Annotated in this window: 104 protein-coding genes and 2 tRNA genes (2 of these 106 running past the window's edge); 46 read left to right on the top strand and 60 right to left on the bottom strand. The window is 38.6% G+C overall.

What is annotated here, in order from left to right; genetic code table 11:
- The 7 genes from EHQ47_RS02950 to EHQ47_RS02915 form a co-directional block, all read right to left on the bottom strand.
- Positions 1 to 1169, bottom strand: partial view of an ankyrin repeat domain-containing protein gene (locus tag EHQ47_RS02950; RefSeq protein WP_135747657.1) — the 5' portion only. 769 nt of this gene lie to the left of the window's left edge; only the first 1169 of its 1938 coding nucleotides appear in the window; its start codon is at positions 1167 to 1169; its stop codon lies beyond the left edge, outside the window.
- Positions 1166 to 2728: a peptidoglycan DD-metalloendopeptidase family protein gene (locus EHQ47_RS02945; protein WP_135776521.1), complete on the bottom strand. Its 1563-nt coding sequence runs from the start codon at positions 2726 to 2728 to the stop codon at positions 1166 to 1168. Before EHQ47_RS02945 ends, EHQ47_RS02950 begins: the two co-directional genes overlap by 4 nt.
- A 51-nt stretch (positions 2729 to 2779) precedes the next feature.
- Positions 2780 to 3298: a helix-turn-helix transcriptional regulator gene (locus tag EHQ47_RS02940; protein WP_135747659.1), complete on the bottom strand. Its 519-nt coding sequence runs from the start codon at positions 3296 to 3298 to the stop codon at positions 2780 to 2782.
- Between the two features lie 487 nt (positions 3299 to 3785).
- Positions 3786 to 5873 (bottom strand): adenylate/guanylate cyclase domain-containing protein, encoded by a 2088-nt coding sequence (locus EHQ47_RS02930; protein ID WP_135747660.1) that lies wholly within the window; start codon positions 5871 to 5873, stop codon positions 3786 to 3788.
- Complete coding sequence (locus tag EHQ47_RS02925; protein ID WP_135776520.1) at positions 5870 to 9607, bottom strand: adenylate/guanylate cyclase domain-containing protein; 3738 nt, start codon at positions 9605 to 9607, stop codon at positions 5870 to 5872. Before EHQ47_RS02925 ends, EHQ47_RS02930 begins: the two co-directional genes overlap by 4 nt.
- 49 nt (positions 9608 to 9656) lie before the next feature.
- A complete protein-coding gene (locus EHQ47_RS02920; RefSeq protein ID WP_135776519.1) occupies positions 9657 to 10655 on the bottom strand; it encodes an SPL family radical SAM protein in 999 nt (332 codons plus the stop codon).
- The gene (locus tag EHQ47_RS02915) at positions 10648 to 11514 is read right to left on the bottom strand and encodes a nucleoside phosphorylase-I family protein (protein ID WP_135776518.1); all 867 of its coding nucleotides are present in this window, start codon (positions 11512 to 11514) and stop codon (positions 10648 to 10650) included. Before EHQ47_RS02915 ends, EHQ47_RS02920 begins: the two co-directional genes overlap by 8 nt.
- A 9-nt stretch (positions 11515 to 11523) precedes the next feature.
- On the opposite strand from EHQ47_RS02915, the gene EHQ47_RS02910 reads away from it, so the two are divergent.
- The 5 genes from EHQ47_RS02910 to EHQ47_RS02890 are packed head-to-tail and all read left to right on the top strand — an operon-like array spanning position 11524 to position 16974.
- The gene (locus tag EHQ47_RS02910) at positions 11524 to 12084 is read left to right on the top strand and encodes a glutathione peroxidase (protein WP_135776517.1); all 561 of its coding nucleotides are present in this window, start codon (positions 11524 to 11526) and stop codon (positions 12082 to 12084) included.
- Entirely contained in the window at positions 12068 to 12940 is an 873-nt protein-coding gene (locus EHQ47_RS02905) for a ChaN family lipoprotein (RefSeq protein ID WP_135776516.1), read from the top strand. Before EHQ47_RS02910 ends, EHQ47_RS02905 begins: the two co-directional genes overlap by 17 nt.
- A gap of 15 nt (positions 12941 to 12955) precedes the next feature.
- Positions 12956 to 15544, top strand: coding sequence for a transglycosylase domain-containing protein (locus tag EHQ47_RS02900; protein ID WP_135776515.1), 2589 nt, complete (start codon positions 12956 to 12958; stop codon positions 15542 to 15544).
- The gene (locus tag EHQ47_RS02895; RefSeq protein WP_135776514.1) at positions 15545 to 16516 is read left to right on the top strand and encodes a hypothetical protein; all 972 of its coding nucleotides are present in this window, start codon (positions 15545 to 15547) and stop codon (positions 16514 to 16516) included.
- Positions 16513 to 16974 carry a hypothetical protein gene (locus tag EHQ47_RS02890; protein WP_135776513.1) on the top strand — a complete coding sequence of 154 codons (462 nt, stop codon included), beginning with the start codon at positions 16513 to 16515 and terminating at the stop codon, positions 16972 to 16974. Before EHQ47_RS02895 ends, EHQ47_RS02890 begins: the two co-directional genes overlap by 4 nt.
- Positions 16975 to 17219: 245 nt before the next feature.
- Here EHQ47_RS02890 and EHQ47_RS02885 read toward each other — a convergent pair.
- Positions 17220 to 17301 (bottom strand) — tRNA-Tyr (locus tag EHQ47_RS02885).
- 12 nt (positions 17302 to 17313) lie between these two features.
- A tRNA-Thr gene (locus EHQ47_RS02880) sits at positions 17314 to 17388 on the bottom strand.
- 84 nt (positions 17389 to 17472) lie between these two features.
- Here EHQ47_RS02880 and EHQ47_RS02875 point away from each other — a divergent pair.
- Genes EHQ47_RS02875 through EHQ47_RS02860 form a run of 4 tightly spaced genes read left to right on the top strand, consistent with a single transcriptional unit; the run spans position 17473 to position 20583 of the window.
- Complete coding sequence (locus EHQ47_RS02875) at positions 17473 to 17862, top strand: hypothetical protein (protein ID WP_135747669.1); 390 nt, start codon at positions 17473 to 17475, stop codon at positions 17860 to 17862.
- Between the two features lie 9 nt (positions 17863 to 17871).
- Positions 17872 to 18684, top strand: a complete 813-nt coding sequence (locus EHQ47_RS02870) for a transketolase (protein ID WP_100741966.1) — start codon at positions 17872 to 17874, stop codon at positions 18682 to 18684.
- A 48-nt stretch (positions 18685 to 18732) separates the two neighbouring features.
- A complete protein-coding gene (locus tag EHQ47_RS02865) occupies positions 18733 to 19626 on the top strand; it encodes a transglutaminase-like domain-containing protein (protein ID WP_135776512.1) in 894 nt (297 codons plus the stop codon).
- Positions 19627 to 19629: 3 nt separating this feature from the next.
- Positions 19630 to 20583, top strand: coding sequence for a polyprenyl synthetase family protein (locus tag EHQ47_RS02860; RefSeq protein WP_135776511.1), 954 nt, complete (start codon positions 19630 to 19632; stop codon positions 20581 to 20583).
- Here the strand turns inward: EHQ47_RS02860 and EHQ47_RS02855 are convergent.
- Entirely contained in the window at positions 20580 to 22784 is a 2205-nt protein-coding gene (locus EHQ47_RS02855) for an ATP-binding protein (protein ID WP_135776510.1), read from the bottom strand. The two genes, EHQ47_RS02860 and EHQ47_RS02855, sit on opposite strands and share 4 nt — an antisense overlap.
- A gap of 25 nt (positions 22785 to 22809) precedes the next feature.
- Positions 22810 to 23514 (bottom strand): LIC10920 family plasminogen-binding lipoprotein, encoded by a 705-nt coding sequence (locus tag EHQ47_RS02850; protein ID WP_135747673.1) that lies wholly within the window; start codon positions 23512 to 23514, stop codon positions 22810 to 22812.
- A 115-nt stretch (positions 23515 to 23629) separates the two neighbouring features.
- Between EHQ47_RS02850 and EHQ47_RS02845 the strand changes: the two genes are divergently transcribed.
- Genes EHQ47_RS02845 through EHQ47_RS02830 form a run of 4 tightly spaced genes read left to right on the top strand, consistent with a single transcriptional unit; the run spans position 23630 to position 28533 of the window.
- A complete protein-coding gene (locus EHQ47_RS02845) occupies positions 23630 to 25411 on the top strand; it encodes a chloride channel protein (RefSeq protein WP_208727380.1) in 1782 nt (593 codons plus the stop codon).
- A complete protein-coding gene (locus EHQ47_RS02840; RefSeq protein WP_135747674.1) occupies positions 25408 to 25998 on the top strand; it encodes an ATP-dependent zinc protease family protein in 591 nt (196 codons plus the stop codon). Before EHQ47_RS02845 ends, EHQ47_RS02840 begins: the two co-directional genes overlap by 4 nt.
- A 1-nt stretch (position 25999) precedes the next feature.
- Positions 26000 to 27586: a 7TM domain-containing protein gene (locus EHQ47_RS02835; protein WP_135747675.1), complete on the top strand. Its 1587-nt coding sequence runs from the start codon at positions 26000 to 26002 to the stop codon at positions 27584 to 27586.
- Complete coding sequence (locus EHQ47_RS02830) at positions 27583 to 28533, top strand: alpha-L-glutamate ligase-like protein (protein WP_135747676.1); 951 nt, start codon at positions 27583 to 27585, stop codon at positions 28531 to 28533. The genes EHQ47_RS02835 and EHQ47_RS02830 overlap by 4 nt, the downstream gene beginning before the upstream one ends.
- A gap of 15 nt (positions 28534 to 28548) precedes the next feature.
- On the opposite strand, the gene EHQ47_RS02825 is transcribed toward EHQ47_RS02830, so the two are convergent.
- Positions 28549 to 29061: a DUF6580 family putative transport protein gene (locus EHQ47_RS02825; RefSeq protein WP_135747677.1), complete on the bottom strand. Its 513-nt coding sequence runs from the start codon at positions 29059 to 29061 to the stop codon at positions 28549 to 28551.
- Positions 29062 to 29144: 83 nt separating this feature from the next.
- Between EHQ47_RS02825 and mazG the strand changes: the two genes are divergently transcribed.
- The gene (gene mazG / locus EHQ47_RS02820) at positions 29145 to 30008 is read left to right on the top strand and encodes a nucleoside triphosphate pyrophosphohydrolase (protein ID WP_135747678.1); all 864 of its coding nucleotides are present in this window, start codon (positions 29145 to 29147) and stop codon (positions 30006 to 30008) included.
- 54 nt (positions 30009 to 30062) lie between these two features.
- Positions 30063 to 30452 carry an LIC_13241 domain-containing protein gene (locus EHQ47_RS02815; RefSeq protein ID WP_135747679.1) on the top strand — a complete coding sequence of 130 codons (390 nt, stop codon included), beginning with the start codon at positions 30063 to 30065 and terminating at the stop codon, positions 30450 to 30452.
- Positions 30453 to 30521: 69 nt separating this feature from the next.
- Here the strand turns inward: EHQ47_RS02815 and lpxD are convergent, their stop codons facing one another.
- The 4 genes from lpxD to EHQ47_RS02795 form a co-directional block, all read right to left on the bottom strand.
- A complete protein-coding gene (gene lpxD, locus EHQ47_RS02810; RefSeq protein WP_135776509.1) occupies positions 30522 to 31580 on the bottom strand; it encodes a UDP-3-O-(3-hydroxymyristoyl)glucosamine N-acyltransferase in 1059 nt (352 codons plus the stop codon).
- Between the two features lie 91 nt (positions 31581 to 31671).
- The gene (locus tag EHQ47_RS02805) at positions 31672 to 32106 is read right to left on the bottom strand and encodes a DoxX family protein (RefSeq protein ID WP_135696897.1); all 435 of its coding nucleotides are present in this window, start codon (positions 32104 to 32106) and stop codon (positions 31672 to 31674) included.
- 79 nt (positions 32107 to 32185) lie between these two features.
- The gene (locus tag EHQ47_RS02800) at positions 32186 to 32827 is read right to left on the bottom strand and encodes a RibD family protein (RefSeq protein ID WP_135747681.1); all 642 of its coding nucleotides are present in this window, start codon (positions 32825 to 32827) and stop codon (positions 32186 to 32188) included.
- Positions 32824 to 33021 carry a (2Fe-2S)-binding protein gene (locus EHQ47_RS02795; RefSeq protein ID WP_265370187.1) on the bottom strand — a complete coding sequence of 66 codons (198 nt, stop codon included), beginning with the start codon at positions 33019 to 33021 and terminating at the stop codon, positions 32824 to 32826. Before EHQ47_RS02795 ends, EHQ47_RS02800 begins: the two co-directional genes overlap by 4 nt.
- A gap of 108 nt (positions 33022 to 33129) precedes the next feature.
- Between EHQ47_RS02795 and EHQ47_RS02790 the strand changes: the two genes are divergently transcribed.
- Together EHQ47_RS02790 and EHQ47_RS02785 are read left to right on the top strand one after the other, a co-directional pair.
- Positions 33130 to 34485 (top strand): MFS transporter, encoded by a 1356-nt coding sequence (locus EHQ47_RS02790; RefSeq protein ID WP_167483252.1) that lies wholly within the window; start codon positions 33130 to 33132, stop codon positions 34483 to 34485.
- A complete protein-coding gene (locus tag EHQ47_RS02785) occupies positions 34482 to 34709 on the top strand; it encodes a hypothetical protein (RefSeq protein WP_002971906.1) in 228 nt (75 codons plus the stop codon). Before EHQ47_RS02790 ends, EHQ47_RS02785 begins: the two co-directional genes overlap by 4 nt.
- A 26-nt stretch (positions 34710 to 34735) precedes the next feature.
- Here EHQ47_RS02785 and EHQ47_RS02780 read toward each other — a convergent pair whose 3' ends face one another.
- The 4 genes from EHQ47_RS02780 to EHQ47_RS02765 all read right to left on the bottom strand — a co-directional run bounded on the left by EHQ47_RS02780 (position 34736) and on the right by EHQ47_RS02765 (position 39151).
- On the bottom strand, positions 34736 to 35545 hold the full coding sequence (locus tag EHQ47_RS02780; protein WP_135747683.1) for an LIC13212 family protein: 810 nt from the start codon (positions 35543 to 35545) through the stop codon (positions 34736 to 34738).
- Positions 35546 to 35614: 69 nt separating this feature from the next.
- On the bottom strand, positions 35615 to 36661 hold the full coding sequence (locus EHQ47_RS02775; RefSeq protein WP_135776508.1) for an alpha/beta hydrolase: 1047 nt from the start codon (positions 36659 to 36661) through the stop codon (positions 35615 to 35617).
- On the bottom strand, positions 36661 to 38166 hold the full coding sequence (locus EHQ47_RS02770; RefSeq protein ID WP_135747685.1) for a DUF2779 domain-containing protein: 1506 nt from the start codon (positions 38164 to 38166) through the stop codon (positions 36661 to 36663). Before EHQ47_RS02770 ends, EHQ47_RS02775 begins: the two co-directional genes overlap by 1 nt.
- Complete coding sequence (locus tag EHQ47_RS02765) at positions 38159 to 39151, bottom strand: helix-turn-helix transcriptional regulator (protein WP_135747686.1); 993 nt, start codon at positions 39149 to 39151, stop codon at positions 38159 to 38161. The genes EHQ47_RS02770 and EHQ47_RS02765 overlap by 8 nt, the downstream gene beginning before the upstream one ends.
- Before the next feature lie 63 nt (positions 39152 to 39214).
- Here EHQ47_RS02765 and EHQ47_RS02760 point away from each other — a divergent pair, with 63 nt between their 5' ends.
- Entirely contained in the window at positions 39215 to 39979 is a 765-nt protein-coding gene (locus tag EHQ47_RS02760; protein ID WP_135747687.1) for an LIC13411 family adhesin, read from the top strand.
- 2 nt (positions 39980 to 39981) lie between these two features.
- Here the strand turns inward: EHQ47_RS02760 and EHQ47_RS02755 are convergent, their stop codons facing one another.
- From EHQ47_RS02755 to EHQ47_RS02730, 6 genes are all read right to left on the bottom strand, one after another.
- Positions 39982 to 40344, bottom strand: a complete 363-nt coding sequence (locus EHQ47_RS02755) for an LIC13410 family lipoprotein (protein WP_135696914.1) — start codon at positions 40342 to 40344, stop codon at positions 39982 to 39984.
- Between the two features lie 34 nt (positions 40345 to 40378).
- Positions 40379 to 41632, bottom strand: coding sequence for an MFS transporter (locus tag EHQ47_RS02750; protein ID WP_135776507.1), 1254 nt, complete (start codon positions 41630 to 41632; stop codon positions 40379 to 40381).
- 3 nt (positions 41633 to 41635) lie between these two features.
- Positions 41636 to 42316, bottom strand: coding sequence for a biliverdin-producing heme oxygenase (locus EHQ47_RS02745; protein ID WP_135696918.1), 681 nt, complete (start codon positions 42314 to 42316; stop codon positions 41636 to 41638).
- A 79-nt stretch (positions 42317 to 42395) separates the two neighbouring features.
- On the bottom strand, positions 42396 to 43526 hold the full coding sequence (locus EHQ47_RS02740) for a hypothetical protein (protein WP_135747689.1): 1131 nt from the start codon (positions 43524 to 43526) through the stop codon (positions 42396 to 42398).
- Positions 43523 to 44299: a GNAT family N-acetyltransferase gene (locus tag EHQ47_RS02735; RefSeq protein ID WP_135747690.1), complete on the bottom strand. Its 777-nt coding sequence runs from the start codon at positions 44297 to 44299 to the stop codon at positions 43523 to 43525. Before EHQ47_RS02735 ends, EHQ47_RS02740 begins: the two co-directional genes overlap by 4 nt.
- A gap of 113 nt (positions 44300 to 44412) precedes the next feature.
- A complete protein-coding gene (locus EHQ47_RS02730; RefSeq protein WP_135747691.1) occupies positions 44413 to 45612 on the bottom strand; it encodes an acyltransferase family protein in 1200 nt (399 codons plus the stop codon).
- Positions 45613 to 45740: 128 nt separating this feature from the next.
- Here EHQ47_RS02730 and EHQ47_RS02725 point away from each other — a divergent pair, with 128 nt between their 5' ends.
- On the top strand, positions 45741 to 47375 hold the full coding sequence (locus tag EHQ47_RS02725) for a hypothetical protein (RefSeq protein WP_135749904.1): 1635 nt from the start codon (positions 45741 to 45743) through the stop codon (positions 47373 to 47375).
- A gap of 21 nt (positions 47376 to 47396) precedes the next feature.
- Here EHQ47_RS02725 and EHQ47_RS02720 read toward each other — a convergent pair whose 3' ends face one another.
- From EHQ47_RS02720 to EHQ47_RS02695, 6 genes are all read right to left on the bottom strand, one after another.
- Positions 47397 to 49103, bottom strand: coding sequence for a hypothetical protein (locus EHQ47_RS02720; protein WP_135776506.1), 1707 nt, complete (start codon positions 49101 to 49103; stop codon positions 47397 to 47399).
- Complete coding sequence (polA, locus tag EHQ47_RS02715) at positions 49090 to 51909, bottom strand: DNA polymerase I (protein ID WP_135776505.1); 2820 nt, start codon at positions 51907 to 51909, stop codon at positions 49090 to 49092. Before polA ends, EHQ47_RS02720 begins: the two co-directional genes overlap by 14 nt.
- A complete protein-coding gene (locus EHQ47_RS02710) occupies positions 51906 to 53012 on the bottom strand; it encodes a glycosyltransferase (protein WP_135776504.1) in 1107 nt (368 codons plus the stop codon). Before EHQ47_RS02710 ends, polA begins: the two co-directional genes overlap by 4 nt.
- A 1-nt stretch (position 53013) precedes the next feature.
- A complete protein-coding gene (locus EHQ47_RS02705) occupies positions 53014 to 53556 on the bottom strand; it encodes an ATP-binding protein (RefSeq protein WP_135748394.1) in 543 nt (180 codons plus the stop codon).
- A 158-nt stretch (positions 53557 to 53714) separates the two neighbouring features.
- A complete protein-coding gene (gltX, locus tag EHQ47_RS02700) occupies positions 53715 to 55265 on the bottom strand; it encodes a glutamate--tRNA ligase (protein WP_135748329.1) in 1551 nt (516 codons plus the stop codon).
- A complete protein-coding gene (locus EHQ47_RS02695; protein ID WP_135748330.1) occupies positions 55262 to 55975 on the bottom strand; it encodes a hypothetical protein in 714 nt (237 codons plus the stop codon). Before EHQ47_RS02695 ends, gltX begins: the two co-directional genes overlap by 4 nt.
- A 239-nt stretch (positions 55976 to 56214) precedes the next feature.
- Here EHQ47_RS02695 and EHQ47_RS02690 point away from each other — a divergent pair, with 239 nt between their 5' ends.
- From EHQ47_RS02690 to EHQ47_RS02680, 3 genes are all read left to right on the top strand, one after another.
- Positions 56215 to 57585: a DNA gyrase subunit A gene (locus EHQ47_RS02690; protein WP_135748331.1), complete on the top strand. Its 1371-nt coding sequence runs from the start codon at positions 56215 to 56217 to the stop codon at positions 57583 to 57585.
- A 6-nt stretch (positions 57586 to 57591) separates the two neighbouring features.
- Complete coding sequence (locus EHQ47_RS02685) at positions 57592 to 59718, top strand: toprim domain-containing protein (RefSeq protein ID WP_135776503.1); 2127 nt, start codon at positions 57592 to 57594, stop codon at positions 59716 to 59718.
- A gap of 169 nt (positions 59719 to 59887) precedes the next feature.
- A complete protein-coding gene (locus tag EHQ47_RS02680; protein WP_135748333.1) occupies positions 59888 to 61789 on the top strand; it encodes a serine hydrolase domain-containing protein in 1902 nt (633 codons plus the stop codon).
- Between the two features lie 59 nt (positions 61790 to 61848).
- Here EHQ47_RS02680 and EHQ47_RS02675 read toward each other — a convergent pair whose 3' ends face one another.
- The 3 genes from EHQ47_RS02675 to EHQ47_RS02665 are packed head-to-tail and all read right to left on the bottom strand — an operon-like array spanning position 61849 to position 62817.
- Positions 61849 to 62175 (bottom strand): TRL domain-containing protein, encoded by a 327-nt coding sequence (locus EHQ47_RS02675; RefSeq protein WP_135748334.1) that lies wholly within the window; start codon positions 62173 to 62175, stop codon positions 61849 to 61851.
- A 1-nt stretch (position 62176) separates the two neighbouring features.
- Positions 62177 to 62500: a TRL domain-containing protein gene (locus EHQ47_RS02670; protein ID WP_135748335.1), complete on the bottom strand. Its 324-nt coding sequence runs from the start codon at positions 62498 to 62500 to the stop codon at positions 62177 to 62179.
- Entirely contained in the window at positions 62500 to 62817 is a 318-nt protein-coding gene (locus EHQ47_RS02665; protein WP_135748336.1) for a TRL domain-containing protein, read from the bottom strand. Before EHQ47_RS02665 ends, EHQ47_RS02670 begins: the two co-directional genes overlap by 1 nt.
- A 591-nt stretch (positions 62818 to 63408) precedes the next feature.
- Here EHQ47_RS02665 and EHQ47_RS02660 point away from each other — a divergent pair.
- From EHQ47_RS02660 to EHQ47_RS02645, 4 genes are read left to right on the top strand one after another with little or no spacing between them, the layout of a single operon-like run.
- Entirely contained in the window at positions 63409 to 63915 is a 507-nt protein-coding gene (locus EHQ47_RS02660) for a DUF3015 domain-containing protein (RefSeq protein ID WP_135748337.1), read from the top strand.
- A 16-nt stretch (positions 63916 to 63931) separates the two neighbouring features.
- Positions 63932 to 64417 carry a DUF3015 family protein gene (locus EHQ47_RS02655; protein WP_100742006.1) on the top strand — a complete coding sequence of 162 codons (486 nt, stop codon included), beginning with the start codon at positions 63932 to 63934 and terminating at the stop codon, positions 64415 to 64417.
- 42 nt (positions 64418 to 64459) lie between these two features.
- On the top strand, positions 64460 to 66445 hold the full coding sequence (locus EHQ47_RS02650) for an Lnb N-terminal periplasmic domain-containing protein (protein ID WP_135776502.1): 1986 nt from the start codon (positions 64460 to 64462) through the stop codon (positions 66443 to 66445).
- Positions 66408 to 67250: an alpha/beta hydrolase gene (locus tag EHQ47_RS02645; RefSeq protein ID WP_244290189.1), complete on the top strand. Its 843-nt coding sequence runs from the start codon at positions 66408 to 66410 to the stop codon at positions 67248 to 67250. Before EHQ47_RS02650 ends, EHQ47_RS02645 begins: the two co-directional genes overlap by 38 nt.
- On the opposite strand, the gene EHQ47_RS02640 is transcribed toward EHQ47_RS02645, so the two are convergent.
- Genes EHQ47_RS02640 through EHQ47_RS02625 form a run of 4 tightly spaced genes read right to left on the bottom strand, consistent with a single transcriptional unit; the run spans position 67227 to position 70291 of the window.
- A complete protein-coding gene (locus tag EHQ47_RS02640) occupies positions 67227 to 67751 on the bottom strand; it encodes a hypothetical protein (protein WP_135776501.1) in 525 nt (174 codons plus the stop codon). The two genes, EHQ47_RS02645 and EHQ47_RS02640, sit on opposite strands and share 24 nt — an antisense overlap.
- Entirely contained in the window at positions 67748 to 69091 is a 1344-nt protein-coding gene (locus EHQ47_RS02635; RefSeq protein WP_135776500.1) for a DUF445 family protein, read from the bottom strand. Before EHQ47_RS02635 ends, EHQ47_RS02640 begins: the two co-directional genes overlap by 4 nt.
- 1 nt (position 69092) lies before the next feature.
- Positions 69093 to 69866: an SDR family NAD(P)-dependent oxidoreductase gene (locus tag EHQ47_RS02630; RefSeq protein ID WP_135776499.1), complete on the bottom strand. Its 774-nt coding sequence runs from the start codon at positions 69864 to 69866 to the stop codon at positions 69093 to 69095.
- Positions 69863 to 70291, bottom strand: a complete 429-nt coding sequence (locus EHQ47_RS02625; protein WP_135776498.1) for a GNAT family N-acetyltransferase — start codon at positions 70289 to 70291, stop codon at positions 69863 to 69865. The genes EHQ47_RS02630 and EHQ47_RS02625 overlap by 4 nt, the downstream gene beginning before the upstream one ends.
- 50 nt (positions 70292 to 70341) lie before the next feature.
- Between EHQ47_RS02625 and EHQ47_RS02620 the strand changes: the two genes are divergently transcribed.
- Both EHQ47_RS02620 and EHQ47_RS02615 read left to right on the top strand, forming a co-directional pair.
- The gene (locus tag EHQ47_RS02620) at positions 70342 to 71259 is read left to right on the top strand and encodes a tetratricopeptide repeat protein (RefSeq protein WP_135696953.1); all 918 of its coding nucleotides are present in this window, start codon (positions 70342 to 70344) and stop codon (positions 71257 to 71259) included.
- A gap of 11 nt (positions 71260 to 71270) precedes the next feature.
- Positions 71271 to 72197, top strand: coding sequence for a DNA-processing protein DprA (locus EHQ47_RS02615; protein WP_135776497.1), 927 nt, complete (start codon positions 71271 to 71273; stop codon positions 72195 to 72197).
- Here EHQ47_RS02615 and EHQ47_RS02610 read toward each other — a convergent pair.
- A complete protein-coding gene (locus EHQ47_RS02610; protein WP_135748345.1) occupies positions 72187 to 73221 on the bottom strand; it encodes a calcium/sodium antiporter in 1035 nt (344 codons plus the stop codon). The two genes, EHQ47_RS02615 and EHQ47_RS02610, sit on opposite strands and share 11 nt — an antisense overlap.
- Here EHQ47_RS02610 and EHQ47_RS02605 point away from each other — a divergent pair.
- Positions 73220 to 73861: a hypothetical protein gene (locus EHQ47_RS02605; protein ID WP_135748346.1), complete on the top strand. Its 642-nt coding sequence runs from the start codon at positions 73220 to 73222 to the stop codon at positions 73859 to 73861. The two genes, EHQ47_RS02610 and EHQ47_RS02605, sit on opposite strands and share 2 nt — an antisense overlap.
- 133 nt (positions 73862 to 73994) lie before the next feature.
- On the opposite strand, the gene EHQ47_RS02600 is transcribed toward EHQ47_RS02605, so the two are convergent.
- From EHQ47_RS02600 to EHQ47_RS02590, 3 genes are read right to left on the bottom strand one after another with little or no spacing between them, the layout of a single operon-like run.
- Positions 73995 to 76259, bottom strand: a complete 2265-nt coding sequence (locus EHQ47_RS02600; protein WP_135776496.1) for an arginine/lysine/ornithine decarboxylase — start codon at positions 76257 to 76259, stop codon at positions 73995 to 73997.
- 48 nt (positions 76260 to 76307) lie between these two features.
- Positions 76308 to 78626 carry a hypothetical protein gene (locus tag EHQ47_RS02595; protein ID WP_135748348.1) on the bottom strand — a complete coding sequence of 773 codons (2319 nt, stop codon included), beginning with the start codon at positions 78624 to 78626 and terminating at the stop codon, positions 76308 to 76310.
- A complete protein-coding gene (locus EHQ47_RS02590; RefSeq protein WP_135776672.1) occupies positions 78623 to 79897 on the bottom strand; it encodes a valine--pyruvate transaminase in 1275 nt (424 codons plus the stop codon). Before EHQ47_RS02590 ends, EHQ47_RS02595 begins: the two co-directional genes overlap by 4 nt.
- A gap of 133 nt (positions 79898 to 80030) precedes the next feature.
- Here EHQ47_RS02590 and EHQ47_RS02585 point away from each other — a divergent pair, with 133 nt between their 5' ends.
- Together EHQ47_RS02585 and EHQ47_RS02580 are read left to right on the top strand one after the other, a co-directional pair.
- On the top strand, positions 80031 to 81125 hold the full coding sequence (locus EHQ47_RS02585; RefSeq protein ID WP_135748349.1) for a DegT/DnrJ/EryC1/StrS family aminotransferase: 1095 nt from the start codon (positions 80031 to 80033) through the stop codon (positions 81123 to 81125).
- A 108-nt stretch (positions 81126 to 81233) separates the two neighbouring features.
- Positions 81234 to 82277 carry a hypothetical protein gene (locus EHQ47_RS02580; RefSeq protein WP_135748350.1) on the top strand — a complete coding sequence of 348 codons (1044 nt, stop codon included), beginning with the start codon at positions 81234 to 81236 and terminating at the stop codon, positions 82275 to 82277.
- 21 nt (positions 82278 to 82298) lie between these two features.
- On the opposite strand, the gene EHQ47_RS02575 is transcribed toward EHQ47_RS02580, so the two are convergent.
- The gene (locus EHQ47_RS02575) at positions 82299 to 83087 is read right to left on the bottom strand and encodes an NADase-type glycan-binding domain-containing protein (protein WP_135748351.1); all 789 of its coding nucleotides are present in this window, start codon (positions 83085 to 83087) and stop codon (positions 82299 to 82301) included.
- Positions 83088 to 83137: 50 nt separating this feature from the next.
- Between EHQ47_RS02575 and cutA the strand changes: the two genes are divergently transcribed.
- The gene (cutA, locus tag EHQ47_RS02570; protein WP_135748352.1) at positions 83138 to 83461 is read left to right on the top strand and encodes a divalent-cation tolerance protein CutA; all 324 of its coding nucleotides are present in this window, start codon (positions 83138 to 83140) and stop codon (positions 83459 to 83461) included.
- Here the strand turns inward: cutA and EHQ47_RS02565 are convergent.
- The gene (locus tag EHQ47_RS02565) at positions 83431 to 84168 is read right to left on the bottom strand and encodes a glutathione S-transferase N-terminal domain-containing protein (protein ID WP_135748353.1); all 738 of its coding nucleotides are present in this window, start codon (positions 84166 to 84168) and stop codon (positions 83431 to 83433) included. The genes cutA and EHQ47_RS02565 overlap by 31 nt on opposite strands.
- A 101-nt stretch (positions 84169 to 84269) precedes the next feature.
- Between EHQ47_RS02565 and EHQ47_RS02560 the strand changes: the two genes are divergently transcribed.
- The 3 genes from EHQ47_RS02560 to EHQ47_RS02550 all read left to right on the top strand — a co-directional run bounded on the left by EHQ47_RS02560 (position 84270) and on the right by EHQ47_RS02550 (position 87215).
- On the top strand, positions 84270 to 85475 hold the full coding sequence (locus EHQ47_RS02560) for a M23 family metallopeptidase (protein ID WP_135748354.1): 1206 nt from the start codon (positions 84270 to 84272) through the stop codon (positions 85473 to 85475).
- Between the two features lie 107 nt (positions 85476 to 85582).
- The gene (locus tag EHQ47_RS02555) at positions 85583 to 86680 is read left to right on the top strand and encodes a M23 family metallopeptidase (RefSeq protein ID WP_244290188.1); all 1098 of its coding nucleotides are present in this window, start codon (positions 85583 to 85585) and stop codon (positions 86678 to 86680) included.
- A gap of 154 nt (positions 86681 to 86834) precedes the next feature.
- Positions 86835 to 87215, top strand: a complete 381-nt coding sequence (locus tag EHQ47_RS02550; protein WP_135748356.1) for a DUF2237 family protein — start codon at positions 86835 to 86837, stop codon at positions 87213 to 87215.
- Here EHQ47_RS02550 and EHQ47_RS02545 read toward each other — a convergent pair.
- Both EHQ47_RS02545 and EHQ47_RS02540 read right to left on the bottom strand, forming a co-directional pair.
- Complete coding sequence (locus tag EHQ47_RS02545; RefSeq protein WP_135748357.1) at positions 87212 to 88465, bottom strand: phospholipase C/P1 nuclease family protein; 1254 nt, start codon at positions 88463 to 88465, stop codon at positions 87212 to 87214. The genes EHQ47_RS02550 and EHQ47_RS02545 overlap by 4 nt on opposite strands.
- 7 nt (positions 88466 to 88472) lie before the next feature.
- Positions 88473 to 89312 (bottom strand): SH3 domain-containing protein, encoded by an 840-nt coding sequence (locus EHQ47_RS02540; RefSeq protein WP_135748358.1) that lies wholly within the window; start codon positions 89310 to 89312, stop codon positions 88473 to 88475.
- Positions 89313 to 89433: 121 nt separating this feature from the next.
- Here EHQ47_RS02540 and EHQ47_RS02535 point away from each other — a divergent pair, with 121 nt between their 5' ends.
- Positions 89434 to 90327 (top strand): hypothetical protein, encoded by an 894-nt coding sequence (locus tag EHQ47_RS02535; protein WP_135748359.1) that lies wholly within the window; start codon positions 89434 to 89436, stop codon positions 90325 to 90327.
- Between the two features lie 104 nt (positions 90328 to 90431).
- Here the strand turns inward: EHQ47_RS02535 and EHQ47_RS02530 are convergent, their stop codons facing one another.
- The 5 genes from EHQ47_RS02530 to ilvC form a co-directional block, all read right to left on the bottom strand.
- The gene (locus tag EHQ47_RS02530) at positions 90432 to 91079 is read right to left on the bottom strand and encodes an HD domain-containing protein (protein WP_135776495.1); all 648 of its coding nucleotides are present in this window, start codon (positions 91077 to 91079) and stop codon (positions 90432 to 90434) included.
- Positions 91080 to 91121: 42 nt separating this feature from the next.
- Positions 91122 to 91316, bottom strand: a complete 195-nt coding sequence (locus EHQ47_RS02525) for a DUF2283 domain-containing protein (RefSeq protein WP_135748361.1) — start codon at positions 91314 to 91316, stop codon at positions 91122 to 91124.
- Entirely contained in the window at positions 91313 to 91543 is a 231-nt protein-coding gene (locus tag EHQ47_RS02520; protein ID WP_135748362.1) for a hypothetical protein, read from the bottom strand. The genes EHQ47_RS02525 and EHQ47_RS02520 overlap by 4 nt, the downstream gene beginning before the upstream one ends.
- 122 nt (positions 91544 to 91665) lie before the next feature.
- Positions 91666 to 92985 (bottom strand): thiolase family protein, encoded by a 1320-nt coding sequence (locus tag EHQ47_RS02515; protein WP_135748363.1) that lies wholly within the window; start codon positions 92983 to 92985, stop codon positions 91666 to 91668.
- A 51-nt stretch (positions 92986 to 93036) separates the two neighbouring features.
- Positions 93037 to 94038 carry a ketol-acid reductoisomerase gene (gene ilvC, locus EHQ47_RS02510; protein ID WP_135748364.1) on the bottom strand — a complete coding sequence of 334 codons (1002 nt, stop codon included), beginning with the start codon at positions 94036 to 94038 and terminating at the stop codon, positions 93037 to 93039.
- Between the two features lie 240 nt (positions 94039 to 94278).
- On the opposite strand from ilvC, the gene EHQ47_RS02505 reads away from it, so the two are divergent.
- The 4 genes from EHQ47_RS02505 to EHQ47_RS02490 all read left to right on the top strand — a co-directional run bounded on the left by EHQ47_RS02505 (position 94279) and on the right by EHQ47_RS02490 (position 96494).
- The gene (locus tag EHQ47_RS02505) at positions 94279 to 94686 is read left to right on the top strand and encodes a hypothetical protein (RefSeq protein WP_135748365.1); all 408 of its coding nucleotides are present in this window, start codon (positions 94279 to 94281) and stop codon (positions 94684 to 94686) included.
- A gap of 174 nt (positions 94687 to 94860) precedes the next feature.
- A complete protein-coding gene (locus EHQ47_RS02500; RefSeq protein WP_244290186.1) occupies positions 94861 to 95229 on the top strand; it encodes a hypothetical protein in 369 nt (122 codons plus the stop codon).
- A 7-nt stretch (positions 95230 to 95236) separates the two neighbouring features.
- Positions 95237 to 95926, top strand: coding sequence for a hypothetical protein (locus EHQ47_RS02495; protein WP_244290185.1), 690 nt, complete (start codon positions 95237 to 95239; stop codon positions 95924 to 95926).
- A 91-nt stretch (positions 95927 to 96017) separates the two neighbouring features.
- Positions 96018 to 96494 (top strand): hypothetical protein, encoded by a 477-nt coding sequence (locus EHQ47_RS02490; RefSeq protein ID WP_244290184.1) that lies wholly within the window; start codon positions 96018 to 96020, stop codon positions 96492 to 96494.
- Positions 96495 to 96507: 13 nt separating this feature from the next.
- On the opposite strand, the gene EHQ47_RS02485 is transcribed toward EHQ47_RS02490, so the two are convergent.
- Together EHQ47_RS02485 and EHQ47_RS02480 are read right to left on the bottom strand one after the other, a co-directional pair.
- Positions 96508 to 98262, bottom strand: a complete 1755-nt coding sequence (locus tag EHQ47_RS02485; RefSeq protein ID WP_135748367.1) for a PP2C family protein-serine/threonine phosphatase — start codon at positions 98260 to 98262, stop codon at positions 96508 to 96510.
- On the bottom strand, positions 98259 to 100136 hold the full coding sequence (locus EHQ47_RS02480) for an ABC-F family ATP-binding cassette domain-containing protein (protein WP_135748368.1): 1878 nt from the start codon (positions 100134 to 100136) through the stop codon (positions 98259 to 98261). Before EHQ47_RS02480 ends, EHQ47_RS02485 begins: the two co-directional genes overlap by 4 nt.
- Before the next feature lie 143 nt (positions 100137 to 100279).
- Here EHQ47_RS02480 and epsC point away from each other — a divergent pair, with 143 nt between their 5' ends.
- A complete protein-coding gene (gene epsC / locus EHQ47_RS02475; protein WP_135748369.1) occupies positions 100280 to 101146 on the top strand; it encodes a serine O-acetyltransferase EpsC in 867 nt (288 codons plus the stop codon).
- Positions 101147 to 101161: 15 nt separating this feature from the next.
- On the opposite strand, the gene EHQ47_RS02470 is transcribed toward epsC, so the two are convergent.
- The 3 genes from EHQ47_RS02470 to EHQ47_RS02460 form a co-directional block, all read right to left on the bottom strand.
- A complete protein-coding gene (locus EHQ47_RS02470; RefSeq protein ID WP_135776493.1) occupies positions 101162 to 102685 on the bottom strand; it encodes a family 2A encapsulin nanocompartment cargo protein cysteine desulfurase in 1524 nt (507 codons plus the stop codon).
- Positions 102672 to 103607 (bottom strand): family 2A encapsulin nanocompartment shell protein, encoded by a 936-nt coding sequence (locus EHQ47_RS02465; protein ID WP_135776492.1) that lies wholly within the window; start codon positions 103605 to 103607, stop codon positions 102672 to 102674. Before EHQ47_RS02465 ends, EHQ47_RS02470 begins: the two co-directional genes overlap by 14 nt.
- 138 nt (positions 103608 to 103745) lie before the next feature.
- Positions 103746 to 107240, bottom strand: a complete 3495-nt coding sequence (locus EHQ47_RS02460) for a PAS domain-containing protein (RefSeq protein ID WP_135776491.1) — start codon at positions 107238 to 107240, stop codon at positions 103746 to 103748.
- Positions 107241 to 107296: 56 nt separating this feature from the next.
- Here EHQ47_RS02460 and EHQ47_RS02455 point away from each other — a divergent pair, with 56 nt between their 5' ends.
- From EHQ47_RS02455 to EHQ47_RS02440, 4 genes are all read left to right on the top strand, one after another.
- Complete coding sequence (locus EHQ47_RS02455; RefSeq protein ID WP_135776490.1) at positions 107297 to 109906, top strand: hypothetical protein; 2610 nt, start codon at positions 107297 to 107299, stop codon at positions 109904 to 109906.
- A gap of 171 nt (positions 109907 to 110077) precedes the next feature.
- Complete coding sequence (locus EHQ47_RS02450) at positions 110078 to 111448, top strand: hemolysin family protein (RefSeq protein ID WP_135748374.1); 1371 nt, start codon at positions 110078 to 110080, stop codon at positions 111446 to 111448.
- Complete coding sequence (locus tag EHQ47_RS02445) at positions 111449 to 111979, top strand: phosphopantothenoylcysteine decarboxylase (RefSeq protein ID WP_135697012.1); 531 nt, start codon at positions 111449 to 111451, stop codon at positions 111977 to 111979. It abuts the gene before it with no gap.
- Positions 111976 to 112653 carry a phosphopantothenoylcysteine decarboxylase domain-containing protein gene (locus EHQ47_RS02440; protein ID WP_135748375.1) on the top strand — a complete coding sequence of 226 codons (678 nt, stop codon included), beginning with the start codon at positions 111976 to 111978 and terminating at the stop codon, positions 112651 to 112653. Before EHQ47_RS02445 ends, EHQ47_RS02440 begins: the two co-directional genes overlap by 4 nt.
- On the opposite strand, the gene EHQ47_RS02435 is transcribed toward EHQ47_RS02440, so the two are convergent.
- Positions 112639 to 112995, bottom strand: coding sequence for a DMT family protein (locus tag EHQ47_RS02435; protein WP_135697016.1), 357 nt, complete (start codon positions 112993 to 112995; stop codon positions 112639 to 112641). The two genes, EHQ47_RS02440 and EHQ47_RS02435, sit on opposite strands and share 15 nt — an antisense overlap.
- 98 nt (positions 112996 to 113093) lie before the next feature.
- The gene (locus EHQ47_RS02430) at positions 113094 to 113840 is read right to left on the bottom strand and encodes an SIR2 family NAD-dependent protein deacylase (protein ID WP_135748376.1); all 747 of its coding nucleotides are present in this window, start codon (positions 113838 to 113840) and stop codon (positions 113094 to 113096) included.
- Between the two features lie 74 nt (positions 113841 to 113914).
- Between EHQ47_RS02430 and EHQ47_RS02425 the strand changes: the two genes are divergently transcribed.
- The gene (locus tag EHQ47_RS02425; RefSeq protein WP_135776489.1) at positions 113915 to 115072 is read left to right on the top strand and encodes an aminotransferase class I/II-fold pyridoxal phosphate-dependent enzyme; all 1158 of its coding nucleotides are present in this window, start codon (positions 113915 to 113917) and stop codon (positions 115070 to 115072) included.
- 34 nt (positions 115073 to 115106) lie between these two features.
- Here the strand turns inward: EHQ47_RS02425 and EHQ47_RS02420 are convergent, their stop codons facing one another.
- A protein-coding gene (locus tag EHQ47_RS02420; protein WP_135748378.1) for a cytochrome c-type biogenesis protein CcmH crosses the window boundary here: on the bottom strand, positions 115107 to 115343 show its 3' portion. Its footprint extends 450 nt past the window's final position; only the last 237 of its 687 coding nucleotides appear in the window; its start codon lies beyond the right edge, outside the window; it ends in the stop codon at positions 115107 to 115109.

The raw sequence follows: 115343 nt of genomic DNA, 5'->3' as shown, positions 1-115343 counted from the left end.
GGAACATTTTTTTTAAGTAATTCTTCTACAATTTTTAATCCTGACTTTCTAGAGGCTAAATGAATAGGCAAATAACCAGATGAATTTGGTGTTAAAACATCGGCATTTTTTTGGATTAATATTTCTGCAATCACCCACTTGGAAGTTTCAATCGATTCTTCGAGTGGAATTTTGTTAGAAGAGAGGGTTTGATTTGGATTCGCACCTGCATCTAAAACAAGTTTCAAAAGATTGGTGTCATTTTTCTGTAAGGCGATTTCAAATAAAGTTTTTCCAGTTAAGTTTTTGGAATCAACATTCAAACCTTTTTTTAAAAGTAAGTTAGCGACTGCTAGATTTTTCTTTTCTACAGAATAAAAAAGCAGAGATTCTCCTTCAGGTGTTTTTGCATTGACATTTGCACCTCGATTCAAAAGAACTTCCACACCTTGTGTGAATCCTTTTTCAATCGCAAAAACAATGGGACTGATGGACTTTGTGTCTTCCGTGTTAGGATTCCCATTGGAGTCCAAACTTAGATTTAATAATTTTATATTCCTTTGGTCAATGGCAACAAATACGGGAGTTCTTCCGGTTAAGTCAGGAAGATTGATATCGGCCCCATTTTGAAGAAGGTAAGTAATAGAATCTAGTTTTGATTTTTCGAAAGCTAAGTAAAGAGGGGACTTTCTTGGATTGTTTCTTAAATTTACATCAGCCTTACTTTCTACTAGTAACTTTTGTACTGCGAGATTTGATTTAAGTATCGCCACATGTAGGGCAGTGTTCCCATCTGCATCATAAGCATTTAGATCGGCACCTTTTTCTACAATGGTTTTGATTTGGTTTGTGAAACGAGAGGTGACAACGTAGTGTAATAATGTTTTGCCGGACAAATCTCTTCTGTTTAAATCGGCTCCTTGATTCAGTAGGATTTCAAATTGTTTTGGTTTATTTTTTTCAACAGCTAGGACAAGAAGTGTTTTTCCAGATTCGTCACTGGCATTGATGTCACCACCGTTTGTGATGGCAGTTTCAAAATCTTTTGGATTTCCCTTTAGTAGAATCTGCACCATGTCAGGTGCCGCTGGAGTGATTGTGGTTGTTTCAGGTGGATTGTTTTGTGCAAAACTAGATCCGAAAGAAACGAATAGAAGGGCTAAGCTGAGAGTAAAAAATTTATGTTTCATTTGGGTAAATAGGCATCTGGATCCAAAGCTTGTTGGTCAGGTCCTTTCCTAACTTCAAAATGTAAATGTGGGCCGGTTGATTTGCCTGTGTTTCCTACCTGACCAATGATATCGCCTGATCGGACACTGTCACCTTCTTTTACTTGGCGTTCATTTTGGTGGGCATAATAGGTGAATATATTGTTTTTATGGCTAAGGATAGTCAACATCCCATAACCACCGCTAGTTGTAATGGTTCTCCAAACTTTTCCATCGCTAACTGCTTTTATCGGTGTACCAATAGATGCAGGTAAATCAATCCCTGAATGGAAAGCACCAACCTTTCCAGTGACTGGATCGACTCTGGTACCAAAATTAGAAGATACATAACGATCATTGTCCACAGGGATTTGAAAGTATTTGGATATATCATCGCTATCGACAAGAGGTCCACGATCTTTGGAAACAAACCCTCCAAAAACCCATCCTTCCCATTCATCATTCCAAGATATATAGATCCATCTGGATCTAACTCCACCAATGGTTTCTATTTCTTTTTTGGTATCGATGATTTTGATTTTTTCATCCCCAGGAATTGATGTGACTACGGAACCATAATCGTTTGGTTCATCTCTCATCCTTAGACTTGTGGATCGAACATATCGTTTTTCTCCACTTTTTAATTCATCTGGATTTTCTTGTGGGTAAGAGATCTCACCCGGTTGGACATCGTAAGAAACAACTTCTGATGTACTCAAATATCCACCAAACACCCAACCGGTGCCATAAGCGGATGAGACTTGGTGCCATTGCGAAGTGATACCATCGATGGTATCTTCGGAACTACTGGAAGTTTCAATTTTAACTTTTTGACCTTTGGGTAGTCTTGCCACAACGTAAGCATTGACATCTGGTTCTCCCCTCATGTTAAGAGAACTTGCTTCCACCCACATATCTTTTCCCTGTTTTGAATTGGAATAATTTGTGTTAGGTGTTTCTGTGACTCTTCCCGAAAGAGAAGATAAATCTAAAGACAATCCATCTGTATTTCTTGATTTAACTGCTGGTTTGGTTGGAGAAAGTAGGTCTTGAGTAATATATCCTTCTTGTTTTGATTTTGTTCTTACAAGAACCCAGTGTGGTTTTTCGCTTTTAGCAGTTACATCTTGTTTTAAGACCATCACCACTTCTACAGATTCTCCTTTTTTCACCTTGGTGGTTGATCGAGTGGATGGTTGGTTGGAGGGTTCTAGTTGTAAAAAAAAGCTGTCTCCTGCTATGGCTGAAAGTGACTTTGATTTTTTTTCTCTGGCACCCGGTGCTGCATTGTGATCGGAAATCCCTTCTGCTTGTTTTAAGTCGATGGGAGAGTTTACGATTTTGAGTCCGGGATATTTGTTCTGAACACGACTGACGAAGTCATTGTATTTTTGTAAAATCTCCTCTTGTTTCTTTTGGTTGGCAGAAACAAGACCTGATTGCCTTTGTTTGTCCCTTTCCTCAAGTGAGGTTTGAGACAAAACAGGTAAGGAACAAAATAATAGAAAAATAGAGGTAAAAAGGATTTTCTGATTTTTCATAAAACAAACTATAAAAAACCAAAGAAAAGGGGAACGGTCAAGGTTTTTTGTTTATTCTTCCTCAGGCAACAGGGGAGTCAGAAAATAAGAAATAAATTCCAATTTACCCCGCATCGATGATTTTTCATAGATAGATGCCGTTTGGTTTTCGATGGTGCGAAGGCTTTTTTTTCGAACAGCAGCAATTTGTTTTTGAGAAAATCCACGAAGCAGAAGGATTGCGATTTCGGTTTCAGCATCTGACAATTTCCATTCTTCCATCTGGGTCTTGGCTTCTGCCCAAAAACCCATCTCTGGATTTTTTAAAATGCGATTGGTACGCTTTAGGTCATGGATTTGAGACTTGGCGTGTATATTTTCAACCGCTTCTGCTTTTAACTCTTTGTAAAGAATAAAGACTACGAGAAAGGATGAAATTGCGATAAAGGATTCCACTGTCGCAATGACGATCCGAAAACGATCAAAGTATTCTGGCGGGTTTGTTAAGGTGAAAATTTCTTCAGCAATCCAGACGATTAACGATAGAACATAAAATGCTAAAAAAAGAATTCTTACCTTACGAGTGTCCATATTTCTATTTTAACTTTGTAACTAGTCCCTGGATGCGCAAGCGAGTTTCTTAGGTAGTATCCACATTTGCGGACATCCTCCATTGGAGAACAACGGATGTGATGCGATCCTATAAGTATGAACCGTTGTATGTTAAAAGTTTGGTTTCTTTGTTTCGGATTTGTATTGGGATTTTACGGATGTTCTAATTCAAAAAATTTTGAGACAAGATCTGAGTGCCTAGATCGATGTGTTCGCGAACAATATGTCTGTGCCTTGGCTGTTGCACCACAGCTGGACAATGCGACTGCGACAACAATTGCTTGTGTAGCCATGTATAAAATGTGTTACGACAAATGTCCTGTCCCTTCCACTAGCAGCTCTTCTACGAGAAGATACAGTAGTTCTTCTGGTAGCGGTTCCGGAAACAAGGGTGGGGGGAACTCCAGTTCCGGGTCTGGTTCCGGAAGTGGTAGTGGTTCCGGTTCTTCGGGAGGAGGTAGTTAAATTAGGAGCCAGTTTGTCTGTAGATGATTTTGGCACCGATTTGCAAATTTTTATATAAATCCAAAAAGATTTGGTTTGGGACCATTCCTTCCAGATCTCTTGAAAATTCTGGACGAAGCCTTTTTAAAAAATACATTCCAAGTTCACCTTTGTTTTTGGCTTTTACTTTCCCTCTATATTCACATTCAAAGAAACGTTTCACTTTATCATATGTGGTTTCCGAAAGATTGATTTCTCCTGCATCACCAGAACTTTCCATACGACTTGCAATGTTCACAGTGTCCCCCCAAACATCATAAGCAAATTTAGTTTTTCCAACTACACCGGCTACAACAGGACCAGTATGGATTCCAATTCTAATTTCCCAAAAATCTTGACCTAACATCTGTTTGAATGACTTGATTTGTGTCATAAAGGATTTGATTTCCATCGCGAAAAGGCAAGCATCTACAGGATGTGTAAAATTACCTTGTGGGATTCCACCGGCAGCCATATAAGAGTCGCCAATGGTTTTTAGTTTTTCAAAATTATGACGGACTGCAATATCATCAAACTGAGAAAAACAACCATCCAATTGTTCAATCAGATCTTCTGGAGAAAGTGATTCTGCTGCTAGGGTAAAATTTTTAAAATCCGTAAATAGAATACTTACAGATTCATATTCCATTGGAACCACTTCGCCCCGTTCAATCAGTTCATCCGCTAAATCTCCCGGTAAAATATTTCGAATGAAATGAAGAGTTTTTTCTCGTTCTTTTTCTAGATCCCGCCTAAGATTTGCATTGTGGATGGCACCTGCAACTTGTTCACAGAAAGAAATAATTTCTCCAAATTCATCTTTGGTCCAGTCTTGTTCTCTTGTGAGGCGAGTGACACAAATAATCCCAATGGTTTGTCCTTGGACTACGAGTGGGATCTGTCCAAACAGTTCCAATTTAAAACTATCCACGATAGATGTATCAATGTTTGTAAGTTGTTTCCACTTTAACGATTTTTTTAAGTAAACTGGCTTTTGTTTTTCAAATGTTCGGTAAAGCGAACCTATGTTTGGTGAAAGTGTAGTTCGAAATGTTCTAAGAAAATTGGTAACAAGGAGACCTTTGTTAAAAACTTCTGCCCCTTCCATAAGAGGGACAAGTGAATTTGTTTTTGGGTCAACGAGTAAAATAAAACCTAACTCTACTCTATGGTTAATTTTGAGATAGGAAAATACTTCTCTCGCTATGTCTTCGATTTGTGAATATGAGTTGATCCTTCGGTTGAATCGGTGTAAGTTTTCTAATTTTAGTCGATTGGACTCAATGTTTTCTTTTTCTCTTTGAATGGTGATGTTCCCTTCCTTGAGTTCATTGAGTAGATAACCAGTTTCAATTGTACCTGCAATATAATCCGCAATGATTTTGATTTGGTTCAGTTGTTGTTCTGTTAGTCCAAAATTTCCTGAATAATCTAATAAATCGAGTGTTCCAATGAATTTATTTCGTAAGTATAGTGGCACAATGAGAAGGGATTTTAGATTTGCTGACTGTTTATTCGCAAGTTCAACTCCTTCCGTTTTATATGATTCGAAATCTTGAATATAAAAACTTCGTTTGCGTTTTCGAACATAAGCATGTGCATACATAGTAACGTATGAATCGGAAACTGGAATTTTCCTTTCCATAATTTCTTCTTTTACTTTGTCCGTGAGTTCTTCTGGAAAATTGCTGTGAAAAAATTCGAGTGCTTCTAATTCTTCTTTGTAAACATATAATAAATAGTGTGGGACTTTGAATTTTTCCCGAATGTAGCGACCTAAAATTTTGAGAATATCTTTTAAGTCTGACGCAGAATTGATTTCTCTTAGGAGTCCATCTAAGTCGGATAACTGAGCGTACGAGTCAACAAGTTTATCTGAGAATTCTTCTGAGATGGATTTTGTGCTGATGAGTTCTTTTTCTTTTTTTTCTAAATCTTCTTTTAATAATTTAACTTCAGCTTGGTAAACGATGATCGTATTTTCTTTGTCTTCTTTTTGTTTGTACAATAAAAACATTCCGTACAGAATGCTTACAAAGAGAATGGCGATGGCGACAAGGGCATAGATCATTTGATTAGAATTTTTGCTCCCCGTTTTTGTTGTGTATACAATCTCCCAAATTTTTCATTTGGTGTTGATCCTGTATCATCAGATAAGTCAGGTTTTAAAGATAACAATTCATAAATGGGAACTTGGTCTCCTTCGTATGTATTGATTTGTCTTTGGTTTCCAATATGGAAGAGTCTTTTTACTTTTTCCATAGTTTCTTGAGAGATATTGATTGGAACCCCAACTCCTCCTCTTCGAATTGCCTGGGTTTGTGTTACCGTTTTTCCCCAAACATCATAATTGAACTTTGATTTTCCGATGACTCCCGCAACTACGGGACCTGAATGGATTGCAATGGTAATTCCATTCGGACGAAAAGGTATGTCCTTAAAATCCTCGATCATTCGCATTACTTCGTCTTTGATTTGTAAGGCGGCAAGACAAGCATCAACAGCATGTGTAAAGTTTCCAACAGGAAGTCCTCCTGCTGCCAAATACATATCACCTGTCATCCGAAGTTTTTCCATCCCTTGTGCTTTGATGATTTCATCGAAACGTGAAAAATATAAATCCAATCCTTCGATGAGTTCTTCCGGAGTGAGTTGTCCTGTGATTTGGGAGAATCCGGGAAAACTAGTCAAAAGTAAGGTTACATTTTCAAATTCAACAGGATTGACTCTGCCTTTTTTTTGTAACTCTTCTGCTACGTTTTTAGGAAGGATGTTTAATAAAAGGGAATCGGATCTTTGTTTTTCTTCTTCAATTTTTTTAAGTAAAAAGTGATTGTTGATGGCACTAGCAATGTGTTCAGAAACACCTACAATGGAATTTACTTCATCTTTATTCAACTGAATGTTTTCATCGCCAATTCCATAAACAGCCATCGCTACCACTTCGTCATTGTTCACAAGAGGAGAGATTAAAAACCCATTCATTCCCGATCTTTCTGTAATTTGTTTGTCAATGGCAAACGGGAGTGATTTGGGAATATGTTTCATATAAAAATGGCGTTTGCGTTTGTAACATTTGTACACGAACCCACTTTCTTCTCGGAGTGGAAACCGAAGAGATTTAAAGTAGTTTATATTTTCATCCACTAATAGATCAAACCCCGAGTGATTTAGATAACGGAATTCGTTGTATTCTTTATCTAAGAAATAGAGGACGCAGTGTTCGATTTTATAGTTTTTTCGAATGAATCCAAAAATTTCAGCGAGGATGTTTTCTAAATTGTTTTGTGAGTTTACATTTTTTGCAAACTCATTCATTTTTTGAATTTCTGCTTTTGCCTGTTCTGATTTTTTTCGTTCTTCTTCTGTGATTTGTAACAATAAAGAGTTTTGGATCGCCCCCGCAATTTGATCACAAAATCCTGAAATGCGGCGAAGGACTTCTCTTGTGACTTCTAATGGTTTTTGGAAAGAGGTGAAATATGCCATACCGATCACTTCGTTTTGAACCACAAGTGGAACTGCCACGAAGGAAGTGAGACTTAGTTGTGAAAAAATCTGTTCATCTAATTCGGATTCGTATCGTTTCGGAGGTTTGGGAACAAACAAAGCTTTTTTTCTAAGAAAAGTTTTATAAATGATCCCTCCTTTTTCATTAAGAGGGACTCTGATTGATTTTGCAAATAACAACTGTTCCTCTGTCGCATAAGTAGGAATGGTTGTGTTATAGGTATAAAGTTCGTTTTTTTTAGGATCAATGAGTTGGAGGAGTGTTGCTTCAATTTCAAATGTTTTTAGGATGTAGTTAAACATCTCTTCTATGATTTGTGAGAGACTTGATTCAGAGTTTATTTTTTTTGCGAATTCGTTTAACTTAACAACCTCATTTTTAGCATTTTCCATTTGCATTCTTGAGTTTTCTGCAATGAATTTTTCTCGGTTCATTTCTTCCACAAGAATGGAGTTGGTAACAGCAGTCGCAATATTCTCTGCAGTGTTTTCAACTAACTGGAGTTGGGATCTAGAAAAACTTCTACCTTTTTGTTCACTAAAGAGGGCCAACATGGCGATTACCTTGCCTTGAGAACTGAGAGGAATGATCATCCCAGGGTGTTTTCCCACCATTTGAAGAAATTGTTGGTTGGATTCAGTAAGACGTGATTCCCAGATTTTTGCAAATCGGAATGGGCGATTTCTTTTGTAAACGTGATAAAAAATTCCAGCACTTGAGTCTAAAGCAAAACTCATACTGTTTAACTTTGATTCAGGTAACAATCTTGAGTTGGAGGAAAAAACAGATTTATGATAAGTGAGTTTTGAATTTTCTGCATCCACAAGAAGTAAAATCATGGAATCACAAAATACTTCTTCATTTAAGTAATCGAAGGCTTTTGTGAGAATACTATCTAGTTCAAGAGAAGTGTTTAATGTTTTTGCAAATTCATTTAGCCTTTCTATATTCGCTTTTGAATTTTCTAATTCATGTGTTCTTTCTACAACAATGTCTTCCAGTCCTTCTTTTAGGATATTGAGTTCTTTGTTGGATACTTCTAATTTTTCTTTAAGTTTTTCAATAGAAAGGTAAGCCCTCGTAAATCCATACGAAAGAATATAACCTTGGAATAAAATAAATCCTAAAAACCCAAAGGGAGTTATATTCATTGTATTGATGACATTGTTTTGATAAAGAATGTCATGGACCACAGTGCCAAATACAAAACTAAAACCGATCAGAGAAAGGCCCGCACCCACTGTGTCTGATCGGTAGGCCATGATGATGGCAATCGTGATTCGAACGCAGACTAAAATCAAAAAAATTTGGAAAAAATGAATTTGGGCACTGAAGGTAGCCACTGGCAAAAATAAGGAAACAAGAAAGGGAGTGATCAGAACATTCAAAACCCACATCGTTTTTTTTCCCACAGTATTGGGAAATACCAAACGGTAAAAATAGGCAAAAACAATGGTGGCAATGTATATGGTTGCAAATTCCAATCGGATGAGAAAATCCATTGGCATGTCAGGAAAGATGTTTAAGATATTTCTTTCGCCTATTGTTAGAAGTCGCATAACGATGAGTAAACTAAACAAAGATATAAAAAGACTTGCTTTGTCTTGCCTGCGCATAACAAAAAGTCCCAAGTGGTACAAAGCCCATAAAAAAATACTACCAGCAAGAAAAGAAGTAATTTGGTAACTGCGATTGACTTTGTCATATAACATCCGTCTTTCGCCGATTTCCATACTTTCCCAAAATCCACCCTTGGAATAATGGAAATTGGAAATTTCATACACGATTTCCGTTTCACCTGACAGGGGTTCTAAATCCAAAAGAACCGATTTATAGGATGGTTCAAAGTAATTGGGATTGATTCCAAAACTTCCTTGTTCCACCACCAGTTTGCCGTTAATGTACAATCGATAAGCAGAGGAGAGATCTAAGTTGTGAAAGGCTAGGGTGGGTGTGTTTTTTGGAAAAAGGACTTTTAACCTATATGTCGCATAACCAAAACCTCCGAGAGTTTCACCAAACCAATCCACACCTTTCCAATTAGATGGTACTGTTTGGTAGATGTACTTAGGTTCCCTTCCCAATTCAGTGTCAATTTGAATGCCTTTGTTCGTTTGTTTCCAATAAAATTCCCATTCTCCGTCAAGAGTGATGTTTCCATCTTTCGAAAAGTCCCATGAGGACAAATCCACCTTTCCTTCCTTTGCGATTGGTTTGTTGCGATTGACTTCCGAACAGGCGGAGAATCCAAAGAACATACAAAACAGGAATATTAAAATGAATCTTTTCTTCATAGGTAGGCACTAAGGTTAAGAACTAGTGACAGAAAAGAAAAGGAAAAATTCAGGTATAACTTACTTTTATTTCTGAAGGAGAAACGTATTGGCGAAGTGTCGATGACATAAGTTCTAAAATTTCTTCCGTTTCTGAATTTGAATAGGAAACAATTTTATCTTTTTTTTCAAAAGCATGAAATAAAATGGAAGAGTCCTTTCTTACATCCATCATTCGCTTTAAAAAATCAATATTCATTCTAAATCCACCAATACTGATGTCAACCAGGCCATCTATTTTTAGTTCTTTCCCTAATGTATCAGCTAACGATTGGTAATGGGTTTTCCAATTCGGAACTCTTAAGATTGGATCAATACAAATTCGGACCTTCCAACCGTCTTGGATTGCTTGGTTGATAACCTTGATCCTTGCATGAAGTGGTGGAGTTCCATGTTCTATGGTTTCAATGATGGCTTGTGGGCTGATGGTCCAAGCCAAAATCACATTCGGATTGGGTGAGAATTGAGCAATTTGACTGTAGTTAGTCGACTTTGTGCGAATTTCTAAACTTAATCTTGGTTCGGTTGCGGCAAATTCTAACCAGGCTTTGGTTGCAGGAAAAAATGACTCCAAAGCCAAAAGATCGGTATCGTACGACAAAGCCAAATACAGAGATTGGTTTTTTTCTATAAATTCTTTTGTGGCATCAAAAAAATCTTCCCAATTGACAAATAACACGAGATTGGCGGAAGGAAACATTCCTTGTAGGTAACAATATTCACAGTCATAAATACAATTGAGAGCGATTGTATTATAATAAAAATGTGGATGAGAGAAGTTAGGAGAAAAATCACTTCCTGGATACAGAAAATGTTCTTTTTTTTCTGCTAAAATTAACTTAGGTGTTTCTTTTTGGACCCGAAAGTTTTGGGAATTTCGATTAAAACTATCTTTGTAATGTCTGATGGGAATGGGGATGGCATTGGGAAAACGTTTTAATATCTCTTTGGTCCTCCAATGATCTCGAATCCCATCTTCAATATAAATATGAGAGAATGACTTAAACATGTAGAGACTCTCTCCACTGTTCAAAGAATTCTTTGAGATCAGATTTGGATTTTAAATGGATTTTAAGAGATTCCTCTGGAAAAGGAAGACTTGTGTTTGGATTCCGTAATCGGAAAAACCGAATTGATTTTTTTAAATCATGTTTCATTGTTTCCGTTAGGCGAAGGTTTTGAATGAATGATTCCACCAATGGCCAATCGAAAGTTTCAATCGAATCAATTCCTGTCCAAGGGAGGGGGGAAGTCCATTCATCGAATAGTCCTTCCATCTTTTCTGCCATCATGGATTCTACAGTTTCGGCCTTACAAAAGGTTCCTTCCAGATGATCTGAAACTAATTTTCCAAGAGAAATATTTTCTAATGGAAAGTATAAAGAGGCAGCTTCAAAAAAACCGGACCCTTCCATATCAATCAATTGGATTCCTTTTAACTCCTCTTGGGAGAGAAATAAAAATCGATCGGAATCTTCATTTTTGGTAATGGGTCTGTCAAATGTGGTTAAGGTTGTTTCTTTTGTGAATTTTGATTTTTCAATTCGATCTGGATAAAAATCTCTTTTTGTTCCTGCATCAGTGATTTTATGAATCCATAAAAAATCACCTAACGAGAGTTCGTTACTGTTTGAACCTGCAATTCCTAAATTCCAAATTTTCATTTGGTTTCGATCTGGTTTCGAGAGAATATGGGCAAATTCGGAGACAGCCAATGCCGCAGAAAGTTTGCCTGTTCCAGAAATAATGATATAATGATTTTCTTTTTGGAAAATTCGAAATTTCCCCAAATGGGAAATGGGTTTCGCTTGTAGTTTTGTGATCCAAGGTTTGGCCTCAGAAAGAACAGCGAAAAACAATGCAGACATAGTCTAAACATGAAACAGGGGGGTTCCATGCAAAGAAAAGTTTTGTTTGCCATTTTTCTCTTAATCGGTTTTCATATCTATGCTGGAGGAAAAAAGATGTCATTCCACGATTTCAAATCTGTATCCATCCAAGGAAAGGACGTTTCCCTTTCTGAATATAAAGGACATCCCGTCCTGGTTGTCAATGTTGCGTCTAAATGTGGTTATACGCCACAATATGAAGGCCTTGAAAAAATTCACCAGTCTTACAAAGACAAAGGATTAAAAGTCATTGGCTTTCCTTCTAATGATTTTGGTGGCCAAGAACCAGGAACCGAATCTCAAATTGCCGAGTTTTGCAAACTAAACTTTGGGGTTAGTTTTGATCTGATGAAAAAAACAAAAGTTTTGGGAAATGATAAAGATCCAATTTACCAATTTTTAACAGAGAATGCAAAAGAAAAAGGGGATGTGAAGTGGAACTTCGAAAAATTCCTCATCGATAAAAATGGAAATGTTGTGGGGAGATTTCCTTCGGGAACCAAACCGGAATCTACGGAGTTAAAACAAGCCATTGAAAACCTTCTGTAATCGATTTCTTTTTTCGTTTTGGTGTGTTTTTTTTGGATTTGGAATTTCTGCTGAGGAAGTAAATTCAACCGTACAAATTGTTCGGACATCCACGGCAGAAACCGTATCCATTTCCGATATTCTAAAAGAATCATCAAAATACAATGTCATTGTTTTGGGTGAAGAACATGATAACCAAGATCTCCATCGTTTTTATGAATCTTTGTTTAAAGAAATCTCTGATTTAGAGCCAACTTCCCTTTCTTTGGAAATGTTAGAACAGGACGGACAAAATATTGTAAACGAGTTTCTAAAAGGAACCATTACCGAGTCACATTTTTTATCTTCTACTTCTCATTGGAAATCGTTTAAAACCGACTACTTGCCGTTAGTTTTGATAGCAAAAGAAAAAAAATGCAATGTGATTGCAGCAAATCCTCCTCGTCGTTATGTAAATCTAATTTCACGAAAAGGTTTGGCCGCTTACCGCGAGTTTTCTGATTCGGCTATTGCCTATTTACCTCCGGCTTATAGTTTAGAAAAATATCTAACGGAAGATTACAAACAACGGTTAACTGCTTTGTTTGCCAGTGGACACGGAGTGAGTCACGGACTTACAAACCAATACTTGGTTCTCGGCCAAGCAACTTGGGACCAAGGTATGGCCGAATCGATTTCCAGGGAATTCTATAAATCGGGAAAAAAGGTGGTTCATTTGAATGGTCGATTTCATTCCGATCGCAAGGGTGGTGTCGTCCACAGACTACGAGAAATGGGAGTTTCGGTTCTTGTGATCTCCGGGTTTGCCAAAGATCGAGAAGAAAGCCAGGATTTTGTGAAAATCGCTGATTTTGTAATTTTAACAAACGTCCGATAAGAATAGGGAGAACCTATGTCGGCACCTTCTCCCAAATACCTTTGTCCACATTGCCAAAAGGCATCTCGATTGCCAGAACCAATCCCAAAAGAAGGTAAGTTTCAGCTAACATGCGCTCATTGTAGCGAAAAAGTAATTCTCAGTTTTACGGATTATCGTTTCGAAATTTTGCAAGTGGTTTCGAAGGAACCTTCGGTTTCTAATGCGGCTCAATCCTACCAACCATTCAAAATTCCAACTCCATCCATTTCCAAATCAAATTCTTTAAAAGAAAAATTAGAACCAAAATCAAAACCTTTTTGGGAACGAAAAGTGGTTTTTGAAAGAGAACCGGAAGAACGTAAGTTCAAACCAAAACCATTGAAACAAAGGATCGCCTCGGGAAAAGCGAAACAATCGACTCCTTCTTTTTGGAAAATCACTTTTGTCTTCACCTCAATTTGTCTTTTTTTAATGATCCTTGGTTTTTCTTACTTTGTTGCGGGAGTTCTTTCCACTAAAAAGGAAGTTCCTTTGTATTTGGAATCATTATCCAAAAACATTCCTACAAAAATTTTAGATCGTAATGGGCAGATGGTGAGTGAAATTTTCCAAAAAAGAACTTCCACCTTACGTTTGCAAGACTATCCAGAGGATATGATTTCCATACTTTTGAATATTGAAGATCAAAAGTTTTTCTTTCATGGTGGGATTGATTATTCGGCAATTCTTAGAGCATTTTTTAAAAACATAGTCAATTTAAGTTACAAACAAGGTGCCTCCACCATCACACAACAGTTAGCAAGAATTATCCTTGATGATCGTCGTAAAAGTTTGAATCGAAAGTGGCGAGAAGCCCAACTTGCTTTTGCTTTAGAGTCAGTGTTAACGAAAGAACAAATTTTAGAAATGTATATGAACCATGTTTATTTAGGTCATGGTGCCTTTGGATTTGGTGAGGGAATTAAATTCTATTTTCAAAAAAATCCAATGGAGTTGAGCAAGGAAGAAATGGTGTTACTCGCATCACTTCCTTCCGCACCTAACAAATACTCTCCATTAAAAAATCCAGAAGATTCATACACTCGTGTTCGTGCTATTTTACAGATGTTTCGCAATCGAGGCATTTATCCTAATTTAGATCGTGAAAAGTTCGTTAGTTTTTATCATAATCTTTCCACTCGTTCTCCGAATGAAACAGTTTTTGGTTCGAGACAAGACATTGCTCCTTATGTGACTGAACATGTGCGTGGAATTCTTTCTTCTTTAGAAGGGGATAAGAATATTTATGAAAGTGGTGGGTATACGGTAGAAACAACTTTGGACCGAGGGGCGCAAGAACTCATTGGTCCAATCGTTCGTGAATATTTGAGTCGGAATCGGAAGTCTGGAAAAATCCAAAAAAAACGAGTTCGAGTAAAGCCGGAATCACCTTTAGATTTAGCATTTCGCCAGAAGATGGAAGAAGTATCTATTTTAAACGAACTAGTATGGAACACAGATAGTTTGGAATCTGAAAAAGATACCAGTGCCGTCCAGGCTGCAATTGTTGGAATACAACCAAATACAGGTCAGGTGCTATTTTTGCATGGTGGTGAAGAGTTTAATTCACAAAACCAATTCAATCGTGCCACCCAAATGCGGAGACAAACCGGTAGTTCCATCAAAGCAGTGTTATATGCTTCTGCGATTGATGCTGGTGTGATCCAATCTGGTACAAGAATTTTGGATGCTCCTTTGTATTATCGTGGCGGTGGTGGAAAGGAATGGGCTCCTGAAAATTTAGGAGGAAGTTTTGATGGGGAGATTTCTCTTCGCACAGCACTTGTAAAATCGAAAAACACCGCAGCCGTCCAAGTCGCAGAACGATTGGGTACTGCCGGCATTGAACGTTATTTTACAAAATACTTTTTTCCAAATGATGCAGAAAAGAAAAATCGATACAGAGGGGATTTGTCTTTGGCTTTGGGAACATTGGAGATTTCTCCTTTGGAGATGGCATCCGCCTTTACAGGTTTTGTCAACCAAGGCACAGTCAAACGTCCTTATCTCATCCAAAGGATTAAAAATGCAAAAGGTGTGGTTCTGTATGAAGTGGGTGGAACTGATGAGTTTAAATTAAAACTCCCACCAGAGCGCCAAGTGATTCGTCCTGACACAGCAGAAGTAATGGTATCTTTATTACGTGATAGTGGTCGAGCTAGTGGAGTCAGAAACGGTGGTTATGCGGGAGATTTAATCGGTAAAACGGGAACTACAAATGATTACAAAGATGCTTGGTTTGTGGGAGCAAGGCCTGATTTAGCTTTGGCCGTTTGGGTTGGTTATGACAATCCAAAATTTGGAATGGGTCCGAGTGGACTTGGTGGAGCAGTGGCCGCTCCCCTTTGGGGAGAAATTGTTTCTTCTATTGATAAAAAAAATATAATTCCTAAAATCCAATTCAGCCAACCAGTTTATGCAAAACCATATAAGATCTGTTCGTTGACAGGAAAACAAGCAGGTGCCAATTGTCCAGTGGCAAATGAGTTGTATCTTTCTGATTATCCCCCTGAGGGAATTTGTACAGAAGACCATAAAGCAACACATTCAGAAAACAAAGATTTGATGAAAGGGTTGTATTAGATGAAAAAGATTCAGATTAGATTGATTCGTTTCGTTTTGTTTATTTCTTTACTTGGATTTTCTTCATCAATATTTGCAGATTCTTATTATGAATCAGGGTATGAGATGGAACAATTGAATACTCTATTTGCCATTCCTTTGTATGAAAAAGCATTAACAGAAAAACCATCTGGAAAATTACAAAAGGCAGTGGTATCCAGACTTTTCTTTTTGTATAAAAAACATGGAAAGTTACTGGATGCATTGTTTTTAGGAAGTAAATTTCCTTCACTCATTCCTTCGAAAGAAAGAGGTTGGATTTGGACTCATTTGGCAGAAATTTACAAACCGATCGGAGTTGCCGAACTATCAGCAACCTACGTACACGCGGCCAAAGCCTCTGCGGATAAATTTACGGAATTATCAGAACACCTAAAACTTGCCAACTCACAAAAGTTATATGAATTTGCTTCCATTATTCTTTTGAAACGCAAACAATACAAAGTGATTTTATCGATTTATGCAGAAAACCAGGCAATGGCAAAAACTCCATTGTTTATTGGGATTTCTGAATTTAAAATTGGAGCCGATTCCGGTAAGGAATTTTTGAAAACCATTTTGGGTGAATCTGAATCAGAAAGATCTGACCAAGAAAAATCGGACGTTTTGTATTTGATGGGAGTGTACTACCGCCAAACAACAGAATACGATTTGTCCGCAAGATACTTTCGGATGAGTGGAAGTTTTGGATCCAAACCAAGAGCGGATTTAGAAACCACAAAATCCCTTGTTTTAAAAGGAAATGCAAAAGAGATGTGTTCGACATTTAAATTTTCACCGTCCTCCACAGATGAAATCGAAACTCTTTTGCATTTTTATTGTTCTCCCAATCCAAACAATTCTTGGAAACCTTATGAACCAAGCATTCGCATCTTAGCCGAAAGAGAAGGGAATGAATTTTTAACATTACTCTTCCCGGGGACAAACCAATGAAAAAAAAATCTCATTCAATGGGCTTTGTTTTCGGTTTTGTTTTTTTCTTAGCCTCTTCTCTATTCGCTAATTTTTTAGTCACACCAGAACAAACGTTACGATTGGAACTTGTCGGATCATCACGAGACCAAATTCGATTTTGCAAACAAAAACCTTTGTTAGTGTTCGGTCGAAATCCGATATCTTCTTCCATGACTTGCCAATTTTTACCAGAAGCAGAAGTGGGTTTGGATCAATTCTTTACCGAAGAGTCCGCAGAAACTGAGGAAACACAATGGGCTTTTTATGATGGATCTGGCAAACAATTGTTTCCGACTGTCTCTTGGGAAGGGCAAGAACCTATGAATTTCATTTCAGTTGTGCGATCGAAACGCGGACAATTTGGAATACAGTTGCAAAGAAAAAAAGATGGGGCCTATTTTTTCTATAGAACCAAGATATTGAACTGGGTGATTTAGTTGCTGATTTGTTTGTGGTGATAGAGACTTCTTAGTTTGGGCAGGGAACGGACAAGTATGGAAGCGTCCTGATTCGCCCACCCTTCGCTCCGCCATCCTGGCGCTACGCTCGCTCGGGCCCGTCACCACTCGCTTTTCCGCATCGTGCGGAAACTGCTCCTATTGTCGCAGTCGCTCGGGTTCTATTCGAATCCTTCGATTTGTTGTTAGTTGGGGATTTTATTTGTGGTAATAGAAGACTTGATTGGGCAGGGAAGGATTCGAACCTTCGAAGGTAAAACCAGCAGATTTACAGTCTGCCCTCGTTGGCCACTTGAGTACCTACCCGAAGAAGTTGCATGGAGCCGCCTGAGGGATTTGAACCTCCGACCGGCTGTTTACAAAACAGCTGCTCTACCACTGAGCTAAGGCGGCATGCATATCCAATTTTTGGGAAAAGCTGTTAAGGTCAAATAAAAATTCTTTGAGTGGAGATGGTTTCTTTCAGAATGACAAGAGATGGCACTATTTTGGGTCAATTCTCTGATGACGATCTCCCTAATTGGATTTTATTCAGGGTATTTTTTTCGAAAGAGAGACCAAAAACTCCATAGGTTCTTCAATTCGCTTGGGATTTTGGCAAATCTCACCGCTGCTGTTTATCTCTTAAGCATGAAATATTTGTTAGGTGGCGTAACTTTACACCAAATTTATCCAACAACACCGGAAACCATCATCCATATTCACAGGTTTTTTGCAGCCATTGCCCTTGTTCTAATGTTGTGTATGGGATATTTGGGGTGGAAAAGAAAACGTAACTTACACGTAAAATTGCATTACATCTTTTTGCCATTGTACACGATTGTTTATATCTCCGGTCTGTTTTTATTTCAATCAAAACCGCTTTAAGGAATGTTCATGGAAAAAATTGAAGTCGCTAAGAAATTTGCAAAAGATATCCGAATCCAAGTCATCAAAATGGTTACGGCTGCCAACTCTGGTCACCCAGGTGGTCCCCTTGGTCTTGCTGATATCTATGCTGCACTTTATACTTCCATTTTAAATCATGATCCCAAAAATCCTGAATGGCCAGAAAGAGATCGCCTCATTCTTTCTAACGGCCACGTTTGTGCCGTACGTTATGCATCTATGGGACTTTCTGGATATTTCCCTGTAGAGGATCTGTTGACATTTCGTAATATCAATTCTTATCTCCAAGGACACCCTTCCACTCGTTATATGAAGGGAATCGAGTCTAGTTCTGGTTCTCTTGGACAAGGTTTGTCTGTATCAGTGGGACTTGCTCTCGGTGCAAAACTAAAAAAAGAGACATATAAAATTTATACGTGCATCTCTGATGGTGAATGCGGTGAAGGTATGACTTGGGAAGCAGCTCAATCGGCTGTTCACTTCAAAACTGACAACCTCATTGCTTTTATGGATCGTAATTACATCCAAATTGATGGTAATACAGAAGAAGTAATGAAGTTAGAACCATTAGATAAAAAGTTTGAGATGTTCGGTTGGAATGTAATCAATGCAGACGGACATAATATGGAAGAAATCTTTGCTGCATTTGCAAAAGCAAAACAACATACAGGTGGACCAACTCTCATTGTCTTTAGAACTATTTTAGGAAAAGGTGTTTCTTATATGGAAAACAATCCTAAATGGCATGGAACTCCTCCGAACAAAGAACAAGAAGCGCAAGCACTCGCAGAATTAGTATAATCTTTTAGATTCGATTGACATTTCTGTTTTTATATAGATAGTTTTTCTATGGGACAAACTTCTTTTCCTGATTTTTATCCAGACGATATCACTCGTTTATTATATGATTGGGAAATTGCTCCTCCTGAAAAAAAACGTTTTTTATTAAAACTCATCGCATCTCGTGTCCCATGGCAGATTCAAGTAGAGTCTGCTTTAGAAGAAGTAAAAGATCCTTACCTTCGAGTACAAGCCCGTAGTTTAAAAGCTGAAATTACTCGTCACAGACTTCGTCATTCCTTCTTCAAACTCACGTTACGTGGGAATACAAATCATTATAAAGATTTAGAAGAGATGTGTGTACAACTTTCTAGTATAGGTTTTCCTGACCAAAACTATGCAGAGATCAAACACGAATTAGATCGGATTGCCCTTCGAGTTTCTGAGTTGTATGATGATCATTCTGGATATTTGACAGATGAATTAAAAGTCCAAATCCTTTGCCAAGTTTTATTCCAAGAAGAAGGATTTGTTGGGAATATTCAAAATTACAATGATCCCGGAAATTCTTACCTTTACCAAGTGATCAAAAGTAGGTTGGGGATTCCAATTTCTCTTTCCGTTGTGTATTTGTTAGTTGGCCAAAGATTGGGACTTCCTCTTTATGGAACCAATTTACCACTTCATTTCCTTTTGCAATATGAATCGGACGGGTATTTTACGTATATCGATCCATTTCATGGTGGTGTTTTATTAGATAAATTCACATGTGAAAAGTTTTTAGAGGCAAATGGATATTCCAATTCGCCTAAGTATTTCACAAAAGCATCCACACTTTCCATGATCAAACGTATGTGCAGAAATTTAATCCATATCTATCGGGACAACCAAACCAAAGAAATGGAAAATATTATTAAAGATCATTTGCAGATTTTAGAAAGTCGATCCACTCATGTGGAATAATGAATGAAATCAAATCTTCGTATCCAATCCATATTAGCTAAGTTTGATAAAAATTTAGATGGAATCATTAAAGAAGACATTCCCGTTCTCAAAAAAATTAAAAAACATGTCATCACTTCTGGTGGAAAACGAATCCGTCCATTCTCGCATTATCTTTTTTGCCAATTTCTAAATGTAAAAGATACAAGTTGGCTTGATGTAGGAAGTGTCGCTGAACTCATCCATGCCGCAAGTTTACTTCATGATGATGTAGTGGACAATGCCCCTATTCGCCGAGGCAAACCGACGATTGGGACTTTGTTTGGAAATAAAACAGCCATTCTTGCCGGTGACTATCTGTTAGCTTGTGGAATCAGTCGACTCAATACCCTTGGCAATCCAGAACTTATGGAAATTTTTTCCCAAGTGTTAAAGGATCTTTCTGTGAGCGAACTTTTGCAAATGGAATGGGAAAAAAATCCTAAAATTTCCTTAAAAGTTTATGATTCTATTATTTATGGAAAAACAGCTTCTCTTTTCGGTGTTTGTACAGAGTCGGCAGCCATCCTTGCCGGTAAGTCAAAAAAAGAAAGGGCAGTTATCCGTGATTTCGGTGTTAGGTTGGGAAAACTTTTCCAAAAGAAAGATGATTGTTTGGATTATTTTACGGATTCAAGTGCTAGTGGTAAGGAATTTTTAAAAGATTTTAAAAATGGACTCTATACATATCCGGTTCTTGTTCTGAGAGAAAGTTTGAGTCTTTTAGAAAAAAGAAAATTGGAATCTGTGTTCAAAAAAGAAGAAAGAACTACGGCCGATGGAGCCTACATTCTTGGTCTTATGGAATCAAAAAAGATTTCTGAAAAACTTCAGAAAGAGTTGGGCGCAGAAAAAAATTACCTACTTGGTTTTTTAAATCAATTTCCTACGAGCGCTGAACGTCAGTTATTTGTAGAACAATTAGAGCGACTTACTTAGGTTTCTTCCACAAAAGGTTCGTTGGGATCAATGAATTCAATGACCGGCAATAAAACAGAAAAACAAGTTCTCCCCGGTTCAGATTCTATATAAATATTCCCTTTATGTTTTTCAACGATTGACTTTGTAATTCCAAGCCCCATCCCCGTTCCTTCTCCATGGTTCTTGGTGGTAAAAAATGGATCAAAAATTTTGTTCTGAATCTCTAATGGAATCCCTGGACCATTGTCAATTACCTTTACTTCCACTCTGTTTCCCTTTTGTTCAGTAGTGATCATTAGGTTTCCTTTCTGATCCATAGCTTCTAACCCATTTAGGATTAAGTTGGTCCATACACGAATTAAATCTTCTGGCCAACCAAGAATGGTCGCATCCGTTATGAAAGTTTTTTTTAGAGAAACCTTCCCACGCATTCTGTATTGATAAATTGTAATGACTGTCTCTATATTATCTAATAAGGTAAAGATCCTTCTTTCTTCGACCTTTGTGACTCGAGAAAAGTTTTTGAGAGCTAAAATGATTTTGGAAGATCGATCAACGGCAATCTGGATGATTGATAAATGAAGTTTGAAATTTTTTTCTTCTAAAAGAAGGTTTGAGAGTTTTTCTTCTCCCGATTTTAATAAGGTTATTTCTTCATCGTATAACTTTGTAATTCCTACATCTAAAAATCTTTCTAAAATGGAATCCTCAAATTCTAACCCATTGTCTTTGAATGTTTGTTTTAGGTTTGCTTTTTTGTCTTTTCTCTCTGTATAACTTGCAACAAGTCCAAAATCAGATTGGAAACTTAACAATTGTTTCATTGTTTTTATTTCTTGCGGTGTGAGTGAAGAATAGATATTTTCTTTTGAGCCTAAATTTTTAATTTCGTTGTTTTTGGATTCTATCAAAGTTTCAATGGATGCTTTGATGGCACTTAAAGGGTTGTTGATTTCATGGGCAACGCCTGCGACAAGTTTCCCCAATTCAGACATTTTTTCTGAAAAGACAAGTTTACTTTCGGTATGGCTGATTTGCAGTAAAGCCTTCTCTAGTTCTTCTTTTTGTTTTTGAATTTCTTTGGTACGTTCCCATACGATTGATTCTAGTTCCGCGTTTTCTTTGGTTACGGTTTCTTCTTTTTTGATGCGAGTTTGAATTTGGAACTTTGAAATGGCAATGGTAAAGATCGTCATTTGAAGTGCTGCTCCAATTTCATTGGCAGAACTTAGGAAGGGATAAGAGGGAAGAAAACCAAAATTTGTAAAAATAAGGAGGCTTGTGCTTAATTGTCTAACAAAAAATGCGTAGAACAATACATTTGCATTCTCTTTCTTTTTGATTAAACTATAGATCGCATAACCGAAAGTTAGTGATGTTAACATCAAGCTATTTGAATAGATAAATCGAAAATAATATTGTAAGTCTATAAAAACAATCAATATGGATGCCAACATAAAGATAGCATAGGATACTAAATATTTATCTGCATTTGGATATTTTTCTTTCGTTTGTAAAAATTCTCTTAAAAAGATGACGAGTCCAAATGGAGTAAGTGAAATGAGGCCTGGTATGTAACGATAAAACCATTCATAGTTGCTGGCACCATATTCGTATAAAAGTCCAGATCTTAATGTATTGGTAAAAAGGATAGAAAGAGTCGCAAACGTAAGTAATAAATATACTTTTTCTCTTAATAACACAAACTGTGTCGCAGACAAAAGACAAACTAAAATACAAAGTCCTAAATGAAAACCCTGCCATAAAGATATGGATTTAGTATATTGTAACAAGTTAGAATCACTTCGGATTCGAAAATTGATTCGATGTGGATCGTCTGAATGGACTCGGAATAGATAAGTTCCCTTTTCCTTTGCGGGTAAAACAAATCCGCCAGTAAACAAAACATCAGGATTTTTTTTTCGTAGTAATCCTGTTTGTAATTCTGAAACCAATCGATCATTTTGGAAGAACCATACATCCAGTTCCGAGATCATTCCATTTTCAAAATGAAAATACTGTGATGCATTTTCCTCAATTTGGATTTGGTAGTAGTGGTCTTCTTTGGTAAAACCGAAATAAAAATGATGGTGGTAATCTTTGGGAGAAAGTTCCGATTGTTTTGTTTGTGGATTGGTTCCTAAATGCCAGAGTCCCGGATTCCCTTCCGCCGAAAGCGTGAGAGGAAGGAAACATAGGCAAACAAGAAATCGATACAATCGTTAAGGTCTGTTGGTTCTTAACTTATTGCGGAACAATATTTGGTGCATTACACTTGATGGTTCCGCGAATGATTACAGACTTTGAATCTGTGCTTGTGTTTTGCACTAAACAAGTTTTGTTATCAGAAGTAAAACATTGTGTTGTGGATGTTCCTGAAGTACAATTTACACTATCCAAAGTATTACAAGAGAGCAGGACATTTGTAGTTGTAGCAGTGGTACTATAAGTTCCATTGAGTGTGAGTTCTAAGTTAAAGAAAGAAATCTGTTGGGCACTTTGTAAAGCAGTGTCAATATTGATCCCTTGGTTGAACCATTCCACTGTCCCCTGTGTTCCTTGGACCGTTTTTCCAAATGCACCGCCTGCAAGAACAAAACCTTGTTGTGGATCGATCTTTCCTTGGATCTGTGTGCTATCATAAGTAAAACGTAAGTTAAGTGTTTCTTTTGTTTTGAAAATCAACTGAGAAATTACCGTAAAGCGGGTGTTATTTGTGGTTGAAGTAGACCCAGTGGTTCCTGTTGTCGTTCCGGTTCCTGTCGTTGTGGTGGTTGCCGGAGTGGCTTGACCACAACTAGTGGTGATATCGCTATCCACTTCCCCTAAAAAGTAGAGGCCGGGTTCTCCGTCGGCGAGCATAGACAATTCCGCTTTGTTTTCGTTTTTAAGACCACAAGCCGCAAAAACGGAGGAAAGAACCAAAAGGATAACAGTCGATCGAAACATACCATCCAATCGTCACAGGAATTCATTCCCTGGTCAAGAGGATTCAGAATTTCCTTGGGAAATTTAGGCGAATTTGCAATCTTGCCCTATGGGGTCAAATTTTGGTCTAAAGGGCGTGTTTTCTATCCAGGGACCGAGATCGATTTATGTCTATTCGCTTCTCATCGGACTCCTCTCAGGTTTTGGTGCCTATGGATTCAACTGGGCCTTAACTTGGACGGAATCGTTTACCTTTGGAAGTTTGATGGGTTATGATCCAGGGATCCCGGCGGGTGATTTGCATTTCCATTCCATCGGTGACGTGGGTCCTCTCTCTCCTCTTTGGGTTGTTTTTTTACCTGCCATCGGTGGTCTTCTTGTTGGGATCATCACAAGTTTTTTTTGTTCCGAAGCCCAAGGTGGAGGGACTGATTCTCTCATTTATGCATTTCATTTTAACGAAGGAAAAATCCAAACCAAGGTTCCATTTTATAAAGCAATTGCCACCATACTCACGTTAGGTTCCGGTGGGTCTGGAGGAAAGGAAGGACCAACAGCACAAATTGGTGCCGGGTTTGGTTCTAGTTTGGCTGGGTTTTTAGGTGCCGGAGCCAGAGCCCGAAGGACTTTGATGTTAGCAGGTACGGCGGGAGGACTTGGAGCCATTTTTCGTGCACCACTTGGTGGAGCGATCACTGCCGTAGAAATGGTTTACCAAGAAGATATCGAAAGTGATTCTCTTGTTCCTTGTATTTTATCATCTGTTACAGCCTATTTGACATATACAAGCATCGCAGGGAGTGGTTCTATATTTTCTGTACAAGAGTATAGTCTTAACGATTACAGGCACATTCCTTTATATATTTTACTTGGGCTTCTTTGTTATGTGGTTGGATATTTTTTTGTAAAAGTATACCATTTTGTGCAGGATATTTTTTCGAAACTTCCTTTACCCAATTTTTTGAAACCAGCGTTTGGTGGTCTGATTGTAGGTTGTATTGCTTTATTGTTTCCTGAAGTTTTGGGTTCTGGATTTGGACTCATCCAAAGAATGATCAATGGAGAAGTGTTAGAGTCGACAAGTTTTGCTTTTTCTGGTCCTTTTTTCCTTTTGGCCGTTGCTTTATTTAAAGTTTTTTCTACATCACTAACTGTTGGTTCTGGAAGTTCAGGCGGGTTACTTGGTCCTTCTTTTGCCATCGGAGGTATGTTAGGTGCCTTTGTTGGTTCGATGGCTCAAGTTGTATTTCCAGAATTAGGTATTGTTATTTTTCCTTTTCTTTTGGTGGGGATGGGATCTTTTTTTGCCGGAGTGGCAAGAGCTCCCATTGCTGGAATGGTTATGGTTTGTGATATGATCGGAAGTTATGAACTCCTACCGCCACTGATGATTGTATCTGTTGTTGCTGTCGTTTTGTCTCATAAATTTTCTATTTATAGAAACCAAATCAAAAATAGATTTTTGTCTCCTTCGCACCATTGGGATATGAATCAGGACATTATGGATCGGATTCGTATCACGGATCATTTTTCTGAATTTAGAAAGTATGCAATTGTTTCAGAACATCTTTCTTTGACTGAATTACAATCCAATGCACCGGGTATCCAAGCGAGTGATTTCATTCTGATTGGGGCCGGAGAAGAATACAAAGGGATTGTCTCCCTTCGAAAAAATAGAATCCTTCCAGAATTTGAAGCGGATTTAAAAAACTTGATTACTTGCGGAGAAATTGTACAAGATGTTCCTTCTGTTTGCACGAAAGACACTTTAGGAAAAGCGTTACGCATTCTTTTAGAATATGATGTCGACAAACTTGCAATTGTTGAAGATGGTAAATGTTTGGGTTATTTGCGTTATATTGATTTATTCAATGCATACCAAAATGAAGTGAAAAATAAGCAGCGTAAGTCAGTATGAGTTTTTCCAGTCATTTTATGAAATTTCAATTCAGATTCATTGATTCCAATCATTCTCGTTTTTTATTTATTTTTTTACTTGGGTCAATGTCGCTTTTTCTCAATTGTTTTGGATCCAAACAAATCATTGAGAAAAAACCAGATTCACATATCAAACCCATTGTCATTCCACCTCAATATTTAAAACCCATCATTGGTCGAGTGGAATGGGTTGAATTTCCCAATTGGAAACTTAAACTTCGGGCAAGAATCGATACAGGTGCTAAATCCTGTTCCATCCATGCAGTCAATATTGAAAGACTCACGGAAAATGGGGAAGAATTTGTTGTTTTTGAAACCTTTGTGGATGAAAAACCAGTTAAGTTAAAAAGTCGATTTGTAAAAGAAGCAAAGGTTTCTAGTACTTCTGGAGTTTCTGAAAAACGAATTATGATTCGTGAGGTGATGAAGATGGGTAAAATCAAAGAAGAAGTCATCATCAATTTGAATGATCGAACGAATTTGAATTATCCCATTCTCATTGGTCGAAATTATCTAATGGGTAAGTTTTTAGTGGATGTATCTTTGTCGCACGCATTAGGGGATTAGTTTGGATCGCAAAACTTTAATTACAGTATCGATACTGATCATTTTACCCATTGTATCGATTCTATATAAACTAAAGGTTGCTGATCTTTCACTTTTACCAATGGAAGTTGATGATACTGTCAACTTACAAGTAGTGATCCTTCCAAAAGAAAATGTTGCCGTTTCGGAAGTGAACTTTCCAGTCCCAAAACAATTCATTCAATCTAAAGTTTTAAAATCCAATATGAAGATAGAGGATTTAGATTTTAGGATGCAAAAAAGACAGTATGGCCATTTGGGAATTTGGGAAGGAGAAGATTGGAATTCTCCAATTGGTTATTATGCAAAAATAAAAATTTTACCTTATACACATTCTCATCCAGAACCTGAAATTCCTCAAACAACGGGAAAACAAAGTGCAAAGGAACCATATTATCTTTCTCTTAAGAATTTTTCTCCAGAAGAAATTCAGTTAGCAAAAAAACTCTTTGAACAGATTCATCCTTACGACAAAGACAATGTGGCAGCAGCCAAACAAATTTTTTATTTTATTTCAGAAGAAGTTTTGAATACAACCAAAGAAATTTCCCTTTCTGATACAATTCGTTTGCACAATGGAAGTGCTTATACACAGGCGATTCTTTTTTCCCTACTTTGTAGGATACGGGGAATCCAAGCCAGGACAGTGGCTGGTTTTGATTTGTCCAAACAGAATACAAAAGATAACAAAACAAAACTTAGTTTTTGGAACGAAATTAGAATTCATGGTAAGTGGTATTTTGTATCCACTTACAAAAATATTTTTGCCAGTGCTGTCAACGGGTATCTGCCACTTTGGAAATCCGTCGAAGAGAGAAGATCTCTTGGGGAAGAACCAGCTACCTTCCGTTATACGACGTATATTACAAAATCAAATGTAAATCGCTATAATTTTAAAGAGTATAGTGACGAAATAGCTACGAGTAATCGTTTTTTGCGTTATTATTCTTTGTATAGTTTGCCAACACCGCTACAGAACTTATTCCGGTTGGTGATTTTGATTCCCATTGGTGCCTTGGTTTTATCGGTGGCTAGGAATATGATTGGAATTCCTACTTTCGGAATTTTTACACCGATCTTACTTGCGATGTTTTTTTATGAAACAAATCTCCTCTTTGGGATTTGTTTTTTCCTTTTGATCATTGGACTTGGGTTTTTTGAAAGGTATGCTTTGGACAAATACTATCTACTGGCTGTTCCAAGACTTTCGATCCTACTCACAATCACCGTCATTACCCTAATTTTATTTTCCGTTTTAAATGAAGAAATTTCTATTTTTAATCAAATGAGTGTCACTTTGTTCCCAATTGTCATTACTACGATTTTTGTAGAACGATTTTCGATTATGATCATTGAGGAAGGAGTTTTACATACTTTTGTGACACTTGCGGGAACATTACTCATTGCTCTCATTAGTTATATGATTTTCTTTTTTGGTTCTTTACAAATTCTCTTTTTTACTCATCCCGAATTGTTGTTCATTGTCATCGCCATTCAAATTCTTCTTGGTCAATACAAAGGGTATCGAGTTTCAGAACTTTTTCGATTTAAGGAAATATTTAAATCATGATCTCTCTTTTCAAGAAGTTTGAAGAAGAGGGAATCCTTGGAATCAACCGTAGGATTGGGGAATACATTTTGCCTTACAATCCAAGAGAATATTACCCCTTAGTGGATGATAAATGGAAAACCGCGGAACTTGCTAGGCAGTTTCATGTTCCTATGCCTCACCATTACGGAGTAGTGGATGCTTTTGGTGGAATCCGAGGCACTCGGGAACTCATCCAAAAAAGGCCTGGATTTGTTGTCAAACCAGCTAACGGTGGTATGGGGAACGGAATCCTTGTGATTACTGGTGAATCGGAAACCCCTAGTGGTTCTATTCTTTATCAGAAAGTAGATGGAAAAAATATCTCTGAAAAAGAACTTCACCACCATATCTCTGGGATTTTATCAGGACTGTATTCTTTGGATGGAAACTCGGATTCTTGTGTATTACAAGAGAGGTTGGAATGCCATTCTTTCTTTCGTGAGATTTCCTTTCGTGGAATTCCAGACATTCGTGTGATTGTATTTTTAGGATATCCTGTGATGGCTATGTTACGTTTACCTACAAAAGAATCGGGAGGAAGAGCCAATCTCCACCAAGGCGCTCTCGGTGTGGGTGTAGACTTATCTACGGGAACTCTCACACATTCGGTTTGTAATGATAAAATCATTCATCTACATCCTGACACAAAACAAACATTAAGTGGAAGAGTGATCCCTCATTGGGAAACTATTTTAGAAATGGCCTCTCGTTGTTACGATATGTCCGGTCTCGGATATTTGGGTGTAGACATTGTGCTCGATGAAACTAGGGGACCACTTCTTTTGGAAATGAATGCAAGGCCAGGGCTTGGAATTCAGATTGCGAACCGGATGGGACTAAGAGATCGTTTGCAGATAGTGGAGAGGATCAAAAATTCGGCGGATGGCCCAAAGACCCGAGTCCACCGAATGTTACAAGAATTGTAAAAGGAAAATTTGTTTTTATGCGTTTTGTTTTGCCGTAACAAATACAGTGCGATTGAGGAAAGCCATCGATCCAAAAAGGATTCCGGAATATACTAAATCACCGGCAATTGAGTTTTGGAAAAAAGGAATGGCGAGTGTAAAACAAGTCGCAAGTCCAGAAGCATCTAGAGTATACATACCGCTTGTGGCCCAAACTGCTAGGTTCGTCAGAATAAAGAAAACAACCGATCCAACCACTGTGAATCCAAGGGATTTTATAAGGGAAGTTCCAATTTGTTTTCCAAAAAGAACTGCAAGGATCATAAATCCGTAAACCACAGGCATTAGGTCATGAAACCCGATGAAATAATCGGAAACGAACATCGCTAAGATAGGAACAAAAAGAGCAAGTCGTCTGTCTGTCAAATAAGCACCCGAAAACAAAGAAACGGCCAAAATGGGCGTAAAATTCGGTGGGTGAGGTAGGATACGGCTGATGACAGTAGCGATCACCATAAGGATGGCAACGGAGACACGAGATTGGAACATAGGGATAGACTCGTAAAGGGGGGGGGCTTTCGCAAGATAAAATTTCCGTTTGCTTCCCGCAAGGTTCGGGAAAAATACAATCAGTGAACCCTCCTAATTTTGATTCACCCTTGGAAAACCTACTCGCTCTGACGGCAGATTTACGCAGTCCCGAAGGTTGTCCTTGGGACAAAGAGCAGACCCATCTTTCCGTCATTCCCCATTTACTGGAAGAAACTTACGAAGTCGTTGATACGATTGAAAGAGGAGACGACAACCACCTAAAAGAAGAATTGGGTGATTTACTTTTTCAAATTACCTTTCATAGCCAATTGGCCAAGGAAAGAGGAGCCTTCGAGTTCCAAGACGTGGCCAATGATGTATTTCAAAAATTAGTGTTTCGCCATCCCCATGTTTATGGAAACAAAGAAGGAATCAATTCTGGGGAACAGGTGCTGACTCAGTGGGATCAGTTAAAACAAAAAGAAAAAGAATCGAAAGGAAAAGCTGATCCCGACAAAAGCATTCTTGCCGGAATTCCCAAAGCACTACCTGCCATCCAACGTTCTGAAAAAATCCAAAGTAAGGTCACGAAACATGGATTTGATTGGCCTACTGTTTCTGGAGTGTTTGAAAAGTTCCAAGAAGAAATAGGAGAATTAGATACCGAACTAAAATCCAAAGGATCTTTAAGTGCGAAAAAAATACCTTATGACGAGCGCATCGAAGATGAGTTAGGTGATCTTTTCTTTTTACTCGTCAATTTATCTCGTAAACTGTCCATTGATCCTGAAACCTGTCTTCGCCGTGCCAATGAAAAATTTGAAACTCGTTTTCGTATGGTTGAGGGTTTCGTAGAAGAAATTGGGAAAACTTTAAAAGATCATTCCCTGGTAGAACTAGACCAGTTTTGGGACAAAGCAAAGTTGCAGTTAAAAGAAGAGGCAACAAAAAAAGAATTCAAATGATGGTTGTTTGGCGAGTTTTTTTCGGACCAAAATTAAAAACGGTGTTATCAAACTATGAATGCCATTGAACTCAATGATTTGCCTTATTTAAGAGAAGAATCCCTCCGCGTTTTTCGTTGGTTGTTGGCAAAATATCCAAATATAGAAAGTCCGGCACCTCAAACCCAAGAACCTATCGAATTTCCCATTCGTTGGAAGACAGAACAGATGGGACAGGTCTTTGAATGGGTAATTTCAGACATGGGCTCCGTAACATTAAGGTTAGGTGGTTTGGAAGGGAATCGAAGGAATCCTGCACCTATCTTTTATTTGAGTTTGCGAAAAGGGGAGGAAGGGAAGTTACAATGGACAGATCCAGAAGGAAATCCGATTCCTTTCCCAGATCCATCCATTCTTGTGGAGATCCAAAACCGAATACAATTGTATATTGATTCGGTTTCCTAAATATAAGAAAAAAAATCGGAAAGATTGATGAAAGTATGTTTTGCAACAATCTTTCCTTACGGAATTTGATTAAGATTCCTTAGTTTCAATCCCTACTTTTTTTTCAATGTTTTCAATACGTTTCAACCATTTGTTAAGGTTCACAATGTTTTTGATATTCACACGATACTTTTGAAATTCAGGGAAGGTAAGGCCCAAGTCCCAACCCACATATACATCTTTTGTTTTTGGGGATGTGCGAAGACTTGATCCACCAGCAATGATGGTTCCATCAACAAGTGTTAAATGGTCGCTAATGGCACAAGCCCCACCGATGATCACGTGGTTTCCAAGTGTCACACTGCCTGCAAGACCGGACTGGCCCGCAATGATCACATGATCTCCCACCTTGCAGTTATGAGCAATGTGAACCATATTATCAAATTTACATCCACTGCCGATGGTTGTATCTGTCAGAGCTCCACGATCGATGGTGCAGTTACTTCCTACTTCCACATCGTCACCAATCACAACACGACCCACTTGTGGGATTTTGTTATGTTTGCCATCAGCAAAAACAAATCCAAAACCATCGCCACCAAAACTGGAATTTCCAAATACGATGAATCGTTTTCCGATGATGGTATCATCAAAGAATACGCAGTTTTTTCCTATTCTTGCACCATCACCAATATGGACATTGTCTCCAATTTTGACTCCATCTTCAATGATACAGTCATTGCCAATGATAGAGTTTTTTCCGATGGTTACAAAATGTCCGATATCGGTATTGGATCCGATTTTTGCAGTAGGATCGATGGCAACTTGTGCACTATGTTTTCCTGACGGTTGTTTTTCAGGAAAGAAGTGACGGATTATTTTTGCAGTTGCGAGTTCCACTTTGGGAACTATGACCAAAGCTTTGTCAGGAAGGGAATCAATAATATCAGAAGATACAATGAGTACGGGAGCTTTGCAAGTTTTGGCATCATTGACAAATGTTTTGGAAGCTACAAAAGAAATATCGTTTGTAGTGGCTAATGAAAGAGATTTGAGTCCTGTAAAAGAAAGAGAAAGAATACTTTCTGTATTTTGAAACTTTGCTTCTGGAAGTAATGACTGGAGAGCAGATAGAGTGAGTTGGTTCATCTCCGATTCCTTATCGTTGGTTTAAGACAAGGAATCAGAGAGGTCAAAGTTTGGCTAACACTATTAGATAGTCTTAGTCACGATTTTTCTATTATCCTTCGATTTTATGAGCGATGATATCATCCAATGAAAACGAACCAGCACCTTTAATGATCAGAGGGATTGCCAAACCAAAAGTTAAAAGTTGGTATTCGTATCCACCTTTATCAGCAAAGAATCCGTTTGGTAAATGTACAAGCACTGCGGCTACAAGCATAGTAGCGAAAATTCCAAAAGCTGCTACTCTTGTGAAAAGTCCTACGATAAGACCAATGGCACCAAAAAATTCAGCGACAATGGCAAGAAGAGCAAAGAAATACGGAATGCCCAATGTTCCAGTAAAGAAACCCATTGTTCCTTCGAATCCGTATCCGCCGAATGCACCTAGAACTTTTTGAGCTCCGTGGGGAAGGATCACCAGACCGAGTGTAACACGGAGGATGGTGAGTGTGATGTCTTTGTTTGTTGCGAGTAATTTATAAAACATAGAACCTCTTATTGCTAAATAGTTTAATATCAAACTACTTAATGATGGCCAAACCCGTCAATCCTATTTTTAAAAAATTTTACGGTTTTTCGTACACAAGAAAGATTTCGTTTCCCTTGGCAAAATGGTCCTTTAGGGTCCAACGATTCTGATCGAATCCTGGAAGTTCCGCATTGCGGTCAGCAATCCCTGGTAGGCCAGTTTTTCCGATCACAAAAGGCACAATGGTCAGATAAATCCGGTCCACCAGGTCCGCTTCCAAAAAGGAAAAATTGAGTTTGGGCCCGCCTTCTAAGAGGACATTTTTATACCCTTTACGTTTGAGGATTCCTGTGACTTTTTTCGGATCAATGTCATCAGAATCCAGAGCGAAGATTTCCGCTTTGTTCTCAAGGCTTGTTTTGATTTCTTTTAGGTTGGATTTGGTACAAATGATTAAGGGGATATGGTCGGATTCTTCGAAGACATGTTTGTCGGGAGGGAGAGTCCCTTTGCGGACCAAAATGACTGGTCTTGGATTCAATGCGTTGGGAATTGCACGGATTTTAACAATGGGGTTGTCGTTTAATATAGAGTTTTTTCCTATCAGGATTGCATCGGACTGGGAACGGTAGACATCCATTTGGGTTTTGTCTTCACTGGATGTAAGACCATACCAACGACCATCCGGTCGAACGACCTTCCCGTCCAAGGTCATGGCCATATTGATCGATAATTTCATGAAATTTTCCTCCGTGAGAGATTCTGCAATTCGCGCTGGAGGATGTGGTACACTTGCATGGAGCAGGTGCCGCAGCCGGTAGAGGCCCTTGTGGTTTCTCTGATTTGTTCCATTGTCACGGCACCCGCATGGATGGCACGGACTAATTCATCTTCCGTCACCATTCGACATAAACAGACCCGTTTGGGCCTCATAAGGGAATTTAAATCGAAAGGATCCATTGAACTATTCATTTGACAGATTTAGGAAAGGGAGGGAAACTCTTTAATTACTTTCAACCAAGGAAAATTCTAACACCCTCTATGTCCCAAGACAAAAACCCGGAAGCCAAAAAGAAAAAAAACCGCGAAATTTTTGGATGGTGTATGTTCGATTTTGCGAACTCCTCCTACACCACAGTCATCATCAGTGTCGTTTATTGTGAGATTTTCACAAGACTCGTTGTCCCTGCCGACATGGGATCGGACAATCCGTACCGAATGGGAAATTCCCTTTGGGCTTGGGCCCTCGCTGCCTCGTATTTATTTGTGGTCGCCACTGGACCCATCTTTGGTGCTATCACGGACTATAGTTCTAAGAAAAAACTATTTCTTTTCCTAAGTTATATCGGTTGTGTCGTTGCGACCTTTGCTCTCTACTATGTGGAACCAGGGATGGTATGGCTCGGAATGGTGCTTGTTGCTTTTTCTAACTTTTTCTTTGCTTCCGGCGAAAACTTTGCCTCTAGCTTTTTACCCTTCCTTGGATCCAAAGAAGACTTGGGTAAAATCTCCGGATATGCATGGGGGATTGGATACTTCGGTGGGATTGGGTCTGTGGCTCTTGCGACCACTCTTGGCGATTATACCTTAGACAATTTTCAAAATTTAAAGTTAGTTGGTCCTTACACTGCAATTTTCTTTTTAATTGCTGCGATTCCTACTTTCTTATTTTTGAAAGAACCTCACTTACCACTTGGTGTTTCGCACCATGTAAATTATTTTAAGATAGGAAAAGATCGTGTGGTCCAAACCTTAAAGGATGCAAGCCACTTCAAAGATTTAATGGTGTATTTGGTTTCCTTGTTTTTTACGATGGCAGCCCTTGCGATTGTCATTTCTTTTGCCTTTATTTACGGATCACAAGAAATTCATATCGAAGCCGAACACAAACAAGCTATGTTTATTTTTATCCAAATTTTTGCTGCCGTGGGTGCGCTTGCCTTCGGGGTCATCCAAGATAGTATTGGTGCTAAAAAAACATTCAATCTAACTCTTGTTCTCTGGCTCGTGACTTGTGCTTTAATATATTTTGTACATGATCTCACAAACTTTGCAAATGCCAGTCTTGGTAAAACTTGGACTGTTCAGTGGGTTTTTGTTTTTATCTCTTCTCTTGCAGGAATGGGACTTGGTTCTACCCAATCAGCATCCAGAGCCCTTGTTGGGATCTTTAGTCCAGAATCCAAATCAGGGGAATTTTTTGGAATGTGGGGACTCTCTGGAAAAATTGCAGCAGCAGCAGGGCTTTTTCTTTTTGGATACATCCAAACACTAGTAACCCTTCGTAATGCCTTCCTTGTGGTGGCTTTCTTTTATTTTCTATCTCTACTCATCAATTTATTTGTGAATGAAGAAAGGGGAGTGGAAGCAGCTCAAGCGTTCCAAGAAAAAACATGATTGTAGAAGACGAGGACGATTTTGAATTACACCAGAGCCAAAGAAATTTGGCTTTGGCCACCATCGATGAACTAATGTTAACAAAGATGGATCTTTTGGATGCCGAAAAGAAGGTGCCTCGTTTTATTAACAATGCCCTGTCATATTTAAAGAGGAAGTATGTGACAGAAGAGCAGACGATTTCGCAGCTCCTCATCAGTCGAAGAGAAAAACAACAAACCTGAATTTTGGTTTGTTGTTTTATGATTTTTTAGTTCGTATTATAATCCAAAATTTTAGTAATCATTTGTTTTTGATCTAACTCAATATTACGTAGTTTGAATGCAGTTTGTTTTGCAATTTTTCGTAACATCTTTTTGTAAGATCTCATGATATGTTTTTGTTTGTCGTAAGGGAGTGGATCTTTTTCATCATTCAAAACCATAGCAATGTCTGGTTCTGCTGGTTGTACCGGATCATTTGGCCAAATGGTGTCGGATGTAAGAGATCTGTAGTATTCCAAACGGATATCAGAGTTTGTATCTAACTTCGCTTCCCCTTTTTCATCTTTTTCCGTACCTTCTGATTTTGGTGATGGATTTACAAGACGTCTCATTTCTTTTACGTGGATGGTTCCATCTGCATTTACGCGGCGAAATGTTAAAATGATTTTGTCCAAATCACTGAAATCTTCTTTCGGGTAGATGTAAGCAAGTCCATCATATAAAAAAACTGTCGGATAATCAATGTAAGACTGTCCTTGAGGAAGTTTGATTTCCAAATATGGTTTCCCATCTTTGTCTTTTTTATAAAGTTCTTTATGTTCTTCAGGTGTTTGCGCCAAGTACTGGGCTGCTGTTTTATCCACACCTAACTCTTGGAGTTTTTTGATTTTACGCAAATTTCCAATGATATCTGAGTGAAGGGTGTCGATTTCGTTATCACCAAACCCGTTTTTTCTTTGTAGATCGATTTGTTTTTGGGTCTCACGTTCCTTCAAGGTAGCAGAAGCCGGTTTTTCAGCAGAAAGGGCCGAAATCCCAAGTAAGAAAGCGAGAGCGATGGAGAATCGTAGAATCATGACGTACCTCAAGGAATTCTGTCTTTTATAGTATCGAATCCTGCCTTGTCGATTCTTGAATGGACTGGCTCAGATTTTTCTTGCAGAAAAAAATCGCACTAAGGACTGGAAGAGGTCCTGTTCGGCTTCCTTGGCTTTGGGAATGAGCCCTGTCAATTGGATGTATCCATGGACCAGGGAAGGGAAAAGCCTTTCCTCTACCTTAACTCCTGCGGATTGCAGGTGTCTGGCATAGGTTTCCCCTTCTTCCCGGAGAGGGTCGTAACCCGCAACCCCGATATAAGTGGGTGGAAGACCCTTTAATTCTTTTGGGTCGGCCAAAACCGGGGAATTATTGTGTAAAAGTCGATCTTTTGGATTGGGAAGGTAGTTTTGAATGAACCATCTCATGAGAGACCTTGTAAGGACATAACCTTCACCGAAGAGCTCATAGGTTTCAGATTCTTTTGTTGTATCAAGCATTGGGTACAAAAGGGCCTGGAAAACGGGAACAGGGATTTTGTCTTTTTTGGCACGGAGGCAAAGAGAAGTGGCAAGGAGTGCTCCTGCGCTATCTCCACAAACGGCAATGGCGTTTGGTGATCCTCCAAAAAGATAAGCAGTATTGCGAACATATTGGTAGGCAAGCCAGACATCATCATGAGCGGCCGGGTATGGGTGTTCCGGTGCCAAACGATAATCTACAGCAATCACAATACTTTTTGTGTAATGAGACATTCTTCGGCAAAAATTATCATGTGTTTCTAAATTGCCGATGGTGAGTCCACCACCGTGAAAGAAGAGTATGGTGGGAAGATTTCTTTTTTGTGGGTTGGCGTTGTAGACTCGGATGGGAATGAAAGAGGCACTAGGAGTAGGAATGAGTTTGTCTTCGATGTGAGCGATGGGAAATTCCGGCTCATCGAAGATCCGCATTTGATCGCGGTAGTGCCTACGTGCTTTTTCTGGACTCATTTGTTCCATTTTAGGTAGGAACTTCGCAATGTTACATGCTAAGGCACAACGCGGATCTAACTGGTTGGTTTCCGGTTGGTTATTTTTACGCGCCAAAGCAGATATCCAATGTTCTGGTAACGAAAAGACAAGTTGTGCGACTGATTTTTTGATACCTAACATTAAATAACCGATAATCTTTCTTGTAACATTCTATAGATTAAAAACAAACCATAACTATCAAGTTTGCAATAAGCTATCAAATCCTCCAGAACACGTTTTTTTTCTTCGGCTGTCACCTGCTTTTTTATCAATCTTAAATATTGGTAATTCGCATCTTGCCCCTCTCGAATGGAAAGGCCCCCGTGACTTTCTGTACTAAAACAAGGCAGTATTTCCTTTAAGGATGCTTTCCCATTTTGACCCGGATGGTAGATCCAGAGTTTTTTAAAAGGCATTGCAAGGTCGATAAACATCGATTTGACTCTTTCCCAGAATTCTAAAAACTCAGGATAAGCTTCTGCAGCCTCCTGAATGATGAGTTTTTCAAAAAAATCGTTAAACGAAAAGACGGTGATCCCTGGAGGTAAGTCTTTTTGCAATTGGGCCATTACAGGAACGCGGGGATCTGTTTCTAAATCTTTGTGTAAATAGGTTTTATGTATTAATGTATCGTTCTCTCTATCCCAAATATGCAAAGAATACAGATAAGGCACATGTTGAAAGGGTCTTGTTTGTGGATACAGAGGGAGATAAGGGTTGATTGATTCAAAATCTAAAAAAGCAACAGATTTTGTCACATTAGATAAATAGGTTTCGAAAGATTTTCGATCAAAGTAAATATCTCCCGTGATATGGGCTTGTTTTTGTATTTTTTGTATGGGAGTAAGTTCCGAATCGGGAACGGATTCGTACGATTCGTACCCTAAAGCAAACCATTGTTTTGCTAATTCGGAACTGTCGCGAAAATCAAAGATTTCTTTGGCGTTTTCTTTTCCTTTTGCACAATGTATGGGAGACAAACAAGTTTTGAGTGATCGACAACTGGGTTTGGAATCTAAAAACGAATACAGTACAGTTTGTCCTTTTGTTCGTTCCAATTCTTCTTGAAACTGGTTCCATTCGTCTGCTCTTGTTCCGAGTTCTGATTCCATCCTTGGAGTTATGTCTTCTATGAGTAAGTAATCTTCCGGTTGGATGGGGCCACCTGGATAAATGTATTTGGTTTGGATGCGAATCAGTTTGTATCCCAAAATGTTTAAAGACATTCCCTCGGCCACTTGTTTGTGGAAATACAAAGACCGCATGATATCTTGTTTGATCGAACCAATGGGACGGAAATCCCAAAGAATCCAGCCCTCTCGTTCGTTGTCGTATTCTAAATATTCAACAGTGGATACAAATTCCTTAAATCGAAGGTGAGCATGGAAAATTGATTTTTTTTCCAAAATAAGTTTTTCAGTTTTTTGGAAACTTTCTTCTTTTTCTAGTGTTTTATCGATAGAAGTTGCATCGCTAAACTGGTCTCTACATAGTTTTAAAAAATCACCCCATTCCAAATAACCGCCGTAAGATGCAGAGGAAGGTTTTGGAACAATTCCATCTTTTACCAAATGGAAAGCATTGTTGCATCTTAAGTATTGTAAATACTGAGATTTGGTGATGGGAGTCGATTTTTGATCAAACAAACTGATACAAATCTTCCCAATGTTTTGTGTAAGATTGGAAGGTTTTTTTCCAATCTTCTGAAGTAACAACAAGAGCTTCTGGAGAAAGGACAAAAAATTGGAACAAAGCATTTTGATTTGTGGTCCTGACTCGGTATTCGTTTTCTACTTTTTCAAAACTTGCCCCTTCTAAAAACAACTTCCAACGATCTTCATATTCAGGATGAATTTGTATGGGAATTTCTATTTCTGGGTGTTTGGAAAGTAACAAAGGATGAAAATTTAAATCTTCCTTTGTGATTTTAAGATTGGATTGGAATTCTTCTTTGGATTCCTTTTTGACTGTGATTTTGGGAAGAATGAATCTTCGTAACGATTTTTTTCCACGATCATAGGCAAGTAAGTAGAAGTCGGTGGTATTTTTTCGAACGAGCCTGTACGGTTCTATGGTTCTTTCTTTTTCCTCAAAACCGTATTGGATGGTGAGCGCTCTTTTATCTTTGATTGCTTGTAAGATTTTTTCTGTATGTGATGAGTCTGGTGTATCATCTAATTCAATATTTTCTTTTGGTTGTTTTGCAAATTTAGGGATGAGATCCAAATGATGGGAAAACAACTTTTGAGAAAGGCTAATCCCTTCTTGACTAGGTTCTGTTGCAAACAAAACCCTGGAAAGATATTCTAACTCTTCTTTGGTGAACTTTAGTGTGCGGTCAATGGATTCTTTTTCTAAATAATAAGGAAAATAGTCTTCTGATTGGTAACCAAATTGGGCCACTTTGATATTGAATCCAAGGGACTTTAGTTGGTTTAAATCTCTGTATAGTTTTTTACGGTCTGATTCAATGTCCTCGTTTTTGTAGAACCGAGGCATAATATTACGAAATTTTTGGAAACTGATTCCTTTGGGTTCACGGAGTAGATTGAAGAGCAAAGCGAAGAGACGAACTTCCGTCTCATTCATTTTTTTCACTTCGATCATTGGAAAGTCTTCAAAAGAAGTCATATCTTCCCAAATTGTTTGTTTTTTTGATTCCGAAAAGTAGAAAATGAAAAAAACTGGAAAAGAATGCGAACTATAGGACTCCTCATTAGCCTCTCTTTTTTTCTACAATGTGCCACATATTGGAAAAATCGTAAAAATGATTTCCAAGACATTGTAACCGTTGGTGCGGAAACACCCATGTATGGAGCTGCAGTGAAAGTAGGACCTTTACCCATTGGATTTGTTTTTCAAGGTGGAGAATCCGAGATGGGGAAAAAAGATTTGGGTCGCGGAGTAGGACTTCGGGGCGGGCAATTTGGCACTTACCATTCTCAACAGCTCGTCTTTGGTATATTAGGTGGTGAAAGTTTTCATTCTGGATTACCTCTTTTGGATGCCAAAGGGAATTGGCTTGTGGATAAAAAAGGAATCCCTCTCACGAGCGACGAACGTGCCAATGTAAAAAGTTATAAAATGCGTTATTACTCTTATATTTATGATCCTGTCAAAGATCGTAAGAGAAGAAAAAAGGAACATTTCCGTCGAGAGCTCACAAACGACTTGGTTTCTGCTACTGGACAAAAAGAATTTTTAGTTTATCTTCCAGCAGAAGACTTAAAACCATTTGGATATCCACCTGGATATTCATGGAATGTCGAGGTCACTGCTGGTGTTTATGGTGGGGCTAGACTTGGATTTAATGTTGCGGAAGCTTTTGATTTTTTATTGGGATTTACCACCATCGATTTGTTAGATGATGATGTGGAAGGAAAAGTCAAACCAAGTTTCCCTGGTTTTCCTTTCCCCGCTCCAACCGAAACAGAAACTGATTCCGAATCGGTAGAATGATTTTATAGTTTAAAGTCTTTTGCAGTAATTTTGTTTTTAGCATCAAATGTGAGCTTCAAAAACTTTTCTACTGTATCTGGTTTTTCTTTTAGAGTGTAATACTGTTCTGGGACATCACGGTCTTCTGCAAAATACCATACCATCACTGTTCCACTTGGATCAGATGATTTTTCGGTAGATTTGCCAAGGACAGCTTCTGTTTTTACTAGACCATCCCCCACTTTGATCATATCAATTTCTAATTTGCGAAGTGCTGTGTGTGGATGAACTTTAGTGCTTCCTGCTTGTACTTTGTTTCCCGACGAACAGGAAACTAAAAACAAAACAGACGCGAGTGTGCTGAGTATCAAAAGTTTTTTGATCATAAACCCTTACCTTAAGATGGACTAAGGAAAGATTCTACAGGATAGGATCAGGGTTGGCAAGTGATATCTTTTCTCTTTCCTCATCGATTCGGTTCATTTTTCCCAAAATCTTTTTGAAAAATGGAATGGTTAAAAACACAAGTCCAATCTCCAAAAATCCAAAAAAGAAAGAAAGCGCAGAAAAACTATAAGCCGGAGGTAGAATTGATTCAAAGACCAGTTGCATTTGTACAGAAACAACAGGACCTAACATAAATCCAAGAGAACCCACGCCAGTGAAGGCAGACATGGTAGTGGCAGTAAGTCCAGGTTTTGACATTTTACTTGCAAGCATCATGGAAGGCACAAACATCACACCGGCTCCAACCCCGCAGATCAGTAAAAATGTAAAAAGATACCAATACTCATTGGTGGTTCCTGAAAGACCTAAAAAAATTCCGTAAATCGTAGATCCTACAAGTACAAGTGGCAAAACGCCTGTTTTGCGAGAGAGGAGAGCTGATGGATAAGAAAGTAAACTCATTGGAAAAAGAACAAGTCCTAAAAAAACACCTAGCATTCCGGGATGGAAAGCAAGTGTTTCCCTTAGGTGGATATTAAAAGATGAAATGATAAAACCAACAGTAAAACGATCGATAAAGTTGAATAAAAACGGAACAAATAAAAACGGATTTTCGAAAATGGCAACTTTCAAGTCACTCAGTTTAAAATCTTTTGCTTTATGAATCCCTTTGTCTTTTAGCATAAGCAAACTAAATAAACCAACAAAGATTAAAATTCCTGAACCAACGTAAAATGGCAAAAGAGGATTTTTCCTTCCGAGAATCCCGAGTGGCATTCCAAAGGCACCACCTAGGGATAAAAACATTCCCGTGATGCCCATAAGAATTCCTTTCCCATAATAACGTTTGTTCTCTGGGTCATTTTCACGATCCGCAGCAGAACTTAGGAGAAGTCCAATGATAAAAATATGAGCGGCACCTTCTAGGAATCTTAAAAACAGAAAGAGTCCCATGTCAGTCACGATGGTGAGTAAGTAAAATAGTCCAGCATCTAAAAAACAGAAAAAACTAATAAAGTATTTTCTGTTTTTGAAACGATCTGAGATGATTCCCGCAACCGGTGCAAAAAGAAAGGAACCGAGCATGGGAATACTTGTAAAATAAGCAACTTCCCAATTGGATCCAAGCATCCGATCCTTTACAACATCCTTGACTACCGGTACAATCATTGTGACCGGTAACATGGATAAAAAAACTAAAGTAACTAATGTATACGGGAATCCCAAAAATTAACCTGCTGGTAAAAGAGTTTGGTAACGATCCATCCCAATATTTTCTTTTAGATCGGAGTCGAGTTCAATAAACAAAAATTTATTCAAATCAAAAGTCGCATTTGCTTCTGCTAATAGTTCTGCTTTTTGTGAATCGTTCAATGGAAGAGTATCCAAGTTTTGACGATAGATACCTTTGAATGCCATAAGGTCTTCGATTTCAGGAAATTCATAAAAAGCAGTTCCTTCATTTCCTTCTAGTTCAAAAGTTTTTGCTACTACTTTTTTGATCGACTGACCACCAGAAAGATCTCCCAAGTAACGGACGTAAGCTTGTGCCACGAGAAGTTCTGGTTTGGTTTTTGCCGTATTTTTGATATGGTCAATGTAGTTTTGTGTGGCTTTGGAAATGGAACCACGAAGTTTGGTTCCGAATTTTTTTTGAAAACTAACAATGTCTTCTTTCAAAGAATTTTCACGAAAAAGAGCCGGAAAGTAAAGTTTCGCAAGGATAGGGTTATCTTTGTTTTGGCGGTAGAGTTCTTCCATCACTGCATAAACAGCATGAAGGCTTTCCAATTGGTAAGTATACGTTTGGGCGTCGAGTCCGCCTCTAAAAATGGCCCGAATGTAAGGAACCTTTTCGGTTTCTTGGTGTTTATCGGCAGTACCTTCTCGTAACATCATTGCTATGGACATAATGGCTCCTGGTTGTCTATGTGAGAATCAATCTCATATATGACACTACCCTGACAATTGCGGGGAATGTCAAAGAAAATTATAGGGAATCTTCCTGGACGGGTGTTTTCCAAAATTCTAGAGGGGTATTGGCCCTTTGTTCGGGGTAGAGGAAGTAGGAGAGAAAGAAAACCAAAATGGAAACAAGGATTCCTATGGTGGCAAGAACCACGTCCTTTCCCACTTTTCGGAAGGTGTCTAGGTAAGGAAGGTCTTTGTAAGTGATGACATTCAAAATGATTTCCCGGCCAGCAAGGAGGCCAAGGAAAGCCCAGGTGGTGGACATGGGAACGTTACTGATATATTGGAAAAAAAATAACAAACTTCCATACACCAAATCAACAATGGTTGCAGCTTTTGCCCATTGGATGTCTGATTTTTCAGAAACCACTCTTTGGATGGTTCCACCATTGGTGCGGATGATGATGAGTAAGGCAGCGATGAGAATGAATGCTGCTGTTAAGAATTCGATAATTCCCAACTGACGAGGTAAAAATACGGCAATGTTGGCTGTGTCTTGTAATAACCATGCCACCCAAAGATACATGGTAGAAAGCCATTGTAACCTCGACCATCTCCTTTCGGAAACAGGGTCAGGGGTGTGGACTTCATGGTATTCGTGAGGGTCTACTTTGACAAGGATGGCCCAAACGACGATGGCCACAAGAAAAGCGAGCCCATATCCGAAAAAGGATTTGGTTAACATTTGGTCGATACTTTTGCCACCAAACAAACCTAAGACGAGAAATGTGGTGGAAACGGGAGCTCGGAGCCTTGTTATGACGACAAGTAAAACAGGTGCTAAAAGTTGGAGGAGGTTGAAGTCTCTTGTTTCAGGGATAGAATCTAATCTGTGGAAATGGATTTCACCGCCATGTAAAAACCAAGCGATCAAATGAACCAAAAATAAAAGACCACCAAAAACGAAAATCTTTTGGAGCCAGTGAACTGATTTTTTACTCTCGATAAAGGTTCCGATGGTTTGGACTGCATCGTTTCCGGCCACAGAGAACGATGCAATCGCAAAAGAAAACCATCCGAGATAATACCGAGGAAGGCCCAGGAAATAACCGGCACAGATTGTAAGAACCAAAAAAAGGGTAAAAACGAAAAATCGAATTTGGTCCTGTTTGGTTGGGTGCTGGTAATCTATTTCCTGGTTAAGACTCATGCATTCATATAGTGTTTCGCATATCTCTCCGTGATTTCCTTGCGGTCGAAAAGAATAAACACATCTGTAGTACCAAAAACAGAATCCAGTGCAGGAATTCCACAGATTTTAGCACCCACCCGGAGGTATCCTTTCAAAAGTGGAGGGATATTTTTGGAGATCGATTTTGGATCTTCTACTTGAAAATCGGCATCAAACCCAGGGAGAACAAAGTCAGGGTTTGGATATACCCGAAATTCTTCCGGAGCAATGGCGTCTTTTGCTTTCAAAAATCCATAAGATTGTGAAGCAACTCCCGCATCAGTAGAATGGATGGATCCACAACCCATCAGGTAACGAACATTATGTTTGTTCATAAACTCAGCAAGACCTTGCCAAAGTAAAGAGATTACAGATCCATCGCGGTAGTCAGGGTGAACACAAGAACGTCCTACTTCCGCGATCTCATCTGGAAGGTTATAAATAGAAGTAATATCAAATTCGTTTTCACTGTAAAAACCAATTCCGTTTTTTGCATTTTGGCGTGTTAAAATTCGGTAAGTTCCTACAATTTTTTTGTCATCTGTTGATTTATCGATAACGATTAAGTGGTGGCAGTACAAATCGTACTCATCACGGTCTTTTCTTGTTGCAGAAGATTGTGGCAGACCTTCTCCCATTTCTAGGTTGAACACTTCATAACGTAATGCAAGTGCTCTTTCAATTTCTAGTTGGTTTTCAGCCAAACGAACCTCTAGGATTCGTTCTGTTTTGTTAATTGTATTTGGTTTCATCGGATTTTATCCTCTTGTTTATCTGAGGATAAAGTAAAATGAATCCGTTACGGCAATGTGACAATAAGGTGAAAAACGGGTTTTGTTTCTGAAGGTAGAATGTTACGTTTCGATTACGACGTTTTATGTTTATCTTTTATCATGATAAAAGGATATTCAATGAGGCGATACAACACCACACCTACTGAAATACTAAGCAGAGCATATCCAATAAAGTAAATCAGGTAGAATACTGAGTTTTCAAGGTAATCTGGTTTTGTTAGTTTTAAATTCCCTAGAACAGATAGGACTGTCATGTGCCAGAGATATATAGTAAAACTAATTCTTGCTAAAAAAGTCATGGTGCTTTTGTATATTGAGCGAATTGGCGTATTATAAGAAAAATCGTTCATATTTAGACAAGCGATTACAAGTGAGCCAAATCCTAAGTTTATCAAATTATTTTTAAAAGTAACAGCCATAAAAGAGTCATCTTTTCGAATCAAATGACTCAACACAATGAGTAGGATGAATATCGAGAAAGTGATGGAACTTTTAAGAAATTTTGATTTTAGAATTTCCGGTTTATATTGGCTCCAATATGCAATGATGATCCCAACAATGAATGCATCATAACGAGTTTCTGTTGAATAATACATTTTCTCAAATTTGTTTGTTACATCATCGGAATAAAAGTAGAAAAGGCGAAACAATAGGGCAATCACGTAAAGTGAACCCAGAAACGTCATTGTATGTTTAGGATATTTAAACAGAACAAATGTCATAAAAAATGGGATACAAAAGTAGAACTGCTCTTCCACAGATAATGACCAAGTGTGAACATGCAGATTTTTTATATAATTCCCAACAAATACAAAGTCCGCCCATGAAGCACGGAACATTGACTTCAGGTCAATGTAGGCACTTAAAATATTTAAGTCGGTAATCCCTTTTTTTTCGATAGCATTTTCAATTAGTAGGATTTGTAAAAAAGTTAGGAGGGCAATAGTAGAAATAAAGAAATAGTAACCTGGAAATATACGGAGAACACGGTTCCTGAAAAATCTCTTAAAGCTCATATCTTTTCCATTTTTATGTGCCCTAAAAAGTTGTTCAGAAATCAAGAAACCACTTAACACAAAAAAAGCATCCAAAGCAGAGGAAAAATTTGAGAAAAAAAGGAAGAGTTGTGGGTTAACAATGATAGCGTCTTTTGCTATTGTATGGGTAAAGTGTACCATAAGCACTACAATTATCCCAATCCCTCGAATCGTATGGAGGCTCAAAATTTCACGAGGATGCGGATTCGTTAGGTGATGGAAGTACTTTTTCATTGTTTTTGACAATCACTTCCTGGATGATTTCACGTGTCAAGTCTATAGATTTGGAAAATTGTAATTTAATAATGTATAATTGATTTACATCTGTTAGGTTTTTTAAAGAGTAGTTTTTGAGTTAGTTTATGGAAAAATTTTTGCGGATCATTCTAAAATTTGCAGTTTTAATTGTGATCGCATTTTGTTTTCAAAAATTGATTGCATTTACTAATACAAATCAGGCTCGAATTTTATTCGAAAATCTTTCCTTTTTGTCTGCCGACCCGCCGTTAGTTGGGCCTTGGCTTTACCGTGATATTTACTATCAGTTAGGTTGTTTTTTCTTTTTCACATCCTTCGGTTTTTTATACCTTTTTGTTTTGCCTCATTCCTTCCTTTTGCATGATACTAGGATAAAAAACCTAATGCTTATTATTTGGATGATAACTATTTTGTTAACCATTAAGTTAAAACCAGATACATACTCTCCATTTAAAAAATATCTTGTGATTTCTTTTAGTACTGCAATCTACTTTGTGGTGATATTTCGTAACCATTTGATCCAGGATTTTTATCGATGGATGGTCTCTCGCATAGGCCTGACTATTTTTGCAATAGTAATAATCAGTACTACCCAAAGGTTTGTTGCTTTGTATTTTGATCCTTTTTTTCTTGCAGAAGGTGATGATCCTAAAACATATTTTTCCGCAGCAAAAGCCCTTTTGGAGGGAAAGGATTTTTTGCAAGGTTCATTTAGTAAGGGAATGACCGTATTTCTTTATTATTGTTTTCTAATGTTTGGTGAGGGGCAGGTTGTTCCTAAAATTCTGATGATTTTAGTAGGGACAGTTGGTCTGTATTGTTTGCTAAGTTTTGTTTTGGATTACACAAAAAACAATACGATAGTTGCTTTGGTTGGTCTGTTTTATTTATTTTCAAGTCATTATGTTTCTTTTTCCAATCAGTTTTGGAATGAAAATTTATTTCATCCGTTTTTTTCAATATATTTGTTTCTGTTTTATCGACTGAAATTGGTAACAAATGGTTATTTAAAAGTATTGTTTGGTTTCAGTATTCTGCTTGTTGTTTTTGTTTTAACTGAACTCAGGTCTTGGTTTCCCGTTGTTTTTATTTTAACGGTTTTCATATATTTTATTATCAATAGAAGGCTTATTTCCAATGCGGTCATTCCTATTACTACTTTGCTTTTGTTTTTTGTAATCAATGTGGCATTTAAAGAAAAAGTAGATAGACCTTCGCCACTTTTTGCTAGTAATAACATGGAATTTAATTTTTTAGTGGGTAACAATCCTTATGCGCAGGGAACTTATTCTCGCCATTGGTTTACTTATTCTAAAGAAATTAATTTGAGTCAAAACAAACACGAAATATTTAGAAATGTCTTAATTACGAATTTAAAAAATCCTGATATTTTGATTCAGAATCTATGGAAAAAAACAATTCTTTGGTTTTGGGGGGCCGGAGGTCCTCGGCCAATTTCTATTTATTATCAAAATCCATTGTCATTGTCTCAGACAGTATACCGTTGTTTTTTAACCATATTTCTTTTTATTGGTATCTATCGCTCTCTTATCGGGAAGGATTTTTTGATCTGTTCTATGTATCTATTGATTTTTTCCGTTCATTTGATCTTTTTTGCGGATTATCGATTTACTCTCACGGCAATGCCTTTGCAGGCAATTCTTGTTTCTTATGGCGGTTTTTATTTTTGGAACACTAAATGGTTTCAAAATTATTTTCTAATTCAACAAAAAGTTTAAAACAATTAAAGAAAACTGGAGTTACTGAGATGCGTCGAAACAAAGTTGATGCACTTTAGGTCTGGAGTTGATTGTTTTGAAAGGATTGTAAGAAACGATTGGATCTTTGAGTGTTGCTTTGGCGTAAATAGCTAGGTAACCGTTGAAAGAACAAACACTTGTTTTTTTATCATTCAGTGAAAAGTTTGGATGGTACTTCTGATTAAAAATCAAAGTTTCTCCTTTTGGTAAGGCATCAAACTCATATCGATCCGGTTTCCATAATTTAGGTTTGAATTCTTTTTTTGTAGAAAGAAGATAAACTTCACCTTTGTAATCTTTGTCAGAGGTTGTTTTGTTTGTAAAATAGAAGGTTAAGTTTTCATAAATATCATTGGTTGATAAATTGGAAAGGATGGCAGGTAACATCCGTGAGTCGGAGCCATAATCAGGAACTGTGGGAACTGTAATCGGATAGGTATTTGGATTTTTGATACTTATGTTAGGCAATGGAAGTACAAAAATCTCCGATAGAATTTTTGTGTTCATTCGTTTTGTATCTTGGGTATGGAAGAAAAAACAAAGGATGATGAAAATTCCTAAATATTTTTGAAATCGAAATGGGACCAAAGTCGAAAGATTTTGAAATCCTACCGCCAAACACCATACATATAAAAAAACAACACTTAGACTCCAACGAGGATACACTCGTTCCCAGGAATAAATGGGTAAAAGTTCTAAAAGGTTTGCTGGTGCGTAAGCAGAAACTTTTCCCATCATCATCCAAATCACCAGCCCAAGAAGAAGAACCACGGGCAACATCCTTTTCTTTGTGAAGAATAAGAGGGGAAAAAGATAAAGTGGGAATTGTCCAAGATAATTTCCATACTCCCAATACCGGTATTGCATTTGGGAAAGAGAGTTTGCAAGCAGTGGGTGTTGGGATGGACCAAAAAAAATAAGATAAATATCGTTTAAGGAAAGTGGAAACTGGTCTGCAACAAAGTGTCTACCGACTGAATGAATGAATTGGTAAACCGGAACCCACTTGAAAGCGAGAAAAACAAAAACAAAGACGGATAGTTTTGTAAAATTTAGAATCCTTTTTTTTGGTGAATCGGAAAAACAAATTTCTCTGATCACTAAAAAAAATAGAAGAAATAGTGACTGGGTGAGTGGGTAGATGCTACCTTCAGATAACAATATATAGGTGATAAATGTAATGGATATCCCAATATCCCAATTTTTTTTTTGGATGAAATACAAAGTATAAAAAATAAGGGCCGGTAAAAATAAAGCAGGAATTTGGTTTAAGTGACCCGCATAGAATTTTTGAAATACGAATCCGGAAAATTGGAAAAGGAATACAAATAGTAACGATGGTAAGTTGGAAGACTTTGTATAGAGCCGAAAAGAATGAAAGTTAAGTATTCCAGAAAGGACAAAATAAATGAGAAAACTTATTTTTAATGCAATGAGGGTCGGCAAAAAAAGAACAAGTAGGTGGGTTAGGCTTCCTATCTTACTTGTTGGGTTTTCCCAAACGGGAAACCCAGCTCCGTAGTATGGATTCCATAAGGGAATGGTTCCAAATTCTAAAAAAGATTTTCTTAAAAATTCAACATGGAAACTATACATGTCCCAATCGAAACGACCATAGAGGTTGTTTGTTTCGAATAGGACTTTTGTATCCCAGAGATAGAATGTGAAAAAAAGGAGAAGTAAGGCAAATGGCCTAATGTGCTTCATCCCAGTTACCGCCAAACTTCCCTTGGGCGACAATGGGAACTTTTAGTTTCATTGCAGATTCCATTTCATCCTTTGCCATTTGGTAGAATTCTTTTTTTTCTTTTGGATCTACCTCGAAGACAAGTTCATCATGAACTTGTAGTAGGAGTTTGGAGCGATAACCATTCTTTTTGATTTTGTTATGAATCTGGATCATTGCTAACTTAATCATATCAGCAGATGTACCTTGGATGGGAGAGTTGATGGCCACACGTTTGGCTGTTTCACTTGCCATTTTGTGTTTGGAGTGAATGTCTGGGAGATAACGTCTGCGACCAAGAAGTGTTTCGACATACCCATGTTCTTTACAAAACTCTACAATCTCTTCCATATAAGTTTGGACGCCTTTATACGTAGCAAAGTATTTTTCTATAAACTCTTTTGCTTCTTTGCGACTGATCCTTAAGTTATTGGAAAGACCAAAGGATGTAACTCCGTAGATGACAGAAAAGTTAACGACTTTTGCTTTATTTCGCATATCGGGTGTTACTTTGTCTTCTGGAACTCCGAAGATCCCTGCTGCAGTTCTTTTGTGGATATCAACTCCTGATTGATAAGCATCCATCATTTGTGGATCATTGGCAAAGTGGGCCATGATGCGAAGTTCGATTTGGCTATAGTCAAGAGATAAAATTTCATATCCTTTTTTAGCGATAAAACCCTTTCTAAGCAATCTCCCTTCTTCATCTTTGATGGGGATGTTTTGTAAGTTTGGATTTGTAGAAGATAACCTTCCTGTCGCAGCAATGGTTTGGTTATAACTTGTATGGATACGTCCCGTTTTGGGATTGATGAGTGTAGGCAATGTATCTGTATAAGTGGATTTTAATTTTGAAAATTTTCGGATTTCCAATAATTCATCAATGATGGGATGGGTTCCTTGTAAAGATTCTAAAACGGAATGGTCGGTGGAATATCCAGTTTGTGTTTTTTTCTCTGCGGGGAGGCGTAAATCTTCGAATAAAACGGTTTGTAACTCTTTCGTCGAATTGATATTAAATGCTCTTCCCGCATAGAAGTGAATGTTCTTTTCATGTTCTTTGATTTTTGTTTCGAAGGATTTGGAGAGAGATTCGAAATATCCCTTTTCCACACTGATTCCTTCAAATTCCATATCAGCCAAAGTGAGAAGCACTGGCATCTCAATCTCATAAAAAAGTTTTTTGTGAATTCCTTCCTCCATTTTAGGAGAAAGTACATTGTGAAGTTGAAAAGTGATGTCGGCATCTTCACAAGCATACTCGGATACTCGTTCAGGATCAATATCGTATAAGTTTTGTTTTTTCTTTCCTGTGCCAACTAACTCATCATAAGTGATGGTTTTATAATTCAAGTAGTCAACGGCCATATCATCCATATTATGGCGTCGTTCCCCTGGATTTAAAAGATAAGAAGCAAGCATGGTATCAAAATGAATTCCAGAAAGTTCAACACCATAATTGCGAAGTACTAATAAATCATATTTGATGTTTTGTCCCACTTTTTTCCATTTGGGATCGGTAAACATTGGTTTTAAAACTGCGAGTCCTTCTTCGGGTGTTGGGAGTAGGTGGCTATAAATGGACTCAGGATGTGAGAATGCGATATAATAACCAACGCCAGGTTCCTGGGAAAAGGATACACCGAGTAACTCCGCAAGCATTGGATCTTGTGAAGTGGTTTCTGTATCCACAGAAATTGGTTTTTTCTGATCGAGTTTTGCGACAATTTTTTTTAATTCATCCAAGGTTTGGATTCGTTTGTAGTTCTTTTTTGTTACCGCCGAACCTTTGTTTGGTTTATTTTCACTCTCAGTACCTGCTATCTCTTTTGATGCTTTTTTGCCTTTTTTGGCCGGTTCTGATTCTGAAACTTTTTCTTTGGAGTCCCCATCGCTTACAATCTGAATTCCTGCTTGTTTGGCAAGATCGCGGTGGAGGACATTATATCCTTCATCTTTAAAATATTGAACCTTGGCTGGTTCATGGTAGTTCGGAAGTTTGAGATCATTCTTTTTGATATCGAGTTTGAGGTTGGTAACAATGGTTGCTAGTTTTCGCGATAAAAATGCGTTCTCTTTGTCGGCTGCTAACTTATCAATGAGTGATTTGTTTTTTACCTGATCTAATTTTTTATAAATGGTTTCTAGGTTTCCAAATTCTTGGATGAGTTTGGCGGCACCTTTTTCTCCCACACCTTTGACACCAGGAATATTATCAGAAGCATCTCCGAGTAGTCCCATATAATCAGGAACTTGTTCTTTGGTAATTCCGATATTGGTTTCTACCCATTTGGGATCGATCTTTTCAAATTCAGAAACACCGCGTTTCCCACGTAACATGTGTATGTTTTTATCAAGGACTTGGTATAAATCTTTATCACTGGAAAGAATGACTATTTCATCAAAATCTTTTCCAAATTTTTTGCATAAAGAACCGATGATATCGTCAGCTTCAATCCCATCCATTTTGTACATAGGGAATTCCAACGCTTTTAACATTTCATAGATTGTATGGATTTGAGGTTTTAGATCCTCTGGCATTGGTTTTCTATGTGCTTTATAATCCTCATACAAATCGTTTCTTTCGAGTCTTGTACCGGGATCAAAGGTAAAGGCAATATGGGTTACTTTTTCATCTTGGAGGAGTTTGAATAACATCCTCCAAAAACCAAAAACAGCACCGCTAGGAAGTCCTGTTTTGGAATTGGTAAGGTTTGAAGCTGCAAAAGCAAAATAGGCTCGGAATGCCAAAGCATGGCCATCAATGATAAGAAGTCTTCCGCTCATGTTCCTTCTCCGTACAAAGTATCTCCTAAAAAGGAATAATAGATGAGTTTTGTTTTTTCAACTGTTTTGGTAACGGAAAAACGTTTTACAGAAGTTTTGTTGAAAACACCGAACTTGGTTCGCAAATCTTCGGATCCAACGAGTTTGTCCAAACCTTGGGCAATACTTTCCGAATCTCCCACCGAACAAACGTAAGCGCCTTCATTATGATCCAACATCTCACCAATCCCACCGCCATTTGTGGCAACAATAGGAAGAGCCGATGCCATTGCATCCAAAACAGAAGTTCCTAGGCCTTCTTCTTTGGAGGTGAGTGTAAAAATATCAAATAAAGAAAGAAGAGCAGGGATATCTTTTCTGTATCCAGTAAAAATGACTTTATCCTTAATTCCCAATTGTTCTGCTTGTGTTTTTAATTTATTTTCTAGTTTCCCATCACCGACGATCATTAGGCGAAAGTCTACTGTTGTTCTCATTTTTGAGATCGCGTTGAGTAAAGTTTCTTGGTCTTTGTGATCGACAAGGGCTGCTACGTTTCCAATCACAATACATTTTTTAGGAATATGAAATTCTTCTCTTAAGTATTCGTGTGGTGCCGATTTTGAAAAACGTTTTAAATCAATCCCCGAATACACTGTAATGATTCTTTCTGGAGCAATTTTACTTGAAATCATTACTTCTTTGATTTTTTGAGAAACTGGCAGATAATAATCGTTAGCCGTATGTTGGTATTTCCATCTAGAGAAAAAACTAGATTTTGGTTTAAAATCTACTCTTCTCGAAACAATCAAAGGAATGTTTAGGTGGTTTCGTTTGGCAAGTAATCCAAGAGTGTGGGCGTGAGCCGTATGAGTATGAATGAGTTTTACATTTTTGGAAATACAAAGAGATCGAATATTCTTATATGCTTTTCTATCCCACTCTCCACGCATTTCAATTGGGACAAATTCATAACCGTTTTCTTTGCATTTTGTTTCTAAAGGAGAACCTGGTTGGCCGACAACGATTTGTGGGATTTTGAAATTAGTTAGTCCTTGGACCAAATAAAAAAGCTGCTGTTCTCCGCCGCGCCACTCGCGGGAAGTATTGATATGAAGGATCAAATTATAAGTGTTTGGAACGGTCGTATTCGAGAGCGATGATGGAACCCATAACTTTGAATCCCGCCGGTGCTTCGTCTACCATTCCTTCTCCGTGAAACATTACTTTAACGGAGTCCATCATGGCATTGATAATTTTCAATCCTTTTCCCATGTTCTTATGTTTTTGGCCGAAACCATTATAAGGAAGGGTATCCGGTTTTTTACTTTGGTGATTTTTGATATGATCAAGGAAGGTACTAAAACATTGTGATTGGTTGGATCTCAGAAGTTCTTTGTCTGTATCGGGAACGGAACCTTCCCCGGAAAGTCCTGACCCATAATCCAAAATATAAAGTGTAAATTTGGAAGAATCAATCCTCCAGCGACAGATGATGGTTTCGTCACAGTGACAGGTAACATTGGCAGAGACTGCATTGGTCAGGGCCTCATCAGCTGCGAGCTCAATGTTCATGATATGTTCAGCACTAAACCCATTGTCTTCTAGGGTTCGTCTGAGATCCTTTCTGAAATGTTTGACAGATGACATGTCGGGAGGCAAAAACATAGCATAGGACCCAGGCGAGGGGCATAACAAATACGGTAAAACTTCGGATGGTGCTGTCAACTGCCGCTTTCTCCCCCTCTCTTACTCATATTACACGAACAAGAGGGAGAAAAAAAGTCAAAAATCCCTTAAAAGCAAACAGTAGGGGAAAAAATTTCCTAAATCGAGAGTCGTAGTGCCTCGGCAAGCTGTTCCATCCGTTTGACAAGCTTCTCTTGGCCAAGAAGGCTAAAGAGGATGGGTAGTTCTAATCCGTGGGATTTCCCCGTTGTGATGGCCCGAATGGGCATAAAAAGAGTCCTTCCTTTTTCCCCCGTGGTTTCTCCTGCCTTTGCCATCGCTTCTTTGTATTCATCTGGAGTGGTGAGTGGTTTGGCTTTGACCGTTTGGTAAAAAGCAGAAACTACGGCTTTTCCGTTTCCTTCCAAAATCAGTTGTTTGGCTTCTTCGTTTTCAAATTGGAGATTTTCTAAAAAGAATTCTTCGATGTAGGGTGGGGCTTGGATGAGGCGATCCAAATACACACGTACAGAATCTAAAATGGAGAGGAGTTGTGGATTGGTTCCTATTTTGTATTCTTCTGGAATTTGGCAGTCTTTAAGAAAGGGTTCGAGTTCCTTGCCTAAAGTTTCAATTTTTACATCACGAATGTATTTATTCGACATCCAATTGAGTTTTGATTTTGGGTTTAGATATTCTGCAAGACCTAGAAGTGATAATTTATTGAAATCAACAGTTTCCTTTTCTTCTTCTTTTAATTTTTTGAATACATCAAAGGTAGCAGGAGATTTGGAGCAACGTTCCACATCAAAGACAGAACAAAGCTCTTCATCGCTCATATATTCTTTTCCATCAGGAGAAGTCCAACCAAGGAGTGCCATGTAGTTACGCATGGTATCACTCGAGTAACCTAAGTCACGGAAAGCAAGAACGGATGTGGCACCTGCCCGTTTGGAAAGTTTTTTTCCATCGGTTCCCACAATTTCGCTGGCATGAGCAAATCTCGGAAGGGGAAATCCAAAAGCCTCAAAAATTAAAATTTGACGAGGAGTGTTGGAAAGATGTCCCACTCCACGAATCACATGTGTGATTTTCATCAGTGCATCATCAATCACCACAGCATAGTTATACGAAGGAAATCCATCGGATTTTACGATAATAAAGTCACCAATGAGTTTGGATTCAAACTTTACTTTGCCTTGGATCATATCATCGACAATGACAATTTTATGTGGAGTTTTAAACCTTACAGTGAATGGGATTTTTTTCTCCATTTGGGATTGGATTTCTGCATCTGTAAGATCTGAACATTTTCCATCATAGATGTATGGAATTCCCATCGCATCGGCTTGTTTTTTTTTGCCTTCGAGTTCTTCTGCAGAACAAAAACAACGATAGGCTTTTTTTTCAGAGATTAGTTTGTCTGTGTATTCTTTATAAATATGAATTCTTTCGGACTGAGTGTACGGGCCATTGGGACCTCCCACACCTGGACCTTCGTCCCATTCCATTCCCAGCCACTTTAAAGATTCCAAAATGATTTTGAAAGAGGCTTCTGTCGAACGGTCTTGGTCTGTGTCTTCAATGCGTAGTAAAAATTTTCCTTTTTTTGCTTTCGCATACAAATAATTGAATAAAGCAGTCCTTGCTCCTCCTACGTGGAGAAATCCAGATGGGGATGGGGCAAAACGAGTGCGAACTTCTGTCATTTCATTTCCTCTTTGAGTAAAAAGTCTCCGATCCGCTTATAACCAAATGGTTCTTTTGTTTTAGAACCCAGTCCATTGGTGTACGGCGGAACAAAGAAAATTTGTGTATTATTTTCTTTATAGATAAGTTTAAAGAATAGTTTATCGGTTTCTGTTTCGTTTAGTTCATAACGAAGTTGTAAATAATCATAATGATGGGAAACATGTTCCGATTTGATGGTTCCAGTTTCTTGTTTGGTGAATACTGTGGAGTTGGGAAACAATTCCATACTTCCTAAACTATGCGACCAACGACTATCACCGCCCAATTCAGAACGAACTCCTTCTTCAATGAGTTGGCCCGTGTCCCCACCTAATTCAAATATATCGAACTCCTCGATGGGAGTTTTTGTTTCTAAGGAATTGGATTTGTTTTCCAAAAGAGAAGTGATTGTGGCACCCTTTGTTTCTGAAATGTAAGAGCTGGTATAAGAAAAGAAAATTCGATTTTCGGATTCTTCTTTTCTAAATTTTCCTACTTTCCGGTTCCAAACTATTTTATAAGCTTCAAATGGTACATTTCCAAATTCGGATTTAACTTTTGATAAAAAATTGTTTTCGTAAGCAAAGAAACTGAGCTCAATTTTCTCCGCATATCCCATCGTTTTTCCTGGTTCCCATTCAATGAATCGGAAGTGAGAAGAACCTTCCCGAAAGAAAGATAGGTTCATTTTTCTGGGTGATTTGATGTACAAAACGGAAGCGGGAATTTCTGAAATTGGCTCTCTCGTGAAGAGTGATTTCAGGTTCTGGCAGTTCGATCCAGAAAAAAATATCAAGGTACATAAAAGCCAATAGAATCGGGAGTATACTTGAGTTTCTGGGGACATAGACAGGTACGTATCGCCAGTCTAAAAAGGGAAAACCGCTTGACAAGTCAATTCATCCCATCCCTGTGTCATTTGGAACCATGAAGAACGAAGAACAGTATCCAAAACGCCCCTTTGAAGACCAAGTGAATGATGACCAAAGGAAATACTCTCGCTATGTATGCGATTCAAGAGCCATTCCGCAAGAAATTGATGGTCTAAAGCCTGTTCAACGAAGGATTTTATGGGCGATGTGGAACTCTGACGCTCGTAACCGCCATACCAAAACCGTAAAAGTGGCAGGGCTTGCGATGGGATACCATCCGCACGGAGATCGTTCGATCCAAGATGCCCTTTCTCAAATGGCCCAAGACTTTGCTTTTGCAAATAACTATCCTTTAGTGCATGGGGAAGGAACTTTTGGGGATGTTTTAGATCCCAATGCAATTGCTTCTCCTCGTTATACGGAAGTTAAACTTTCTGACTTTGCGAAAGATTTAGGATTTTTTGAAAGTTTACCGGACATTGACTATGTCAAAAACTATGATGAAACAGAAGATGAACCCATTCATTTTGTGGGAAAGGTTCCAGTTGTCCTCCTAAATAACATCCAAGGGATTGCAACGGGGTTTCGTTGTTTTATTCCTGCTCATAAACTGAGTGATGTCATTGATTCTCAAGTTACCTATTTAAAAACAGGGAAACCAAAAAAGGTCACACCTTGGTACAAAGGGTACGGTGGAGAAGTAAAGTTGTCCAAAAATGACAACGGTAGCACAGTGATGTCCACAACCTTCGGATTCAAAAAAGAAGACGGAAAATTGTTTCTTGTCGACTCTCCTATGAATTGGAACCGCGAAAAGGTTGTGAATTACTTAGATGACCTGATCGAAAAGAAGGACAATTGGTTGAAGGACTATGTGGATCATTCCAGCCAAACCTTCAAAATAGAACTCATTGCCAAAAAAGGCGAAGAACCATCGGAAAAAGAAATCAAAGAACTTTTCTCCAAAGAGAACAATGAAGTTTTAACCATCAACGTCATCACTCACGAAGGAAAACTTCGTAACTTTAACCCTGAAGAAATCATCAAACGATTCTGTGACTTTCGTAAAACCCATCTCATCCGTCGTTTCAAACGACTCGCTGGACTCGAAAAAGAAAAGATTGATCGTAACTCAGAACTCATTCGATTCATCAAAGAAAAATGGAACGAAAAAGTAACAGGCATTAAGTCCAAAAAAGAATTCGAAGACAAATTGAAAGCAGCTAAGTTTGTTTATTTCGAATGGTTGAGTTCCATTCCTGTGTATCGGATGACTTTGGAAGAAGTTCGTAAATGTGAAGATGCCATTGTCGAAGCAAAAACAAAATACACTGAGTATACGACATTACAAAAAGATGATAAAAAACTCACCGGTTTTATGACCGATGAACTTGACGAACTGAAGAAAAAATGGGATCCGAAATAAATCATTATGGCTCAAAAAACTGAAAAAACCTCAGGAAATTCGCGAAATTTTAAGAAATTATCGAATGTAGAACACGTTCGGATGCGGACAGGAATGTGGCTTGGGCAAAACTCCCTTTCCACTTTTGAACAACATTTTTTTACCAAAGATAACTCTGGTAAGTATGACATCGTACACGAAGAACTTTCCGACATTCCGGCCAAACTAAAGTGTTTGGACGAAGCATGTATGAACTGTGTGGATGAGTACAGAAAGAACTTAAACGACAAATCCATCCCAGAAAAAGACAAGATGAACAAACTCATCATCCAATTGTCTACAGACCGCAAACGTGTTACCATCCAAGATAACGGTCGTGGAATTCCTGCAGACAATGCCGAAGGAGTTTACCTCCATTTGATGTATGGAGAAAACTTTGATGACAAAGTCAAAGAAGACCATGTTGCCGGACAAAACGGTGTGGGGATTTCTCTTGTGCGTATGGTTTCTTCTTTTTTTAGAGTGAAGACCATCAATGGTGGGAAAGCTTACAAAAAAATGTTTAGCATTCACGATGATGTGAAAAAAACCATCCGTGGATTTAAACTTTCTAAAGAAGATACAGAACGAGTTCATTTATACTATGACGAACATGGAACCTTTGCCGATTGTCCTCTTTTGTCAGCTGACCAAATCAAACAACTAAAAGCTCCTTGTGATAAAACAGGAATGACAGCTGTTACAGAAACTGCCAAAAAAGAAGATCACGGAACAACAGTTGAGTTTGAACTCAATCCTGCTTATTTTAACAACCTGGACACTTCTTTTAACATCAATTTGGTGAAACAGTATCTCCAAGACATTGCGATGTCGAATCCTGGTCTTGAAGTGGTTTTTATTCACAAAACGGGAAAAGAAAAGTATAAATTCAAAAAAGGTTTTGATGAGATTTTTAGTAACTCCGAGATGGTTTACTATAAGTTAGATTATGCGGATAAATCTTCCTCTTCTCAAATCCATATGGATACTTATGTGGTTGTGGGACAAAACAAAACTCTCACTTGGGTGAACTCGATTTTTTGCCCTCAAGGTGGATCTGCGATTGAATATTTAGAAAATAGGCTTTGTGATGAGATTCGTAAAAAATCACAAATTGTGAGTTTAGAAAAAAAACTAAACACCCAATGTACAAGAAACGATGTCAGAAGTTGTTTTCATATGTATGTAAACCTTCGTATCCTCAATCCACGGTTTAAGTCACAAGATAAATCTTATCTCATTAATGATTTGAATGAAGACATTCGAAAGTCTGTGGACAAACACCTCGACAAACTTTTGAAAAAAACGGGCCTCATCGAAGAAATTAAGATGGTGATGGAACGCAGAACCCAGATGAAACAGCTCGAGGACGCGCAGAAAGGCCTCCGTAAGGCGTCGCGGAACAATATCCCTAAGCTTATGCCTCCGACAGGCAAACCAAACGATCCAGGCCGAATTCTTTTTGTGGCGGAAGGGGACTCTGCGATTGCGGGTCTACGTCCGGCAAGAAATCCAAAGTTACATGGACTTTTCCCTCTCCGGGGAAAACCACTCAACTGTAAGGGGATGTCTCTTGCCAAAGCCATGCAAAACGAAGAGATGAAAAACATTGTGGCCATTGTGGGCCTTCCACTCGACCAAAAAGTGAAGTCCATTGATGAACTTCATTACGATCGCATCAGCATCATCACCGATGCGGATTTTGATGGGTATGCCATTCGGTCTTTAATGTTATCCTTTTTCTATGAGTATTGGCCTGAACTTTTTGATTTAGGTTTTATCAATATTTCTGCAGCACCATTATATGAAGTGGATGTGAAGTGGAAGGATGCCAAAAAAGAAACTGTATTTTGTATTGATGATTCCGACTACGACAAGTTAGTTGCGCGTGTCAACAAACAAGGTGCTGAAATCACTCGTAAAAAACGAAATAAGGGACTTGGAGAAACGGGAAAAGAGGCAATGAAATACGCTGTGGATCATTGTATGACGACTATCACCGTAGGAAACAAAAAGACCGCTAAAAATACACAAGACCTTTGGTTTCACAAAGATTATGCAGAAAAACGTCGTGAGGCGATTTCTGAATACTCCATGAGCGTAATCGAAGATTAAGATTTTTTACCGAATCTCACAAACTTTTTACCAACAAACAAAACCCAAACGAAGAGAACTTTTGTAGTTCTTTCCGTTTGGCATAGCGATCACTCCTGAATCCATAGGTCTTAGGGGTTCTGCGTTTTATGGGCTTGCGATTGATTGCTTGTTTTTGATTTTTAGAGGAATGAAGCCTCGTTCCCCAAAAAACACTCAGTCTTCGCCCAAATCCTCTGTTAAGAACAAAAACAAGGAAAAAGAAGAATCTCTTCTTCCCTTCCATCCCCTGCCATTATCTTTTCCTCTTCCGGCTTCTCTAAATCGAAAATCAAAATCCTTTTTTTTGATTTTAAACATTTTGTTTTTCCTACAATGTTCCTCCCTACAAGAAAAACCCAAAGAGGTTTATCATAAGGACCTAACTGCTACGGAGAAAGTGGTTTTGTCCAAAATAGAAGAAGTAGAAAACTCAGGAATCAAATCACTTTCGTATATGTATTTATTAGGTGATGGAGTTGTGCATTCAGGTTCTCTTGGTGTGGACAAAAAAGGCCAGATACAAAGATTTAAAATAGGAAGTATTACTAAACTATTTACAGGAATCGCTCTTTTGCAATTACAAGAGAATGGCAAACTGAAGTTAGATGATCCTGTTTCCAAATACCTTCCCGAATTAGTTGGGATGTCTTCTCGTGGGCAAAAGTATCGTGAAATCACCATTCGAGACATTTTAACCCACCAATCGGGATTACCTTCTGATAGAGCTTCTGGTTTTTTCCTTTCGCCAAATACCAAGGATCCCGAGATTTTGGCTGCCTTTCGTTCTCTTCCGCAAACACTTTCGCAGATGGAAAGAAACGAACCAGGCAAAGCTCATTCCTATTCCAATTTTGGGTTTGGGCTTCTTGGAATCGTCATAGAACGAACCTCAGGCATTGGGATTGAAGAGTATTTCCAAAAGAATCTATTTTCCAAAGCCGGAATGAAACACTCCACCTTGTTAGAGTTAAATGACGGATCGGAGTTAGTGACTGGATATTCCGGTTTGTTTTGGAAAACAGAAACCCTTCGGCCCGTGATCCGTGATTTGACGGCTGGTTCTCTTTCGACCACCGGAGAAGATATGGGTCTTTTTATGAAGACATTCTTTCAAAGTAAAAGAGGGAATGGTCTTCTTTCCCCATCCAGCTTTTTCGAATTCCATCGCATCCAAAAAGGACCGAGTTCTAATTTTCAAATGAAGTTAGGCCTTCCTGTTTTGATGGAAGAAAAGAAGAGTGGTGAGAAAAGTATTTGGATTTCAGGGCATTCTGGATCACTACCTCCGTTTTTTGCAGATTTGCTTTATGATCCAGAATCGGAAACTGCAAGTTTTCTTGTCGGAAACACATTGAGTTTTGCGACTGCTTCCATTCGACCAGCTAACAAAGATATTTTGGATATAACTTATGAATACAAAACGGGATTTAAATGGGAAGATCCACCTTTGCCAGAACGAAAGAAACAAAATAGGTTAGATGGTTTTTATGGCCTCTATGTTTCTCCTTTGGGAATCCATGAAGTAAAACCAGGAAATCCACCTAAAATAGAAATGATGGGTTTTGACATTGATTTAGTAGAAAAGGACAATCGATTTGGAACCAACTTACGTCTGTTTTTTGGTTTGATTCCAGTAAAAGAAAAAACCTTGGAATCCATGCGGATCGAATTTGAAGCTTGGGAAGGAACTCCTATTTTTACTATGTATTCATTGAATGCTGCCAAAGGAAGTTGGGGTTTTGGAGTTTTGGCAAAACCTGACTACCGGTTGCCTGAAAAATCATTTTTGACAACCTATCAAACGAAGGATCCGTATTCACTGATCTCACGAGTGGAATTGAAAGAAGACAAACATGGGTTTGTGAATGCCACTGTTTATTATTCGTTAGGTGGAATGGAAAATTCTAACCAATTGCCTTGCCAATTAGAATCAGAATCCACACTTAGGATTTTAGGTTTTGGTCGCAATTTAGGGGAGAGAATGGATCTAAAAAAAGTGGATGGAAAACCGGTTCTCGTATATTCGGGGATTCAGTTTTTGGGGGAATAAGGGGAAGGGGTAGAGATTATACCATTGCCTAATGAAAACTAGGCAATGGTAAGGAGGAATTAGTCTCCTCTTGCGATTGTACAAACGCTTGTATAAAGACCAAGAATATTAGTATATTGGTAATCTACAGCTTTCACAACCTTGATTCCACCGTCTTCTTGAGCACTCTTGATACTCGCATCTCCAACAGTAATTGCATAAATAATGGAATACGCACAAGCGTCTCCAGTTTTAGCTCCTACTTCGGTTGCAGTTGAAATATCCTTATTGAGTGTTACATTGGTGTACAAGCTTCCTGGATTAATCCCATATCCTGGACCAGCAACGGCACAATTGAAAAGGGCAAACCCGATCATCATTACAAATAAAAGGTTAAATTTTTTCATCTTAGTCTCCTCTCGCAATTGTACAAACTCTGCTGTATAAGAGAGTTAACAAAGAAAGTCGTGAATAATCAACAGCTTTCACAACTTTGATTCCACCTTGTTCTGCTGCTGCTCCAATTCCCCCATCTCCTAAATAAAAAATGGAAAGAACACCATGAGTACATGCAGTTCCTGTTTTGGTTCCAATGTCATTTCCTGTGGAAACGTCTTTGTTCATTGTAATATTTTGAAAAAGATATCCCGGTGGCGTTGTGTATTGAACGGAACAATTAGCAAAAAAAACAGCGATGATTAATACACCTAAAACTCTGATTAAATTTTTCATTAGTCTCCCCTCGCAATAGTGCAAACTCTAGTCCAAATTGTTAGGAAGCCTGTGATTTGGTAGTCTACAGCTTTTACTTTTTTCATATCTACTTTTGCACTTGCTTCTTTAACTCCACCTTCACCAGTTGTCATCCAACCCATGATGTTGGATACACATGCTTTACCAGTTTTTGTTCCAAGGTCTGTGCCAGTTGAAACGTCTTTGTTCAAAGTGTAGTTTTGGAACACTGCAAACCCACCAGTCTGATACCCTGATGAACAATTCACCAAAGCGACTAGAGAAAAAATTGCAATCGATGCTATTTTTAACTTCATATTTGTCTCCTAGGCGACGATTGGAAATTTTCTTGGGATTTCAATCAAATCAAAAAAAAAACATTTATGCAAATAAAGAAAAACTGAACAGTTTGACGCCTTTTTTTTAATTTGACTTGGGAGTAGGCCTCACATAACTCTGGTCAGATAAGCTCCCCTAATACAGATTTCACGCCAACTTTCGTTCTTGTGTTAGTGTATCATCTTTTTTAATTCACTTCTGGAATTTTGGCTGAAACCCCTTAAGTTTAAACATTCCAGAAAGTGAATGGTGTTCAATAGCCAGAAGACGGTAGCTGGTTGCATTTTCCAGCATGTGCATTTGTAGTTGAATTTTTTACATTCTGTAAAAGGGGTTTTCCAGGGCGACGGAACACTACTTTATCCGAAACAATTGGCTTTATTCTAAAAAAAACTTTGCGGTTTGCAAATTGGTTTTTTTTGATGAGGCGTTCTCGTTTGTTTCGTGTTAGTGAGAATCGAAGTAATTGATTATTTTCCTCGTGTAATTAAAAAGTTTTTGACTAAAATAAATCCTTCCGATAGATTTCGTCCGAATTTGATTCGAAAGTTTCAAAAGGAGAATTCGAAATGGGAAAAAGAATTACCTCAATCCTGTTTTTGTCTGCTGCCGTTGTAGCTGTCTCTTTGACATCTACTTCTGTAGAAGCAAAAAAATATGGTATGGCTGGTTGTGGACTGGGAACATACGTGTTTCAAAAGAATAGCAGTGGTGAGCAAATCTTAGTTGCTACGACAAATGGAATTTATGGAAACCAAACCTTTGGTATTACGTCTGGAACTTCCAACTGTACTGCTGATGGTGTTGTAAAACAAGACAAAGTTCAAGAATTGTTCGTAACAATGAACTACGATTCTCTAGGCCAAGAAATGGCTTCTGGGAAAGGTGAAAAATTAGAGTCTCTTGGAAACCTTCTTGGTTGTTCTAATGATTCTATTTCCCGATTTGGCCAAGTGACGAAAGAAAACTATGCCAAACTCATCACTGAAGATTCAACACCTGCAAGTTTACTTTCAGCAGTTAAATCAGAAGTTAAAAGCGATAAAATCCTCGCTAAGTCTTGTTCACAAATCTAAGGAGATATGAAATAAAATGAAAAAGTTAACACTCATCTCCACAATCGGAATCTCTATGGTTCTCCTTGCGTCTCAAATGTCTGCTGCACCTAAATACGGTATGGCGGGATGCGGACTTGGAACTCTTGTTATGCCAGGTGGTAACCAAATTTTTGTTGCTACAACAAACGGAACTGCGGGAAGCCAAACCTTTGGAATTACAACGGGAACATCTAACTGTACAGCAGATGGCGTTGCCCAAAAAGAACATGCACGTGAAATCTATGTGCACATGAACTTTGATAGTTTGGAACAAGAAATGGCAGCTGGCAAAGGGGAAAAACTTTCTAACCTAGCCACTCTTTTTGAATGTAAATCTGGTGCTCGATTCAGCGAAGTGGTAAAAGAAAACTACTCTAGAATCTTCACCGAAGAATCAAAAGCAAACCCTAGTTTGATGTTGTCAAACCTTCACGAAACTTTGGAAAAAGACCAAACAGTAAAAAATTACTGCAAAATCTAAACCTTTGTAAAAAATCAGAGTATCCAACCATTGGATGCTCTGGTGTTTCCTCTGTACTTACTTACTTTTCTTTTCATCCTCTTTACAACATCGCTTGGGGCCATCGAACCCACTGGCGAACAAAACATACTTGAATTAGATTTTTTAACGGCAAGAAAACAAGGGAAAGAAATTCCAAAATCTCCCAAAAGCAAACAATACCTAGAAGAACTGATCAATGAATCGAAAGAAAGACATCTTGCCGAAGAAACCCATTGGTATCGTTTGCTTAGATTTAAAAAGACCAGATGGGGATTTTGGGAAAGTGAAGTCGATAACAAACGTTATTTTCTTTCGGATGAGGGAAAATACCATCCAGAAAAAGAGTTAATCGCAACCCTTCATAGTTTTTTTACAGAAGAACCAATTCCTGAAGGATTACAACATCCTCAATGTGCCTATCCAGAAAGATACCATTGGTTGAAAGGAAAACTTAAATTTGATTTCAATCGAATGAACGAGGTCCAATGTCCACGTTTTGAAGTTTGGAAAGAAACTCTTACTCCCGATTCGATATCCGTTGTGTTTTCATCTTATTATATGCAAGCACCAGCTTCTATGTTTGGACATACACTCATCAAACTCAATAATAAGGTAAATGAAAACTCTGAGTTATTAGATTATGGAGTCAATTATGCTGCCAATCCGGGGGAAATGAATGGGTTTGCATATGCAGTGAAAGGATTAACCGGTGGGTATCCCGGTACCTTTGCCATCTTTCCTTATTATCTAAAAGTAAATGAATACAATGATATGGAAAGTCGGGATCTTTGGGAATACAAACTAAAGTTAAAACCTGAAGAAAGAGATAGATTGATCCGGCATCTTTGGGAAATGGGAAGGGCAGACTTTGATTATTTTTTTATCAATGAAAACTGTTCTTATCATTTAATGGAATTTTTAGAAGTATCCATTCCTGAATTAGATATCAGTAAAAAAACTGGTTGGATAGTGGCTCCTGGTGACACCATAAAACTTTACTTAGCTGAAGATGGTTTTGTGATTTCGAAAAAATATCGCCCATCTTTGTATTCCAAAATTAAATATAAACTTTATGATATGACAGAGGATGAAAAAACCACCTACTTTGATATGATTCGTTTTGAAAATGCATTCCTACCAGAACCAAAAGAAAACTTTCGAATGTCTTTGGTTACTGATGCAGTTCTTGACACATATCGTTATCGGTATTCAAGTAATGCGGAGATCCCGAAACAACACAAAGATTATTACGATAAGTTACTCGTTTTTCGAAGTAAACAAAATGATGAATATACTCCAAAAGAACAAGTGCCTTTGTCCACACCACCGGAAGCCTCACATCCTTTGAGCCGAGTTGCCACATCCTTTGGTGTCTCTTCTTTAGGAAATTTTGCAGAGTTTAAATATAGAATCGCATACCACGACCTATTGAATGTAAGTAAAGGTCATGCTCCCAATTCGGAATTGGCATTTTTCGACACAACGGTTCGGGCGTATGAGAATCAAAAGCCAGAGCTAACGTCTGTAAGTGCCATTAAAGTAGCTTCTTTGAATCCCTATAATGCAATTTCAAAAGATTTTTCCTATTTTTTTGATACAGGTATCCAAACTGCCGTTTATCAAAACAATAACGAAACTCTTAGGAAACAAGTTGGTAACTTTGACCTTCGTATGGGGTATTCTTTTTCCAATGAATTTGGAAAAACACCGATGAGTTTAGGTGTATTAAGTATTCTTGGTGGAGTGAAAGCTCAAAATGGAAGGATGTTTGAAAATGGAATTCGTTATGGTGGAAACCTTAGTTTACTGTATCAAAATGAGTGGGGTGCATGGAAAATTTATACAGGTGCCACTGCCCAAAACTACCAACTAAGCCATAATTTGAATTCTTATTACGTAACCTTTAAGGTTCGTTATGCATTTTCAAATATACATGAAATACGATTAGAAGTTAATGGAGAAAGATTTTATGAAGAAGCACTTATATCTTATCATTATTTGTTTTAATTTTCTTTTTTTTAATTGTTCATCTTTGTATTATCATCCAACAAAAGAAACTTATTTTACACCTACACAAATGGGTTTTTCGTATATTCCCACTTTTTTAACAACAAAAGATGGGGTGAAGTTAAATGTTTGGCGGATTTATTCGAAACAACAAGAAACACCCAAAGCGGTCATTTTGCAATTTCATGGGAATGGACAAAACATGAGTGCTCATTTTTTATCTCTTGTTTGGCTTGTGAACCATGGGTATGAACTCATCGTATTTGACTATAGAGGTTATGGTGAATCGGAAGGAGATCCCGATCCTGAAGATATTCTGGATGATAGCAAACTAGTTTTAGATTATGCATTACAAGCAACGAGGGAAAGAGGTTCCAAGTTAATTGTTTATGGCCAAAGTTTAGGTGGTGCCATCGCGATGCGCTCTGTCGCCGATTGGAAAGATAAAAACGAAGTTGTTTTACTTTGTATTGATGGATCCTTTCCTTCTTATCGGGAAGTTGCTAAACAAACAATGAATCATGTGATCTTTCCTCCAATGGGGAATTTATTTTCTTGGGTATTTCATGACCACACAAGTCCACGTGATTCCATTGCGAATCTTTCTCCTATTCCACTTTTAATCATTCATGGAACTGAAGATACGGTTATATTTTTTGAAAATGGAAAACAGATTTTTGGTTTAGCAAAAGAACCTAAAGTGTTTTGGGAAATACGTGGTGGGGGGCATGTCGACTGGATGAATCTTGGTCGATCAAAGTTTGCAAAAGATTTTTTGGTTCTACTCAATCGGCATTTGTACTGATTCAAAACGAGATTCGGTGAAGGTTGGTGTTGAAAGAATTTCTGTTAGAGCTGACTCTTTATTGAATTCTTTAAAGGTGAGTTCGCTCCTACTTAATTTTGTTTCACTGAATATTTTAAGTTCAAAATATTTTTCTTCTCCTTTTTTGATTTGGAATACTTTTGTTGTATCTTCTTTCCCTATGACATCCAAACGGTAGGTTCCTTCCGGTAACCGAATAAAACCTAATGATGCATTCTCAAGTTCAATTTTAAAAATGGGAGTGGGTTTGATTGACGAAGAAAATTTGTCTGGATAACGTGAAATCAAACAGTCGTAGTTCCAAATGGAAAGGGAAGTATGATCTGGGCGAACTAAATACAAAAGTCCTGTTTCATTTTCTTTTGTTACCAATTTAACAAAACTTTTTTTCGAAGTACACTGCATCGTAAATCCGACGATGCATGTTAAAAACAATAAAATGGCAAAATAAGGAGGATGGTTTTCTTCTTTCACACTCATATTGTTCGTTCTGATTCCGCAAGGATCCGCTTTTGGTTTCTGTAATGGGCAATGTATGTGATGAGCACTAATGTTCCCACAGGTACTGCAAAATAGATATGGACTTGGATGAGTCCTGCAATCATTCCTAAAATTCCGCCGAGGAATTGTATAACGACAAGGTTTCCGCCAGTATTATCCAAAATCATTTTTTCCAAATCGTCTGTGTCAAGTGCCATCACACGTTCTTCGACAAGGGCAGTGACATTGATATTGTGGACAAATTTTTCTATATTGGTTTTGAGATAAACTTTTCCTTCTTCACTATTCATAAATTCAAGAAGTCGTTTTTTAACCCAATCCACAGCACGGAAAAAATTCTTTTCTATTTCTTCCCAGTTGTTTGGATCATCTAAGTAAGATTGTAATCTTTCAATTCCCGATGGCAAAAGGTTTTGTCTTGCGTAATCACCACTTGCTTCTAACCAATTGGAAATTTTTCCAGTAATGAATTCTTGTGTTTCTTTGGAGTTTAATCTTTCTTGGAGACCTGCCATCATCTCATCCATCATCTTCATAAACTGGTCTGAGGTTTCAGGATCTTTCACAAATCGTTCTAAAAGTTCACGAATGGCTTCTTCGTTAAAAGAAAAAATCTTTTTCACTCCAATCCCAATTTTACCAAGCGTACTTCTTGTTTTTAAATACTCTTCTAATCCTTCGTTGAGTAAGTTTGCCAGTTTTGGCATTTCTTCCAGTAATACCACTCGGAGTTGTTTTCCCAACTCTTCACGATTGGTTTCTTCGGTTAGATAGTATGTTAGGCGTTCTTTTGTGTAGTCCCAAAGTTTTTGCACTTCTTCTGGACGTTCTGCCATCTTTTTCATTGTTTCTTCTGAAAAATCAAAGATGACTTCTAAAATTTCTGGTCCTCTTTCCTTTAACATAGAAATGATTTTGGTGACAAGCATGGTTCGGATTTCTACGTTATGGATGGCTTCATCAATTTCTTTGACGATTTTTTGAATTCCCGTTTCGACTAGGTTTCGCTCATAAATATAAGTTAAAATAATATCCGGATGAAGGAGGTTACTTTGGATACTTTCACCGAGTGATTTTGCAATTTTGGATTTGTTTTTGGGAACAAGACCTGACCAACCAAGCACCTTACCATGTTTAGGTTGGAATAACATTTTAATCGCAAGGAAATTTGTGAAATAACCCACAACTCCTGCCATCAGAACAACGAAAACAGCATTGATCCAAACATTACCTTCGTAATATACTTGAAATCCCCCAGCAATAATGGAGGAAACTACAAGTAACCTACGATACCAGGCATCTAATTTTGCAACATCCATCCTATTCCTCTTCTAGTTTTAGATACTTTCCACTCAACCTACGTAGGAAACCTCGTGGGATTAACTCGGATAGAGTAACTGCTCCTTGATTGAAAGAACCAGTAATACACACCGCTTGGTTAGAACGAAGGGCATTTAACGATTCTTCTACTACGACATCTGCATTTTGCCACATAAAAGATGGATATTTGGATTTGTTAATCCCTGCTCTTTGGTGAAAGTCAGAATGAGTGAGTCCTGGGCAAAGTGCTTGGACAAAAATTCCGTGGAGTTTTGCTTCCTCGTGGATGGACTCTGTAAACGATTTTACAAAAGCTTTGGTGGCGGCATATATTGCACTCCCTGGTGCTGGCAAATAACCAGCGATAGACGCCACATTGATCAAATAACCTTTTTTATTTTTTTTGAATCGGTTTAGTGCCACATGACTTAAGTGTACTAAAGTTTTGACATTCAGATTGACTTCATCTAGTTCTTTGTCGAGTGGAAGTGCTGCAAATTCACCGACAGTTCCAAACCCTGCGTTGTTGACTAGAAGTTCGGCTTCTTTGTCTTTTGAGATGATCTCAGCGAGTTCTTCTACATCTTTTTTTTTGGTAAGGTCCAGAGCAAAATATTTCAAAATCCCTCTGGATTTTGGTTCTAGTTCTAAAATTACTTTTTTTAAATCGGATTCCGTTCGGGAAATTAAAAAGACATTATAGTCTTTCGCAAGGGCACGAACAAATTCCTTTCCAATTCCTTGGGATGCGCCTGTGACATATGCATTTTTCATTCTGATGGATTCCTTTTCATCAGGACAGCTGTGGATCCGTCCGGATAGTATTTTTTACGTCTTTCTAATTCAATAAAACCGACGGATTGGTAAAGACCAATGGCGGCAAGGTTTGATTCCTTTACTTCCAAAAAGAATTCTTTTTTAGGAAATTCTTGGAATAGTGCCATCAAAAGTTCTTTTGCCAAACCTAACTTCCGATAGTTGGGGAGTGTTGCGATTCGAAAAATTTCGATCTCCCAAGGAGTTTCACAAACAAGCGCATAACACTTTGTTTCTGGATCTCCCAATCCAAACGCCACATGGAATTCTAAATGGGTTTGGATCATTTTTTCTGTCCATTCCTCTCCTGGAAAACAGAGAGATTCCCATTGGAGGAGAAGGGAAAGATCGGCTTCACCCAGCCTGCGAAAACTATGAGACATAATCACATTTTTTTCTTTTCATCCAAAAGAAAGAAACTAAAATCGAACTGATGGGCACAAAAAACAGCAGGTTTTCTTTGGTTTCCTTGCCACTAGGTTTCCTTTTCCTCCTGCTTGGCTTTAGTTTGGTTGGTTGTGACTATCTCAAGTCACTGACCGAATCCAAATACCGCAAACGAATTGGAGGGGAACTTCCTTCCGAAAAAGACATCGTGAATTGGAAAGAGAAGTTAGCTTTGGAAGAGGCTGAAATCGAAGAGATGGACAAACGGATTCGGAAAATGGTTCAAAAGTCCAACCAAGCAGCCGCCCTTTCCTGGAAAATTGCCAGGGCCTATATGCGTGCTGGATCTTCTGATTTAGGAGCCAGGTATTATGAAGAAGCTATGGGTGAATCTTTACCAAATGCCAAACAAGGTGGATTTGAAATCCATTCTTACGAGTCTGCATTGCCTTATTTTGAAAAAGCCATCCAGACTGGGAAGTTAGACAAGCAGTTGTTATATGAAACGGCTGTAGCTTATGCCAATGCATCCAAAGATATGGGTTGGGAGCCGGTCAGACGCAATCGTGCCATTGGACTTTTTAAACAACTTTCGAAATTAGACAAAGAGGATTCTCGGTTTCCTTTTCAATTGGCACTTGTGTATTTCGATTCTTCATTGAAGGATGAAGCTTGGAATGGAAAACTTTCGAATGGGTATGATGAAGTAGAAACTGCCTTTTCGCTTCTCGACCAAATTTTACGTAAAGAGCCATACAATGTTCCAACACGGTTTGCAAAGGCTAATTTTTTATACCAAATAGGAAAATCAAATTTAGCTTATGATGAATACACTCGGATCAAGTCCATACTAGAAGAGATGAAAGAAAAAGGAAACATCCGGGAACCATTGGAAGAAAATTCTTCTTACCGCAATGTCATTAAAAACTTAAACCAGTTGGGGGCCCAAAACAAATCTAACTGACCACTCTCTTTGTGGTAGTTTCGATTTTAGGCCATCCGCGAATTTCTTCTTTTCTTCGTAGAACAAAACTTTGGCGTCAGTTTACCAATTTTTCAGATTTATACCTGGCCCTTCCTCATTATTTTGAAGAAGAGTTTTGGAACCAATGTTTGGCAGAATGTATCCAATGGGAAAAATTGAAAGATCCTCATTGGAATCTGGTCAGTTTTTATGACCCAGAATATCCAAAACCTTTAAAGGAAATTTATGATCCTCCTTTTGTTTTTGCCTGTTTGGGAAACCTTCAATTATTTCAGTTTCAGTTGGTGGCGATTGTTGGGACAAGAAAATCTTCGCCAGTATCTCTTTCTGCCACTAGGAAACTTGTGGAATTACTATCAACAAACAAAGATTTTGCGGTTGTATCGGGGATGGCACTTGGGATTGATCGGGAAGCTTTTCTTTCGGCATTAGAATTTGGACTTCCGGTGATAGGAGTGCTTGGAACCACTTTAGGAATGGAATACCCACCAGGGAACCGGGATCTTTACAAACGAATCAAAGAAGACCCAAACCAACTTCTCATCACAGAATTTTTACTCAAAACAGAACCAGCCAAATGGACTTTTCCCAAACGCAATCGTGTCATCTCCGGTCTTGCGGACAAAGTGTACATCATGGAATCGGGTCGAAAATCGGGAACCATATCGACAGCCTACAGTGCTATGGAACAAAACCGAGAGATCTTTGTTTTTGACCACCCCAAACAATTTGATAACGAAGGCGGAAGGTTACTGGTAAGGCAAGGGGCACAAAGGTTATTTGGGGAGAAAAAAATCCCAACAGAAAAAATGGTTTTAGAAAGTAAGGAAATAAGTTATGAGGAATGGAGAAACAAAAGAACCATCCCTTCTGGAAAAAGAAGAGATGGTGGATGGGATCTAAACTTTACCCTTTAAATACAAATCCTGCGACTGTTGCCAGGACATAGATAAAGAGTAAAAACACACCAAACGGTCGTTTGATTTTGTCTTTTGAAAAAACAATTCCTAAACGAAAGAGCACCAGAACGATGAGCATGGATGGAAAGTAGAATGTGAAAAAACTTACCGGAGCTTCCAGTCCGTTTTTAGTCACAGCAGCAGCAGCCCCGGAAACAAAAAGAACATTCAAAATATCCGCACCAATGATATTTCCCACAGCAAGTTCGGAGTGCCCACGACGAGAGGCTTGGATGGCCGTAACAAGTTCGGGAAGGGATGTTCCAAAGGCAACGAGTGTGGCTCCAATGATGGAATCAGGAATAGATAACCGAACAGCTGTTTCTTGGACAGAAGGAATCAGAACTTTGGATGATAAAATCACAAGAGTGATGGCCACTACCAGTTTTAAAAAGATTATCCAAAATGGGGATTCATCATATTCGGTTGTGTCATCAATTCCTGCTTCGACTTCTCCTGGTTTGGAACGAGACCAACGAATGCTGAAATAAATATAAACAGCAAGGAGAACCAAAAATACAAAACCGGTTCCTTGGTCGATCCTTCCTCCAGTGGAGAAAACAGATGACAAGTTGGCCCAAGGTAGGGCAGCAAACACAAGTAAAAAACCAGAAAGGACTTGTATCCAACCTTGGCGATTGACAAGTCGTTTGTCAATGTCAGGTGGGGAAATAAGAATGGCGATTCCTAAAATTAATCCCGTGTCGCAGATGATGGAACCTACGGCATTTCCGAGTGCGATTCCTGGATTTCCCTCTAGGGCAGAAAGAACCGAAACAGAAACTTCAGGAAGGGTTGTACCCAAACTCACGATGGTGGCCCCAATGATCATTTTGGGAACTCCCCATCTTGTGGAAAGGGAAACTGCCTCATCGACAAGTACGTCAGCAGCTTTGCCTAAAACAAGGATGGAGCCGATGATGACGAGTAAAAGAACTGGCAAGGGAAGGGTTTGAAAAGTTGCAGTAAGAAATGCATCCATGGATAAAGGTCAGAATATGGAAAACTTCATCCGACTGCGACTCTTTCTTTGGGTAGGGACCCTCGGATTTTTTTCTCCGGTACTCGGAGAACCACGATTGCCCAAGGAACCAAACCTTCCTTCCCTCCCTTTGGAAGAATCCAAGGAACCACGAAATGCTCGAGGAGAAAAAGACAATTCCGAACCCAAGGTTTTAAACCTTACCCTGTGTGATGGGAGGATAGTTCGCGGGGAATCATCTAGCGGCAGTCAGTCGATGTCTTTTGAACATTCTAAAGATGGAATCCTTTACAAAAAGAAACTGAATACAAACGAACTGGACTCGTTGCGAATTGACTCCTGGGAACTAAAACAAAAACGAGAAGAAAAAAAAGGGATCACTTATGAAGTGGTGCCCAAAAAAATTCGGATCCGCACCCGGAATGGAGAAGTGTTTTATAAGGAAACGGGTGTTTCTGATTTAAAACTTCTGAACATCGAAATTAAAAACAATAATGGAGAAACCACTCTCTTTTCCTTTTGGGTCGATTTAAAATATCCGGATGGGAAATGGTATTCTGGATTGCCTACTTTGAAACCAAACCAAGAATTTAGGGAAGATTGTTTGAAAGATGTGGTGAAGATGATTGAGTGGGAGTAAACATTCCTTCGATCAGTTGAGTCAAAAGGTGATTCGCTTCACTCAAACTTCGTTTACACTGTTGTCATTATTGTTACGAAAAACCAATCCCAGACTGGAGAATCTTTGGTCTGGAATTGGATCTTTATCTTTTTTATTCGGATACACAATCCACATAGTAAGTCACATGGCCTGACTCTGACTTTTCTTCCACAAGGCCGTGGATATCAGTTTCAAAACCTGGAAACTTAGAGTTAAACTCCCGTGCGAATTGTAAGTAACGAATGATGGTCATGTTGAACTTTTCTCCTGGGATGAGAAGTGGGATTCCCGGAGGATAAGGTGTGAGTAGGACTGAAGTGATTCGTCCTTCCAATTCATCAATCGGAACCCTTTCAATGTCACGGTGTGCCATTTTAGAAAATGCTTCCGAAGGTTTCATCGCAGGAATCATAGGGCTCAAATACATTTCCGTTGTTAGGTGAGAGATATTATTTGCTCGGTAAACTTCGTGCATGGATTGGCAAAGATCACGGAGTCCAATCCGATCATACTTGGGATAAGCCGCTGTAAATTTTGGCATCACACGCCAGAGTGGTTGGTTCGAATCATAATCATCTTTGAACTGTTGTAATTCGGTCACCATAGTGTTCCATCGACCTTTTGTAATCCCGATGGTAAACATGATAAAGAAACTATAAAGTCCTGTTTTTTCTACAATGATCCCGTGTTCTGCTAAGTATTTAGTGAGAATGAGAGCAGGGATTCCCCAATCAGCAAATTCTCCTTCCACACTCATTCCAGGAGTGATGACAGTTGCTTTGATGGGATCGAGCATATTGAATCCTTCGGCAATATCACCAAACCCATGCCAACGGTCATTGGCTTTCAGAATCCATTCGTCCCTTTCTCCTGCACCTTCTTCGATGAGAGCCGCAGGGCCCCAAACACTAAACCACCAATCTTCTTCGAGTTCCAAATCCACTTTGCGCATGGCACGTCGGAAATCGAGGGCTTCTTCAATGGATTCTTCCACAAGGGCGTTCCCACCGGGAGATTCCATCATAGCGGCGGCCACATCGCAAGAAGCAATGATGGCATACTGCGGACTGGTACTTGTATGCATTAAAAATGCTTCATTGAATAAGTTTCTGTCTAAAGATTCTTTTTCACTGTTTTGCACAAGGATCTGGCTTGCTTGGGAAAGACCAGCTAGAAGTTTGTGTGTGGACTGTGTGGCAAAGATCATACTTTCTTTTGGTCTTGGTCTGTCCGATCCAATGGCATGCATACCAGTGTAGAACCTATGAAAGGATGCATGTGGTAACCATGCTTCATCAAAGTGTAATGTTGAAATTTTACCATCTAACTCTGATTTAATGTCTTCTACATTGTATAAAATTCCATCATAAGTACTTTGGGTGATGGTTAGAATTCTGGGGTTTCCTTTTACATCTTTTGCAAAAGGATGTTCTGCAATTTTTTTCTGAATGTTTTCCCATTTGAATTCAGATTTGGGAATAGGACCGATGATTCCAAAATGGTTTCTTGTCGGCATTAAAAAAACAGGTATAGCACCCGTCATCGTAATGGCATGAAGGATACTTTTGTGACAGTTTCGGTCAACAATGACAACGTCGCCAGGGGCAACTGTACTATGCCAAACAATTTTATTGGAAGTGGAAGTTCCATTGGTCACAAAATACAAACTATCACATTGGAAGATCCTTGCGGCGTTTCTTTCACTGGCAGAGATGGGACCTGTGTGATCTAAAAGTTGACCTAGTTCATCTACCGCATTACAAACGTCAGCTCGTAACATGTTCTCTCCAAAAAATTGGTGGAACATTTGGCCGACGGGGCTTTTCAAAAAAGCAACTCCACCGGAGTGACCTGGGCAGTGCCAACTATAACTTCCATCATGCGCATATTGTGTTAAGGCACGAAAGAAAGGTGGGGGCAAACTATCTAAATAAGATTTTACTTCCCTGTGAATGGCTCTTGCCATAAACTCAGGTGTGTCTTCAAACATATGAATGAAGCCATGTAATTCTTTTAATATACTATTGGGAATATGGCGACTGGTTCTTGTTTCTCCGTAAAGAAACAATGGTATGTCGGCGTTTCTATGACGCACTTGCGTCACAAAATCTTTGAGTTGGCGTAGAGCATCGGGAACTTCACCTTCTGTTTCCGGAGTGAACTCTTCATCGTCAATGGAGAGGATGAATCCACAAGCCCGGCTCTGTTGTTGCACAAAACTCGTCAAATCTCCGTAACTGGTCACACCCAGAACTTCAATCCCTTCGCCTTCTAGGGCCTTTGCAATTGCTCGAATGCCAAGACCACTGGCATTTTCGGAACGAAAATCTTCATCAATGATGATGATAGGAAATTGTACGATACCATTTTGATACATCAACTCCATAGGAGGAGTGACCCGTAGGGAATCAAATGATTTTAGTTTTTAGACTCGTTTTTTCGGAAGGTATTTATAATACTCCATCTCAACCGTATTGATGAGGTAGGTGTAGTACTTAACTAGTTTTTTATCGAATTTCTTTTTGTTCATCTCTTCTCTGTAGAAGTCGGCTAGTTGGCCACGAAAGAGTGCTGATTTCATATCGTTACGATTGATCAGAATGGTGCTTGGAAGATCTCGAATCGCAACATCATCGGGAATGAGAATGGTAGAAACCGATTGTAAGACAGCATATTCCACAGTGGAAGCCACTTTATCGTCATCTTTCTCTTTGCCGAGGGTCATGTTGTTGCGTTTGATATTGTCCAAGTTTTCGTAAATCCGAGAACGTAAGGATTTTGGATCCAAAACTTTGTCTGTGATTTTATTGAATCGTTTTGGAAATACGAAGTTATCTGCGGCTTTGTAGATATGAGAAAGTTTTTCTTCTTTTTTGGAAGTCTCTGCTTCGTCTTCATAGGAAGAAGTGGAACCAGAATTGTAAGTTGGTTTTCCCCAATCTCCAATTCCAGAAAACTTTCCCGAATTTTTGATATCTTCTCGAATCTCTTCTGTGGATTTTTCTCGGAAGTAAATTGCCGCCATAAATCCAAGCACCACTGAGAAAGGCACCCCAAAAAAGATCGGCATCGCCGAACGAAGGTAATAGGCTCCGGTGATGAAGATAAGAGTGCTGACTACAAAAGTTAATATCCCCGGAACGGCATTGAACCTAGAACGAATTTCATTGGAACGTTCCCGCTCCAATTCTTCTACTTCCATGTTTTTGACATCAGCATTGAGTTTTGCAATTAACTCAGGTTTTAGTTTGTTGTTGAGTTCAGGGTGTTTCGGATTAGAAAGTTTGTGGTTGATGATTTTTGCATAACCCAATTGTTTTTTGTATTCTGGGTTGGTTCTGCCTTCAAACGCTAGTTTGTGGATGACTGCGGCCATATATCCATGATCCACTACATAATATACAGATCTACCATCGGGAAGTTTTTCTTCATAATAAGAATGGTCGGAAAATACATCGTCTTTCAAACGTTTGATGTATTCGTTAGCTTTTTCTTCTGAAGTGATTCCTGCTTTTGCGACCTCATCTTCAAAATCAATCCTAAGTAGGGTATTGTGGTTTTTTGTATGTTCTGGAATTTTTGCAATGACTGCATTTTTAACGGTTCCGTAAATGCTATCGTCTTTACGAGTGAGAACTGATCCCTTTTCTTCTGAGAGTCTTTTTAGAATTTTTACACTGAGATCGATTGTTTCTTTTATAGAAAGAGACTTGTTAGCTTTTTCTGTGGGATAAGGAAAGTTTTCGATGATAGATAAAAACTTCTTCACCTCTTCTTCTGGATTCATTTTAGATTCTAAAGAAGAAAATTTCGGTTTGGAAATATAGTCACTAAAAGTTGCAAGAAAGGACTCATACTTTGCGTCTTTAGCCAGTTTGGTGAGTTGGTCTTTTGTGAAATGTTCCAATCCATTCATATGGGCAAGGATTTGATTCACAACCTCTGGTAATCGTTTGAAACTTCCGTCAGGTAAGATGTTCAGTTCATCAATGACAATATGGTAATCGGCAAGAATGGGAAGTGCAAGATTTTGTTCTCTTGCAAAAACAGTGAAGTCTTGGAGAAAGTCTGGCATGGGGATATAAGGTAAATTTCCAAATCCCTTTCGAACTAAAGAGGAAACTTCTGCTTCTAGAGACCCAAGTTTTGGATAGAGCCAGGTGTTTCCTTCTTTGTTCTTTTGTAAAAGTAGAGTACCAGGATTTTCTTCATCCCAGTTCCTTCCTTTTTTGGCGCGGTTCTCTAGTAATACTTTGATGAGTTCTTGCGAAAAACGAAAACAAGCCAATCGATATGGTTGGGTGTCCGTTTTATTTTCGTTTTGCGGTGCAACGAGTGCAATTTTGGAAGAGATTTTACTGCCCGTACGAATGAGATAAGGATAAGCATAAGCGGCACGGTTTTGGCCACGATGGTCAATGTCTAAAATCTGTCTGAGAGCATGGAAGATGGAACTTTCGGAACGACCTTGGGCACCAAGGTTTGTATACTTTCCTAAGGCTTCTGGGAGTTTATCCACCGTCATCAGATAGGATGCGTGTTTTTCTTTAGAGCCGTGTTTTTCTACACGTTTATGCCAATCTTTTAGTTCATCTAAGATACAACGTGCTGTGGGTGTAAGACTTCCCACTGAGTCAGACAAAAAAATGTAAGACTGCGCAGAAGGTCTATCATTAGAACTTTCGTCTTTGGACGAAGGATTTTCTAAGACTGTGTCTGATAGATCAATGCTGTCTTCACTCATTCGGATTTCGTCTGGTGAGAGGCCACAATTTCCGCAAGGATATGGGCTCCCCTGGCTAATTCTTCTTCTGGACGACAATATGTCAAACGTATGCAATCTTGAGTATGCGAAAAATCAGAGTTTAAACCTGGAAAGAAATAATGTCCTGAAACAATGAAGAGCCGTTTATCTTTACAAAGGTGGTAAAGTTTATGGTTGGTGACTGACATGTTGGGGAATCGAATCCAAAGAAAAAATCCACCCAAAGGATCATGGATTTCATACTCGACTCCATGTTTTTTGAATTCCGATTCGAAAATGGAGAGAGCCAGTTCTCTTTTTTTGTCATAAAACGGACGTAAGATGTTTTTTGAAAGGTTGGTGAGGATGTCTTTACGAAATAGGATATCCATCAGATAAACACCTAAATTTCCTACAGCAAGATTCCCTACAGCAGCGTAAGAGGAAAGGGTTTCTATGGTGTCTGGATCGGAAACAACCATCCCCAGACGAACCCCTGGGAGTCCAATTTTAGAGAAACTAAGGGAGAGAGTTCTCCCTTCCCGGTAATGAATTGGTTCTTCCGATCCTATTAAATTTGGGAATGGATTCCCGTAGGCTAAATCAATCAGGAGGGGAAGATTTTGTTTTTTGGTTCTTTCTTCCATCCATTCAATGTCTTTGTTTGATAAAATATTTCCCGTGGGATTTGTGGGGCGAGACAAAGCCACACAACCAACCTTGGAAAGATCAAACTCTGTTTTGTTTAAACCGTATCGAAACCTATGATTTCCTGTCGGAATCACTTCTGGATCGGTAGCCAAAAATGCATCTGCTTCTATGGATTGGTCCGCATAACCGATGTATTCTGGAACTATCGGTAAAAGAATTTTTTTAAAACTTCCATCCAACATCTTTCCTGAATGAATGTTGAGTAAATACGAGTAGGCGTTTTGACTGCCGTTAAAAAAAGCAATATTGCCTTTTTTTAGATCATAACCTAAATGAGGTGAGAGGTATTCCGCAGCAAGGGAACGAAAACGATCATTCCCGATCGGGGCTTGGTAGTCTCCGAGTAAGGCCCCAAGTTTAGGATCTTTTGCGAGACTCTGAAAGGTCTCGGCAAAAATTTCTTCGGCTTCCGGGATATGGGCCGGATTTCCCCCTCCCAAGAGAATTTCATCGGGGTGGCCCGTCACCTGGCCCAAATCTTCCATTAGGGAACGGATTCCTTGGTTTTGGCGGAGGCGACTAGCCCAAAGGGAAAGGGAAGGATTCGGCATGGGGGTCATATTTCTGAGGTATTCTCCATCCTGAACCATTTTTCCAATGAAATTCTAAAATTATGTTCTCATTTCGAAAAATGAAGTGACATAATTCAGAAATCGGGTATTTAAGTGACATAATATAGAGGAGTGCTGTTGGATGAGCACCGAAACAATACAAAGACCCGTTCGAAAAGAAAAAGATATCGAATTTTTTAAACCGACCCTATCTCGGGAAGACCTAAAAGGTGTTTTAGAATGTCTCGTGGACGAACACCTTTCTACCGGCGAAATCGTAGAAAGATTTGAAAAAACCTTCTGCCATACTTTCAAAATCAAACATGCCATTTCTTCTAATTCCCTCACTTCGGCATATCACTTAGCATTGCTTGCGTTAGGTGTAAAAGCAGGGGATTCCGTTTTACTTTCTAGTTACGCTCCGATTTCGGCACTAGATGCGATTTTTCTTTTACAAGCCAAACCAGTGCTTATTGATTTGAAACGAAACTCCTTTCATCCTTGCCCAGAAGAATTCCTTCGCAAAAAAAATGAATCGGGTGCAAAATTTGCTCTATTCGATCATAGTTTTGGATCACTCATTCGTCTCAGTGATTATTCCATCGAAGGTTTGGAAGTGGTAGAAGACTTTACCGAAGCCATTGGTGCCACCTCAGAAACCATTACTGTTGGGAAACAATCCAAAATCGCAATTTGTGGCCTCAGTGCCGAAAATATCATCACCACTGGGAACGGTGCGATGATCATCACTTCTGAAGTTTCTCTTTCGAATGTTGTGAAATCTTATAAATCTGGATCATCCGCCAAACGTAACTTTGGTGAACCTAAGTATGATTACAATTTAGTGGATTACCAAGCCGCACTTGGAATTGAACAACTTTCCAAACTTGGTGTTATCTTAGAACGTAAGAAAAAGATTGCTTCTGCGTATTTACAAGCAGTTCAAAATTCAAGATTGGAAACTTATTTTCAAAATCCAACAGAAGATACATTCCAAAGATTTCCCATTGTTGTTTCGGGACAAAACTACGAAGAGATCCAAAGGTATTTTAAATCCATTCATATTGGAACACAAAGAACTGTAGATGAACCTCTTCATCGAGTGTTGGAAGAAAATCCTTTGGAATTTCCTAATGCGGAACGTCTTTTCCAACGTGGACATTGTATTCCGATTTATCCTAACCTAACAAAAGATAATGTACAACGGATTGCAACAGCCATCCGACGCATCTATTGATTGGTGTCGGCACTTTATTCTCTAGACTCATTATTTGAGTATAGATTGTATCCAACACCTCTGAATTTAGATTCCTCCCTCAAACGGAGGAATCGTTGTTTGGAGAAGATGTTTTTTCCCATTACAAGACCTGAAGACTTTGTTCTTGTTGAAGAATTGCCTAGTGATGAACTTTATACGCATTGGAAGGATGTTAGGTTAACTCCCGGAACTCCGGTCCAAGAAGGGGACATACTTGGTGAAGTCACTCTTGTCGAGTGGGGATGTCGGAACGAATGGTATGAAGGTAAACTTCTAGAAGATCCCATTCGAACGGAAACGTCTCGGTATCTCAATTCTAAAATCACCCAACTTGATTTTCGAAAAAACCATTCTCCTTTACCAGCCAAAGTGATATCCTCCGAAGAACATTTGTTTGCTGAACTTGAAGAGGCAAAACTTCCCATTGTTCTAAAAAGTGAATTTGGGCTTGCTGGTAGAAATCATATCATCTTTAAATCCAGATCGGATTCCTGGAAGATGTCCCAAGTGAATAAAAAACTTTTTGGTTTTCCAATCCTTGCAGAGTCCTGGGTTGGCGATGAAAGATTTTTCGATTTTTCTACTCTTTGGGATGTACGTGATGGTGAGTTCGTTTATCTCACTTCTACTGCCATGCTCATTGATAAGGAAGGAGTATTTCGTGGGATTCGAATTGGTGGATCGGAACTTCCTTATGCCAATTCTTTTCTTCCACCTGTGATGGATCTTGTTCGTGATACTAAGGGACTAGTTCCAAAAGAGTATTCAGGTCCTTGTGCTATCGATGGATTTTTGTATCGGGAAGAGGGGCGAATACAAATCCAACCTGTATCTGAATTTAACTTCCGTTATTCGATTGGTCGGATTCTCTGGGAAGTGAGAAAAAAAAGAAATCCAAAAGTGGAAGTGGTGACAGGAATTTTAATTTTGCCTTATCCCAAACAAGGTTCGCTTGATGAATGGAAAACGATAGAACGTTTGGAAAAAGAATTGGGTATTCAATTAATTCTATTAACGCCTGTTAGAGACTTATCTGGCAAACCTTACCAAAATACAGTTTTGTATTTTGAAACCACGGAAGAAAATGAACCTTCCGTGGTGGAATCCATTTGGCAATCCTGGACGGATTGATTTTAAGAATAAATTTCTTTTTTATACCCCATCCCTGTTAGAAATAAATTCATGTTTTCCGTTGATCTCGAGAGTTGGATCAGAAGGATTTCCTCTGCGTTTGATTTCTAAAATATCAGTGTTAGTGAGAGGAAGAGTTGCTTCTAGGCTAACAATGACCTTATCCCCTTTTTCTGTCCAAGTACATAACATCTTTGCTGTTTCGTATCCCATTTCACAAGTTCCATCGTTATGGAGTTGGATCCTTGCAATATTGGATTTGGTTTTCCACTTTCCAATGGCCCAAGTATTTTTGGGAGGGACAAGGGCCGATCCCGCTTGTTCTGAATTAAAAGTGAGTTCAGCTATGGCTGTGTTTTCTGTATTGGTTCCTTTATAAACTTCTTGGATGGTGAGAGAAATTTCTTTGGCTCGAAGTTCCGATTTGAATTCAATCATTTGCAGAGACAAACTATCTTTTAAAGTCACAATTTCTTCATTTCCGTCTTCGGTAGATATTTTCAGTTTTTTGATTCGATTGTTGGCGGCCCAAAGTTTAGGATCACCAAACCCATTGTAGATGGAAAGGGAGCGAAAATTGATAGGTGATTTGTATTTGATCTGTAAAGTTTCCCCAATCCCTTCTCCATTGGCTCCTTCGACCCAGCTGGTTTTGAGTTTCCCATCCATCGCAAAGATGGGTGTGTATTTTTTTGATTTTGGTAGGAGTTGACTCGAAGAGGTGAGGCTTGGAGGATTGAGAGGTTCTGCAAAAATGGGCAGACAGATGGCGATTATTAAAAGATAAGTTTTTGGACTTGGACTACGCATACACAAGATCATACGTATCTAAAATGAAGGGCAAGTAGGAAAAAAAATAAATGGAAGATTCATCGGAATACTACACTGTCTATGTTACATTTGCTTCCGAAGAAGAAGCGAAACAAATTGCTAAAGTTGTTGTTACAGATCGATTGGCAGCTTGTGCCAATATCATCAAAGGGATGCAGTCAGTTTACATTTGGAATTCTGTTTTAGAAGAATCAGAGGAAACAGTTGGATTATTCAAAACAACCAAGGACAAATCCAAAGTTTTGGTGCAGAGGATCAAAGAACTACATTCTTATGATACTCCCTGCATTGTCATTTGGCCAATTGTTTCTGGAAATCCAGACTATTTGGATTGGATTCGAAACTCTTTATAAAATTCTCCGATTCTTTCGAATAACAATTCATAACCCAAGTCCTTTCTCCAAGTGAGAAAAGATTCTGGCATTTGTACAGAAGCAAACCAAGGATAAGCGGGAGATTCCATTGGCTCTGCAAGCATTCCCATAAGACTTGCCATGGTTAAGTCCACTCGTCCAAAGGAAGTTCCATTAAAAAACTTGCGAGTTTTGTAAATTTCGATTAATTCTTTGGAACATTCATCTAATGATTGTTTTACGATTTCTAGATTTTTAGGTGTGATTTTATATCTTCTTTTGAGAGATAATGCAATCAAATCGAAATGTTCAGGTGGCCCGACTGTATCACTGGCTTTGCTTGGATTTAATAAAAATAATTTACCAACAATCTCTGGGTAATCCAGGATAAAGTGATACAATAGAGTTTGTAGGCTCTTTCCAATTTGAGAGTCTATCTTTTCTTCCATTTGTTTTTCTTCCGAAGAAGCTGTGTGACCGAATGCTTTTTCTTCTACTAAATCAATAATATTGCCAGAACCTTGGATGACCCCAGTGTCAGTTTCTAAAACGGGGACATACAAATCACTGACAAGCGGTTTTAAAGTTTGGATGTGTTGTCCAGGGATTAAAGGTTTTAGTTCATAGGGATAGTGGGCGAGGTCTAATCCCCATCTAGCCTTTTCAGAAAAATGTGAGATGGGAAATGTGTATAAGGTTGGACTCATGAGTCGAGATTTACTGAAAAGAAATCATAAGGCAATCAAGTTTTTATAACGGAAAATAGATTGTCGTGTGTCGTTCCTCACATTAATATGTTCCCTGTTTTATGAGATTTGGCATATTCATTCTATTTTTGATTTTCCCTGTGGGGCTTTTGATTGCCAAAGATCATTCAGAGTATTGTTCCATGGACAGACTTTGTGTTATTTACATTCAAGATAAAACAGGGGTGGACATTTACTTTCAGAATAAAATTGCCATCAAGGAAACTGTTACAACTTTATCGGTGAACGCAATTTCTAAGAATATGAAGAGTAGTGTCAAACTTCCTCTTGTGACAGTCATTCAGGGACCCAAAAGGAAAAAACTCTTTCGGCTGAGCGTGAACAAACCAAACAAACGTTGGATCTACCAAATCAAATTCAAATGGATACTTGGAAATTTTTCAGTCCACCACAATCCAAAAGTAGTGTATGATTTGCCTTTTGAAAAAGGAATGAAGGTTCGAGTTTACCAGGGTTATAAGGGTACAAAAAGTCACCAGGGTGATAACCGTTATTCGATTGATTTTGGATTGAGGGAAGGGGACTTGGTCACGGCTGCAAGAGATGGAATTGTAATCGATACAGAACAAAAAAATAACGAAGGAGGATTTGAAATCAAATACATCCATTCGGCAAATTACGTAAAAATCCTCCATGACGATGGAACAATTGGTCAGTATGCACATTTACGTTATATGGGAGTTCTTGTCAAACGAGGCCAGAGGGTTACCTCCGGATCTCCACTTGGATATGCTGGAAGTACAGGATTTAGCGACGGGCCTCACCTCCATTTTGAAGTTTATAAACCAACGCCCCACTTACGAAAAAAAACGATCCCAACAAAATTTCGGACAGAATCTTCCGACTCGGAAGTCCTTGCGGAAGGACAACTCCATTGGAGGAGGGAACCAAACGATCCAATGGTCAAAACTGCCTCCGACATTGAGGAAATCCAAATTTGCGAATCGGTTCAAAGTTTAGAAAAATTGGGCTGTCGTTCCACAACATTTTCCAAAAGTTCTCCTCTTTACTTTTATATTCCTCTTTTGAAACCTTCTCGATATAAGATACAAATTTCCGTTCGTAAAAATGGCACGACTATTTCTAAATTGTATAATTGGGAGACAAATCCTGAATGGTGGGATACCTTTTTAGATGTCCAATTGGAAGATCCTACAGAACCATTAGAAGGTGAGTGGACAGCGGTTATTTCTATTGATGGAGTAATCCAGAAAGAAATACAATTTCAGATAATGAGTGTAATGTGAAGAATTGTTTTTTTGTTTTTTTTCTATTTGTTTCAATTTTCAGGTTTGATTTATATGCTGAACCAACAGAAACCGAAAATTGTATTTCGGAATATGTCTGTTTTGTTGTGAAAGATATTGAGAATGGTTTTGACTTATACATCAAAAATCGAAATCCAACAATTTTTCCAACCAATTCGGTGATGGTCAACGTCACCGTTAAAAATTTTAAATCTGAACATACTTTCCCTCAGTTCTTAGTCTTAAAAGGAAACGAATCAGTATTTGTATCTAGTTTTGTTTTAGAAGATATTACTAAACCTACATTCACATCCTTTGCAGTTCATGTGATGATTGGAGATAGAGAAAGTATACATGATGACTCTGTGACTTATTTATTGCCATTCCCAGCTGGGATACGATCTCGTGTAGCCCAAGCTTATAACGGGAAATTTTCTCATATAGGAAACTTAAAATACTCTGTTGATTTTATTTTACCAGTTGGCACTCCCATTCTTGCAGCAAGGAAAGGGCAAGTGGTCGCAGTGGTGTCGAATTTTAGTGAAGGTGGAATTCGTAAAGATTTACTGAGCAAAGCCAATTATATCATCATTTTACATAACGATGGCACTTTGGGAAACTATGCGCATTTAATGAAGGATGGGGTTTTGGTAAAGGTTGGTGATTTTGTAGATGCGGGACAAATGATTGGATATTCAGGTAACACTGGTTTTACGCAAGGACCACATTTACATTTTGAAGTTCATAAACCCACTCGCCAATTGGATGTGATGACTATCCCCACGGTTTTTAAAACTCAAAATGCAGAACGAGAAACCTTATCTCAGCATTATTTATATTGGCATCCAAAAGATGGTGATTTACCTCTTCGAACCGACATTTTGGATGAGGACATTCGATTGTGTAAATACAATGATCGTGGGGAAAAAATTCGATGTGGCGATACTTCATTTCGTTTAGGCGAAAACTATGCGATCGAATTTGAATTTGCAAAACCTAAAAATCAGGAAATTGAAATTCATATCACAAAGGATGGAAATTCAGTAAAACCTTTTTACTACAAATGGAAAACCCAAAACTATTTGGATTCAGACAGCCGTTATTTTGTAATTCCTAAAAATGAAGAATTCATTGGTCAGTGGAAGATGCGGGTGCGGATCAACGGAGAAGAAAAGAAGACTCTTTTTTTTGAAGTGAATGTGTAATCGCTTGACAAGTAAATGGATGTTTAGTAGATTGGCTTTAGGCTTTCCAAGACCATTTGGTCGATCTACTGGGGGTGCAAACCCCCATCTTTTTTCCCTCTTTCTTTCAGAAACATCTTCCCAGATTTGAATATTTTCCTAGTTTGAGATTTTCATGGATATGGATGAATCGATAAATGTGCTGGGCGGACCTCTCGCTCCTTGTTCCACAAGGCCGCTTACTGGATTTTTTCGGGATGGATGTTGTAATACTTCCGACGATGACTTAGGCTCTCATACAGTTTGTGTTCTCGCTACGGAAGAATTTTTAGAGTCACAAAAACAAAGTGGCAATGATCTCATCACACCTTGGCCACAGTATGCTTTCCCTGGAGTCAAACCTGGGGAACGTTGGTGTCTTTGTGCTTCCAGGTGGTTGGAAGCTTATCGTAATGGGGTAGCTCCCAAGGTGTTTTTAGAATCTACCCACAAACGTGCGTTAGAGATCATCCCTTTGGAGCTTCTCGAAAGATTTGCTGCAGATGATTTTGACTAGTTTGTCTTCAACGCATCTAAGTAAGCTCTCGTGTGTTTAGATGTGTTATGAAGTAACGTTCCAAGAATTTTATGGATGGGGTGATTTGCTTCATACAATTTCTCATATTTAGGAATTTCTAAGTTTTCCAATTGTTCATCAGTCGGTTCCCCGGCTAGGTATGCTTCGCGACAAACATTTTCTCTTATCGAGTCCATTCCCGACCATGTTACTAGATTATCTTTTGAAAAATCTGTGATGGAACTGGCAACCGGATGGTTCCAATTCTTTGTTTCAATTAGGTTTTTGATTAGATAGTATTGGTATTCTTCAATGAGAGTATGTCTTCCTGAAACAAAACTAATCATATTATCTTTCGGAGTTTGGTATCCAACAATAGATACAAGTTGTACGCCAATTTGTTTTGCTGCGCTCACTCTGGGTAAAACTGAGGAATGATAAGGTTGTGTAAGGTCTTGGATGTAATGCAAAGCCCAACCCGCAAATCGATAACCCCAATAAGGGTGACCCGTGCGGAATGCCAAATTTGATAGTTCTGTGAATTGGTGAATTCGGTATTCGGGATAAGTTCGTTTTAAGAAGCCAGCTAGAGTAAAAATAATTCCCGGTTCATAAAAGAATCCCATATGGAATGGTGCTTGTGACGAATATTCAACAGCAGGATTTCCAAAAGGTTGGCTACCAAATCCGTAGATTTTTCCCACCTCGCGTTCGTTATCTTCAAATAAATGTAAATCTAAATCATAGTCAGGTTCATCAGTTGCGGATACTAAAACTTCATCGGCACCGATTGTTTGGTCTTCTTGTAACGACAAAAAGGTTTCGTTCACTAATTTCCCTTTTTCATTTAACGTTGTTAGTTGGTCTAGAGGTAGTTTTGAACCTCCTCTTTTGGGGACAGATTGTATGTATAAGGCTGCTTTATGGTTTGGATTGACCCGGAGCGCTCTGTAAAAACTAACAACAAGGTCTTTCTCTTTTGTTGTTTTGGAAAACTTTAAACTTTCGTCAGTTTTTGTTAGGTGAGGAAGTCTCTTTAAAGCCCACTCCTCGGACTTGTCTAAAGATTCTTGGATTGTTGTTTTTTCTTTTGTCAAAAAAGTCTTTAGGGATTCTACTTTTACCTTGGGAGTTTGTTTGGTTTTCCAGTGGTCTTTGAGAATTAAATATGTGATGCCTGCGTGATTATTCCAAGCAAAAGTAGGGAAAGTGAAAACAAAAATTGTTACTAAAGTAATGATTCGATTCATTGGTTACTTATTTTTCCTTTTTTTGAAAAGTGGTTCCATTCCAAATGTATTCAGATTGGTAATATTCATGAGAACTTTCATCATCAATATCGAAACTATGAGTTAGTTCGATGATTGTATTTGGTTTTCCTTTTGTGACTTTACGGTTTATTTTTTTATCTGCCGGTAAACTTTCAGTTGGAAGTACGAGCCATGATTCCGCACAAGAAGGTGGATCACAAGCACCAGGATTCCAAGAAAACTGTGAAACAAATTTTAAGTCTTTATCTAATGTAAATATTTGTTCGTTTGTGTATCCGTATTCTATCTCAGAAAATACAAGATACTTTAATCCAAACATTGCAACGGGGGAAGGTGAAAAAGAAGACGGTTGGTAGATAGTATGATCCCAACTTTCGCTGCTCATTGGTCCAACATCCCAAGTGCCTTGTGCCAACAATTGATTTTTTTGGATTAGTTTTAATTCCAGTTTTCCAATCTGAATGCCTAAGTTGCGTGCTAATATGGTTTTATCATTCCATTCAAAAGAATAATCAGCAAGTAACCCTCCCCAAACATATCCTATCTCTTTTTCGGATTGGACTTGGTACCAAAATTCTTTTACTGAATTCTGTTCTAGGATTTGGTTCGTTTTTGCGATAATTTTGACGGAATCACCAATGGAAAGTTTCTTTAAAACTTTCGCATTTACATTGTTTGTTTCTCTTAAGTTGATATTGTCGCCAAATGTTAAATAGGTGGAGCCAACAGTTTTTTCGTGAATGTAGTGATCCCAATGGTTTTCAGAAAAAATGGGAGAAACAAAAATTACGAGTAGAGTGTAGAGTAAATATTTGTAACCCGACATAGTGCAAAAAATAGGGAACAGAGTCTTATGAGTCGATCTCTTTTCAGGAGGAATGGTTTTTTTCTTAAGAAGATAGGTCGATAATGGTAGTGTAGGTTTTTTTCCTCTCAAAGGATAGTGAATGATACTCGCACAAGTGTTAAAACCATATTCGATAGAGCAAATTCGTTTGTTAGAAGAAAAGATGAATACTTATGAAACATGGGTATTTGTTTTGGTTTTGTTTGTTGCCGTACTTGTCCTAATCACTGTCATGCAAAGGCTGACGATTGCAAAATTAAAAACTTTGGAAGGTATTAAAACAAAGTCTTCTCTTAAAGAAATCACAGCGTTATCCAATCACAACTTATCTGCTTCTGATGAATTTAATATTGCAGACATTCATACCATCACACAAACCCCGATCCAAACAGCAATGACCGTATTTGGGAAAGATTTACCGGATCCAGGATTAGTATTTAAGTATGTAGTTCCATTAAATGTAAGTAAAATCATTACCATTGGACAAACGGAAGGTAGTGTGATCACAAGATCCACTGAAGTTTTGGATCACCACCTAACGATTGATATAAATTCTGTTGATGTTTCTAATTTGGAAATTTTATCTTATAGTTTAGAGTTTCGAAGAGAGGGAAAGGTTTTGTTACAACTCCCTGGTGAAAGAGATTTTCATGAAATGAGTATACGCGAAAGAATTCATTTATCTAAAGATTTATCTTTTGGGGAAGAGCGATGTTATGAATCTTTGGATCTAAGAAATCCCATTCGATTCAGGATTGGAAATCGTCTCTCCGCTGACGGTAAGTTTAAAGCAGGATATTTTGAGTTTCATTTGTATACTAAGGATGTTTTCGAAAAAACGGTAAACGGAACCAAACGAATTGAAAAACATTTTTATTTGAAATTAGTTAAGATTTTTCCCGGATACGATACAGCCGGTCAGACAAAAGAAGGACTGGTTCCGATGCTTGCGCGGTTTCGGGGGGAAGGTGCGAATCTACTCTCCCCGCCCTGATTAGGGTGGGGAACTAGACCCGCCACCCAATACGTCCTCTCTACCACATCTTTTCCTTTCCTACAAATCCCTTTCTAAAAACCAAAAATTCTTTTCCAATAAGTTCATCTTTTCTGCAAACTATGGATCTCCGATTTCACATTATAGCGACTCCGCATTTCATATTGATCAAAAAAGTAATCTGTTTGAAAGAGCCGAATGGTTTCAGAAAAATGATCTAAAACTTGGCTGCGTCCCTTCCGGTAGTCTTCGTCTGAGTAAATGGAATATTCATTCCGGATATTTTTGGTGTATTCTAAGTATTGGTTTTCTTCACTTCCTAAAATAGAAAGATCCATATCTAAAAAATATTTGGTGTCAGTGTTTGAATTATCACCTAATCGATGTGATTTGGTAGCCAGGATATGATTGCTACAAACGCTAACTCGTTCTTTTCTGATTCCTAATTCCAAAAGTCTTTTTTCAGCAATCTTTGCGCTTTCCTCTTCGTTCGTTTTAGATTTTGGGTCATAGACCAAATCATGATAGTAGAAGGCAAAGAGAACCATTTCTGAATCTTCAAGTTTGGCTTTAACTGTTTCAAATTCACCTAACATTTGGTAAAGATGGTTTAAGTTGTGGTAGGCGCGGTGTGGTTCCGAATATCTGGTTTCGATTTCGTTCCAGAGGGAATCGGAAACAGTTCGGTTAGAAGATGGGTAGTTTGAGAGTAAAGAAACAAACCTGTCTTTGCATTCTCTTTGAATGTTCATGTTCCAAAACCCAAATCAGAAAGGCAATGTGGGTCTAAATAGTTAGCATTTCTCTAGTGCTATTCCTGATAGATCTACAAATTTAGAAGCATTTCCATGAATGTCGATTCCCACCAGATTTCCTTGTTCGTCCAAATCAATATTGATATCTTTTGTGATTTCCTTTGTTTCAAATGAAGTTTTTTCTGCTAAGTCGATATAGATTGAATCTGTTTCTTGATAATGTGTGATCTTCATGGTTTAAAACCTCTATCGAAAAAGGCATTGTGGAATGTGAATCCATCCTCTAGGACTATGACTCTAAGGTATTTTTGCGAATGGTCAATCCATTTCCATAACCGGATTCGTCCATCTTCTTGAATCTCCATAAAATCTGGAGAATGAAATGTCTCTATGACCCAAATGATTTGGATTTCAGGTCGTTTTCTTAAAACTTCATTTTGAAAGTAAGGAGTAAATTCCACTCACTTTCTTGGGTAATTGATTATATGTTTTGGGTCTCACCCCAAAACAAAAAAAGCCAAGGTTTCCCTTGGCTTTTTCCTTTCGATCTTTCGAACGAACTTATCCGAATTTTAAATTCGACTTAAGCTCTTTCTACGATCATTGATCCTGCGATCCCACCATGTGCACATGCAGTCACGAGCACTTTTTTCACGTCTTTGTTTTCTTCAAAGTCCATGATAGCGTTGTGAAGGAGTCTCACACCAGTAGCACCAAACGGGTGTCCAATGGAGATGGATCCACCGTTCGGGTTGATTTTTTTCTCATCAAATTTCTTTTCCCAGTCAAGACCAGTCCTAGTTTTGATTTCTTCAAGAGCCGCAACTGCAGTCGCAGCAAATGCTTCGTGGATTTCGATGATGTCGATGTTTTCGATTTTATCACCAGTTTCCCCAAGAAGTGCAATGGTTGCTTCTGCTTGGCCAAGACCCATAAGGTTTGGATCTACACCACGCATGTTAAAACCATTCACATAAGCTTTTGCAGTAAGACCTAATTTTTTAGCCGCATCTTCAGATGCTACAATGATACCAGCCGCTCCATCAGAACGTGGGCTTGCATTGAAGATAGAAAGAGTTGGTCCATGAGATTTCTTTAAGTATTTGCTGTATTTTTCTTTGAACTGGTCAAATTTCATTTGAGGGTTGTCAAAGAGTAACATCGCGCGACCCATACGAGTAGGGTTTTTCACAAGACCTTCACGAAGAAGAACTGCTTCGTCAGCTTGTAACATGTTCCCTTCATCATCTTTCACTTCCATAATATATGGTTTGTAACGACCTTCTTGAGTGGCATCAAAGGCACGTTTGAAAGATTCGTAAGCTACTTTGTCTTGTGTTTCGCGAGCGAGAGCGTAGTTTTGTGCGAGAATTTCTGCCGTTACTTGCATACCGAAAGAAGTTTCCCCATCACCAAGACCGTCTTCTAGTGTATCACGAAGTTCTACACCTTCAGGAAGGTCGTTTGGAAGAAGTTTTACAAGTGAATCTAAACTGTTTGTTTTTTTGTTAAGACGAGCATTTTTCACAACAAATGGCATAGAAGTTTGTGATTCTTCACCAATGACTAGGAAAACTTTTCCTTCACCAAGGGAAATGCGGCGAGTTGCTTCCGCAACGGCTTCCAAACCAGATACACAGTTGTTTGCTACTGTAAGACAAGGAATTTCCATAGGAAGTCCAAGCAAGTTTGCAATCACGCGTGCCGAGTTAGGTGCGTTAGAAAAACCTTCTCCCACGATCACACCGTCAATATCAGTCGGTTTTAAACCACTGCGTTTCATAACTTCTTCACCAACGAGTTTTCCAAGGTGGTGTCCAGAGTACTGCGAGAGTGCCTTTCCAATTTGAGCAAAAGGAGTTCGTGCAGGTGCTGCGAGTACTATCTTTTGTGTTACTTTCATATAAAATCCCTTCTTCCTTTCTTTAGACTAAAACTTTAGTTACCTTAAAAATTACTTCGCAAGCCACTTCATCATCGAACGTAATTTCGTTCCTACTGCTTCGATTGGGTGAGCCGCATTTTTTTCTTTGAGTTTTTTGTATTCAGGGTATCCAGCTTTTGTATCCGCCATCCAACGTTTAGCGAACGCTGCACCTTTATCTTTTTGGATATCAGTGAGAACGTCTTTCATACGAGCTTTCACACCAGCATCAATGATACGTGGTCCACTGATATAATCTCCATACTCTGCCGTATCAGAGATGGAATAACGCATACGAGCAAGGCCACCTTCATAAATCAAATCAGTGATGAGTTTCACTTCATGTAAACATTCGAAGTAAGCGATTTCTGGATCGTAACCTGCTTCTGTTAGTGTTTCAAATCCACTCATAATGAGGTTTGCCACACCACCACAAAGAACTACTTGTTCCCCAAAAAGGTCAGTTTCTGTTTCTTCACGGAAAGATGTTTCTAAAATTCCAGCTCTTCCTCCACCAACTCCACTTGCGTGAGCAAGGGCACGAGCTTTTGCTTGGCCAGTGGCATCTTGGTAAATAGCAATTAAACAAGGAACTCCACCACCTTCTGTGTAAACACGGCGAACGAGATGTCCTGGGCCTTTAGGAGCCACCATATAAACGTCTACGTTTTTAGGAGGAGTGATGAGATCGTAATGGATGTTAAATCCGTGTGAGAATACAAGAGCCTTTCCTTCACTAAGGTTTGGTTCAATCTCCGCCTTATACATGTCAGCTTGGATAGTATCAGGAGCAAGGATTTGGATGATGTCTGCTTTTTTAGCAGCTTCCGCAACATTGTACACTTCAAAACCAGCTTCTTTGGCTTCTTTGACTGATTTAGATCCATCGCGAAGTCCAATAATGACTTTCAAACCAGAATCTTTCATGTTTTGAGCTTGGGCGTGACCTTGGCTTCCGTAGCCAATCACTGCAATGGTTTTACCTTTAAGGAGATTTAGATCGCAACTGTCGTCGTAATAGATATTTGCCATGGATGGGCACACTTCCTGCGGAAAATTTAACTTATTTTTCCATCATTTTTAACTATAAGGAGGGAAACAAGAACGAATTAGGGCGCCTTTCCTTGCTGTCTCCGGACTCCGCTTTCGCTTCGGTCCTTCGGACGGCTACCGCCTCCTTCGCATCAAGGGCGCTTAGTGACATAATATTTTATCCCCGTGACCAGAAATTCACTTACCAAACCAAACAATGGGCATAGGTGATTTCCGCAAATGCGGAAACCCTCCATTGGCGCACGGGAATTTTCACCTTATACTGGATTCATGATGAACAGAATCAATTTAGAATCCGTTGAAAAACTAAACCGTCAAAGGCTCGTTAGGTTTTTTTGTTCCTTGTTTTTTGTAAGTGGTTTGGCAGTACTCGGCGGGGGCTGTGTTAGTGCCAATGGTTACAATGACTACTATTCGGATAGAACTTACGATACAAGAGGTCGAGATTTCCGACATTCTCCCTACCATAGCGGTGGATACTACTACCGACAACCTATGTATGGTTATCCTTACCAAGGTGGGAGGTCTTCTTTCCAATCTCCCCACAATGGTGGCGGTCACAATCCCTTCCATGTCCCTGCAGGAAGATACCATAATGTTGGCAGTCCCGGGAAATGGAGGTTATAGATCTTGGGAAATTTAAACTTTAATACGATCTATTCGGATAGGAATGACAAATTTCGTATATTCTGTCCGAATAGATCGGAGTCAAACTTCCGATTGGTTTCTTCTATTCGTTTTCTTTGTATCTCCGTTTTTCTTTTGATCGGTTGTGCGAGTTTGCTTCCACCCGAAAAGAGAGTGTATCCAAAAAATCCTGTCACTTTGCCAAAGGGTATGGACATCCATCAGTGGATGGAAACTAAGAAGAACCAATACCCAGATCGATTGCGAAGTTATTCTCCGTATCCGGATTCATATAAGATTTTGTTCTATCGAAAGAAATTCACAAATTTAGGATCATTTATTTCCTGTGGTGCGTTTCTTCGCCAAACGAACATTCATGCGATTGAAATCATTGAAATGGTCTCCAATGTAAACTATGCCAATTATGAAAAATCTGTCATCCCGAGAGGTGGAGACCTAGGTCCTATGAATGAAAAGGAAAGGACCGAAATCCTACTTCCTTGTATTGAAGAATTTTTAGAACCACCCCAAACAAAGGAATGATTGATTAGTGAAATATATTTATTTATGCCCAATGATTTTCTTTTATCAATGTGTCTTTGCTAATTTAGAACACCAATTAAAACCATTTTCTGAAAATACTACAAAAGAAAAAATGAGTGAATCCATCACCATCTTAAATCAAAATCGTGTTTTTCATCGTAGAGCTTTTACTGGTTGGATCGAAATGAATCCAATGTTTGGATTGCCTAGAAGTGAATACTTCGTCAAAAAACAAAATGAAATTGGAACCTCTCGTTACCAATGGAAAACAATTTATATTCATAATATAGAAGATAAACATTTTGAACTTACCAATCTGAAGACTGACTATGTGATTTTTGTTGTCGCAAACCATCCGAAAAGTGATTGGGACCAAAAAAGTTTTGGCCAAGTCTTACAAATGTTAACCATTTGTTTGTTCCCTTGCCAAGAAAAACTGAATTTGGAGGTAACAGTTAAGTTGTATCACAAAAACAGATTGGTCTCAGAGAAAAAAACATTGCAGCTTGCCACACGTTTTATAAGTCCCTGGTATGTTTTGATTCCAAATCAGTTTCAAATGCGAGATCACGGAAATTTGTTCGATGAACCGAGTGTTGTCTCTGCGATGTATTTGCAGGGATTCCAAGAAGCCATTGATGAGATTTATTTAAATCTACCGGACGAATTGGCAAAAGAGACAAAGGTTGTGCCTTAAGTGAAAGTGGTAAACCATAGATACGATGTTAGTAGAGGAGAATGTAAGGGAAATGGACTCTAAAATAGCTCAATTGAAAATAAGAAATCAAATGAGACAGAGATTAAGCCGATTTAAAATTGGCTCTTATGGTCTTTTGGTTTGTATCTCCACATTTTTTTTGGTCAGTTGTGCAAGTTTACTTCCACCTGAGAGACGAGTGTATCCCAAGAACCCTGTCACCTTGCCAAAAGGAATGGACATCCATGATTGGATGGATACAAAAAAGAAACAATTCCCAAATCATTTACTAAGCGATTCCCCATATGCCGCCGTATATAAAATCGTATTCTTTCGAAAAGAGAAAACCTTTTTCGGTTCTTATATTTCTTGTAGTGCTTATCTCAGACAAACCAAAGGGAATGCAATTGAAATCGTTGAAATGGCATCTATGGTTAACTATGCAGACTATACCAAATCACTCAGTCGGTTCAATAAAGGTGGAGACTTAGGTCCTATGAGTGAAAAAGAAAGAACGGAAGTTCTTCTTCCTTGTATTGAGGAATTTTTAGAACCGCCGCCGACTTAGGAATCAAACAGAATTAAACTTTGGAAGTCTCTTCGGTAATCCCCGAATAACGTATGAGCCCGAGAGTCAAATCATCTTGGATGGCAGCAATTCCTCCAGAAAGTTGGATGACCGATTGGAAAACTTGGTCTTGGATTTCAAAGAGAGGAAGACTTCGTATATCGCGAATTAAGTGAAGGAGTCTCTCCTCACCAAACATTTGTAATGATTCAGGTTCCCTTGCTTCGGTGAGTCCGTCGGTGAGCATTACAATCAAATCCCCCGTTTCCAATTGGAATCTCTCTTCTTCCGCAAGGATTTCAAAAATGGGGGTAATGATCCTTCCCATTGGTTTTAAACTTACAAGAGCACCCGATTTACGAATGATAAAAAGTGGAAAATGTCCTGCCCGGGCAAATGTGAGAGAACCCGTACCTGTATGAAGGTGGAGTAAACTTGCAGTGACAAAATGTTCCCGAAGGTTGGGGATGATTTGGTGGCGAATCGATTCTAAATTTTCTTTTAGATCCACAGGGTCTTGTTTCCATTTTTCCAGTGATGTTTTGACAAGGGCACTTAATAAGGCAGCGGGGATTCCATGTCCAGAAACATCACAGATAAAAACACCTAACTCTTGTCTTTCGGGTTTCCAAACAATATCATACAAATCTCCACCCACTTTCATCATGGGGATATTTTTAAAAAGGATATCTACACCTAGTGGCAAAATTTCTTTTTGAGGAAAAAGGGATTCTTGGATGCGTTTGGCCATATCCAATTGTTTTTCAATTTCTGTCCTTTGTTCTTCAATCACAGCGGTTCTTTCTAAAACCTTTTGTTCTAATTCTTCATTGGCCTTTTCTTTTAGTTCATTTAAAAACTGTAAGGACTTTAAGGAAGCAAGTTGTGCCCTTTCTCTTTCCCTTGTGGCTGTGACAAGGAAGTAAGCAATCCCGCTGATACAAAATAAAAACGCATCCAAAAAAATTAGGGAATCGTTGATGGAGAGCCCACTCGCGTCTCTTCTTGCAAAAACACCTTTTCCTTCAATGGTAAGTGTAACGGCTGTAAAGGCGAGGACAACTGTGGAGAGTGTGGCTCCAAATTGGCGAAACCGAATGCTTGTGACAATGACAAAGGGAATGGGTAAAAAGAGTAAAGGCCATTCATCGCTAAAAGCTATAGACCCAGAAATGTAAACTAAAATGATCCAAAGTAAAAGTTCGATTTGTTTGCGAAGTTCTAATTTTAATTTTGCTTTGGGATGAAACCAAACATAAAGCAATGGTGCAACGATGAGAAAACCAAGCATTTCTCCCGAAAACCAAGTGAAGAATACATTGAAATAAAGTTCACTCGATAAAAAATCCCAATACCATAAACTCGTAACACCCATAATGGTGCTCACAAAAGATCCAGGAAAGGTTCCGATGCTTAAGAAATAAATTAAATCCTTGGTGGAGTAAATCGGATCACTTTTTTCTGTGACTCGTTTGATGATTCGATAATTGATATAACTACTGAGTGTATTTCCGATCCCAATCAGGAATGCTGTTTGCAGATGCGGATTGTTAAAAAAATTGGCAACAGTGGCACCTAAATAAATTCCAGGCAATGCAACAGGGCCAAGAAGGAGAAGGGAAGCAAGACCAACACCTTCTGGGGGCCAAACAGGGGAAACTTGGCTATTTAAGAAGGCAATTTTAAATCCAATCTGTGCTGAGATGAAGTACCCAATAAAGATGATGGGTGTCCAAATAAAAATTCTTGTATATAGGACAGTCTTCATTCGGATTGAAGCATTTCCCATTCCTCCATTTTGTAAAGAATTTCCGTTTCTATCTTTTGGATTTCTTCAGATATTTTTTGAAGTTCCGTATGATCATTTGCGAATGTACTCAATTTCGTTTCTAATTCTAGTTTTGATGACTCGAGTTTGGCAATCTCTGTTTCTAATTTAGAAAGTTTCTTCTGGTCTTGTTTGGATTTTGAGGGTTTCTCCGATCCAAGTGGAGTTGGCAAAACTTCTTTTGGTTTTTGGGAACTAGGTTCAGCTTCTAATTCTAAAGAATCATTTTCTAAAAAGGAAGAAAATGTTCCAATGAAATGATCCAACTTACCTTCTTTTCGAAAGACAAGTAGACTTTCTGCTGTGCGGTCTAAAAAATAACGATCATGGGAAACAATCACAACGGTTCCCGGAAATTCATCTAAAAATGATTCTAAAACAGAAAGTGTTTGGATGTCCAAATCATTGGTTGGTTCATCTAAGATGAGAAAGTTTGGACCCGTCATAAGGATCTGAACCAGAAATAGCCTTCTTCTTTCGCCTCCCGAAAGTTTGGCGATGGGTGTGTATTGTAATTTCCCATCAAAAAGAAATCTTTCTAACATCTTTGCTGCTGAAATTTTTTCACCAGATTCGGTTTCGATCATTTCACCAGCAACATCTTTGATATAATCGAGCACATTTCGTTCCAGTGGAAGTTCGGAACTAGTTTGGTCAAAGTATCCCACCTTGGTATTAATCCCTGGTTTGATGTACCCACTATCGGGTGTAATGCGGCCAGACATAAGGTTGAGAAGTGTAGATTTGCCAATTCCGTTTGGCCCAATGATTCCGAGTCGTTCTTTCGCTTTAAAAGTATAAGTGAAATCGTTGATGAGTAATTTGTCAGCAATCCCCTTTTTTAGATTATGAATTTCTAAAATGGTTTTCCCTTGGCGTTTGGCGGCCACACTCAGTTCTAGATCTTTTTGTATTTCTCGTTTTTCTCTGTTTTGGAGGTCGCTTGCACGATCAATCCTTGCTTTTTGTTTGGTGGAACGTGCTTTGGGTTGGCGTTTCAACCACTTCACTTCTTGTTTGAGAAATTGTTTGATTTTATCTTCTTGTTTTTGAAGGGTTTCTTCTCTTTCTACTTTGCGTTCTAAATAAATAGAATAGTTCCCTTCATATAAAAAATGACTACCGCGGTCCAGTTCCAAAATTTTGGTAACAATTCGATCCAAAAAATACCGGTCGTGTGTGATGAGTATAATTGCCTTGTCGAGCCCCGCCAGATATTCTTCTAACCATAAAATAGATTTTACATCCAAATGGTTTGTTGGTTCATCTAAGATCAGTAAATTACTTTCATCAATGAGGGATTTGGCAAGTTCTACTTTTTTTAACATCCCACCAGACAACTCAGACATTTTTCTTTCTAGTTTTTCGACACCTAACTCTTTTAATATGGATTTGATTTGTTGTTCGTAATCCCAAGCAGAAAGTCTGTCCATTTCTTGTGAGGCATTGGTAAACTCATCATCGAGTCCTTCTTCACCTTCACTCATTCGTTCGCAGATATCTTCATATTTGCGGATGGTTTTGACTAATTTGTTATCACCTTTATAAATATGATCAAGGATGGTTTCCTTTGGATCAAAGATAGGATTTTGATCGAGGATCGAAATTTTAAGGTTATTGTTTTTGATGATTTGTCCGGAATCTGTTTCTTCTTTTCCAAGAAGAGCACGAAGGAGAGTGGACTTACCCGATCCATTAATCCCGACAATGGCGAGTTTTTCTCCTTCACTAATGGAGAAGTCGAGATTTGAAAAAAGTTTTTTTTCGCCGATGGTTTTGGAAAGTTTGGATACGGAGACTAGCACAATGTCCATGAGATGGAATGAGGCTCAATCGGACAATCGTATTCAATATTTTGTTACGAATGTACATCTGATTTATCGACTTTGTCTTGGATTTTAAGACCTTCGGATTTTTCGCATTCTCCCTATCTCCTGCCAAGGACTTACTAGCATATATGTTATCGAATGGACAAGATGAATTTTATAGTTCGATCCTCGGTCGGCAATCCATCCCCGAAACTGTGGTTGGTGGCAAACAAGTGGCCAGTCGGTTTTTGGAAGAATTGTTTTCGATTCTTTTTTCTGGATACCATTCCGAACGTAACTTTACTTCTAAAGACCAAATCGTAGACCAGTTGGAACTCTTTCGTATCCGTTGGAAAAACTTATTAGAACCTTACTCTGCTTATGCGGATAGGGAGTTTGGAAGGATCATTCCTTTGGATGATATTTTGCATAACTTCATTGCCAAACTTCCTGGTTTGTACCAATGGATGTGGGAGGATGCGGAAGCTGCATTTTTAGGAGATCCTGCTGCCGAAAGTATCCATGAAGTGATTCTCGCCTATTCAGGGTTTTATGCCGGTGCTGTGCACAGGGTGGCAAATTATTTTTTTAAGTCTGATTTGCCTATCTTTCCAAAACTTTTATCTCGTGTGGCACATGAAGCAACAGGGATTGACATCCATCCTGGTGCCGAAATTGGTAGGGCATTTTTTATGGATCATGGAACAGGAATCGTGATCGGAGAAACCACACGTATTGCAGACAATGTAAAAATTTACCAAGGTGTGACTCTTGGAGCACTTTCAGTAAACAAGTCTTTGGCGAAACAAAAACGCCATCCGACGATCGAAGAGGGAGTTGTGATTTATGCAGGGGCCACCATCCTTGGTGGGGAAACTATTATCGGCAAACAGTCGATCATCGGAGGGAATGCTTGGATCACTCAAAGTATCCCTCCTTATTCCGTTGTGTATCAAAAATCAGAAGTGAGAGTCCGAAGTGCAAATGAAATCCAAGGTTTGGATTTTACCATTTGAACTAGAACCAAATCGCTAAATACCAATCCTGTTCCGACTTCCTAACTCGTACAACACTCGGATGAGTGCATCAATGTCTTCACAAGAATTGTAAAAGGCAAGTGATGGCCTGACTGTAGATTCCAATCCAAACCTTCTTAAGATCGGTTGGGCACAGTGGTGGCCTGCACGTACGGCAATTCCTTCTTCGGCGAGTTTTTTTCCGATCTCTTCTGTTTTGAATCCATCTACCACAAAGGACAACACTCCCGCTTTCTCCTTGGCAGTTCCGATCAAACGTAAACCTGGAACCTTTAACAATTCTTTGGTGCCGTATTCCAATAGATCATGTTCGAAGGCTGAAATTTGTTTCATCCCAAATCGGTTCAGATATTCAATCGCTGCTCCAAGTCCTACCGCATCAGCGATGTTACCTGTTCCTGCTTCAAATCGAAACGGTGCCTCTTGGAAGGTTGTATGATCAAAGTTGACATCCCTAATCATATTCCCACCACCTTGCCATGGAGGCAAACTGTCGAGGATGGCTTTTTTTCCGTAAACCACACCGATTCCAGTAGGTGCAAAGAGTTTGTGGCCACTAAACACAAAGAAGTCACAATCAATTTCCTGAACATTCACCGGCATATGCGATACGGACTGTGCACCATCCACAATCACAAGAGCCCCCACTTTATGAGCCGACCTTGTCATCTCCTCCACAGGAACCACGGTTCCCAAAGCATTGGAAACTTGTGTGATGGAAACAATTTTTGTTTTAGAGTTTAACAGACGTTCGTATTCGCTAAGGATGATTTGTCCAGAATCATCTACGGGTGCCACTTTTAACTTAGCACCTTTTTTGGCACAGACCATTTGCCAAGGAACAATATTGGCATGGTGTTCTAAGTGGGTGATTAATATTTCATCACCAGCTTGGATCTGTTTGTCGGAGATGATATTCGAAAGGAGATTGATTCCTTCCGTGGTTCCTCTCACAAAAACAATTTCCTCTACACTCCCTGCACCAATAAATCCTTGGACCAGTGACCTTGCTTTTTCATAGGCATCCGTAGATCTTGCTGCCAAAGTATGAGCTGCACGATGGATATTCGAATTTTCATGCAGATAAAAATGAGATAACCTATCTATCACCGAAGTTGGTTTTTGTGTTGTCGCTGCATTATCAAGCCATACCAAAGGTTTTCCATTCACAGTTTCTGTAAGGATAGGAAAATCTCTTCTAACTCCCGCCAAATTCCCACCACCTGACTGTGGTATGTCGATCGTGGGAAAGGACTGAAAATCAGAATAGGAAAAACCTGTGTCTGTTAATTTTAAGTCTTCTAAATAAGGTAAGGACTCTTTTGGTAAATTTTGCGAATGTAAGTCATTTGATGGAAACCCTGCTGTGGGAAAGTTACTACCACCAAACGATTGCAAAACTCCAAACATTTCCTTCGCCATTTTTTCTAATGTTTTTTCATCAGGAAATGGAAGAGAAGATACATTCCCAATTGAGTCCGGCTTTAGTTTTAAAAAACTCGGATCATTGGTATTCATAATAATTTCCCACATCTACATTGTCGAGTGCTGCAATGGCATCGTCAGTAAGTATCGCTGCCGAGCAGTAAAGAGAAATCAAATAAGAACCAATGGCAGATCGGTTGATCCCCATAAATCGAACGGAAAGTCCAGGAGTTTGTTCACCAGGTAAATTGGATTGGTATAAACCCACAACCCCTTGTTTTTTTTCACCAACTCTTAAGAGTAAAATACTAGATGTTCCTTTCGATGATTTCGGATTTGTTTCTCCATTCACAAGAAGTTTGTCTGTAGGAATAAGTGGAAGTCCTCTCCATGTTAAAAACTGTGCACCAAACAATGTGACGGTGGCCGGTGGAACTCCTCTTCTTGTGCATTCACGACCAAAGGCAGCAATGGCAAGTGGGTGTGCTAAAAAGAAAGATGGTTCTTTCCAAACCTTAGTAATTAAATCATCCAAATCATCAGGAGTAGGTGGTCCTTTGCGAGTGCTGATTCCTTGGTGAGCCGGAACATTTTTTAATAATCCGTAATCTTCATTATTGATAAGTTCCAATTCTTGTTTTTCTTTTACACTTTCGATTGCCAAACGAAGTTGTTCATTGATTTGTTCGTGTGGGGAACTGTATAAATCGGAAACTCTAGTTTGTACATCAAGGATTGTGGAGATTAAACTAAGGGTGTATTCACGTGGTCTTTCTTCGTAGTTAACAAATGTTTCAGGAAGTTCTTGTTCCCCTTTTTGCCCACAAAGTACATCTACTTGTGTATTGGATTTCACTCGGTTGACACGAAGGACTCCGGCTTCTAAAGGTTTCCAGTCGAGTAACCTAACTAAAAAACGTGGAGTGATAGCACCATACTGTGCATTCGTTTTTACCGTATTTGCCAGTTGGCGTGCGGCTAAGTCTCCCAAAGCGTGTTGGGTTTGTTCTGCCATAAATGACCTCTTTTTTGGAAATGGATCATTTATTGTTGGGATAGTTTTACTTATCGAATACGAGAATCGAAGTTTGGTCTTAAAATAGAATTAAGTTTTGTTTGGTATATTGTACAATTCGTCCATTAGAATTGCGGGTCATTGGATCTGGAGCCAAAGTTTCATTTTTTCGGAGATTGTTTTTAGAACAACAGGTTTGGAGATATAATCGTTCATTCCACAATCCAAACATCGTTCCTCTTCACCTGACAGAGTACCGGCGGTAAGAGCAATGATCGGAACCATTTTTCCGTTGATTAACTTACGTATGGCTTTTGTGGCATCATAACCATTCATCTCTGGCATTTGCACATCCATAAAAACAAGCTGTGGTTCTGTTTGGATAAAATTCTCCACTGCGAGTGCGCCGTTTTCCGCTTCAATGATGATGGTACCTGGTAAAGATTTTTGTACAATGGCTTTGGTTAACATCATATTCACAGGATTATCTTCTACGATCATGATCTTAATTTTTTCGTTTGTTTGGATGGGGTGAACCGGTTCGTAATTGGGTGTGGTCACTTCTTGGTTTTTTCCTGAAACCAATTTTTCCAAACTTTCATATAAAATATTTGTTTGGATGGGTTTTAAAAGAATGGATTGAACTCCAAGTTCTTTGCATCTTTTGTAAATGTTTTCATCATTGGAAGAAGTATGAAGAGATAAGTATGGTTTTTTTAGTTTTTTTGATTCGATTGTCTTTAAAAGACTCTCGATAAAATCTAATCCATTCATTTCTGGCATATTGAAGTCAGAAATAATCACATCATAAGATGTTCCCGAACCAATGACTTCCAAAGCTTCTTTGGAAGATCGAAAACCATCCACACGAATCCCTTTGTAACTTAACATTTCATGAATTACATATAAATTGGTTTCGTTATCATCAAGAACCATTACTGATTTGATTTCACTCAGTTCTGGCTCTGTGTTTCTTTCGTTATCGGCAAGAGTTGTAAGTTTGAAATAAAAACGAGATCCTTTATCTCTTTCTGATTCTAATTGCATTTTAGAGTTGAAGAGATTTAATAATTTACTGGAGATAGAAAGACCAAGGCCTGTTCCACCGAATTGTCTTGTTGTTGATGTATCTGCTTGTGAAAACACTTCAAAGATTTTATCTTGGTTTTCGGGGCTAATTCCAATTCCAGTATCAATCACCTCAAATAAAAATTCATATTCGTTGTTTTCCTTTGGCTCAGCGGAAATTTTGATTTGGATTTCCCCTTTTAAGGTGAACTTCAAAGCATTGCCAATCAAATTCAAAAGGATCTGTCGTAATCTTAGCGAATCGACAAATATATTTCTTGGAACTTTTGGAGAAATGTTGAGAATGAGTTCCAAACCTTTTTCGTATGCTTTATGTTTTACGATTTCTGCAATTTGGTGGAGTAAATCATAAATATTGATTCTCTCCTTATAAAGTTCCATTTTTCCAGATTCAATTTTAGAAAAGTCTAATATATCGTTGATTAAATCAAGTAAGGAGCTGGCAGAAAGATATACTGTTTCCATGTATTTTTTCTGTACTTGGTTGAGTTCAGTTCGCATGAGTAAGTCTGAGAAACCAATCACTCCATTGAGAGGGGTTCGGATTTCATGACTCATATTGGCAAGAAAATCTGATTTTGCCTGAGAGGCTTTTTCTGCGTTTTCCCTCGCAACAATAAGTGCTTTTTCGAGTAACTTCCGTTCGGTGATATCTGTATGAGTGCCGATCATACGAAGTGGTTTCCCATCTTCGGTCCATTCGATTACTTTCCCGCGATCTAAAATCCATTTGTAGGAACCATTTTTGCATAACATCCGATGTTCGTTGACGTAAACGGAAGTTTTCCCTTCAAAATGTTTGTCTAGGTCGGCAAAATAGTTTGGTTTATCTTCGGGATGGACTCTGGATTCCCATTCAGAGATATCTGTTCCAATTTCATCTTCTGAATAACCTAACATATTCTTCCATTGGTTGGAAAAAAACACTTTGTTCGTTTGGGAATTCCAATCCCAAATTCCGTCCCCAGAACCTTCTAATGCAAATTGCCATCGGCTTTCGCTGGCACGTAACGCTTCTTCTGTGGCTTTGTGTGCGGAGATATCAATTCCAATTCCTAAATATCCAGTGATTTCTCCGTTTTTATTTTTTGTAGCTGTGACGACGAGTTGGACAGGGAATTCAGTTTTGTCTTTGCGTACATAAGTCCATTCGTTGGAGTCGTATTCACCTAACTTCGCTTTGTGGATAAACGTATCAAAACCAACAATGGGAATTCCGAATTCATGTGATAAAATGGTAGAACGAGCTTCTATTTCTTCTTGTCTATGGAATATAGCTGGAGTTGTTTTCCCAACAACCTCTTCTGAGTCATACTGTAAATGGTATTCAGCACCTTTGTTGAAGTGAGTAATGATTCCCGTAGTGTCAGCACCAATGATAGTCACATGGGTGGTTGCATCTAAAATAGTTTCTAATTTAGATAGAGCATCTTCTTTTTGTATGTCCAAGTGAACACTTCTTGTAATGTCCTGGAAACTTCCAAATACTCGGATACATTTTCCATCCTTAAATACAGAATGTCCAATGGCTCTTGCCCATTTTAATTTACCCAGTCTTGTTTTGATTTGCAAAACTAAATCGTATGACGTTCCTTTGGCCACTGCCTTGTTAAATGCTTCTTGTAGCATTTGTTTGTGGGCTTCTATTGGGTAGAATTCAAATGCAGTGTCTAATTGTGGAATATAATCTTCTGGTACTTCATGAATGCGTTTTGTTTCTTTTGCCCAAAACAGAGTGTTGGTAGTTAAATCAACATCCCATGATCCTACGTTGGCTGCTGCATTGGTTTCTTCAAACAAAAGTTTAATTCGAGCAAGTTCATCTCTTTGTCTTAAAATTTCTAATTCTTTGTCTTTGCGTTCCGTGATATCAATGAGATAGGAAATTTTTTCGGTAGGAATGGAATTGAAATAACTTACTACGCTATAAACCGAAACGTATATATATTTCCCGTCTTGTTTCTGAAACCGAAATTCTCTTTGGTAAGTTCTTGATTTATTTTTTATATAATCCTTTTCTTCTTGGATCGCCTTTTCTTTGTCATCCGGATGGATGAGTTCATCAGGTTTCAACATCCCTTTTTTGAAATCACCGGTTTGATAACCTAGGTTCAGTGAAACGTTCGGAGACACATAGGTTGTCAAAAACTCTGTATCAAATTTAAAACGAAAAATAACATAAGGACCACTATCCAAAATTACATTTTCAATGCTGAAGTTTGGTTCTCCGCGTAGGATCACTCCCGGTAAGTTTTTGGATTCTAAATAACGGCCCGAGATTCGAAACGGATTTCCCAGTAGGCTTGTTGTGAATTGGAACGGAGTTCTTCTTGCTAGTGTTTCTTGGCAAAGATTGGCAAGGATCAGGGCATCTCTTGGTGTGATATGAAGGTCGTTGATATGTTTTCCAGTGGATATGGAATCTGGTGGCAGATAAAGATTGGGAGAAGTGCGTGAAAATTGAATCTCTAAAAAGGGATCTAGGTAAATTAGGAATTCGTCAAAACTCTCCACAATGGATTGGTAGTTGAAACTTTCTGCCATGAATTGTTATGTCACTTGACCAAAACAATTGGTCCTAAAGAATAATGGATACGATGATGAATCGCCTGTCACTTTCTATTTTTCTCTACGGTATTTCCTTCTTCTTTTCTGGAAATTTGATGAGCCAATCCCTAAGAAATCATGGATGGGTCGTAGCGGGAACAACCACCAAACTTCTCATCCAAGGAAAAGAGATATTAAATGCTCGGGATGAATTTCGATTTAAGACCCCGGAAGGGATGTCTCAAATCCAGGAGATCGATTACTATCTTATGTTAGGGGAATACTATCTTCGCAAAAAAGATAAAGTGGGGATAGCCAACATTCTTTATGATTTAAGAACCAAAAAAGGGGAATACTCTTTTGCTGATTTTTTACTGACTTCTCTTTGGAAACAGTCGCAAGGTGAGGAAGTTCAGGCAATCAAAGTCCTGGATACTTACATTCAAAAAGAACCCAATCTATACTTTCGTAACCTAGCCAAAAATATGCGAACCAATCTTTTTCAAACTGGGGAAGATGAAAAAAAATCCATGATCCGAATGGATTGTCAAAAGAACAAACCTTACTATTCTTTATGCCGCGTTTTCCGTTTGCAGTATTACATTGACCTTCCTTCTGGGAAAGAGAAGGACATGCATAAACATTTTGTAAATATCATGCGGGTTAGTTCTCCTTTTTTTGAAGATCCCAATTTGGAATGGATTCCACTCCTTGACCGAGTTGATGAAGATCTTCCCGCCAAACTTTCCTTTCTTGGTTTTGTCAGAGAAGGAATTCATTTTCAAAAAATGATGATGGATTTGGAAAAAATCACAGATGGATCCATTAGCGAAAATTCAAACGAAAGAATGGCTTTTTTTCAAATTCTTTTGGGTGATTATCCTGCAGCTGAAGAATCACTATTAAATTTTTTAAGATCAGCCAAAGGAAAAAAAACATCCATTTTAAATCGAGTTTATGTTAAGTTAGGTGCTCTTGCCTATTTTCAAAAAGACTATAAAAAATCTTTAGATTATTATTTAAAATTGGATTTAAACAATTGGTCGGCAGACATCCACCATCCTTTTTTGAATGAGCCAATGTCTATCACGGGAGTGAAAGATTTAATTTCTGTATCTCTATACAAAGTGAGTGGATCAGAAGCTGCATTGAAAGCGCTCCAAAAAATCAAAGATCCAGAAAAATTAAGCGAAGCCGATATTTGGCCTAAACTTAGAATTTCTCAGATGTTAATGGACCAAAATCCTGAATTATCCTCTCGAATGACAGATGAAATCATCTACATGGCGCAGGAAAAAAAATGGAGGAGATTGGAATATGCAGCCACTATTTTGCAAGGTTACAACCAAATTTATCGAAAGGAATTTCGTAAGTCCACCATTGAACTAACAAAGAGTAGGGGAATTTTGGATGAAGAAAATGCTTTTTATGCGGCAGAGTTTCTTCGTAACTTTGGTTTTGTTTTTGCACATACCGCTTCCGGAAAAAAAGGCCCAGTGAATGGAAACATTCGTGATGGAGTTTCTGATTATCTACAAAACAATCTCTATGAAGATCTGTATTATATTCGCAACTATAGACCACTTGCTTTTTCAACGGATTTATTTTTTGAATATGCCCTAAGCCATTTGCGTGATGATGGCGATGTTTGGGGTCTTTTGGATTCTCTTTACAAATACAATGCCGTTAAGTGGACTCGGAGTTTGAAAGGAAGTCCACATTCATTGTTCCAAATTCAGTTTGTTGACAAACAATTCCAATACCTCTCGGGATTTTCAACAACAAGAGAATCTAAATTTTTTGATTCCACTTATGCCGATAGTAGAGAAACCGAAAGTCAATTCCAAAGAAAAAGCGAAGAAGAATCGGTAAGGAACTTAGAATCTGCAAAATTACCAACGATTCTTTTGTTACCGTATAAAGAAGATTTTTATCTTTTTACATTTAATCCCAAAGAATCAAAACGAAACCAACTGAGTTGGAAAGTCATTCATTCGCAAAGGCCAGACAATTCAGAAATCATTGATTCAGTGAGAGATCTTATCAATACAAACAAGGATAACGATACTATACAAATTTATTTAAATGAATCAGGCGCAAGTTTAATGCGATCTCTCAAAAAAGAAATGAGAGAAATTCAAATTGTGTTTTTCTTTTCGCTTTTGCCAGGTTCTGACCCTCACAAACCTCTTGGTGTATTTTCTTGGAAATGTCCACAAAACATGCGCTCTCTGGAAGGGAGGGGAATGAATCTTGTTGATACAGCTTATTTTGAAGGTTCCAGAATTTTAAAAGAAAAAGAAAGACTGCACCTTTGGGATTTTCCAGCAAACACAAGTTCAATGAATCAGGTTACAAACCTTTCCTGGTCTTGTAAATCTGACTCGGGAAATATAGAAGAGATTCCTTTTTTAAAACTATTCCGCAGAATCGACTATCGAACAGTTCCTCGTATGGTTGTGTATACGGAACGTGTCATTGGGAAATCTTGGTCAGATTATTCTTGGCACTACCAATGGTTGCATTTTTGGTTTCGTTCTGGGACAAAAAAAATTGGATACATGCCAACACTTCCTGTTTTAGATTCAGGTTCTGTCTCGGGTCTCGCAGACCCTTCTAAATACCGAGAAGAGGGAGTTTGGATCCAGGCAACGGTCCAATAAAAGCGACATAATCATTGAGAAATCCTTTGGACGAAATCCCTAGATCCTCTCCATTTCTGGCAAAAATGAGCCAAAATGTAGGCGACACTGGGAGATCGGTCCAAAATACTTAATTCTATTCCTCATACCAATGGACCCTGATCATAATACTTTAGTGGTGTTCGAGTTTCTATGGAAATAATCGGCATCTTTCTCATCTTCCTCCTCGTCTTTGTCAATGGTTTCTTCGTCGCTGCCGAATTTGCCATGGTTTCCATCCGGCCTTCTCGTCTTGAGGAGCTTGTCAAAGAAAACAGAGCCATGGCTCTTCTGACTAAAAAAGCCGTCTCAAAAATCGACGATATGTTGTCGGTTTGCCAAGTGGGAATCACGGTTGCAAGCCTACTTCTCGGATGGATTGGAGAAGCTTTGTTTGCCAGTGTTGTTTCTGGTTTCCTTCATATGTTCCAAATTGAATTGGATCTTGTGACCATCCATAGCATCTCGATCGGAGTTTCCTTTACTCTCATTACACTTTTGCATGTGATATTAGGAGAACTTGTTCCTAAAACCTTAGCCATACAAAACACAGAGGCCATTGCGCTTGGTGTTTCTGGACCAATGTGGTTATTCTACTATTTGTTTTTTCCTGTCACTTTCATTATGAATCGTTTGGCAGGAGGGATTCTTACACTCTTTCGTTTACAACGAACTGGTGACAAGTATGTTCATTCAGCAGAAGAACTCATGATTATCATCGAGGAACAAAGGAAACAAGGTCGGATTGACAATGCAGAGATGCAACTCATCCAAAAGACTTTTGATTTTTCAGAACATACTGCCAAAGATGTAATGACACATAGGCTTTCGATCATTGGGATTTCACAAGAATCAACAATCGATAAAATGCTACCGCTCATCGCCGAACATAGTTTTTCAAGATATCCCGTTTATGACCAAACCTTAGATCGCATTGTTGGGATTGTTCATGTGCAAAAATATTTAAAATGGCAAGCGGCCCATCTTTCTGCCAAAGGCAAAAAAGAAAAAATTACAGTCATTATGGAAAAGGATTTTGTGAAAGTTCCAGAATCTATGTCCATCGAACGAGTGATGACAAAACTCCGTGAGAAAAAACAACACATGGCAATTGTCATTGATGAATATGGTGGAGTTTCCGGCTTACTTACGTTAGAAGATATTATTGAAGAATTTTTTGGTGAAATTCGTGATGAAACAGACACAGATGAAGTGGATGTAACTTCGAAGAACAAAAAAACAAAAGCAATCACCTTAGATGGAGAAACGGAACTTTCTAGTTTGTCTGGCATTTTGGAAGGGGAAGAACCTTCTGATATGGAAGAAGTGCGAACCATTGCCGGTTACTTTATGGAAAAGAACGAAGATATGCCAAAAGAAGGTAGCATTGTTCAAATCAAAAAAGGAAGCCTGAAGGTAAAAAAAATGGAAGGAAATAAAATTATCTCCATATTGTTTACTCCTAAATTAGAAGAAGATAACGATTCCGAATTGGAAAGAGAACTTTCCTACGAGGACAGATAAATGAAAGAAATTGTGATTGCTGTCTCTGGATCCATAGCTTCTTACAAGGCTTGTGATTTGGTAAGAGGGCTTACCAAACAAGGATATCCAGTTCGTGTGATCATGACTTCCAATGCCACCAAATTTGTTGGAAAAATTACATTCGAAGCACTAACGGGAAAACCAGTCCGAGTGGATGAGTTTGATACGGGTATGGCTCATATCGAAATCAAAAACATTGCCTCAGTTTTTGCTGTGGTTCCAGCTTCGGCAAATATCATTGGAAAAATGGCCAATGGAATCGCCGATGATTTAGTCACTTCAACCTATTTAGCTTGCACCTCTCCCGTGTTAGTTGCTCCTTCTATGAATCCTGGCATGTATTTGCACCCTGCTGTCCAAAGAAATTTAAAAACCCTTACATCGGATGGAGTGAACATCGTCTCTCCCGATAAAGGGATTGTGGTTTGTGGGGATGAGGGATATGGCAAACTGGCTACGGTTGAATCCATCATGGAACAAATCATCAAACTCCATATAGCCAATTCATGAATCTAAAATTCAAACGAGTCATCGTCACCTCTGGGCCCACTCGGGAATGGATTGATCCAGTGCGTTATATTTCCAATGCTTCTTCGGGAAAGATGGGTTATGAAATCGCCACTTCCTTTTTGAAATACCCTGTGGAAGTTGTGTATATTCATGGCAATACCTTGGAACGTTATTCCCATGTTGCGGGAGCCGTTCGGAACATTGAAGTAGAAACCACAATCCAATTAAGAGATGCCGTTTTATCAGAAATCACAAACGATAGTTTGCTTGTGATGGCAGCGGCCCCAGCAGACTTTCGTCCGATTATGACTGCAGAACATAAAATCAAAAAGGAAAAAACTTCGGAAGGGACAAAGGGACTACTTCTTGAGTTAGAAGAAAATCCTGATGTGTTACAACAAGTAACAGAATTCGTTGCAGAACATAAAATTTTAAATTCTCTTCGAGTCGGATTTGCTGCTGAAACAAGAGAATTAGAGCGACATGCAAAAGACAAACTGGTTCGGAAAGGCCTTAATTATATTGTTGGAAACTACGTTGGTTCAGGAAAAGGTTTTGGTGAAGTGGATTCTACAGTTCGTATATTTGGTGTTAGTGGTTTAGAAAAAGAAATCGGCCCACTCCCCAAAGAGAAAATTGCAGAAGAACTTGTTTCCTTTTTAGTGTCCGTTTGATTTAGATCCAAATCCAAAAGCAAAATATCCTGCAAGAAGAATCAGTCCAAAACTAACGATATAGTTCCATTTAATTTTTTCTCCCAAAAATACTGTAGCAAAGACTATAAATACAAAAATGGTCACCACTTCTTGGATGATTTTGAGTTGAAACCCTTCAAATTTATATACGGTATATCCAATGCGGTTGGCAGGAACCATGAGTACATATTCAAAAAAAGCAATTCCCCATGAAAACAAAATGATATAGAACATATTGTTTGACTTTGCAAATTTTAAATGTCCATACCAAGCAAAGGTCATAAAGATATTAGAAAGTACGAGTAGAAAGATGGTTAACATAAAGTTCTCTTATTTGTTATATTTGAATGATGAATGGATAAATGATTGATTGATAAGATATTTTGAGACCTGCAAACATAAACAAAATTTTAGTTTTGTTATGTATCCGGAAATACTTCCTTAAAAATTTCAGGCAGTATTTCTCCAGATTTTCCTCCAAAATGAAGTTGCATCGAAGGAGTGAGGCTTGTCGATTCTGGATTGATTTCGATCCCAAGGGCACCATTGCGAATGGCGGTAAGGGCCAAATTTGCTGGGACAGAAACATTCGCACTGGTTCCTATCACAAACACAACATGAGTTTGTTTACTTTGTTCCCAAGCCTTTGTCAGTAACCGGTTATCATAACTTTCTCCAAACCAAACAATGTCTGGTCGTAATAGGGATTCACAATTTGGGCAATACTTTAGGCCTGGTTGGTAAATTCCGTTTTCCCCTAAGGCAAATTTTTCCCCGCATCCCGTACATCTTGCACGGAATATATTGCCATGAATTTCAAGGAGATTTTGACTTCCTGCCCTCGGGTGGAGACCATCCACATTTTGTGTGATGAGGTTAACTGTTTTTGAATGTAATTGCCATTTTGCGATTGTTAGGTGTCCATCGTTGGGTTTGGCTTCGAAACAAATATTTCTCCTGTAATCGTACCAATCCCAAACCACCTCAGGATGAGAGGCGAAGGCTTCTGGGGTGGCAAGTTCTTCGGCTTTGAATTTTTTCCAATACCCACCATCCCCTCGAAAGGTCGGAATCCCACTTTCACTGGAGATACCGGCACCCGTCAGAAACAAAACATTCGTTGCCGAACGAATTCTATGGATGAGATCGGGAGGAAGAAGACCCATTTATGGGATCATTCTAACAAATTGGGTAAAAAATTAAATCGGAAAAAAATCTAGAAAAAGAAAACTGGTAGTCAATGGCCAATCACTGGGAAGAAGTCCAAAAAAAACTAGATTCCATTCACGAGAAACAATTGTTCCGGGAAACCAAGGTTTACCAAGGAATTGATTTTTGTTCCAACGACTATATGGGACTTGCAACTAATCCGAGTATGTTGGAGTTTTTCCAATCAAAAAAAGAGATTTATCCATTTGGATCCACCGCTTCACGTTTGGTCCGTGGGAATCGATCTTCGATGGATCAGTTTGAATTTGAGTTTGCTCAATTTGTGGGAGGCGAGGCGGCTCTTCTGGTATCCACGGGGTTCACTGCAAATTTTGGACTCATTGATTCCATTGCTGCTCCCGACTGTTATGTGTTTAGTGACCGACTCAACCACGCTTCTATTTTAGATGGAATTCGAATTTCCGGTGCAAAGAAAAAATACTACGATCATTTGGATTTAAACCATTTACGCACCTTATTGGAAAAGGTGAATTTAGAAGATCCAGATTATAAGAAAAAACGAATTGTTGTGACTGAAACTTTATTCAGTATGGATGGCGATTCTCCCGATTTAAAAACCTTACTTGCGTTAAAGAAAGAATTTGGATTTGTTTTGGTTTTAGACGAGGCTCATGCCTTTGGAATTTATGGCCCTTCCGGGAAAGGGCTTGTGTTCCGAGATTTAACTTTATCAGAAATTAAATCCATCGATTATCGGGTGTATACTTTGGGAAAATCATTGGGGCTTGAAGGAGGGATCATCGTCACAAAAAAAATCGGCCGTGACCATTTGGTAAATGTTATGCGATCTTTTATTTTTTCGACAGCACCCCTGCCGATGATTTCAGAGCTTGCTTCTTTTGCTTTATCATTTCTTGGTTCTATGGACAAAGAAAGAGCCGATTTACTTTCCTTAGCAAATGATCTAAAAAATTCCCTAAAACAAAATGAATTTTCCATTACGGAATCTACTTCGCATATTGTCCCTCTCCTTTTGGAGACAGAAAAAGAAGCTTTGTTTTATTCGAGTCATTTACAAGAAAGAGGTTTGGATGTACGAGCCATCCGTCCACCCACAGTTCCAACACCTCGGTTACGTATCAGTTTGAACGCCAAATTAAAGTTAAAGGATATCCAGGTTTTGGTAGAGGAACTCAACCGGGTTAGAGAAAAATGGAATTCCCTCTAACCGGTTAATGTTTTTTTGTTTTGAAATTCGTTTTTTAAGATTCTTCTTCGAATTTACGGATTTTGTTTTTGATTTGTTCTGTGGTGGATTTTAAGTCACCTGATGTTAGTTTTGTTTTTGCTTCTGCTTGGTCTTTTTTCTTTTTTGTTCCATATTTGTAGATTCCAAAAAGTCCAAGAACTCCAATGGCAAACAAGGTAAAGTTGATCCAGGTACCATCAGGTTGTGCCAAAATTTTTGGTCCAAAACCATACACAATGGAATCCACCAT

The organism is Leptospira bourretii, from assembly GCF_004770145.1.
In the GTDB taxonomy this organism is placed as follows: Bacteria; Spirochaetota; Leptospiria; order Leptospirales; family Leptospiraceae; genus Leptospira_A; species Leptospira_A bourretii.
This window is presented reverse-complemented; position numbering and strand designations above follow the sequence as displayed.

Coding starts and splice junctions, on each gene's coding strand:
- EHQ47_RS02945 (WP_135776521.1), bottom strand. CDS start 2,728: ATGAAAAATCAGAAAATCCTTTTTACCTCTATTTTTCTATTATTTTGT.
- EHQ47_RS02940 (WP_135747659.1), bottom strand. CDS start 3,298: ATGGACACTCGTAAGGTAAGAATTCTTTTTTTAGCATTTTATGTTCTA.
- EHQ47_RS02930 (WP_135747660.1), bottom strand. CDS start 5,873: ATGATCTATGCCCTTGTCGCCATCGCCATTCTCTTTGTAAGCATTCTG.
- EHQ47_RS02925 (WP_135776520.1), bottom strand. CDS start 9,607: ATGAAGAAAAGATTCATTTTAATATTCCTGTTTTGTATGTTCTTTGGA.
- EHQ47_RS02920 (WP_135776519.1), bottom strand. CDS start 10,655: ATGTTTAAGTCATTCTCTCATATTTATATTGAAGATGGGATTCGAGAT.
- EHQ47_RS02915 (WP_135776518.1), bottom strand. CDS start 11,514: ATGTCTGCATTGTTTTTCGCTGTTCTTTCTGAGGCCAAACCTTGGATC.
- EHQ47_RS02910 (WP_135776517.1), top strand. CDS start 11,524: ATGAAACAGGGGGGTTCCATGCAAAGAAAAGTTTTGTTTGCCATTTTT.
- EHQ47_RS02900 (WP_135776515.1), top strand. CDS start 12,956: ATGTCGGCACCTTCTCCCAAATACCTTTGTCCACATTGCCAAAAGGCA.
- EHQ47_RS02895 (WP_135776514.1), top strand. CDS start 15,545: ATGAAAAAGATTCAGATTAGATTGATTCGTTTCGTTTTGTTTATTTCT.
- EHQ47_RS02890 (WP_135776513.1), top strand. CDS start 16,513: ATGAAAAAAAAATCTCATTCAATGGGCTTTGTTTTCGGTTTTGTTTTT.
- EHQ47_RS02875 (WP_135747669.1), top strand. CDS start 17,473: ATGGCACTATTTTGGGTCAATTCTCTGATGACGATCTCCCTAATTGGA.
- EHQ47_RS02870 (WP_100741966.1), top strand. CDS start 17,872: ATGGAAAAAATTGAAGTCGCTAAGAAATTTGCAAAAGATATCCGAATC.
- EHQ47_RS02865 (WP_135776512.1), top strand. CDS start 18,733: ATGGGACAAACTTCTTTTCCTGATTTTTATCCAGACGATATCACTCGT.
- EHQ47_RS02860 (WP_135776511.1), top strand. CDS start 19,630: ATGAAATCAAATCTTCGTATCCAATCCATATTAGCTAAGTTTGATAAA.
- EHQ47_RS02850 (WP_135747673.1), bottom strand. CDS start 23,514: ATGTTTCGATCGACTGTTATCCTTTTGGTTCTTTCCTCCGTTTTTGCG.
- EHQ47_RS02840 (WP_135747674.1), top strand. CDS start 25,408: ATGAGTTTTTCCAGTCATTTTATGAAATTTCAATTCAGATTCATTGAT.
- EHQ47_RS02830 (WP_135747676.1), top strand. CDS start 27,583: ATGATCTCTCTTTTCAAGAAGTTTGAAGAAGAGGGAATCCTTGGAATC.
- EHQ47_RS02825 (WP_135747677.1), bottom strand. CDS start 29,061: ATGTTCCAATCTCGTGTCTCCGTTGCCATCCTTATGGTGATCGCTACT.
- EHQ47_RS02815 (WP_135747679.1), top strand. CDS start 30,063: ATGAATGCCATTGAACTCAATGATTTGCCTTATTTAAGAGAAGAATCC.
- lpxD (WP_135776509.1), bottom strand. CDS start 31,580: ATGAACCAACTCACTCTATCTGCTCTCCAGTCATTACTTCCAGAAGCA.
- EHQ47_RS02805 (WP_135696897.1), bottom strand. CDS start 32,106: ATGTTTTATAAATTACTCGCAACAAACAAAGACATCACACTCACCATC.
- EHQ47_RS02800 (WP_135747681.1), bottom strand. CDS start 32,827: ATGAAATTATCGATCAATATGGCCATGACCTTGGACGGGAAGGTCGTT.
- EHQ47_RS02795 (WP_265370187.1), bottom strand. CDS start 33,021: ATGAGGCCCAAACGGGTCTGTTTATGTCGAATGGTGACGGAAGATGAA.
- EHQ47_RS02790 (WP_167483252.1), top strand. CDS start 33,130: ATGTCCCAAGACAAAAACCCGGAAGCCAAAAAGAAAAAAAACCGCGAA.
- EHQ47_RS02785 (WP_002971906.1), top strand. CDS start 34,482: ATGATTGTAGAAGACGAGGACGATTTTGAATTACACCAGAGCCAAAGA.
- EHQ47_RS02780 (WP_135747683.1), bottom strand. CDS start 35,545: ATGATTCTACGATTCTCCATCGCTCTCGCTTTCTTACTTGGGATTTCG.
- EHQ47_RS02775 (WP_135776508.1), bottom strand. CDS start 36,661: ATGTTAGGTATCAAAAAATCAGTCGCACAACTTGTCTTTTCGTTACCA.
- EHQ47_RS02765 (WP_135747686.1), bottom strand. CDS start 39,151: ATGACTTCTTTTGAAGACTTTCCAATGATCGAAGTGAAAAAAATGAAT.
- EHQ47_RS02760 (WP_135747687.1), top strand. CDS start 39,215: ATGCGAACTATAGGACTCCTCATTAGCCTCTCTTTTTTTCTACAATGT.
- EHQ47_RS02755 (WP_135696914.1), bottom strand. CDS start 40,344: ATGATCAAAAAACTTTTGATACTCAGCACACTCGCGTCTGTTTTGTTT.
- EHQ47_RS02745 (WP_135696918.1), bottom strand. CDS start 42,316: ATGTCCATAGCAATGATGTTACGAGAAGGTACTGCCGATAAACACCAA.
- EHQ47_RS02740 (WP_135747689.1), bottom strand. CDS start 43,526: ATGAGTCTTAACCAGGAAATAGATTACCAGCACCCAACCAAACAGGAC.
- EHQ47_RS02735 (WP_135747690.1), bottom strand. CDS start 44,299: ATGAAACCAAATACAATTAACAAAACAGAACGAATCCTAGAGGTTCGT.
- EHQ47_RS02730 (WP_135747691.1), bottom strand. CDS start 45,612: ATGAAAAAGTACTTCCATCACCTAACGAATCCGCATCCTCGTGAAATT.
- EHQ47_RS02725 (WP_135749904.1), top strand. CDS start 45,741: ATGGAAAAATTTTTGCGGATCATTCTAAAATTTGCAGTTTTAATTGTG.
- EHQ47_RS02720 (WP_135776506.1), bottom strand. CDS start 49,103: ATGAAGCACATTAGGCCATTTGCCTTACTTCTCCTTTTTTTCACATTC.
- polA (WP_135776505.1), bottom strand. CDS start 51,909: ATGAGCGGAAGACTTCTTATCATTGATGGCCATGCTTTGGCATTCCGA.
- EHQ47_RS02705 (WP_135748394.1), bottom strand. CDS start 53,556: ATGTTTTTGCCTCCCGACATGTCATCTGTCAAACATTTCAGAAAGGAT.
- gltX (WP_135748329.1), bottom strand. CDS start 55,265: ATGACAGAAGTTCGCACTCGTTTTGCCCCATCCCCATCTGGATTTCTC.
- EHQ47_RS02695 (WP_135748330.1), bottom strand. CDS start 55,975: ATGAACCTATCTTTCTTTCGGGAAGGTTCTTCTCACTTCCGATTCATT.
- EHQ47_RS02690 (WP_135748331.1), top strand. CDS start 56,215: ATGAAGAACGAAGAACAGTATCCAAAACGCCCCTTTGAAGACCAAGTG.
- EHQ47_RS02685 (WP_135776503.1), top strand. CDS start 57,592: ATGGCTCAAAAAACTGAAAAAACCTCAGGAAATTCGCGAAATTTTAAG.
- EHQ47_RS02680 (WP_135748333.1), top strand. CDS start 59,888: ATGAAGCCTCGTTCCCCAAAAAACACTCAGTCTTCGCCCAAATCCTCT.
- EHQ47_RS02675 (WP_135748334.1), bottom strand. CDS start 62,175: ATGAAAAAATTTAACCTTTTATTTGTAATGATGATCGGGTTTGCCCTT.
- EHQ47_RS02670 (WP_135748335.1), bottom strand. CDS start 62,500: ATGAAAAATTTAATCAGAGTTTTAGGTGTATTAATCATCGCTGTTTTT.
- EHQ47_RS02665 (WP_135748336.1), bottom strand. CDS start 62,817: ATGAAGTTAAAAATAGCATCGATTGCAATTTTTTCTCTAGTCGCTTTG.
- EHQ47_RS02660 (WP_135748337.1), top strand. CDS start 63,409: ATGGGAAAAAGAATTACCTCAATCCTGTTTTTGTCTGCTGCCGTTGTA.
- EHQ47_RS02655 (WP_100742006.1), top strand. CDS start 63,932: ATGAAAAAGTTAACACTCATCTCCACAATCGGAATCTCTATGGTTCTC.
- EHQ47_RS02645 (WP_244290189.1), top strand. CDS start 66,408: ATGAAGAAGCACTTATATCTTATCATTATTTGTTTTAATTTTCTTTTT.
- EHQ47_RS02640 (WP_135776501.1), bottom strand. CDS start 67,751: ATGAGTGTGAAAGAAGAAAACCATCCTCCTTATTTTGCCATTTTATTG.
- EHQ47_RS02635 (WP_135776500.1), bottom strand. CDS start 69,091: ATGGATGTTGCAAAATTAGATGCCTGGTATCGTAGGTTACTTGTAGTT.
- EHQ47_RS02630 (WP_135776499.1), bottom strand. CDS start 69,866: ATGAAAAATGCATATGTCACAGGCGCATCCCAAGGAATTGGAAAGGAA.
- EHQ47_RS02625 (WP_135776498.1), bottom strand. CDS start 70,291: ATGTCTCATAGTTTTCGCAGGCTGGGTGAAGCCGATCTTTCCCTTCTC.
- EHQ47_RS02620 (WP_135696953.1), top strand. CDS start 70,342: ATGGGCACAAAAAACAGCAGGTTTTCTTTGGTTTCCTTGCCACTAGGT.
- EHQ47_RS02605 (WP_135748346.1), top strand. CDS start 73,220: ATGGATAAAGGTCAGAATATGGAAAACTTCATCCGACTGCGACTCTTT.
- EHQ47_RS02610 (WP_135748345.1), bottom strand. CDS start 73,221: ATGGATGCATTTCTTACTGCAACTTTTCAAACCCTTCCCTTGCCAGTT.
- EHQ47_RS02600 (WP_135776496.1), bottom strand. CDS start 76,259: ATGTATCAAAATGGTATCGTACAATTTCCTATCATCATCATTGATGAA.
- EHQ47_RS02595 (WP_135748348.1), bottom strand. CDS start 78,626: ATGAGTGAAGACAGCATTGATCTATCAGACACAGTCTTAGAAAATCCT.
- EHQ47_RS02590 (WP_135776672.1), bottom strand. CDS start 79,897: ATGACCCCCATGCCGAATCCTTCCCTTTCCCTTTGGGCTAGTCGCCTC.
- EHQ47_RS02585 (WP_135748349.1), top strand. CDS start 80,031: ATGAGCACCGAAACAATACAAAGACCCGTTCGAAAAGAAAAAGATATC.
- EHQ47_RS02580 (WP_135748350.1), top strand. CDS start 81,234: ATGTTTTTTCCCATTACAAGACCTGAAGACTTTGTTCTTGTTGAAGAA.
- EHQ47_RS02575 (WP_135748351.1), bottom strand. CDS start 83,087: ATGCGTAGTCCAAGTCCAAAAACTTATCTTTTAATAATCGCCATCTGT.
- cutA (WP_135748352.1), top strand. CDS start 83,138: ATGGAAGATTCATCGGAATACTACACTGTCTATGTTACATTTGCTTCC.
- EHQ47_RS02565 (WP_135748353.1), bottom strand. CDS start 84,168: ATGAGTCCAACCTTATACACATTTCCCATCTCACATTTTTCTGAAAAG.
- EHQ47_RS02560 (WP_135748354.1), top strand. CDS start 84,270: ATGAGATTTGGCATATTCATTCTATTTTTGATTTTCCCTGTGGGGCTT.
- EHQ47_RS02550 (WP_135748356.1), top strand. CDS start 86,835: ATGGATATGGATGAATCGATAAATGTGCTGGGCGGACCTCTCGCTCCT.
- EHQ47_RS02545 (WP_135748357.1), bottom strand. CDS start 88,465: ATGAATCGAATCATTACTTTAGTAACAATTTTTGTTTTCACTTTCCCT.
- EHQ47_RS02540 (WP_135748358.1), bottom strand. CDS start 89,312: ATGTCGGGTTACAAATATTTACTCTACACTCTACTCGTAATTTTTGTT.
- EHQ47_RS02535 (WP_135748359.1), top strand. CDS start 89,434: ATGATACTCGCACAAGTGTTAAAACCATATTCGATAGAGCAAATTCGT.
- EHQ47_RS02530 (WP_135776495.1), bottom strand. CDS start 91,079: ATGAACATTCAAAGAGAATGCAAAGACAGGTTTGTTTCTTTACTCTCA.
- EHQ47_RS02525 (WP_135748361.1), bottom strand. CDS start 91,316: ATGAAGATCACACATTATCAAGAAACAGATTCAATCTATATCGACTTA.
- EHQ47_RS02515 (WP_135748363.1), bottom strand. CDS start 92,985: ATGAAAGTAACACAAAAGATAGTACTCGCAGCACCTGCACGAACTCCT.
- ilvC (WP_135748364.1), bottom strand. CDS start 94,038: ATGGCAAATATCTATTACGACGACAGTTGCGATCTAAATCTCCTTAAA.
- EHQ47_RS02505 (WP_135748365.1), top strand. CDS start 94,279: ATGCGGAAACCCTCCATTGGCGCACGGGAATTTTCACCTTATACTGGA.
- EHQ47_RS02490 (WP_244290184.1), top strand. CDS start 96,018: ATGAGACAGAGATTAAGCCGATTTAAAATTGGCTCTTATGGTCTTTTG.
- EHQ47_RS02485 (WP_135748367.1), bottom strand. CDS start 98,262: ATGAAGACTGTCCTATATACAAGAATTTTTATTTGGACACCCATCATC.
- EHQ47_RS02480 (WP_135748368.1), bottom strand. CDS start 100,136: ATGGACATTGTGCTAGTCTCCGTATCCAAACTTTCCAAAACCATCGGC.
- epsC (WP_135748369.1), top strand. CDS start 100,280: ATGTTATCGAATGGACAAGATGAATTTTATAGTTCGATCCTCGGTCGG.
- EHQ47_RS02470 (WP_135776493.1), bottom strand. CDS start 102,685: ATGAATACCAATGATCCGAGTTTTTTAAAACTAAAGCCGGACTCAATT.
- EHQ47_RS02465 (WP_135776492.1), bottom strand. CDS start 103,607: ATGGCAGAACAAACCCAACACGCTTTGGGAGACTTAGCCGCACGCCAA.
- EHQ47_RS02460 (WP_135776491.1), bottom strand. CDS start 107,240: ATGGCAGAAAGTTTCAACTACCAATCCATTGTGGAGAGTTTTGACGAA.
- EHQ47_RS02455 (WP_135776490.1), top strand. CDS start 107,297: ATGAATCGCCTGTCACTTTCTATTTTTCTCTACGGTATTTCCTTCTTC.
- EHQ47_RS02450 (WP_135748374.1), top strand. CDS start 110,078: ATGGAAATAATCGGCATCTTTCTCATCTTCCTCCTCGTCTTTGTCAAT.
- EHQ47_RS02445 (WP_135697012.1), top strand. CDS start 111,449: ATGAAAGAAATTGTGATTGCTGTCTCTGGATCCATAGCTTCTTACAAG.
- EHQ47_RS02440 (WP_135748375.1), top strand. CDS start 111,976: ATGAATCTAAAATTCAAACGAGTCATCGTCACCTCTGGGCCCACTCGG.
- EHQ47_RS02435 (WP_135697016.1), bottom strand. CDS start 112,995: ATGTTAACCATCTTTCTACTCGTACTTTCTAATATCTTTATGACCTTT.
- EHQ47_RS02430 (WP_135748376.1), bottom strand. CDS start 113,840: ATGGGTCTTCTTCCTCCCGATCTCATCCATAGAATTCGTTCGGCAACG.
- EHQ47_RS02425 (WP_135776489.1), top strand. CDS start 113,915: ATGGCCAATCACTGGGAAGAAGTCCAAAAAAAACTAGATTCCATTCAC.